At 58.9% G+C, this 115343-nt stretch carries 81 protein-coding genes and 41 pseudogenes (1 of these 122 only partly in view); 68 read left to right on the forward strand and 54 right to left on the reverse strand.

Translation table 11 applies throughout. The annotated features are described in order from the left end of the window. The first annotated feature begins 93 nt into the window (after nucleotides 1–93). A complete protein-coding gene (locus P6U30_RS10250) occupies nucleotides 94–1203 on the forward strand; it encodes a histidine decarboxylase (protein ID WP_407169088.1) in 1110 nt (369 codons plus the stop codon). A 278-nt stretch (nucleotides 1204–1481) separates the two neighbouring features. Then, nucleotides 1482–2141 (forward strand): helix-turn-helix domain-containing protein, encoded by a 660-nt coding sequence (locus P6U30_RS10255; protein WP_407169089.1) that lies wholly within the window; start codon nucleotides 1482–1484, stop codon nucleotides 2139–2141. 558 nt (nucleotides 2142–2699) lie between these two features. On the opposite strand, the gene P6U30_RS10260 is transcribed toward P6U30_RS10255, so the two are convergent. Together P6U30_RS10260 and P6U30_RS10265 are read right to left on the reverse strand one after the other, a co-directional pair. Continuing rightward, nucleotides 2700–3098 carry a Rid family hydrolase gene (locus P6U30_RS10260; protein WP_407169090.1) on the reverse strand — a complete coding sequence of 133 codons (399 nt, stop codon included), beginning with the start codon at nucleotides 3096–3098 and terminating at the stop codon, nucleotides 2700–2702. Nucleotides 3099–3109: 11 nt separating this feature from the next. Continuing rightward, nucleotides 3110–4441 (reverse strand): NAD(P)/FAD-dependent oxidoreductase, encoded by a 1332-nt coding sequence (locus tag P6U30_RS10265; protein ID WP_407169091.1) that lies wholly within the window; start codon nucleotides 4439–4441, stop codon nucleotides 3110–3112. Nucleotides 4442–4628: 187 nt separating this feature from the next. On the opposite strand from P6U30_RS10265, the gene glnT reads away from it, so the two are divergent. From glnT to P6U30_RS10285, 4 genes are all read left to right on the forward strand, one after another. Further along, nucleotides 4629–6026 carry a type III glutamate--ammonia ligase gene (glnT, locus tag P6U30_RS10270; RefSeq protein WP_407169092.1) on the forward strand — a complete coding sequence of 466 codons (1398 nt, stop codon included), beginning with the start codon at nucleotides 4629–4631 and terminating at the stop codon, nucleotides 6024–6026. 23 nt (nucleotides 6027–6049) lie between these two features. Beyond that, nucleotides 6050–6946, forward strand: coding sequence for a class II glutamine amidotransferase (locus P6U30_RS10275; RefSeq protein ID WP_407169093.1), 897 nt, complete (start codon nucleotides 6050–6052; stop codon nucleotides 6944–6946). Nucleotides 6947–7063: 117 nt separating this feature from the next. Beyond that, on the forward strand, nucleotides 7064–7711 hold the full coding sequence (locus P6U30_RS10280) for a protein glxC (RefSeq protein ID WP_407170414.1): 648 nt from the start codon (nucleotides 7064–7066) through the stop codon (nucleotides 7709–7711). Then, nucleotides 7711–9039, forward strand: coding sequence for an FMN-binding glutamate synthase family protein (locus P6U30_RS10285; RefSeq protein WP_407169094.1), 1329 nt, complete (start codon nucleotides 7711–7713; stop codon nucleotides 9037–9039). The genes P6U30_RS10280 and P6U30_RS10285 overlap by 1 nt, the downstream gene beginning before the upstream one ends. A 197-nt stretch (nucleotides 9040–9236) precedes the next feature. Here the strand turns inward: P6U30_RS10285 and P6U30_RS10290 are convergent, their stop codons facing one another. The 3 genes from P6U30_RS10290 to P6U30_RS10300 form a co-directional block, all read right to left on the reverse strand. Further along, the gene (locus P6U30_RS10290; RefSeq protein WP_280973307.1) at nucleotides 9237–11087 is read right to left on the reverse strand and encodes an NACHT domain-containing NTPase; all 1851 of its coding nucleotides are present in this window, start codon (nucleotides 11085–11087) and stop codon (nucleotides 9237–9239) included. A gap of 66 nt (nucleotides 11088–11153) precedes the next feature. After that, entirely contained in the window at nucleotides 11154–11537 is a 384-nt protein-coding gene (locus P6U30_RS10295; RefSeq protein ID WP_407169095.1) for a hypothetical protein, read from the reverse strand. A gap of 136 nt (nucleotides 11538–11673) precedes the next feature. After that, nucleotides 11674–11811 (reverse strand): hypothetical protein, encoded by a 138-nt coding sequence (locus tag P6U30_RS10300; protein ID WP_407169096.1) that lies wholly within the window; start codon nucleotides 11809–11811, stop codon nucleotides 11674–11676. Nucleotides 11812–12127: 316 nt separating this feature from the next. Between P6U30_RS10300 and P6U30_RS10305 the strand changes: the two genes are divergently transcribed. Both P6U30_RS10305 and P6U30_RS10310 read left to right on the forward strand, forming a co-directional pair. Further along, the gene (locus P6U30_RS10305; protein WP_280973302.1) at nucleotides 12128–12928 is read left to right on the forward strand and encodes a HipA family kinase; all 801 of its coding nucleotides are present in this window, start codon (nucleotides 12128–12130) and stop codon (nucleotides 12926–12928) included. After that, on the forward strand, nucleotides 12925–13779 hold the full coding sequence (locus tag P6U30_RS10310; RefSeq protein WP_280973301.1) for a DUF3037 domain-containing protein: 855 nt from the start codon (nucleotides 12925–12927) through the stop codon (nucleotides 13777–13779). Before P6U30_RS10305 ends, P6U30_RS10310 begins: the two co-directional genes overlap by 4 nt. A gap of 426 nt (nucleotides 13780–14205) precedes the next feature. Here P6U30_RS10310 and P6U30_RS10315 read toward each other — a convergent pair whose 3' ends face one another. After that, entirely contained in the window at nucleotides 14206–15216 is a 1011-nt protein-coding gene (locus P6U30_RS10315) for a response regulator transcription factor (protein WP_407169097.1), read from the reverse strand. 1038 nt (nucleotides 15217–16254) lie between these two features. Here P6U30_RS10315 and P6U30_RS10320 point away from each other — a divergent pair. The 14 genes and pseudogenes from P6U30_RS10320 to P6U30_RS10385 all read left to right on the forward strand — a co-directional run bounded on the left by P6U30_RS10320 (nucleotide 16255) and on the right by P6U30_RS10385 (nucleotide 32316). Continuing rightward, a complete protein-coding gene (locus P6U30_RS10320; RefSeq protein ID WP_280973299.1) occupies nucleotides 16255–17541 on the forward strand; it encodes an ABC transporter substrate-binding protein in 1287 nt (428 codons plus the stop codon). Then, on the forward strand, nucleotides 17541–18311 hold the full coding sequence (locus tag P6U30_RS10325; RefSeq protein ID WP_407169098.1) for an ABC transporter ATP-binding protein: 771 nt from the start codon (nucleotides 17541–17543) through the stop codon (nucleotides 18309–18311). The genes P6U30_RS10320 and P6U30_RS10325 overlap by 1 nt, the downstream gene beginning before the upstream one ends. A 1-nt stretch (nucleotide 18312) precedes the next feature. Further along, complete coding sequence (locus tag P6U30_RS10330; protein ID WP_280973297.1) at nucleotides 18313–19080, forward strand: ABC transporter ATP-binding protein; 768 nt, start codon at nucleotides 18313–18315, stop codon at nucleotides 19078–19080. 2 nt (nucleotides 19081–19082) lie between these two features. Continuing rightward, entirely contained in the window at nucleotides 19083–19964 is an 882-nt protein-coding gene (locus P6U30_RS10335; RefSeq protein ID WP_280973296.1) for a branched-chain amino acid ABC transporter permease, read from the forward strand. A 3-nt stretch (nucleotides 19965–19967) separates the two neighbouring features. Then, nucleotides 19968–21623, forward strand: a complete 1656-nt coding sequence (locus P6U30_RS10340; RefSeq protein ID WP_280973295.1) for an ABC transporter permease subunit — start codon at nucleotides 19968–19970, stop codon at nucleotides 21621–21623. A gap of 46 nt (nucleotides 21624–21669) precedes the next feature. Beyond that, nucleotides 21670–24006 (forward strand): N,N-dimethylformamidase beta subunit family domain-containing protein, encoded by a 2337-nt coding sequence (locus tag P6U30_RS10345; RefSeq protein ID WP_407169099.1) that lies wholly within the window; start codon nucleotides 21670–21672, stop codon nucleotides 24004–24006. A gap of 38 nt (nucleotides 24007–24044) precedes the next feature. After that, on the forward strand, nucleotides 24045–24404 hold the full coding sequence (locus P6U30_RS10350) for a hypothetical protein (protein WP_407169100.1): 360 nt from the start codon (nucleotides 24045–24047) through the stop codon (nucleotides 24402–24404). 116 nt (nucleotides 24405–24520) lie between these two features. Beyond that, nucleotides 24521–26842: a N,N-dimethylformamidase beta subunit family domain-containing protein gene (locus P6U30_RS10355; protein ID WP_407169101.1), complete on the forward strand. Its 2322-nt coding sequence runs from the start codon at nucleotides 24521–24523 to the stop codon at nucleotides 26840–26842. Between the two features lie 220 nt (nucleotides 26843–27062). Continuing rightward, entirely contained in the window at nucleotides 27063–27539 is a 477-nt protein-coding gene (locus P6U30_RS10360) for an Lrp/AsnC family transcriptional regulator (protein ID WP_407169102.1), read from the forward strand. A gap of 391 nt (nucleotides 27540–27930) precedes the next feature. Next, entirely contained in the window at nucleotides 27931–28599 is a 669-nt protein-coding gene (locus P6U30_RS10365) for a helix-turn-helix domain-containing protein (protein WP_407169103.1), read from the forward strand. Nucleotides 28600–29428: 829 nt separating this feature from the next. Beyond that, nucleotides 29429–30265 (forward strand): Crp/Fnr family transcriptional regulator, encoded by an 837-nt coding sequence (locus P6U30_RS10370; RefSeq protein WP_407169104.1) that lies wholly within the window; start codon nucleotides 29429–29431, stop codon nucleotides 30263–30265. 297 nt (nucleotides 30266–30562) lie between these two features. Beyond that, nucleotides 30563–31423: an alpha/beta hydrolase family protein gene (locus P6U30_RS10375; RefSeq protein WP_407169105.1), complete on the forward strand. Its 861-nt coding sequence runs from the start codon at nucleotides 30563–30565 to the stop codon at nucleotides 31421–31423. Nucleotides 31424–31481: 58 nt separating this feature from the next. Next, nucleotides 31482–32014 (forward strand): annotated as a pseudogene (gene istA, locus P6U30_RS10380) (IS21 family transposase); the annotation flags it as partial. A 62-nt stretch (nucleotides 32015–32076) separates the two neighbouring features. Beyond that, the gene (locus P6U30_RS10385) at nucleotides 32077–32316 is read left to right on the forward strand and encodes an ATP-binding protein (RefSeq protein ID WP_407169106.1); all 240 of its coding nucleotides are present in this window, start codon (nucleotides 32077–32079) and stop codon (nucleotides 32314–32316) included. 201 nt (nucleotides 32317–32517) lie between these two features. Here the strand turns inward: P6U30_RS10385 and P6U30_RS10390 are convergent, their stop codons facing one another. Together P6U30_RS10390 and P6U30_RS10395 are read right to left on the reverse strand one after the other, a co-directional pair. Next, entirely contained in the window at nucleotides 32518–32628 is a 111-nt protein-coding gene (locus P6U30_RS10390) for a helix-turn-helix domain-containing protein (protein ID WP_407169107.1), read from the reverse strand. A gap of 577 nt (nucleotides 32629–33205) precedes the next feature. After that, entirely contained in the window at nucleotides 33206–33457 is a 252-nt protein-coding gene (locus tag P6U30_RS10395; protein ID WP_407169108.1) for a helix-turn-helix domain-containing protein, read from the reverse strand. A gap of 216 nt (nucleotides 33458–33673) precedes the next feature. Between P6U30_RS10395 and P6U30_RS10400 the strand changes: the two genes are divergently transcribed. The 5 genes and pseudogenes from P6U30_RS10400 to P6U30_RS10420 form a co-directional block, all read left to right on the forward strand. Beyond that, nucleotides 33674–33952, forward strand: coding sequence for a DNA -binding domain-containing protein (locus tag P6U30_RS10400; protein ID WP_407169109.1), 279 nt, complete (start codon nucleotides 33674–33676; stop codon nucleotides 33950–33952). A gap of 154 nt (nucleotides 33953–34106) precedes the next feature. Beyond that, the gene (locus P6U30_RS10405; RefSeq protein WP_407169110.1) at nucleotides 34107–34298 is read left to right on the forward strand and encodes a transcriptional regulator domain-containing protein; all 192 of its coding nucleotides are present in this window, start codon (nucleotides 34107–34109) and stop codon (nucleotides 34296–34298) included. Between the two features lie 79 nt (nucleotides 34299–34377). Further along, nucleotides 34378–34878: a DUF2285 domain-containing protein gene (locus tag P6U30_RS10410; protein WP_407169111.1), complete on the forward strand. Its 501-nt coding sequence runs from the start codon at nucleotides 34378–34380 to the stop codon at nucleotides 34876–34878. Between the two features lie 119 nt (nucleotides 34879–34997). Continuing rightward, nucleotides 34998–35268: pseudogene (locus P6U30_RS10415) on the forward strand (helix-turn-helix transcriptional regulator). Nucleotides 35269–35455: 187 nt separating this feature from the next. Further along, nucleotides 35456–35774 (forward strand): annotated as a pseudogene (locus P6U30_RS10420) (TrbI/VirB10 family protein); the annotation flags it as partial. On the opposite strand, the pseudogene P6U30_RS10425 reads toward P6U30_RS10420, so the two are convergent. After that, nucleotides 35766–36832, reverse strand: a pseudogene (locus P6U30_RS10425) (IS630 family transposase). The pseudogenes P6U30_RS10420 and P6U30_RS10425 overlap by 9 nt on opposite strands. A gap of 86 nt (nucleotides 36833–36918) precedes the next feature. Here P6U30_RS10425 and P6U30_RS10430 point away from each other — a divergent pair. Beyond that, nucleotides 36919–37050, forward strand: a pseudogene (locus tag P6U30_RS10430) (conjugal transfer protein TraI); the annotation flags it as partial. 217 nt (nucleotides 37051–37267) lie between these two features. Here the strand turns inward: P6U30_RS10430 and P6U30_RS10435 are convergent. Beyond that, complete coding sequence (locus P6U30_RS10435; protein WP_407169112.1) at nucleotides 37268–38221, reverse strand: LysR family transcriptional regulator; 954 nt, start codon at nucleotides 38219–38221, stop codon at nucleotides 37268–37270. 67 nt (nucleotides 38222–38288) lie between these two features. Then, nucleotides 38289–38921, reverse strand: coding sequence for an acyl-homoserine-lactone synthase (locus P6U30_RS10440; protein ID WP_407169113.1), 633 nt, complete (start codon nucleotides 38919–38921; stop codon nucleotides 38289–38291). A gap of 330 nt (nucleotides 38922–39251) precedes the next feature. Between P6U30_RS10440 and istA (P6U30_RS10445) the strand changes: the two genes are divergently transcribed. From istA (P6U30_RS10445) to P6U30_RS10465, 5 genes and pseudogenes are all read left to right on the forward strand, one after another. After that, nucleotides 39252–40565 (forward strand): IS21 family transposase, encoded by a 1314-nt coding sequence (istA, locus tag P6U30_RS10445; protein WP_407169114.1) that lies wholly within the window; start codon nucleotides 39252–39254, stop codon nucleotides 40563–40565. Then, nucleotides 40565–41445: pseudogene (istB, locus tag P6U30_RS10450) on the forward strand (IS21-like element helper ATPase IstB). The gene istA (P6U30_RS10445) and the pseudogene istB (P6U30_RS10450) overlap by 1 nt, the downstream one beginning before the upstream one ends. Nucleotides 41446–41492: 47 nt before the next feature. Continuing rightward, nucleotides 41493–41621: pseudogene (locus tag P6U30_RS10455) on the forward strand (transposase); the annotation flags it as partial. Between the two features lie 584 nt (nucleotides 41622–42205). After that, entirely contained in the window at nucleotides 42206–42367 is a 162-nt protein-coding gene (locus tag P6U30_RS10460) for a hypothetical protein (protein ID WP_407170681.1), read from the forward strand. Nucleotides 42368–42400: 33 nt separating this feature from the next. Then, nucleotides 42401–42472 carry a hypothetical protein gene (locus P6U30_RS10465; protein ID WP_407170415.1) on the forward strand — a complete coding sequence of 24 codons (72 nt, stop codon included), beginning with the start codon at nucleotides 42401–42403 and terminating at the stop codon, nucleotides 42470–42472. Nucleotides 42473–43053: 581 nt separating this feature from the next. Here the strand turns inward: P6U30_RS10465 and P6U30_RS10470 are convergent. Both P6U30_RS10470 and P6U30_RS10475 read right to left on the reverse strand, forming a co-directional pair. Next, complete coding sequence (locus tag P6U30_RS10470; RefSeq protein ID WP_407169115.1) at nucleotides 43054–43800, reverse strand: LuxR family transcriptional regulator; 747 nt, start codon at nucleotides 43798–43800, stop codon at nucleotides 43054–43056. Nucleotides 43801–44219: 419 nt separating this feature from the next. After that, nucleotides 44220–44702 (reverse strand): glutamine amidotransferase-related protein, encoded by a 483-nt coding sequence (locus P6U30_RS10475; protein WP_407169116.1) that lies wholly within the window; start codon nucleotides 44700–44702, stop codon nucleotides 44220–44222. 351 nt (nucleotides 44703–45053) lie between these two features. Here P6U30_RS10475 and P6U30_RS10480 point away from each other — a divergent pair. Then, nucleotides 45054–45214 (forward strand): annotated as a pseudogene (locus P6U30_RS10480) (P-type conjugative transfer protein TrbL); the annotation flags it as partial. A 666-nt stretch (nucleotides 45215–45880) separates the two neighbouring features. Here P6U30_RS10480 and P6U30_RS10485 read toward each other — a convergent pair. Next, a pseudogene (locus tag P6U30_RS10485) lies at nucleotides 45881–46210 on the reverse strand (transposase); the annotation flags it as partial. A 2-nt stretch (nucleotides 46211–46212) separates the two neighbouring features. On the opposite strand from P6U30_RS10485, the pseudogene P6U30_RS10490 reads away from it, so the two are divergent. Further along, a pseudogene (locus P6U30_RS10490) lies at nucleotides 46213–47062 on the forward strand (IS110 family transposase); the annotation flags it as partial. Nucleotides 47063–47391: 329 nt separating this feature from the next. On the opposite strand, the pseudogene P6U30_RS10495 reads toward P6U30_RS10490, so the two are convergent. Next, a pseudogene (locus P6U30_RS10495) lies at nucleotides 47392–47786 on the reverse strand (transposase); the annotation flags it as partial. A gap of 979 nt (nucleotides 47787–48765) precedes the next feature. On the opposite strand from P6U30_RS10495, the gene P6U30_RS10500 reads away from it, so the two are divergent. Continuing rightward, nucleotides 48766–49557 carry an SDR family oxidoreductase gene (locus P6U30_RS10500; RefSeq protein WP_407169117.1) on the forward strand — a complete coding sequence of 264 codons (792 nt, stop codon included), beginning with the start codon at nucleotides 48766–48768 and terminating at the stop codon, nucleotides 49555–49557. Nucleotides 49558–50059: 502 nt separating this feature from the next. Here the strand turns inward: P6U30_RS10500 and P6U30_RS10505 are convergent. Continuing rightward, the gene (locus P6U30_RS10505) at nucleotides 50060–50308 is read right to left on the reverse strand and encodes a hypothetical protein (protein ID WP_407169118.1); all 249 of its coding nucleotides are present in this window, start codon (nucleotides 50306–50308) and stop codon (nucleotides 50060–50062) included. Nucleotides 50309–51445: 1137 nt separating this feature from the next. Here P6U30_RS10505 and P6U30_RS10510 point away from each other — a divergent pair. After that, a pseudogene (locus P6U30_RS10510) lies at nucleotides 51446–52351 on the forward strand (IS3 family transposase); the annotation flags it as partial. 289 nt (nucleotides 52352–52640) lie between these two features. Here the strand turns inward: P6U30_RS10510 and P6U30_RS10515 are convergent. Next, nucleotides 52641–53288: pseudogene (locus P6U30_RS10515) on the reverse strand (IS110 family transposase); the annotation flags it as partial. A 76-nt stretch (nucleotides 53289–53364) separates the two neighbouring features. Between P6U30_RS10515 and P6U30_RS10520 the strand changes: the two are divergent. Both P6U30_RS10520 and P6U30_RS10525 read left to right on the forward strand, forming a co-directional pair. Then, nucleotides 53365–53631 (forward strand): annotated as a pseudogene (locus tag P6U30_RS10520) (transposase); the annotation flags it as partial. 137 nt (nucleotides 53632–53768) lie between these two features. Then, a pseudogene (locus P6U30_RS10525) lies at nucleotides 53769–54006 on the forward strand (IS630 family transposase); the annotation flags it as partial. A 251-nt stretch (nucleotides 54007–54257) separates the two neighbouring features. Here P6U30_RS10525 and panC read toward each other — a convergent pair. The 3 genes from panC to P6U30_RS10540 form a co-directional block, all read right to left on the reverse strand. After that, the gene (gene panC, locus P6U30_RS10530) at nucleotides 54258–55103 is read right to left on the reverse strand and encodes a pantoate--beta-alanine ligase (RefSeq protein WP_407170416.1); all 846 of its coding nucleotides are present in this window, start codon (nucleotides 55101–55103) and stop codon (nucleotides 54258–54260) included. Nucleotides 55104–55148: 45 nt separating this feature from the next. Beyond that, nucleotides 55149–56018, reverse strand: a complete 870-nt coding sequence (gene panB, locus P6U30_RS10535) for a 3-methyl-2-oxobutanoate hydroxymethyltransferase (protein ID WP_407170417.1) — start codon at nucleotides 56016–56018, stop codon at nucleotides 55149–55151. Between the two features lie 214 nt (nucleotides 56019–56232). Then, the gene (locus P6U30_RS10540) at nucleotides 56233–56601 is read right to left on the reverse strand and encodes a hypothetical protein (protein ID WP_407169119.1); all 369 of its coding nucleotides are present in this window, start codon (nucleotides 56599–56601) and stop codon (nucleotides 56233–56235) included. A 221-nt stretch (nucleotides 56602–56822) separates the two neighbouring features. Between P6U30_RS10540 and P6U30_RS10545 the strand changes: the two are divergent. The 8 genes and pseudogenes from P6U30_RS10545 to P6U30_RS10580 all read left to right on the forward strand — a co-directional run. Further along, nucleotides 56823–57285, forward strand: a pseudogene (locus P6U30_RS10545) (IS630 family transposase); the annotation flags it as partial. A gap of 165 nt (nucleotides 57286–57450) precedes the next feature. Then, nucleotides 57451–57621, forward strand: a pseudogene (locus P6U30_RS10550) (IS701 family transposase); the annotation flags it as partial. Next, nucleotides 57542–58174: pseudogene (locus P6U30_RS10555) on the forward strand (transposase); the annotation flags it as partial. The pseudogenes P6U30_RS10550 and P6U30_RS10555, both read left to right, overlap by 80 nt. A 957-nt stretch (nucleotides 58175–59131) precedes the next feature. Continuing rightward, on the forward strand, nucleotides 59132–59389 hold the full coding sequence (locus P6U30_RS10560; RefSeq protein WP_407169120.1) for a reverse transcriptase domain-containing protein: 258 nt from the start codon (nucleotides 59132–59134) through the stop codon (nucleotides 59387–59389). Continuing rightward, nucleotides 59344–59745, forward strand: coding sequence for a group II intron maturase-specific domain-containing protein (locus P6U30_RS10565; protein ID WP_407169121.1), 402 nt, complete (start codon nucleotides 59344–59346; stop codon nucleotides 59743–59745). The genes P6U30_RS10560 and P6U30_RS10565 overlap by 46 nt, the downstream gene beginning before the upstream one ends. A 153-nt stretch (nucleotides 59746–59898) precedes the next feature. Next, on the forward strand, nucleotides 59899–60393 hold the full coding sequence (locus P6U30_RS10570; RefSeq protein ID WP_407169122.1) for a group II intron maturase-specific domain-containing protein: 495 nt from the start codon (nucleotides 59899–59901) through the stop codon (nucleotides 60391–60393). A 199-nt stretch (nucleotides 60394–60592) separates the two neighbouring features. Further along, nucleotides 60593–60753 (forward strand): annotated as a pseudogene (locus P6U30_RS10575) (IS66 family transposase zinc-finger binding domain-containing protein); the annotation flags it as partial. A gap of 375 nt (nucleotides 60754–61128) precedes the next feature. Then, complete coding sequence (locus P6U30_RS10580) at nucleotides 61129–62058, forward strand: TauD/TfdA dioxygenase family protein (protein ID WP_407169123.1); 930 nt, start codon at nucleotides 61129–61131, stop codon at nucleotides 62056–62058. On the opposite strand, the pseudogene P6U30_RS10585 reads toward P6U30_RS10580, so the two are convergent. From P6U30_RS10585 to istA (P6U30_RS10595), 3 pseudogenes are all read right to left on the reverse strand, one after another. Beyond that, nucleotides 62030–62476, reverse strand: a pseudogene (locus P6U30_RS10585) (transposase); the annotation flags it as partial. The gene P6U30_RS10580 and the pseudogene P6U30_RS10585 overlap by 29 nt on opposite strands. 36 nt (nucleotides 62477–62512) lie before the next feature. Continuing rightward, nucleotides 62513–63318: pseudogene (gene istB / locus P6U30_RS10590) on the reverse strand (IS21-like element helper ATPase IstB). Beyond that, nucleotides 63296–64902: pseudogene (istA, locus tag P6U30_RS10595) on the reverse strand (IS21 family transposase). Before istA (P6U30_RS10595) ends, istB (P6U30_RS10590) begins: the two co-directional pseudogenes overlap by 23 nt. A gap of 192 nt (nucleotides 64903–65094) precedes the next feature. Here istA (P6U30_RS10595) and P6U30_RS10600 point away from each other — a divergent pair. After that, entirely contained in the window at nucleotides 65095–65382 is a 288-nt protein-coding gene (locus P6U30_RS10600; RefSeq protein WP_407170418.1) for a transposase, read from the forward strand. 514 nt (nucleotides 65383–65896) lie between these two features. On the opposite strand, the pseudogene P6U30_RS10605 reads toward P6U30_RS10600, so the two are convergent. From P6U30_RS10605 to P6U30_RS10615, 3 genes and pseudogenes are all read right to left on the reverse strand, one after another. Continuing rightward, nucleotides 65897–67157: pseudogene (locus P6U30_RS10605) on the reverse strand (IS701 family transposase). Nucleotides 67158–67220: 63 nt separating this feature from the next. Continuing rightward, entirely contained in the window at nucleotides 67221–67517 is a 297-nt protein-coding gene (locus P6U30_RS10610) for a glutamine amidotransferase-related protein (protein WP_407169124.1), read from the reverse strand. Beyond that, nucleotides 67511–67747, reverse strand: coding sequence for a hypothetical protein (locus P6U30_RS10615; RefSeq protein ID WP_407169125.1), 237 nt, complete (start codon nucleotides 67745–67747; stop codon nucleotides 67511–67513). The genes P6U30_RS10610 and P6U30_RS10615 overlap by 7 nt, the downstream gene beginning before the upstream one ends. Nucleotides 67748–68160: 413 nt before the next feature. On the opposite strand from P6U30_RS10615, the gene P6U30_RS10620 reads away from it, so the two are divergent. Together P6U30_RS10620 and tnpB (P6U30_RS10625) are read left to right on the forward strand one after the other, a co-directional pair. Further along, the gene (locus P6U30_RS10620) at nucleotides 68161–68331 is read left to right on the forward strand and encodes a transposase (RefSeq protein WP_407169126.1); all 171 of its coding nucleotides are present in this window, start codon (nucleotides 68161–68163) and stop codon (nucleotides 68329–68331) included. A gap of 165 nt (nucleotides 68332–68496) precedes the next feature. Beyond that, the gene (tnpB, locus tag P6U30_RS10625; protein ID WP_407170682.1) at nucleotides 68497–68670 is read left to right on the forward strand and encodes an IS66 family insertion sequence element accessory protein TnpB; all 174 of its coding nucleotides are present in this window, start codon (nucleotides 68497–68499) and stop codon (nucleotides 68668–68670) included. Here tnpB (P6U30_RS10625) and P6U30_RS10630 read toward each other — a convergent pair. Together P6U30_RS10630 and P6U30_RS10635 are read right to left on the reverse strand one after the other, a co-directional pair. Then, complete coding sequence (locus P6U30_RS10630; RefSeq protein WP_407170419.1) at nucleotides 68632–68910, reverse strand: hypothetical protein; 279 nt, start codon at nucleotides 68908–68910, stop codon at nucleotides 68632–68634. The genes tnpB (P6U30_RS10625) and P6U30_RS10630 overlap by 39 nt on opposite strands. 229 nt (nucleotides 68911–69139) lie before the next feature. After that, nucleotides 69140–69978, reverse strand: a protein-coding gene (locus tag P6U30_RS10635; protein WP_407169127.1) for an IS5 family transposase whose coding sequence is annotated in 2 segments (ribosomal slippage) — nucleotides 69140–69657 and nucleotides 69657–69978 — 840 coding nt in all. Because the reading frame shifts where the segments join, the coding sequence is not laid out codon by codon here. A gap of 1480 nt (nucleotides 69979–71458) precedes the next feature. Here P6U30_RS10635 and P6U30_RS10640 point away from each other — a divergent pair. Beyond that, on the forward strand, nucleotides 71459–72157 hold the full coding sequence (locus tag P6U30_RS10640) for a hypothetical protein (RefSeq protein WP_407169128.1): 699 nt from the start codon (nucleotides 71459–71461) through the stop codon (nucleotides 72155–72157). Nucleotides 72158–72447: 290 nt separating this feature from the next. On the opposite strand, the pseudogene P6U30_RS10645 reads toward P6U30_RS10640, so the two are convergent. From P6U30_RS10645 to P6U30_RS10655, 3 genes and pseudogenes are all read right to left on the reverse strand, one after another. Then, nucleotides 72448–72780 (reverse strand): annotated as a pseudogene (locus P6U30_RS10645) (IS3 family transposase); the annotation flags it as partial. A 37-nt stretch (nucleotides 72781–72817) separates the two neighbouring features. Further along, nucleotides 72818–72913: pseudogene (locus P6U30_RS10650) on the reverse strand (hypothetical protein); the annotation flags it as partial. Nucleotides 72914–73128: 215 nt separating this feature from the next. Next, nucleotides 73129–73590, reverse strand: a complete 462-nt coding sequence (locus tag P6U30_RS10655) for a transposase (protein ID WP_407169129.1) — start codon at nucleotides 73588–73590, stop codon at nucleotides 73129–73131. A gap of 1130 nt (nucleotides 73591–74720) precedes the next feature. On the opposite strand from P6U30_RS10655, the pseudogene P6U30_RS10660 reads away from it, so the two are divergent. After that, nucleotides 74721–75565, forward strand: a pseudogene (locus tag P6U30_RS10660) (transposase). A gap of 145 nt (nucleotides 75566–75710) precedes the next feature. On the opposite strand, the pseudogene P6U30_RS10665 reads toward P6U30_RS10660, so the two are convergent. Then, nucleotides 75711–76766 (reverse strand): annotated as a pseudogene (locus P6U30_RS10665) (transposase). A gap of 203 nt (nucleotides 76767–76969) precedes the next feature. Between P6U30_RS10665 and P6U30_RS10670 the strand changes: the two are divergent. The 5 genes from P6U30_RS10670 (at nucleotide 76970) to P6U30_RS10690 (ending at nucleotide 80685) form a co-directional block, all read left to right on the forward strand. Then, nucleotides 76970–77389 (forward strand): SET domain-containing protein-lysine N-methyltransferase, encoded by a 420-nt coding sequence (locus P6U30_RS10670; RefSeq protein ID WP_407169130.1) that lies wholly within the window; start codon nucleotides 76970–76972, stop codon nucleotides 77387–77389. Between the two features lie 113 nt (nucleotides 77390–77502). After that, entirely contained in the window at nucleotides 77503–78390 is an 888-nt protein-coding gene (tnpA, locus tag P6U30_RS10675) for an IS66 family insertion sequence element accessory protein TnpA (protein WP_407169131.1), read from the forward strand. Beyond that, entirely contained in the window at nucleotides 78387–78740 is a 354-nt protein-coding gene (tnpB, locus tag P6U30_RS10680) for an IS66 family insertion sequence element accessory protein TnpB (protein ID WP_074124987.1), read from the forward strand. Before tnpA (P6U30_RS10675) ends, tnpB (P6U30_RS10680) begins: the two co-directional genes overlap by 4 nt. A 69-nt stretch (nucleotides 78741–78809) precedes the next feature. Further along, nucleotides 78810–80345: an IS66 family transposase gene (gene tnpC / locus P6U30_RS10685; RefSeq protein WP_407169132.1), complete on the forward strand. Its 1536-nt coding sequence runs from the start codon at nucleotides 78810–78812 to the stop codon at nucleotides 80343–80345. A gap of 46 nt (nucleotides 80346–80391) precedes the next feature. Next, on the forward strand, nucleotides 80392–80685 hold the full coding sequence (locus P6U30_RS10690) for a hypothetical protein (RefSeq protein WP_407169133.1): 294 nt from the start codon (nucleotides 80392–80394) through the stop codon (nucleotides 80683–80685). A gap of 225 nt (nucleotides 80686–80910) precedes the next feature. Here the strand turns inward: P6U30_RS10690 and P6U30_RS10695 are convergent. Beyond that, nucleotides 80911–81749 (reverse strand): IS5 family transposase gene (locus tag P6U30_RS10695; protein ID WP_407169127.1). Its coding sequence is split into 2 segments (ribosomal slippage): nucleotides 80911–81428 and nucleotides 81428–81749, totalling 840 coding nucleotides; the frame shifts between segments, so codons are not numbered across the junction. 218 nt (nucleotides 81750–81967) lie between these two features. Here P6U30_RS10695 and P6U30_RS10700 point away from each other — a divergent pair. Then, nucleotides 81968–82361: pseudogene (locus P6U30_RS10700) on the forward strand (transposase); the annotation flags it as partial. Nucleotides 82362–82378: 17 nt separating this feature from the next. Here P6U30_RS10700 and P6U30_RS10705 read toward each other — a convergent pair. Then, nucleotides 82379–82657 (reverse strand): annotated as a pseudogene (locus P6U30_RS10705) (transposase); the annotation flags it as partial. A gap of 254 nt (nucleotides 82658–82911) precedes the next feature. Between P6U30_RS10705 and P6U30_RS10710 the strand changes: the two are divergent. From P6U30_RS10710 to tnpC (P6U30_RS10730), 5 genes are all read left to right on the forward strand, one after another. Then, nucleotides 82912–83196, forward strand: coding sequence for a hypothetical protein (locus P6U30_RS10710; protein WP_407169134.1), 285 nt, complete (start codon nucleotides 82912–82914; stop codon nucleotides 83194–83196). Then, nucleotides 83196–83618, forward strand: coding sequence for a hypothetical protein (locus tag P6U30_RS10715; protein WP_407169135.1), 423 nt, complete (start codon nucleotides 83196–83198; stop codon nucleotides 83616–83618). Before P6U30_RS10710 ends, P6U30_RS10715 begins: the two co-directional genes overlap by 1 nt. A 384-nt stretch (nucleotides 83619–84002) precedes the next feature. Continuing rightward, the gene (gene tnpA / locus P6U30_RS10720) at nucleotides 84003–84431 is read left to right on the forward strand and encodes an IS66-like element accessory protein TnpA (RefSeq protein WP_407169136.1); all 429 of its coding nucleotides are present in this window, start codon (nucleotides 84003–84005) and stop codon (nucleotides 84429–84431) included. Then, nucleotides 84428–84784 carry an IS66 family insertion sequence element accessory protein TnpB gene (tnpB, locus tag P6U30_RS10725; protein WP_122404971.1) on the forward strand — a complete coding sequence of 119 codons (357 nt, stop codon included), beginning with the start codon at nucleotides 84428–84430 and terminating at the stop codon, nucleotides 84782–84784. The genes tnpA (P6U30_RS10720) and tnpB (P6U30_RS10725) overlap by 4 nt, the downstream gene beginning before the upstream one ends. A 122-nt stretch (nucleotides 84785–84906) precedes the next feature. Next, nucleotides 84907–86385 carry an IS66 family transposase gene (gene tnpC / locus P6U30_RS10730; RefSeq protein ID WP_407169137.1) on the forward strand — a complete coding sequence of 493 codons (1479 nt, stop codon included), beginning with the start codon at nucleotides 84907–84909 and terminating at the stop codon, nucleotides 86383–86385. A gap of 9 nt (nucleotides 86386–86394) precedes the next feature. Here tnpC (P6U30_RS10730) and P6U30_RS10735 read toward each other — a convergent pair whose 3' ends face one another. From P6U30_RS10735 to P6U30_RS10750, 4 genes and pseudogenes are all read right to left on the reverse strand, one after another. Further along, on the reverse strand, nucleotides 86395–86937 hold the full coding sequence (locus P6U30_RS10735) for a DDE-type integrase/transposase/recombinase (protein ID WP_407169138.1): 543 nt from the start codon (nucleotides 86935–86937) through the stop codon (nucleotides 86395–86397). Between the two features lie 111 nt (nucleotides 86938–87048). Continuing rightward, nucleotides 87049–87905: pseudogene (gene istB / locus P6U30_RS10740) on the reverse strand (IS21-like element helper ATPase IstB). Next, entirely contained in the window at nucleotides 87902–89164 is a 1263-nt protein-coding gene (istA, locus tag P6U30_RS10745; RefSeq protein ID WP_407169139.1) for an IS21 family transposase, read from the reverse strand. The pseudogene istB (P6U30_RS10740) and the gene istA (P6U30_RS10745) overlap by 4 nt, the downstream one beginning before the upstream one ends. A gap of 168 nt (nucleotides 89165–89332) precedes the next feature. Further along, nucleotides 89333–89663: pseudogene (locus P6U30_RS10750) on the reverse strand (transposase); the annotation flags it as partial. A 310-nt stretch (nucleotides 89664–89973) separates the two neighbouring features. Between P6U30_RS10750 and ectB the strand changes: the two are divergent. After that, nucleotides 89974–91281, forward strand: coding sequence for a diaminobutyrate--2-oxoglutarate transaminase (gene ectB / locus P6U30_RS10755; protein WP_407170420.1), 1308 nt, complete (start codon nucleotides 89974–89976; stop codon nucleotides 91279–91281). Between the two features lie 60 nt (nucleotides 91282–91341). Here the strand turns inward: ectB and P6U30_RS10760 are convergent, their stop codons facing one another. The 8 genes and pseudogenes from P6U30_RS10760 to P6U30_RS10795 form a co-directional block, all read right to left on the reverse strand. Further along, the gene (locus P6U30_RS10760; RefSeq protein WP_407169140.1) at nucleotides 91342–91608 is read right to left on the reverse strand and encodes a hypothetical protein; all 267 of its coding nucleotides are present in this window, start codon (nucleotides 91606–91608) and stop codon (nucleotides 91342–91344) included. A gap of 374 nt (nucleotides 91609–91982) precedes the next feature. After that, nucleotides 91983–92722: pseudogene (istB, locus tag P6U30_RS10765) on the reverse strand (IS21-like element helper ATPase IstB). 11 nt (nucleotides 92723–92733) lie between these two features. Further along, the gene (gene istA, locus P6U30_RS10770) at nucleotides 92734–94257 is read right to left on the reverse strand and encodes an IS21 family transposase (RefSeq protein ID WP_407169141.1); all 1524 of its coding nucleotides are present in this window, start codon (nucleotides 94255–94257) and stop codon (nucleotides 92734–92736) included. A 188-nt stretch (nucleotides 94258–94445) separates the two neighbouring features. After that, nucleotides 94446–95510 (reverse strand): annotated as a pseudogene (locus P6U30_RS10775) (IS5 family transposase). A gap of 62 nt (nucleotides 95511–95572) precedes the next feature. Continuing rightward, nucleotides 95573–95835 (reverse strand): annotated as a pseudogene (locus P6U30_RS10780) (transposase); the annotation flags it as partial. A 226-nt stretch (nucleotides 95836–96061) separates the two neighbouring features. Continuing rightward, a pseudogene (gene istB, locus P6U30_RS10785) lies at nucleotides 96062–96840 on the reverse strand (IS21-like element helper ATPase IstB). A 264-nt stretch (nucleotides 96841–97104) separates the two neighbouring features. Then, a complete protein-coding gene (locus tag P6U30_RS10790) occupies nucleotides 97105–99054 on the reverse strand; it encodes an aconitase family protein (RefSeq protein ID WP_407169142.1) in 1950 nt (649 codons plus the stop codon). Nucleotides 99055–99820: 766 nt separating this feature from the next. Continuing rightward, nucleotides 99821–100582: a CmcI family methyltransferase gene (locus tag P6U30_RS10795; RefSeq protein WP_407169143.1), complete on the reverse strand. Its 762-nt coding sequence runs from the start codon at nucleotides 100580–100582 to the stop codon at nucleotides 99821–99823. Nucleotides 100583–101966: 1384 nt separating this feature from the next. Between P6U30_RS10795 and P6U30_RS10800 the strand changes: the two genes are divergently transcribed. After that, nucleotides 101967–103145 (forward strand): M24 family metallopeptidase, encoded by a 1179-nt coding sequence (locus P6U30_RS10800; protein ID WP_407169144.1) that lies wholly within the window; start codon nucleotides 101967–101969, stop codon nucleotides 103143–103145. Nucleotides 103146–103527: 382 nt separating this feature from the next. Here the strand turns inward: P6U30_RS10800 and P6U30_RS10805 are convergent. After that, nucleotides 103528–104472: pseudogene (locus P6U30_RS10805) on the reverse strand (ISNCY family transposase); the annotation flags it as partial. A gap of 98 nt (nucleotides 104473–104570) precedes the next feature. Between P6U30_RS10805 and P6U30_RS10810 the strand changes: the two are divergent. Next, nucleotides 104571–104702: a hypothetical protein gene (locus P6U30_RS10810; protein ID WP_407169145.1), complete on the forward strand. Its 132-nt coding sequence runs from the start codon at nucleotides 104571–104573 to the stop codon at nucleotides 104700–104702. Between the two features lie 393 nt (nucleotides 104703–105095). Here the strand turns inward: P6U30_RS10810 and P6U30_RS10815 are convergent, their stop codons facing one another. The 3 genes and pseudogenes from P6U30_RS10815 to P6U30_RS10825 all read right to left on the reverse strand — a co-directional run. After that, the gene (locus P6U30_RS10815; protein WP_407169146.1) at nucleotides 105096–106043 is read right to left on the reverse strand and encodes a LysR family transcriptional regulator; all 948 of its coding nucleotides are present in this window, start codon (nucleotides 106041–106043) and stop codon (nucleotides 105096–105098) included. A 348-nt stretch (nucleotides 106044–106391) separates the two neighbouring features. After that, nucleotides 106392–108053, reverse strand: coding sequence for a class I adenylate-forming enzyme family protein (locus P6U30_RS10820; protein ID WP_407169147.1), 1662 nt, complete (start codon nucleotides 108051–108053; stop codon nucleotides 106392–106394). A gap of 964 nt (nucleotides 108054–109017) precedes the next feature. Beyond that, nucleotides 109018–109332 (reverse strand): annotated as a pseudogene (locus P6U30_RS10825) (IS3 family transposase); the annotation flags it as partial. 149 nt (nucleotides 109333–109481) lie between these two features. Here P6U30_RS10825 and P6U30_RS10830 point away from each other — a divergent pair. Next, a pseudogene (locus P6U30_RS10830) lies at nucleotides 109482–110508 on the forward strand (IS110 family transposase). 361 nt (nucleotides 110509–110869) lie between these two features. Here P6U30_RS10830 and P6U30_RS10835 read toward each other — a convergent pair. From P6U30_RS10835 to tnpA (P6U30_RS10850), 4 genes and pseudogenes are all read right to left on the reverse strand, one after another. Beyond that, nucleotides 110870–111006 (reverse strand): annotated as a pseudogene (locus tag P6U30_RS10835) (transposase); the annotation flags it as partial. Between the two features lie 79 nt (nucleotides 111007–111085). Further along, a pseudogene (gene tnpC, locus P6U30_RS10840) lies at nucleotides 111086–112739 on the reverse strand (IS66 family transposase). A gap of 46 nt (nucleotides 112740–112785) precedes the next feature. After that, a complete protein-coding gene (tnpB, locus tag P6U30_RS10845) occupies nucleotides 112786–113133 on the reverse strand; it encodes an IS66 family insertion sequence element accessory protein TnpB (RefSeq protein ID WP_407169148.1) in 348 nt (115 codons plus the stop codon). Further along, the gene (gene tnpA, locus P6U30_RS10850; RefSeq protein ID WP_407169149.1) at nucleotides 113130–113516 is read right to left on the reverse strand and encodes an IS66-like element accessory protein TnpA; all 387 of its coding nucleotides are present in this window, start codon (nucleotides 113514–113516) and stop codon (nucleotides 113130–113132) included. Before tnpA (P6U30_RS10850) ends, tnpB (P6U30_RS10845) begins: the two co-directional genes overlap by 4 nt. 776 nt (nucleotides 113517–114292) lie before the next feature. Here tnpA (P6U30_RS10850) and ltrA point away from each other — a divergent pair. Then, nucleotides 114293–115343: pseudogene (gene ltrA, locus P6U30_RS10855) on the forward strand (group II intron reverse transcriptase/maturase); it runs 210 nt beyond the window's last position.

Consider the following 115343-nt stretch of genomic DNA (forward strand, 5'->3'; position numbering starts at 1 on the left):
CCCGGTGCCCAAGGCGGGCCTTTGTCCACACGTGAACCAGAACCGGAACAGGCCGCAGGATCTAGTGATCCTGTCGCCTGCAAGACGCGCATCATGCTACAATCCCAGGATCTCAAAAGACTGGATAAATTGTTCTCCTCCATGCAGGAGGCGAACGGATGTTTTCTAGGCTACCCGTTTGCGAGGGGCTTCGATTATGAGCCGTTGTGGCGCTTCATGCGCCTCGCAGGCAACAACCTCGGAGATCCGTTCGAACCAGGGACCTATCGTGTCAATTCGTATGAGTTCGAATGCGAAGTTATCGAATTCTTTGCCCAGCTGTTTCGCGCACCTCCTCGCGAATTTTGGGGGTACATCTCCAGTGGAGGGACCGAGGGGAACACTTATGGGCTGTATCTCGCCCGTGAGCTCTATCCGGATGCTGTCGCGTATTTCTCGCAGGACACACACTATAGCGTGAGCAAAGGGGTTCGTCTGCTCGGGCTGGATCACTGTGTGGTGCGTTCGCAGTCAAATGGAGAAATGAGCTATGACGATCTAGCGCAGAAGGCGACCCGTACCCGAAATCGCCCGGCCGTTGTCGTCGCCAACATTGGCACTACAATGAAGGAAGGCAAAGACGATACGCTAAAAATTCGTGCGGTCCTTCGCGATGTCGGCATCGGCGCGATCTATATCCATTCCGACGCGGCTCTGTGCGGGCCGTACGCGCCCTTCTTAGATCCGAAGCCCGCATTCGATTTCGCGGATGGAGCGGACTCGATCACGCTCAGCGGACACAAGTTTCTTGGCGCGCCGATGCCTTGCGGCGTCGTTCTCTCACGCAAGCGGCACGTTCAGCGCGTCATGCGCGCCATCGATTACATCGGCAGCTCAGATACGACGTTGAGTGGATCGCGCAATGCGTATACGCCGATTATCCTTTGGTATGCGATCCGTACTCTGGGTATCGAAGGAATCAAACGGATGTTCCGCCAATGTGAGCAACTGGCTGCCTACACAGCCGATGAGCTTAATTCCCGTGGCGTCGGCGCGTGGCGGAATTCCAACGCGCTTACGGTTGTGCTCCCACCCGTCGAGGAAAGCATCAAGGCCAAATGGCAAATTGCGACTCAGGACGTTAGCCATTTGGTGATCACACCAGGCACGACCAAGCGCCAAACAGACGCGCTGATCGAGGCGATCACAAATAGAGGCAGATGATCTTGATGGAAGCAGCGGCTGTGCTCTCCGGGCAAGCATGCCGGTACTCACTAATACCGAACCGGAATATGCCTCGCGCAGATGCAATGCCACGGAAGATCACATCGTGACTGATGACCCTCACATTTGCCGTGGCGGCCACAGCTTCCAACTGGCACGTATTCTCACGGAGTTTAGCCGTAGTGCGGTCTTCCCGGCCGGATCCGTCGTCGACGCCATGCGCAAAAATGCTCTGGAGCTCATTTCTTACACGACCACTCGTTGTGGGAGATCTTGGTTTGCGTAAGGTTGGGCAATCGGATCAGAAGCGTCGAGGAGCTCTCAAGGGAAGACCCGCGCCGCAACAGCGTTTGCCTGCCGCGATGGGGATGGAGACGCCGCCACTCGACGAGAGAATCGGCGGTGTCATTCGACGTATTCGGCTCGAGCGGGGGCTTACGCTTGGTGATGTCGCATCGGCAGCAGGTATTTCGGTCCCGATGCTCAGTCGGTTCGAGACTGCGCACTCTAGCGCCAGCCTGTTGCTGCTTGCACGTATCTGCGCGACACTCGGTATGAACCTTTCGACCTTGTTCAGTGAGGTCGAGCAAACGAGGGGGGAGGCCGGACTCATCAAGACGTCCGATCAGATGGAGGTCGTTCGCTCAGGCACTAAGTATGGGTACACCTATCGATTGCTGTCCCATTGGCCACGGAGGGTGTTTGAACCCTTCCTCATCAACATAGACAAGAGAAGCAAGACCTATCCGCGCTTTCAGCATCAGGGAACGGAATTTGTCTACATGCTGAGAGGGAGGATGCAATATCGATTTGAAGATAAGACGTTACTGCTCGAGCCGGGTGATGCATTCACGTTCTCTGGGTATGTTCCTCATGGTCCGGAAAAGCTCTTGGACGATGACATTCAATTTATCACGATGATCATTTATCCAGAATAGTTGCGGGGGCCCCCAGGAGCTGCGACAGGTCATACGCAGGAGCATCGGGTCTGGTACTGGGCCTGAAGCTGAAGTTGGGTGTCGAGTGGGATATAATGGCAAGCGTCGCCTCGGCGTGTGAGTTGCCGATCGAACTGAACTGCGATCGCGCAACTCCGACGCTGGGCCGGCGGTCGCCAAAGCCCAGTGCTCCGCGACCGCTAGTGGTCCGGCGGAACACGCAAGACGGCCCATACACCTTCGCAATTGTCACCTGCACGTCCTTCGACCGGTGCCTTCATTCGGCCAAAGACGGGAGCGGCTATTTCGAGAACTTCATCCGGCGCGAACTTGGTGCACATTGCGACCAGCTCGCAAGTCACAAAGGATCATCGAAAAGAGCCCGGAGCTCGTTGGAGCTTCGGGCAGTGAAGGGAGGAGCGCCCAATAGGGCACCTGCCGCCATTCGCTAGATGTATTTAGCACGCTAGGGGCAAGTAAATTACAAGCCCAGTCAGGCTTGCGTCAAATGTCGACCCAGATATGCTCGTCTGATTCCCGCGGGATCAGATGAGTACCTCATCCAATTAATGCATACGCCTCGATCTCGACCAGTTGCCAAGCGCGCAACATCGATGTGACTTGCACCAGAGTTGAAGCTGGCCGAATGGAGCCGAACGTTTCCACGTGAGCTCTTGCGACTTCGTCCGCGTCAGCAATGTCGCGAACGTACACGACGGTGCGTACGACATCGCTGAGCTCCGCTCCCGCAGCCCTAAGCGCCATCGAAATTGTCCTTATAGCGGCTGTTGCCTGCTCATAAGCGCTGCTGTCTTCGAAGTCGGCCGGGGCGCACGTGCCGGACACGTGAACTTGACCATTCTTCGCCACAGCTCTCGAATAGCCAAAGACGTTTTCGTAAGCTCCGCCCGAAGATATGTTTTGTCGCTGCTGTTGTGCCTTCACGTGAGCGGTCATTTCACCTCCTTCTAAAGTCCTGTGAAATCGCGCGCGCGATACCATGTTTCAACGGCGGGTACGGCCGGTCTTGCGACAGCGTGGAACATATGAGTTGGGAAGGTCAGCTCGTCGAACGCCGATCGACCTTCCGTCTCGCCGAGCATTTGGAGCGCAATCTTTCGTCCAAAATGCGTGGAGCGCGAAACGCCCGTTCCGCAATATCCCATTGCGTAATGGATGCCAGCAGGTGTCCGGCCCAAGTGCGGAAACTCGTCGAATGTGTAACCGATGAGACCGCTCCAGGCGTAGGAAACTCTTACGTCTCTCAATTCCGGAAAGGTACGCAAAACGTCACGCGCCAGGTGCGAGTACGCCGCGAGCACGGTGTCGCCGGTAAAATGGTTTGCGCGCCCACCCCAAATCAGCCGGTTTTCGTCTGGCGCCGGACGAAAATAGAAGAACACGCGATTGCTGTTCCCGTAGACGCGCCGTCGTGGCATCAGTTGATCAATGAGTTGCGCGGGAATTGTCTCGGTCGCGAGCTGCGCCGACCGGATCGGGACGATCCGCTTTTTAAAATATGCGCCGACATTTTTGGTGTAGCCGTTCGTCGCAACGAGGACGTCTTTGGCCTGAATTTCGAAACCATCGAAGTGTAGCGTGTGCTGAGCGCCTTCACTCGTGATTCCACGTACCGGTGCACCGCCGTGAACCGCGGCCCCAGCTTGAACGACTCGGTCCAGGAGGCCCGCATGGTACTTGCCCGGATGAAGGCTCGCATCGTTCGGTAGCAGCGATCCCCCATAAAACAAATCCGAGCCAATCTCGCTGTGCTGCTCGGATCGAGTGATCATGCAGGACTCGACACCGACGTAGCGCCTCAGATCCTCCATGTCGCGAGCCATATTTTCGTAATGCTCTGGCCGCATCGCGCCGCGGAAGCGCCCGCAGCGCGTAAACGAGCAGTCGATCCTCTCTCGCTGCGTGAGAGCTTCGAGTCCGTCGAGCATTTCGATCCCTTCACGAAGCAGCTCGACAGCCTTCCGCTCCCCTTTCATTTGGATGAGGGTCTTCACGCGAACCTTCTGATTGCCGCTGCCAACCTGTCCGCCGTTGCGAGTGCTGGCACCAACGCCGGGCGCGCCAGCGTCAACGACCACAACCTGGCGCCCTGCGCGAGCGAGGACCAAGGCGGCAGAAAGGCCGGTAAAGCCGGCTCCAATGACGACAACATCGGCTCTCTCGGCCGGAGTTGGCCAGGGACCAGCCATCGGCGGGGCCGCGCGCCACCAGAACGGAGCGGCCGGCGTCGACCAGTACTTTGCCCAGCCTTCAGCAAGCTCACACAGGCGAATTCCCATGGGCTCATCATCTGAGTTGGCACTCTTGATGGAGTTCGACACGTGGCACCCACCTCTGCTCGACTTGCATATAATAAAAATAACTTGCATGAAATGCAATAAGCCAATACAAGCATCTTTGCCGGCATGGGCAACTCGCCAGACCTGGTGCAACATGGCGGGGCTGCCAACCAAAGGAGAAGTTCGAATGCATCTCCCGAACGCGTGGACGGGCGCAATGTCACCAGGAAGCCTCGCGACCCCTAAGGGGTTGGACCTTGGCGGGGCTCAGGCTTTCCTGAAGCAGGCGGGTATCCGCTACGTGCTTGCGCAGTTCGTCGATCTGCATGGCGTCGCGAAGAGCAAAGCCGTTCCGGTCCAGCACCTTGAAGACCTCTTGAAGGAAGGGGCCGGATTTGCTGGTGGGGGCGCTTGGGGGCTTGGCCTACTTCCCCATGAAGCCGAATACATGGTGGTCTGCGAACTCGATACCCTGTTGGTGACCCCATGGGCCCCGGGATATGCACGCATGATGGGTGTCGGCACGGTGAAAGGGGCGCCTTATCCGATCGACACGCGTAATGTCCTCAAGAGGCAGGCCGCGCGACTTGCGGAGCGGGGCTGGACATTCAATACAGGCCTGGAGCCTGAGTTCATTCTCCTGCGACGCGAGCCGGACGGGAAGCTGTCGCCGTTCGACGGCACGGACACGCTCGCCAAGCCTGCTTATGATTATCGCGGCCTCATGCGCGGGCGAAGTTTCCTTGAGCGGGTGACGGAATGCCTACAAGCGGTCGGGATCAACGTCTATCAAATCGATCACGAAGACGCGAACGGGCAGTATGAAATCAACTTCAAATACGCCGACGCACTGAAGACAGCAGACCAGATCGTCTACTTCAAGATGGCGGCCTCGGAAATCGCGCATGATCTCGGCGCGATCTGCTCGTTCATGCCTAAGCCGCGCAGCAATTCGACTGGCAGTGGTATGCATATCCACTGCTCGATTGCCGATCGAGACGGGCAGAATCTCTTTCACGATGACGCGGACCCGCATGGAATGGGCTTGAGCAGGCTCGCCTATCATTTCCTGGGCGGTGTGCTTGCCCATGCAAAGGCGCTGACGGCGCTTCTGGCGCCAACCGTGAACTCTTACAAGCGTCTTGTCGTCGGTCACACGGTGTCCGGCGCGACGTGGGCTCCCGCCTTTATTGCTTATGGCGACAACAACCGCACCGCGATGGCGCGGATTCCCTACGGCAGGCTCGAGATTCGCACTGGCGACAGCAGCATGAATCCGTACCTCGCAACCGCGGCCCTCATCGCCGCCGGTCTCGATGGCATTGAGCGCAAGCTCGAGCCAGGCGCGCCCAGAAATGTCAACTTCTACGGTCTCTCGCTCGAGGCCATCAAGGAGATGGGCGTAGACCTTCTTCCGCAGACGCTCACTGAAGCGCTCGATGCGCTTGAGTCCGATCAGCTGTTTGCAGGCGCTCTCGGGGAGCAAGTGATCAAAGAGTTCACCTCGCTGAAGAGGTCGGAGTGGCTGGAATACCACCGCCACGTGTCCGACTGGGAAGTTGAAAGATATCTCAGCTTCTTTTGATCTCACCTGTGCCGGAGAGAAACATGTGTGGAATTGCAGGCCTGTTTATCAAAGGAACGCGACTTCAGCCGCACCTCGGCGAGCTGCTTGCGTCAATGACGTCGACCTTGTGTAGCCGGGGGCCCGACTCAGCCGGTTTTGCGCTGTATACGGACGGAACCCCAGAAAGAGCGAAACTTACGCTGACCTCTGTGGAAGGAAGATCCGACTTCGAGGCGCTCGGAGTGATGCTCTCACGATCAATTGGTGCTCCGCTTTCGGTGACGAGCCGTTACACGCACGCGGTTGTGACCGTGCCAACCGATCTCGTGAGACTGTGCCGCGATTGGCTCTTCGAGAACGCTCACGACGTTCGGATTCTGAGCGAGGGGTTCAATCTCGAGATCTACAAGGAAGTCGGTTATCCCGACGATGTCGCGCGTTCGTTCGACATTGCCTCGCTTTCTGGCACGCATGGCATCGCGCACACCCGCATGGCCACCGAGTCCGCAGTGACCACGACGGGCGCTCACCCGTTCTCGACCGGCCCCGATCAATGTCTGGTTCACAACGGTTCGCTCTCCAATCATGCATCTCTTCGGCGTGAGCTTCAGCGCGACGGTATTGCCCCCGCGACCGAGAACGACACCGAGGTCGCCGCAGGCTATCTGACCCGTGAGTTGAAGCGGGGCAGAACGCTTGGAGAGGCGTTAAAGTCGAGCGTGGAGGATCTGGACGGATTCTTCACCTTTGTGGTCGGGACCAAGAACGGCTTCGGCGTGCTGCGCGATCCAATCGCGTGCAAACCTGCGGTGATGGCAGAAACCGACGACTATGTGGCGTTTGCCTCCGAGTATCGGAGCCTGACATCCCTGCCGGGAATCAAAAGCGCGCAGGTTTTCGAGCCGAAGCCCGCAACAGCTTACTTCTGGGAGCACTAGGGAATGAACCAGATCGACATCGGCAACTGGTCGCAACGCGATCTGAATCAGCTCCGGTCGTCTAGCTACACCCGGAAGATTGATCTTCTGACGACGCCGCTTCGTGATCTCAACGCGATGTTGCAGGCGCTCGGCAGCGATACGAAGACCGGCGAGACGTCCGTTCGGGTCTTGAACCCCAACGGAGCACACGCGATTGCGGTCGGGATCGACGCGCCGCTCGATGTCGAGATCGCCGGCCATGTCGGCTACTATTGCGGCGGCATGAACAAGTGGGCCAGCATTGTCATCGATGGAAATGCCGGCCAGGGAGTCGGCGAAAACATGATGTCCGGTTTGATCCACGTCAAGGGCGATGCCAGCCAGTGTGCCGGCGCGACGGCTCATGGTGGCCTCCTTTTGATCGAAGGCAATGCGAGCGCCCGCTGCGGCATCTCCATGAAGGGGGTGGATATTGTCGTAAAGGGCGGTATCGGCCACCTGTCAGGCTTTATGGGCCAGGCCGGCCGCCTGGTTGCGTTTGGCGATGCCGGCGAAGCCTTGGGCGATTCGATCTACGAGGCCCGCATCTATGTTCGCGGTAAAGTCGAGAGTCTCGGCGCCGATTGCATCGAAAAGGAGCTGACGGACGAACATCGCGCCGAGCTCTTTGCGCTCCTCAAGCAGGCTGACGAGGCTCACAAGGTCGATGTATCGGACTTCCGGCGCTATGGGTCTGCTCGCAAGCTCTACAACTTCCACATCGACAATGCTGGGGCCTATTGATGAACACGATTGAGAAGACGTGGGGCTACATTCCGCCGCGCCCGTCCGCTACCTTTGACGAGCATGCGATTGCGGAAATCCGCCGCGCGGCCGCGACCGGCATTTACGACATCCGCGGTGGCGGCACCAAGCGGAAGGTGCCGCATTTCGATGACCTTCTATTCCTCGGCGCATCAATGTCGCGCTATCCTCTGGAGGGCTATCGGGAACGCTGCGAGACCAGCGTGGTCCTTGGGACGCGTTTTGCCAAAAAACCGATTGAGCTCGCGATCCCCGTGACCATCGCAGGCATGAGCTTCGGCGCTCTTTCGGCCCAGGCCAAAGAGGCGCTCGGCAGAGGAGCAAGTCTGGCCGGCACGTCCACCACGACAGGGGACGGAGGCATGACGCCGGAAGAGCGGGGCCAATCCAAGACACTTGTCTACCAATATTTGCCCTCAAGATACGGCATGAGCCCGGACGACCTGCGCAAGGCGGATGCAATCGAGATTGTCGTCGGGCAGGGCGCCAAGCCGGGGGGCGGCGGCATGCTGCTCGGGCAGAAGATCTCCGATCGCGTTGCCAAGATGCGATCTTTGCCCAAGGGAATCGATCAAAGATCGGCCTGTCGGCATCCGGACTGGACGGGGGCGGACGACCTGGAAATCAAGATACTCGAGCTGCGCGAACTGACAGGCTGGGAAAAGCCGATCTACCTGAAAATGGGCGCAAGCCGACCCTATTACGATGTTGCTCTCGCCGTGAAAGCCGGGGCGGACGTCGTGGTTCTCGACGGGATGCAGGGCGGTACCGCTGCGACACAGGATGTCTTCATCGAGCATGTCGGGATTCCGATTCTTGCGGCGATCCGGAGCGCGGTTAAGTCCCTGCAGGATCTTGGCATGCATCGAAAGGTACAATTGATTGTCTCGGGCGGGATTCGTAGCGGTGCCGACGTCGCCAAGGCTCTTGCACTGGGAGCGGATGCGGTCGCAATTGGGACCGCCGCGTTGATCGCACTCGGTGACAACGACCCCCGTTATGAGGACGAATACCGTGCGCTGGGGACCACCGCCGGCTGCTACGATGACTGGCACGAGGGCACAGATCCGGCCGGAATCACCACTCAGGATCCCGCTCTCTCGAAGCGGCTCGATCCGGTGCTCGCGGGCCGTAGGCTAGCGAACTACCTCAGGGTCCTCACGCTTGAAGCGCAGACGATCGCGCGTGCGTGCGGCAAGAGCCGCCTGCACAATCTGGAGCCGGAGGAACTTGTCGCGCTGACCGTCGAGGCAGCCGCCATGACACGGCTTCCGCTGGCGGGGACAGATTGGATACCTGGATACTAATCTGGCTTTCCTTTTAAGCCTGAGCTCGTGGCCTACCAGAGATCGCGACCACGGGCACACTTGGCAGGTGTCTGAGCAAGCAACCGCCCCTCGGACATGGTTTCGCCAGCGAGCTGGGCCCGCGAGACACATCCCATCTTTGCAAGGATGTCCTCGATGTGAGTCGAGGCCGTGCGCGGCGAAGTGTAACACTCTGATCACTTTGATGATTGACGAGACATTTCAGTCAGCTTCGTCAGGATGTCACCTTGGTTGTCGACCGCCTGCCTGCATGAACTGAGAGCTTCCCTAATGGCGACAAGAAACTTCCCGAGGGTGCTTGGAATTGAAGTTTTCCTGATGAGGTCTAGGTCCTGTAATGAGAGGACTAAGTATCTCGATTTTCCAAGCCTTTTCAGTCGCTCATCGTGTTTTAGCACCATGCGATTATAGTAAGCATTAGCTTCCTCTTGGTCTTTTCGTGTCGCGACGAGACTCGACAGCGCGATGTTCAGTATCTCGTTCTCGTACAATCCTCCGATAGTCAGAAGTGCTACGCGTGGGCCCACCCAGCCGAGGTTGATTGTAGGTAATCCGTTCGGCTGAATTTGCATAAGGATAGTGCCGACATGCTCTTCAACGAAGGCGACAGGATCATTTTGGAGCGCTTGTGCTGTGGCTGAGTTGGACACTCGTTCCAATGTAGGGATGATCCATTCCCGCTCGATCAATCCGCGGTTGATTGCGAAGGCCATGCTGATGACGTCGTCGGTATTCCGGCGCGCTATGCTATCCAGTAGAGCTTTCGCGCCAACGGCTGGACTGCGCGAAATAAACAGCGCAGCAAAATACTCCTGAAATGAGCGGTGGGTGAAAGCGTAATCAGTTCCTTCGATTTGAATGAGACAGGTCGACTCGATCATATCGCTAGTAAGATCGTCGATATTGATTTCGAGTCGTTCAAGCTCAAGCGCTTTTTGCAGGGCGGCCCTGAACTGCGACTTGGTGAAGATAAAGAGCTCCTGCAGATAAGTTACCATGCAGAAGGCCGACATGCAGTTTCGGAATTCATCTACCGAGAGGTTTGAATAGGTCTTTCTTTTATAGACGCCTTCCTTTGCGGCGTCGTGTATTGAGAACAGGGCGTCAAACGCTTTCTCGTAGAAGACGTGACGCTTCGTTGGAATGTGACCCGTCTGTTCAAAGGTCACGAGCATCATGATGCACAGGAGAGGATTGGACAAGAAAGTCTTATGAGTAACAAAGAGCCGGCTCTTCGCTTCCTTTAAGAATTTTTCCTTGATCTTTGCGTCATACTCAAGCTTGTCGATCAGTTCGGTCGCTTGTGGCTCCTCCAGGGGCTCAACGTAGACTGTGTCGAACGCTTCCCAACTTTCCAGTCTGCGGTCGGCATCTGGCCTGCTAGATACAATGATCTGGAGGTCGGGGCACTGTTCTCTGAGCTTTATGATCTGCGTTTCGATTTCCTTGCGGTCTTTGTGATTGATTTCGTCGAAGCCGTCGAGGATCAGCGAGAAGACGCCAGCCTTGAGGCTGTCCAAGAATTGCGATTCCGTAATCGTCGCATTTGAGCCGATGAGATTGTAGTAGAGGAATTCCTTTATATCTTTCTTTTCAGATGCGTTAATTTCCCTCAGCTCGAAGAAGAGTGGAATCTTGGAGCGTTCTGCCTTGCAAAGCTCGAGAAATAGATGGCGCATGAACATCGATTTCCCGCTGCCAGCATTGCCAGCAATCACAAAGCTGGCCCTATTGGACAAGCCAGCGATGAACGTCCTGTCGGTGACCAGGTTGCGGCGCATCCGTAATCTGGTTTGGACATAAATGTTGTAGATGTGGGTGGAATGGTCGCGGTTGATGATCGGTGTTCGAACATAGGAACACTTCCTGATTTTTGCTTCGGTGTATTTCGTAAGGTCCTTGGTGATGGTCGCAAGGACTTTGGCGACTACGCTTCTGATGCCCTTGGAAGCGGCGGCCACGGCGTTGTTGATTTGACCTTGGATGACCGAGGCGGCGAGCTTCGCGAAATCGATTTCCGGCGTCATTGCTTCTCTTGAATAAATAGAACGGACTAAAATGCGCGACTGATTCGGCTTCGTAGTGTTACGAATTCAACCAACAGGAGCAACAAAAAGAGCGCGGTTTGGTTCGGCCCCCTTTACACGAGCTCGGGCTCTTCGATGATCGCTGTTTGACCAAAACTTCGCGGCGAGTCCCGCCAAGGTCACGTTTTCCAGCATCGCATCATGCGGGATAAGCACATAGCACCATGGCTTGCCGCCGTAGGTCTTGGCGTGATCGTTGGCGTGCCCCACCCATGTCCGGGCGGCCTTCGCCTTGGCCTTCACCGTCCCATCCTCGAGGTCGCGCCGGACCTTGATTTCCACGATGAGCTTTTCGGCTTTCGTCTCCACCACAAAATCGGGCTCGTAATGCTCGCCGCGCCGGAGTTCGATTTGGAATTGTTTGCCACCCGGCTTTACCCACCGCAGCACGCCGGCTCATGGTCGGAGTCGATCAAGCTTGAAGCCGCCATAGACATAGCGCCGCGTGTCGCTTGGTGGCACGACAGGCGCGGAAATCGCGCACCGCCTTGGCGTCACCGACTCGGAAATCGATGCTTTGCAGCACCTAAGAACCACTTGAAACCCGCGCGCGATATTTCTTCGGCGTCTCGATGTAATGGCCAACCTCGGCGGCAAGGATCGCGCCGCGCGGGATCGGCGGCTGCAAGGCGAACAGCGCGGCGTCGACCTGATGCGGGTTCATGTCCACGCGCGCCGTCGAAAGGGATTTCGCGAAGGCGTCTTCGTCGACGCCTTCGAGCGTGATCCGGTGCGCAAGGTACCGGCTGTGGTATGCGGTGTAGTCCGTTCATCTGCCCCTATCGGCGATCCGTACGGATTACCGATCTCAACCCAGTTTCTTGTTTGTTCTAGCCCGCTTCGCCACTCGCGCAAGAGGCCATAGCCTCTATACTCGTCCAAAACGAGTGATTCTTTCGGGCATTACACGCGCTTGGCAGGCGGCAGGGCCTAGCCGGTCAAAATCGCAAGCATCGGCGCAGGGGGATGGGCGTTAAGGCGTGCTGAAACGTATCTCACCGATCCAATTCGACCTCGCACCGAAACAGGGCCGCACCAAACCGTCGTTCATTACCTGTGAATTGGCGAGCGGGGAACCAATCGAAGTGGTCGCTAAGTTCGCTGGCGGTTGCGACCTTGGCAATGTCAGCCTCGCAAGAGAGATCATTGGCGCGTGTCTCGCGGGCGACCTCCGCTTACCAGTGCCAGAGCCATTCTTGATTGAAGCGACTACGGAATGGGTCGACACGATTCCCGACCCCGAACGACGCGGCAAAGCACGACGCGGATCGCTTATCGGATTTGGCTCTCGTCTCGTTATCGGGCAATTCGACATTTGGAAGCCCGGCAACGTGATTTCGGACGCGATGCTGCCGGCCGCAGCCGCCATCTTCACCTTTGACGGGATCATCCAAAACCCTGACCGAAGGTCGGATAACCCGAATTGCCTCGTTCGCGGCGACGACTTGCGTATTTTCGACCACGAGTTGGCTTTTTCTCATGATCTACCTATCTTTGGGCAGCAATGGAGCCCCCCTTGGGTCATAGGCGGTCTTAAGTCTATGGAAACGAATGGGAATCATATTTTCCGGGCGGGGCTCAAAGGGCGTTCCATCGACTTCGGGCCAATCCGTGCCGCATGGTCAGGCTTGTCGGACGCCCAGATCACGGATTATGAAAAGGCACTTCCAGCCGAATGGACCGACGTAGCGAGCGCTGCGGCAAGCGCGACCAAGCTGATTCGGGACGCACGAGACAACATTGATGCAGTTTTGGAAGAAGTGAAGCGGGTGCTCTCATGACAGACAAGGCAGCATACAGCTACACGCTACTCCGGTACTTTCACGACGTACTGACGGGCGAGTTCGTCAATGTTGGCGTGGTTCTCTTCGTGCCGTCCAAGGGTCTTGTTCGCTACAAAATGCGCGGCACGATTGGACGCCTGAAGGGCGTTTTCCCGGACATTGATCGCAAAGCCTTCCTGTCGTCGATGACCGCCGTGCGCAAGGGCTTGCAACTGGTCACCAAGCACGAAAGGGAAGCTGGCCTCCTGAAGAGTGAAGGCGACGCAGCCGCCATCGCGCGCCGTGCCGTGCCGCCCGACGATAGCTCTCTTCAATGGTCACCATCTGGCACCGGGTTGACCGCAAATCCAGATGAGGCATTGGATCGTCTCTTTGATAGACACGTGTCGCGGTACGATACGCATCATCGTTCCCGCCGCTCCGACGATGATGTTTGGCGTCCGGTTCGCCAGAAGCTCGAAGAGCGCAACCTCGCGCAACATCTTCAGGAAAAATCCATCAGCGGCACCGTGGACGACATTGTCTTTAAGCACGCGTGGAAGAATGGCCAGTGGCATGTCTATGAGCCACTGTCCTTCGACCTTGCCGACGCTGACGGCATCAAGACGAAGGCGCGCGAATGGCTCGGGCATCTGTCCGCTGTCGTTGCCGATGGCAAGGCCGAACAATTCAAGCCGCACTTTATCGTTGGCGCTCCCACTAATCCGACATTGCAGGATGCTTATCGCAGCGCCATAGCCATCCTCGAACGGGCTCCGAACCATCCGGAAGTTTTCGAAGAGGGGCAGCTTGATAAGCTCGTTGCCCAAATCGAGGATGAAGTGCGGGAACACAACGCCCGCGCTTGACGCGCGGTGTGCACAACTTCCGGCCAAGAATTCCAGCTTTTAACGAATTCGATCTTAGACTAGGCCCAGTACCAGCCCCAGATGGTGGACAATGCAATCGAGCCGTGCGGTCCGGTGCCACCGGGACGGGAGAGCATTTGTCCCCGAACCGTCCAGCGAAAATCCGCCGCCGACAATGAGGCACCTCGCAAACGAACCTCCGTGTGATCACGCGGAGGCGTATTCCCCTCAACACGGGCAGCGGTTGGGCAGGACCGTTGGTGCGGGAGCGCGGTCGCTCCTCGCCTCGGTTCAGCGCAAGTCGTGGGTACGCAGATTGGCTTGCGGTGCCATTAAGCGTCTGATTTATTTGCTATTTGTTGCGTGCTGGAAATCTGGCTGGGGAGCCTGGATACTAGCCCTTCTTTTCAAGCTTGAGGTCGCGGCCTACCAGACATCGCGACCACGGGCGCGCTTGGCAGGTGTCTGAGCAAGCAACAGTCCCTCGGACATGGCTTTCGCCGCGAGCTGGGTTCGCGAGACACATCCCATCTTTGCAAGGATGTGCTCGATGTGAGTCGAGACCGTGCGCGGCGAGACGAACAGCTGGTCCGCGATTTGCGGATTTGACGCGCCGGTTGCAACCAGATGCAAGACCTGGATCTCTCTGAACGAGAGATCGTATGGCCACGAAATCTGTTCCTCCGTGACCAGGACCATGTTGCGCTGACAAGGTATGATTGAAACCCGGTGGCAATGGCCGGCATCATCGCTCCACAGGAAGCGCCGCGGCATCCACGGCCTGAGCATTTCCAGGAGCTGTTGACGCAATGCGCCGCCTTCGCCGAGGTGGGGTCCCGGTGCGCGTGCCAGCAAATTAAAAGTTGCGCCACTCGAAGATATGACCAGCGCGAACGAATTAGGAGCTACGCCTTCGGCGAGCAGACGCGGCGTTCTCAGCCGGTCGCACAGCTCAGCCAGAATGGGGCGAAATCGCTGAGTGATCTCTCTGCGCTCATCCGTTGCGGCGCTCGAAGCCGTCCAGTTCATATGGAAGGCGCCGACGTAGCGTCCATCCGGTAACCGCAGGCACATGGTCGAGCCTTCGTGGAAGCCTGACGGAATGAGATATTCGCGGGCCGTCAGAGTGTCGGGAAACCAAAGATCCCAGTCCTGCTCACAGTCCCGCCACCTGAGAGAGCGCGGATCGTCGCGATGCGCAATGGCAAAAGCAGGATTGCCTGTCACGAAATCATCGTTGATGTGCTCGAGCAGTTTCTCGCAGTAACCGTCGCTTGCAAGCGTCTGATGGAGATGGGTCTGAGACAGAGGATCCCAGGCCGTCAGAGTGAAAGCAGAGCACCGCACCAGGTCGCGGATAAGTCGCGTTACCTCCGAAGTTCTGTCAATCAGCTGCGCGCGTGGATCGACGGATGCCGCATCCCACGGAACAATCACCGAACTCTCTAAGTGTGCTCTCACTGCTTCCCCCTGAGATATTATTCCGGAAGGAGCCAGCCGGTAGCGTTCGGTTTGATGCTAATTTTCTTTTGAGCGGCTGTCGTGCCGCCTTATTGCTCTCGGCGGCTCGAATTGGCTCGTTTTGCTGACGAGCTTACGACAGATAAGACCTGTTGGCACCGGCTATTTTGCCTGTCCGACGACCGTAAAGGGCTGGCCGATTCGCTTGGGCCCGGCACTTCGGGGCCAACAATCATAAGTTGTTCTATGATGTCGGAGCTACATGAACTCGATGGCGCCTCGAGGGCTGCCGCATCGAACGGGCCAGTTCTTTCCGATCCAATGAGCCGTGCGCCACCCGCGCTGCCCCGCGCAAAATCGGTCAACTGACGTATTGAAGCAAGGTGTTGCGCGTCCGAAGCTTGGCAATGGCAGCACTTGATTTCGCAATGTCTGGCGACGGCGTTGGCAGGGAGAAGGTCTGCGGTGGGAGGCATCACACGCTCATCGATACGACGGCGAGAGGATGATCGGAAAATAGCTGCGATAAAGCCAAGAGGAGACGACAATGCCCAACTGCTCGGAAAGTCTCAGAAATGGCAGAGCCACGCGATGCGCAGTCTGTAATGGCAGGTTTGGCCTTATCCGGCACTACTCATGGCGGACCCCTCTTTGTTCAAAGAAGTGCGTCGATCGCTTCAGAGCTCGCCGGGAAGCCGACGGCAATTGGGTGGGCAAGCTACTCGCCGGCAAATCGATAACACACTCGGACGTTCAAACAGGGCCCGCGTGATTGTCTGCCGGCGGTGGCGCGGATGACCCTCCATCGGACGATCTGACCACGCTGGCGGCGATCGAGGAGCCTGGCAGGCGGATGGTCCGGCTGCGCAAAAACCTTAAGTGCCGATATCAATTGACTTGCATATAATAAAAATAACTTGCATGAAATGCAAAGCAGCGATACCGTTTTACGTATCGGTAAGCGCAGCCGGATCCATCAAGCCGATCTCGATAAGCGCAGGAGGAGGACTTGAAATGACTTCAAAGCTGACCAGACGGACAGTGACGGCAGCCCTTGGCGCGGGCTTGGCCATGCCCTGGATTTTGCGCTCACATGCCTTGGGCGGACAGCCCATCGTGATTGGAATTCCCGCAGCGCAGACGTCAGCCGCGGGGGTGGCTGATCATCTGGACTTCGTCCAGGGGACAACGCTCGCGGTCGAAGAGATAAATGCCACCGGTGGCGTGCTCGGCCGCGAGCTCAAGATCTTCACAGTCGATATTGATGTGCTCTCGCCGGAAAGCAGCAAGCAAGCGATTGCTGCATGTATCGATGCGAAAGTCGATGCCATCTCCTTTGCGTTTACGCTGGTGCCAGTGCCGGCGATGGATGCCTCCGTCAAATACAAGTGTCCTTGGATCCACGGCAGCGCACAACGTGCCGGGAGCGAGGCCGTCAAAAACAATCCCGAAAAGTATAGCCACGTCTTTCAGACGCCTCCCTCGGAAGTCGATTACGGCTGGACCTATCCAATCTGGCTCGAGCACGAAGAAAAACGAGGAGTCTGGAAACCCAAAAACCGCAAGGTTCACATCGTCCAGGAGCAGGTCGCTTACTGCCAAACTATTTCCAAAGCGGCGCAAGAGGCGTTCAAGAAGCGCGGCAACTTTGAAGTGGCGCGGATCACCGATATTCAATTTCCGGTCCAGGACTGGGCGCCGGTCATCCGCGAGATGAAGGAGGTCGGAGCTGCGGCGATCATGGTCGATCATTGGGTCGCGGCCGAATATGCGGCGTTCTGCAAGCAGTTCGTTGCCGATCCCGTGCCGGACTCTCTGGTCTACCTCCAGTACGGTCCTTCTCAGCCCGAGTTTCTACAGCTGGCCGGCAGCTCTGCAAACGGCTTCGCCTGGTCGACGACCATGGGTCTTTATGCAGACGAGAGGGGGCGCGCGTTCGCGCGCAAATACAAGACGCGCTTCCCGGGAATCATGGGATTTGCCTATCCGAGCATCTCGTACGACCAGACCTACTACCTGAAAAGGGCTTGGGAGGCGGTCGGCGATCCCCGCAAATTCAAGGAGGTCTGTGACTGGATCCGGGCCAACCCTCAGCGCGGGGTCAGTGGCTTCATGAACATGAACAATGCGTATCAGGAGAGTTTTCACTTCCCGAACAATGGCGGTGACACGCTTCAAGTGTCTGACATCGATAAGGGCGTGTCTCAGCTCTACTTCCAGGTTCAGGGCGTGGAGCACAAGCTGATCTTCCCGAACGAAGTTGCCGAATCCAAGCTTCAAAAGGCTCCCTGGTGGTCCTGATGTTGAAGAACACGTACGAGAGCCGATCTTTGGGCAACAAACCCTTTCAGCCGCTGTTCTCGTGCAGCGGCATCCATCTCGACCTCGGCGGACGGGAAATCCTTCGCAACATCAATGTTCACGTCGGGGTCGGGGAGGTACTCGGCGTCATTGGTCCCAATGGCGCCGGTAAGACGAGCCTGTTCGAAGTGTTATCCGGGCGAATGGCACCTAAGGCGGGTCAAGTGACCTTCAAGGGTCAGGATGTCACCTCGCTGCCATTGCATCGAAGAGCCAGGCTCGGGATCGGCCGGACCTACCAGACGCCGGTTATTCCGGAAGAGTTGACGGTCGGCGAAACCTTCAAGGCCGCGCGACAAGCCTTTCAGCCCTATCTGACGAAGTTCGATGCGGAATATGGCGCTGAGCTCGTCAATTTGAAAGTGGACGAGGATGTCCCGACAGCTCAGCTCGAAACACTCAACCGCAGAAAGCTTCTGCTCGCCTGCCTTCTGATGCGCCGGCCCTCGTTGTTGCTGATGGACGAGCCCGCAGCCGGTCTGATCAATTCTGAGGTGGAGGAAATCGATTTCCTCCTCCGGCTGCTGTCAAAGGAAATGAACATCGCGATCATCATCGTTGAGCACCGAATTGAGCTTTTGGGAACGATTGCGGATCGCGTCATGGTGATGGATGCAGGAGAGGTAATCTCCGAAGGCTCGATGGCGAAGGTGCTCACCGATCCCAAGGTCCACGCAGCCTACTTTGAAAACGTAGACGAGGCAGCCTGACATGAACGTCATGCAGCAGGACTTGGGCCGAACGGCACATACGCAGGTGCAGCGACGCGAGGTGCTCAACGTCTGCGGCCTATCGGCCGGATACGGCCCCATGAGGGTCATTCACGACCTTGATCTGATTGTCAGTTCCGGAGAACGCATCGGCATCGTGGGCCTGAACGGCCACGGAAAATCGACCCTGTTCTACGCCATTGCCGGACTGACGGGATGGCAACGGGGTTCCATCAAGCTCAATGGCATCGAAGTCGGCCGTACGCGCAGCCAAGGCCCTGGACGATACACGCACCAGATTGTGCGCGCAGGTCTCGCTCTCATCCCGCAAGGCGATGAGATCTTTCATGGTCTGACTGTCGAAGAGCATCTTGATTCCGGGGCCTTCACCTTGCGCTCCTGGCGCGAGCGGAAGGAACGCAAGGAGCGCATCCTGCAGATTTTTCCACCTCTGAAGAAGCTGATGGCTGTTCCCGTTGGTCGACTGTCGGGTGGTGAGCGACGAATGGTGTCGATCGGCCGCGGCTTGATGGGGGAGGCGTCGCTCTTTCTGGTCGACGAACCATCCCTCGGGCTCGCGCCAAAAATCGGCAAGAACGTCATCGACGCGCTCATGGCGCTCGATCTCGGCGGGTCCGCGATGGTGATCGCGGAGCAGAATGTCTCCCTGCTTGAGGGGCGTGTTGATCGGATCATCGGGATGCATGTGGGCAAACTCAAGGGCGAGGCATCTGCCGCGCTGATGCTGCACGACCACGGAAGGGCGTGACGATGGATGTCTGGTTTGTTGTCAGCAATACGATTCTATTAGCGTGCATTTACGGCACGCTTGCCATCGGCGTATCCATCACATGGTCAAGCCTGGGGCTGCTCAATCTTGCCTATGGGTTCATCTTCGCATTTGCAGGCTATGGTGCCTGGCTATTTGCCCAGCATGTCTCGACCTGGGGACCGGCCGTTCTTGCAAGCGGTGTTCTGGCCGGGGCTTTAGGCGGACTGCTTGTCTGCGCGCTCGCCTTCATTCCCATCCATGACAAGCCGAACTTTACCATCCGCGGGTTGATTGCGACGCTTGCGATCAACCTGATCGGAACACAGTCGCTGCTGTGGTGGTTCGGACCGCGCTCCAAGAGCTTGCCCGAGATCTTTGGAACCTGGAAGCTCTCTCTTTCCGGAATGACCTTGACGGCCGATAAAGTGGGCAACGTCATCACGTCGGTCGTGATGCTTCTGCTCGTGCTCAGGTGGATGCGGTCAAGCCGCCGCGGACTCGAGATCCGCGCAATGATGATGAATCCTCATGCCGCCTCCATCGTCGGCATCGGCGTGCGGCGAACATCATTCTACGTGATGGCGATCACGGGAGCCCTGGCAGGGTTGGCAGCAGTCCTTCTGTCGCAGACCTATTACATTTCTCCCTTTGGCGGTCTTACGCCGATGATCAAGGCCGTGAGCATTGCGCTGTGCGGCGGGCTTGGAAGCGTCCAAGGCGCAGTCATTGCCGCGGTCGTGCTCGGACTGAATGAAGCGCTCACAACAGTTTCGATCGGCGGCCGCTACGTCCTGATCACGCAGTTCTTGATGATCATCCTGATCCTGCTGGTACGCCCGAGAGGGATCGCGGGAATTCTCGACCGGGCCAGGGAGGCTTAAAGCATGACTGAGGGCAGCCAAGCTCAAAGAACGTGGCGAAACCCGTTGTTCGCCTGGGATAGCGGGCAGGAAGTAGAACAGCTTCCGACCGCGTCCTACGTCAGTCACCAGGAGATCTGGGAGACAACGCGCTCCTCAAGGACCAAGCTCTTTCAGGTCGGACGGCTGCGGTACTACCACAAATGGGCAGGCCACGGCCAACGCACCTGGCGCCGCCGCCGCTACTGGCCGACGCGCCGCCGCATGCTGCGTATTCGGGGAGAGTACAACGACAAAAGCCTTCGACGCGAAAAGACCATTGTCGACAAACGTCCGATCTGGTGGGTGATGGGACTGATCGCGTTGGCCTTGGTCCCCTTGGTCGCCCCCGAGAGCCTGGAAAACACGCTGCTCACGGCTGGCGTGACCTTCGGAATCTATGCCGCTATCAATCTGTGTTGGATGCTGGTTATCGGCACCGCGAGCATCTTCTCGCTGGCCACCTATGCCATCGTCGGTACGGCCGCATTCATTACGGCATATGCGTCGACCACCCTTGGCCTGCCCTGGTGGCTGTTGCCGCCGCTTGGAGCGATCGTCGGGTTCATCTTCGGGGGCATCATTGCGCTGCCGGCAACGAGGCTCGATGGCTTCTACTACGCCTTGTTGACGCTCGGGCTCAATGAACTCTGCCGCGTGTATTTCGTGACGTCCAGAGAGTTCGGCTCGGCCACCGGCGGGCTCTATGGTGCCGCAACATACATCCCCCAGGACTGGTCTTCGACCGGACAGCTGCAGCTCGCCTACTATGCTTGTTTTGCGCTGATGTTGCTTGCGCTGCTGCTCTATCGTTTCATCAATGGGCGACGGCTCGGGCGCATATTGCGAATAGCGCCGGAAAAACGTGAGGCGTTTGCCGAAGCTACCGGCGTCAATTTCCGTCAGGCGCGCGTGCGCGTGTTCCTGATCTCCTCCGTCGGGCTGGGATTTATCGGCGGCTTCTATTCGGCAAATTACGGCGGCGTGGCGTTCTCCATCTTCAGTTTTGACACGGTGTTGCTGGGCCTCGCCATGCTCGTGATCGGGGGAATCGGACGGTCCGAAGGCGCTGTGGTCGGGACATTGATTGTCGTGTTCTTCGACAAAGTCCTGATTACGCTCGGACCGATACGCCTGATCATCATCGGGCTGATCATGCTGTTCGTTGTGCTCTATCTTCGCAACGGCCTGTTCGGCATCAAGCAGCAGTTCCGGACCTGGAGAAACAAGAAGAAGAGCGAGCGTCGCTCCGCCCGCGCCGAGAAGGGTGGCGAAATGCTGCCCGAGGAAGCGACCGAAGCCGATAATCCGGATGACGTCTATCGCCGCCGCTACGACAAAATGCAGCGCGAGTTCTTAAAAGAGCTGGTGACCCCTGAGGTGATTGAGGAGCATCGGCGCGCGCCGCAGGGCCAGCACAGCGAGTCATTGGAGCGGCTTCTGATCTACTTCAGGAATCAGCCGCAACCGGACAAATACGCGATCACCGCGCTTCAGTCGATCAACGGCTACCGAATTGTCGCGCTCTCAGGTCACCGGGGCGTCGCCCCTCGCGTGGTCGAGGACAAGATCTACAGGTCGCCTGTGGAAGCCTATCACGGGGTGTTTCTGCGCCGGGTGCAGGATCTTCTCGAGTCCTAAAGCCGCAAATTGAGACGCGGCACTGCTGAAAGTGGGGAGTCACGAGATGGCACAAGTTAAGCTCTTTGGCTATTCGGACAAGATTTCGGTCAAGCCGGGAGATGTCATCCAGTTCCATGTCAATGCCGACGGGACAGAGGTCGCCGAGGCGCAACTGGTGCGCCTGATCCATGGTGATGAGCATCCGGCAGGGCCAGGATTCGTCGAACAGGAGATCGACTGTTCCGTTAACGGAGCTTGGCGCGTCGAAAAACAATACACGCAAGTCGGCTCCTTCCTCGAGGTCGGGGACATCGAGCGCCGGCTGGCGCTCGAGGGTAGCTTCACTGTGTTTGCATTTGTCCACCCGTTGTGGCCGCAGGTGGGCACCCGGCAGTGCCTGGTGGGGCGCTGGGACAACGACAAGAATTGCGGGTTTGGCCTTGGCATCAAGCAAAATGGGCTCTTGGAGTTCTGGGTCGGGCAGGGCGACGAGGTCGATTACCTGGAAGCCGAAGTGCCGCTTAAGGCCAACATGTGGTACTTTGTGGCCGCGAGCCTGGATGCGAAAACCGGTCGCGCGACGCTGTACCAGGAAGGCGTGGTCAACCGGTACAACAGCGTGCTCGGCAAGGTCGCGCCGCTCGACCTCAATTCGCACGTCTCTGAAGTCTTTCGGTTTCGCCCGAAGCATTTGGCCGACACGCCGTTCTTGATGGCAGGATCGCGGGACTGGCACGAAAAGCGTGGGCACTTCGTCTCGCAGCTTTATTGCGGCAAGATCGATCGACCTGGATTGTTCGATCGCGTGCTGGGGCGCGATGAGCTCGACCTGATCAGGAGCGGGGACAGGCCGCCGGCCAAAGGCATGGTGGCGTATTGGGACACGACCCACGGATACACCGATCAAGGAATCGGCGATACGGTAACTGACGTCGGTCCGTTCAAGCTGCATGCGAAAGGCTACAATCGGCCGGTTCGTGCGCAGACCGGGTGGAATTGGAGCGGGCGCAATGATTGTTTCCGCTTGGCGCCGAATGAATACGGAGGGGTCGAATTCCACTCCGATGCCCTCATCGACTGCAATTGGAAGGTAACAAAAGCTCTGAAGCTGCCCGATGATCTGCGCAGCGGCGCCTATGCCATGCGCTTGCGCGCAGGGCCCGGCACGGGCCTCGGTGAGGAATATATCCCATTCTTCGTTCGCCCGAAGGTGCCGACCGGCCGCATCGCCTTCCTCGTGCCAACGGCAAGCTACCTGGCCTACGCCAACGAGCATCTGAGCTTCGATGCACCCATCGTTCAGGGCATGACGGGGATGACGCCCATTCTGACGGACATCGACATCGAAATGTACAAGAACGCTGAATTCGGGCACGGCTGTTACGATTCCTGGGCCGATGGTCAGGGTGTCTGTTACAGCTCCTATCGTCGTCCGGTCGTCAATATGCGGCCGAAATACCGCATCTCGAGCATGGATATCACCTGGCAATACCCTGCCGACCTGTCGGTGATCGCTTGGCTCGAACACCACAATTACGACTACGACGTCTTGACCGATGAGGATCTCGATCTCGAGGGAGTTGCCGCGCTCAAGCCATATCGCTGCGTGATCAGCGGCACGCATCCGGAATACTATTCCGAGCGGATGATGGACGCGACGGAAGACTACATCGAGGGAGGTGGTCGCTACATCTACCTCGGCGCCAACGGATACTATTGCAATGTGGCCATTCGACAGGATGAGCCTTGGGTGCTCGAATGCCGCAAGTTCGGCGATACCTGGAAGGCGTGGGAGGCGCGGCCTGGCGAGCACTACATGGCCACCACGGGGCAAAAGGGTGGCCCCTGGAAATGTCTGGGCAGGCCGCCGCAGAAGATCATGGGCGTTGGCTTTGTCTCCGAGGGGTTTGGCAGGAGCGAGCCTTTTTACCGCATGCCGGACAGCTATGATCCATCGCTGTCCTGGATTACCGAGGGAATCGAGGGGGAGATCATCGGCGACTTCGGCCTCGCCTATGATGGGGCTGCCGGCGTCGAGCTCGACCGTTACGATCTGACGCTCGGAACGCCGCCGAACGCGAAGGTGATTGCATCATCTGGCGGTCACACCGACAACTATATTACGCACGTGCAGGTTCAACTGCATCAGCATCCGGGCATCACGGGGAGTTACGACTACCGCGTGCGTGCGGACATGACCTATTTTGCCACGCCGAATGACGGCGCCGTATTCTCTTGCAGCTCCATTGCTTTCGGCCAGGCGCTGCCGGCAAACGGTTTCGATAACAATGTGTCTCGGCTGCTGGCAAACGTCGTGAATGCGTTCGCCAAACCTGGGCCGCTACCGGATGCCACGCGCCCGGAAACGACGCCGCCGGAAGCAGAGCCTGTTGCTTCCTAGGTTCTTTCCGGAAACATCCGAAAAAAGGAGTCACAAACGTGCCGAACGCAGCACAAGTCCAGGACAGGAACGAACTCTTCAAGGAGATGTTCGAGGCAAAGCAGCGCGAGTTCCTGCGAACGCTCGTCACCGGCGAGGTGATGGAGGAGCACCGGCTCGCTCCTTGCGGCCAACACAGCGAGCCGCTGGATCGATTGCTGCTCTATTTCAATCGCCGCCCCTTGGCTGAGCGGTATGCCATCCTGACCGTCGAGCCGTTCAGGGCCTATCGGGTGGTGGCTCTTTCTGGACAACGTGGCGTGCCTCCGAAGGCGGTGGATGAGAAGACGTACGCCTCTCACACGGACGCACAGCACGCGATCTTTCTGCGTAACGTGCAAGCCTTGCTCGAGTCCTGATCCAACTGTGTCGCTTCGACTTTGCGTCACTTAGACTTTCCGTCACTTGGACCTTGTGTCGCTTTGACGATCCTGTTCCCCCAAACTGGAAGCCGGAAAAATTCTGGAGTGCATAAATGACAAAACCTAAGCTCTTCGGCTATTCGGACAAGCTTTCAGCCAAGCCTGGCGATCTCCTTCAGTTTTATGTGAATGCGGAAGGCACCGATCGCGCCGACGCGAAATTAGTGCGGCTGATCCATGGTGATCAGCATCCTTCTGGACCAGGGTTCATGGAGGAAGAGATCAACTGTGAAGCAAACGGCACTTGGCGAGTCGAAAAGCAGTACACCCAGCTCGGCTCGTTCCTGGAAGTAGCCGACCCCGCGCGCCACTTAGCGCTGGAAGGCAGTCTGACCGCCTTTGCCTTTATCTGCCCGACGCGGCCGCAAGGGGGATGCCGACAATCCCTGATCGGTCGCTGGGATGACAAGGAGCGATGTGGATTTTCCCTCGGCATCTCGGAGAACGGTCGGCTCGAGTTCACGGTGGGACAAGGGGCAAGGATCGATCGGCTCGAAGCCAGTGTCCCTCTGCAGGCGAACACGTGGTATTTCGTGGCGGCCACCTTCGATGGAGCAACAGGTCAGGCACGCCTCCTCCAGGAAGGCGTGCTCAATCGCTACAACAGCCTGCTCAGCAGAGTGGCGCTTGTCGAACACCACGCTCATGCAGCTCGCAGCCTTCAGGCGCGGCAGAAGAATCTTCCCGGCACGCCGTTTCTGATCGGCGGCGCGTGGGATTGGCAGGACGTCCGCGGTCAGTTCATATCGCAGCTCTATTGCGGCAAGATCGATCGACCCGGACTTTTTGATCGACCGCTTTCGCCCGTGGAACTGGAGCAGATCAGATCCGGCGAGATGCCGTCCTCGCAAGGCATGGTGGCCTACTGGGATACGGCTGCTGGTTATAGCGAGGCAGGTATCGGCGACACCGTCACTGACACAGGTCCTTTTCGGCTGCACGCCGAGGGACGCAATCGGCCGGTGCGGGGCCAGACCGGCTGGAATTGGAGTGGCCGTAATGATTGCTTCCGCCTTGCGCCACAGGAATATGGCGGCATCGAATTCCACGCCGACGCCCTGATTGACTGCAATTGGAATGTGACCAAGGCGGTCAGGCTGCCTGAGACTTTGCGAAGCGGCGCTTATGCCATCCGCCTGCGCGCAGGTGAAGGAACCGGCTTAGGCGAAGAATACATCCCGTTCTTCGTCCGTCCGAAGGCGCCGAAAAGCCGGATCGCGTTCCTGTTTCCGACCGCAAGCTATATCGCCTACGCCAATGAGCGTCAGAGCTTCGAGGCACCAATCACCCAACCCGTCACCGGCATGCCGGCCGTGTTGTCCGAGATCGACGTCGAACTCGCGGAGCGCTCCGACCTAAGCCTGTCCGCCTGCGATCACCATGCCGACGGGCAGGGCGTTTGCTATAGCTCCTACCATCGCCCGATCATCAACCTGCGCCCGAAATACCGCTCATCCAGCACAAATCTTGCCTGGCAATTCCCGGCCGACCTGTCGGTCATCGCCTGGCTCGAGCACCAGAACTACGAGTACGACGTTCTGACCGACGAAGACCTGGAACGTGAGGGGGTCGCTGCGCTCGAACCATACACCTGCGTCATCAGCGGCACGCATCCGGAGTACTATTCCGAACGGATGTTGGACGCGACTGAGGATTACATCGCAAATGGTGGCCGCTACATTTATCTCGGCGGCAATGGCTTTCACTGGAGCGTGGCGTTCCGCGACAATGAGCCATGGGTGATGGAATGCCGCAAATTCGGTCCGGCCTGGAAAACCTGGGATGCGCGCCCCGGCGAATACTATATGGCCACCAATGGTCAAAAAGGGGGGGCGTGGCGGGCACAAGGCAGGCCGGCACAAAAGGTCGTCGGCGTCGGCTTCATCTCGGAAGGGTACGGAAAGAGCCAGTTTTATCGCAGAATGCCGGACAGCTATCACCGGACAGTCTCCTGGCTCACCAAGGGAATCGATGGAGAGATCATCGGAGATTTTGGTCTGGCCTATGGCGGCGCTGCCGGCGTGGGGCTAGACCGCTGCGATCCGGCGCTCGGAACGCCACCGCATACAAAGGTGATCGCCTCGTCAGGTGGCCACACCGATAACTACCTGGTCAACCCCGAGGTCATTCACTATGCCTTCGAGGGCCTGTCAGGATCATACGATTATCGCGTCCGCGCCGACATGGCCTATTTCACGGCGCCGCACCATGGTGCGGTCTTCTCCGCCGGATCCGTCGCCTTTGGACAAGCGCTGCCGGTCAACAATTTCGACAATAACGTGTCTCGGCTTCTGGCAAATGTCGTGGACGCATTCGTGAGGCCGGGAGCGCTGCCCGGATCGTGGTGGATCAGCGAGGAGAAGCAATGGCGATGAAGCAATCTCGCCAAGTGTTGCTAGGGGCTCGCTGCTCATCGTCGGCAGCCGCAGAAATAGCTCCTGGAATACATGCTCGTAAGGCCGAAGGACCTACTGTGGAGCCGTAACATTCGTGCACGGTCGCAGAGAGGAGGTCTTTAAGATTACAGGCCCACTTGGCAGACCCACTCCGTGCGCCTGGAGCAGGCGATCGCACTCCGTTGACGGCAGCGCAGCCATGGAACTCGACATACTCGATGCTCGTCTTCTTGATCTCGTGCAACACAACAATCGTCTGAGCAGTGAAGCGCTCGGCGAAAGGGTCGGCTTGTCTGCATCCGGAGTTCAGCGTCGACTGAAGCGCCTGCGATCGAAACGCGTGATAGAAGCGGACGTTTCAATCATTTCTCCGAAAGCCATCGGACGAAACGTCACCGTACTGGTCCTCATTTCGTTCGAGCGCTCTCGGGCCGACATCCTTGATCGCTTCAAGCGCTCAATCTGCAAGATGACTGAGGTGATGAGCGGATTCTACGTGACCGGTCAGGCCGAAATCGTCCTGCTGGTGACGGCTCATAGTATGGAAGAGTACGAGCAATTCACCCGGCGCCTCGTAAATGAAACGCCAGACATCAAGCGTATTGACACGATGGTCGTTTTGGATCGATTCAAGGCCGGCTTCACTTTACCAATGGCGTCTATCGCGTGCAGGTGATCAAACTTGACGTCACACTGGATTAGATGGCGCCTCCTTCAGTGCACCCGACTTGGTGTCTCTCTGTGAACCTCGGGGTTGTTGAGCCGGCGACTATCGTCCGCATCGACTAACCCGAATTTGTATCGTACGCTGTCATGCTCACGTTCTTGCTCTCGCCATGGGGTCGGCCGTGGATCGCGAACGGGCCCCAAAGGAGTGCGAGCTTAATCCTGATGATCTTGAGGCGGCGATGGCTGGCGGGCACGCGTGCGCCAGGACAGATTCTGCGCGAGAATACGTAGGGACACTGGGCAGCATTGGCAAAAAGGCGATGGAGTGCTGTCGGTAGGTGCAAAAATGCTCAAGACGTCATATCCTGCACAAGTGAATTCCTGCAGGAGACGTCGAATTGAGCAAGGTCAAGCGGGCCGACCACAAGCGCCGGGGCAATGTCAAGAAGGGACGGGCTGTGGAGCAGGCTCCTCCTCCCGCTGAAACAGCGGTCGCGAAGCCGCCGATCGACGAGAGAACGGGCGCTGCCATTCGTCGTGCCAGGGTCGAGCGGGGGCTTACGCTCAGCGATGTTGCTTCGGCCGTAAGCATTTCGGTCCCAATGCTCAGCCGCTTTGAAACTGGGCAGTCGACCGCCAGCCTTATGCTGCTCGAGCGTATCTGTGCGGTCCTAGGAACAGACCTTCCGACCTTGTTTAGTGAGGTCGAGCAAGCAAGCGGCGAGGCTCAACTGATCAAGGCCTCTGACCAAATGGAGGTCGTTCGCTCAGGGACCAAGCACGGGCACACCTATCGCTTGCTCTCATATCACAAGGGGCCGCGGAAGCTCTTCGAACCCTTCCTCATCAACATGGATAAGAAGAGCGAGAGTTATCCGCGGTTTCAGCATCCTGGCACTGAATTCATCTACATGCTGAGCGGCCGCATGGAGTATCGCTTTGGCGACAGAACGTTTCTCGTTGAGCCGGGCGATGCCTTCACATTCTCGGGCGGCGTTCTTCACGGTCCGGAAAAGCTGCTGGATGACCGCATTCAGTTCATCACGATCATCATATATGCAGAATAACGTTGCCGGCTGCTCAAATTCGGCGAGAGGGGAACAACGTTGAGAGGTCGACGAGATTGCGATCGAGGTCGCACTTGCCATCTATCGTCGATCGCGATTGTCGACACCTTGCTTGAGCTCAGCGCCAAGATCATCGGCCGCCGCGCACTGCAGGACCACATCGACGCTTGGTGTCCGGCATGCCAGCATCATCGTGCGCAGCGGCGGGATTGTCGGGCTGGGGGAGCGCATCTAGGATCGGCTCGGCATGCTCGTGCTGCTTGCCAATCTCGAAAGTGCCCGGAAGCATCCCGATCAACCTGTGGAACGAGGTCGAGGGTGTGCCGGTCATTGATTCCGCGGAACGTCCCGAGCCGATCGCGTCTGCACGGCTGGCCGCAACGGCCCTGGAATTTGGCGGCCAACTGTGCCGCCGGGGCGCAGTCCTTTTGCGAATTTCGCTGACACTCAACATAGGGGAGGATGCGGTGCATGCGATGATAGATGTCACTCATTGAGGAGACGAGGGGCTGGTCTCGCTGAGCGGGCGGATCGTGGTGACTAGGCACAGATATCTCGGCCGCACCAGCGACCTGGCGCCCGGCAACGCGGTCATGCGGGCGCGGGCTGTGCCGCATCACGCTGGGTGCCATGGTTTAGTTCGAAGAGAATTTCCGGGCAATTGAAAGCGTCGCCGGACGAATAGGTCGCAATCCGTCGAAAAGGGGTTCCTGAAAGCGGGATTCGAGCGTCGACACGAGGCTCATTGCATTTAATCAAAATCAAATCGTCGTTACAGTCACGGGGTCGGGCCCGCAGAAATTTCAGATGCTAGGGGACGGACCGCACTATGACTGACCTCGTGCCTGCTGTCTTGGAAGCGCTTGACAGTTCCGGAAATGCACCTCTCAAGCCGGTGCCCGGCACACATCAAATGCTTCGCCGGCCTGCTACTGTGTGTCCTGATAGGCAATCCTTCGTCAAAAACGCGATTCTTGCAAAAATTCCTCTGCAAGATCTCTCGGCTATTGGGCAGTTCCTTGAGCCGATCGTCCTGAGAGAACGTATGATTCTGCAAGAGCCGAAAAGGCCTGTCGAGCACGTCTATTTCATGGAATCGGGCCTCGTCTCGCTAAGGATTGTCGCGGCGGGAAGCATGCTTGAAACGGCCGTCATAGGATATCGCGGTGTGATCGGCATGTCGTTCCTCTGGGGCGGACATTCTTCCAACCATCAAACTGTAGTGCTCTTCCGCGGAAGCGCGCACAGGATCCGGGTTGAGGATTTGCGTCGGGTGATGAAGGAGCGACCGGGGATCCGGGAGCGTCTCTTTGAGTACCTTCAGGCGCTGACGTTTCAATGCATCCAGGCAGGATTGTGCGGAGTTCGGCACGATCGCGAGCAGCGGCTCGCCAGCTGGCTGTGCCTAGCGAGTGATGCTGTGGATGCTCGCGTGCTGCCGGTTACCCATGATTACCTTTCCTCTGTCCTGGGATTGCGCCGCGCCGGCGTTACGGAAACGCTGATCCGACTCGAAGAACAAGGCGTGATTCGCAAGACGCGCGGCGTCCTGCAGATCGACGAGCGCGAATCCCTCGAGCAAAAGGCATGCTGTTGTTACAAGCTAGTCTCAAGCGCTTATGCCTCGTCTCAATCCGCATGCTTGTCGCCGGAGCCGGCGAGCTAGCAGATTTGGCAAGGTACTGTGCTTCATGGTTTCGGCGCGGCGGCTCGGTTTCTTCCGTAACGGTTGCGCGCTCAATCTGAGCTGTAAGCAGTTTGGAGGATTCTTGTGAAAATGGAGAGCCCTAAGTGGCCCCATGTGAGGGCGAATCTTGCGTCCATGCGGCGAGACGTCGCGATATTCTTGGACAATTTAGCTGCTGAAATCTCCTGTGGCTCGACAGACCGGCAGAACTGGGGCGCAAGATGGACTGAAATTGGAGACGCTCAGTGCCTCCGTGCTGAGCGGAGCCTTAAGGAGATGGCCTTCGATGTGGCGACCGAAGCTTGGCTTTGTGGTTTAACTGCCTTTGAAATGGCCCGGCGCCTAGTTGATGATGACGATCCGAAAAGTGGAGACATTTCGGCAAGAGTCGCGACCGATATTCAGAGGTTCGGATTGTCTCTGCGGCAGAAGCTCGAGAGGGTGCAAATTGCGTGCGACGATCAAATTGAGTTTCCAGCCTACTATTTGTCCGCCGGTAATCCAGAGATATGCGCGCCAGCGGTCATTTGCATCAGTGGCGAACAAGAAACTGGAGTTAGGCTGCTCGGGAGACTGCTGCCAGCCGTGACTGGTCGCGGCATGTCTATTCTGGTTATTTCTCATGACGACGTCTCAACTCGCTTGGGCGTCCAACCGGACATGTTGCTGTCTTGCTGTTTGGACTATGTGTCGGCTCAGCCCGACACGGATGCCACTCGAGTTGGTGTCTACGGGGAAGGCTTGTCGGCTGCTCTAGCAACTGATTTCGCGGCATCTGACAGCCGCGTTGCTGCGGCCGTTTGCGACGGTGGCCTTTGGAATTGGGCGCGAATGCTGGCATCTGTAGGCTGGATGACAAAGGCTGCAGATGTCATCGATGAAGACGTAGTGTCGAGGCTTCGCTCGCGATTGGTACGCCAGTTGAGATGCCCAGTTCTCGTGGTTGCCGGTGGCCGCGGCATTGTCAGCGTGTCGGAGGCGATCAAACTTCAAGCTGACTGCGTGGCCGCTCGCATCGACATCGAGTTGGCCATACCGCGAATGATCCGGAGCCCCGCGGGGGAGATCGAAAACTTCGTTTCTTACGACGACTGCATCTTCGAATGGCTAGAGCACAAGCTCGCACATCGCGGATGAGTGGCGAGCGCGGTCAAGCGGCCCCCGATCGGTTCAGTGATCATTCCAAAGCCGACTTCTGTTCTCGATGGTGCTCGGCCACTCCCGGCTGATCTGGTGCGCTTTGTCCTGCACCAGGATTTGCGGATGGTCCTGCGCTGCCACATCGCCGCGCTGGAGACGATCGGCGGCGTGCCGTGCGAGATCCTATACGACCGCATGAAGACCGCCGTCCTTGGTGAGGATGTGGACGGGCTCGTGATTTACAATCGTGCTCTCCCCGATCTCGTCCGCCATTACGGCTTCCAGCCGCGTGCCTGTCGGCCCTATAGGGCGAAGACCAAAGGCAGGGTTGAGCGGCCGTTCCGCTATATCCGGGAGGACTTCTTCCTCGCCGGCACCTTCCGCAATCTTAAAGATCTGAACAGTCAGCTGCGGCATTGGCTCGACACCGTCGCCAATCCGCGTGTGCATGCGACGACCCGGCGCGTCGTCAACGAAGCCTTCGCCGCGGAAAGGGACGCCCTCAAGCCCTTGCCGCTTGTGCCCTATCAGGCGGTTTTCCGGCTCGAACGCCGCGTGTCGCACGAAGGCACGATCTGCGTGGGCGGCAAACCGACCGGTGCCGCGCCGGCCGTCGTCGATCGGTCAAACGCAATCTTGTCGGCCTGAAGATGCCGCGCGCGCTCGAAATCTTCGACGTCACGCTGCGCGGAATCGAACGCGGCGAGACAACCACGGTCGAAGCGCCCGACATGCTGCTCGCCGAGGAGCTCTCCCTGCGCGAGAACCGGCGCGTCAAAATGGCCTTGCAGATGGCGCGCCTGTCGGCAGTCAAGATCCTTGACGGCTTCGACTTCTCGTTCCAACCCTCGCTCGACAGGAACCGCATCATGGCGCTCGCTGAGCTGTAGGTTCATCGATCGCGCCGAGGCGGTGCATCTGCTCGGACCGCTCGAGTCCGATTCATACTGCCCACCTCGCTATGCCATTATAGTTCAAGCTCTCTTTGGCGGAGATCGCCAGACGACGGGCGCCGGAAGCGCCGCTCTTTTGCGGCCTTATTGACCTCAGGGTGCTCCAGATCAAGCGCTTTGATCATCCAGGGTGCGCCTTTACAGCTGGTGTGCGGGCAAGCTTCGCTCCGCGATCAGGCGGCGAACCGTCGATGGGCTGACCTTCAACGCAGCGGCGGCTTCATCCAGAGTGATTTCTCCTCTCTCCATGCGTTCGCCTTTGCTACCAGCTACACCACTGTCTGGGAGTCATGCCAAGCTGATGGCTTCTTGTGGGTGGAAGTCCCATCCGGCCAAAGCCGAACCAGGCAAGCCGCAACCGAGTCTTGCGGGCGTCGCGGCAACGCGGGGTCTGAAGTGTAGACAGGAGCCATGTGGGGTGCGAGTTGAAGCTAATGTGCCGGCCCAACTGGATATCCATCTCGTCGTTGGCAACTACGCCACCCACAACGTTCTTGATCAAGTTTGCGCAGACCATGGGAGCGACGCCGCAGCAACTCTTCTGCAAGGGGGGGCCTCCGGCTGCGCTTCTGCTCACTCTTGTCGGTATTCGCCTTCAGCGCGTCCGCCATGCTGGTGCTCGTTGCCTCCGAGATGGTCGGCGCGAAAGCCGCTCTCGGCTATCTTATGGTCAACAGCCACTACAGCTTCCTGATCCGCAGATGGTCCTCGGCATCCTCGGCATTACGGTCAAGCCCTACCCCGATCTGCTCGGGGACGGGCTCTTTTTGAGCTGGCGCCAAAGGCAGCGCGCTGCAAACCCGGTGATCCGAATTTAACGCGGGGTCTATGATTTTGGCTTTGGGGCTCTGGGGCGCCTGAAAAATTCTTCATCAGGCAGGATAAGGTCGACGTGGCTGACGCCTAACGTGCTTGCGAGTTCGAACAACGTCACCACGGTCGGATTGCGCCGGCCATTCTCCAGGCCGCTGATATACTGTTGAGTAAAGCCAGAGGCCTCGGCGAATATCTCCTGCGTGAAGCCCTTCTGCTTCCGCAGCCTGGAGAAATTCCGGCCTACCAACTTGCGCATGTCCATCTGCGCAAGTTGCGTCTTTACACACTATGATGTTTATCTCCTATAGTATGTATTTGCCAAGCGAGACCAATTGGGATCTGGGACGCTTCTCGAGGCAATACGTCCGCGACAAGTCATTCTGCGAGGTTTATGCCTAGGCTTGCAATATTACGGCAGTCGTGTGGCAGTCCTTGCGGAGAATGAGCAAGTTGAGCAACCAAGTTGATGGTAAGAACCATGCAGACGCTGCCACTCGATCCTGACGTCGCCGATTCGGCTCCGGGTGCTCCAGTGCTTACGATCTACGATGAACAACATCTAGCGACCTATTGGCGCCTTCTTGATGCCGCGGCCGAGGGCGCCGACTGGAAGGAAGTCGCTCGCATCGTGTTGCGTATCGATCCAGATCATGAACCGGCGCGCGCCCGCAATGCATTTGATACTCACCTGGCACGAGCCAATTGGATGGCGGACCATGGTTACCGTCATTTGTTACGCGGCGCAGCCTCCAAATAGCAAACGTTTGTCATCTGAGATCGCAGATCGAGAATGGGTTTCTTCTATTCCGAAGTGATCGTTCCTGCGCATCACGCGATGCGACATTAGCGACTTGCCTCACAACCCACGGCTTCATAGACCTTGCGTCGCAATTTATTTGGGGATCAGTTGCATGTCGGAGTTCGACTGGCGCTCACCGGAGCCATATCAGCGCGCGATCAAAGCAGGGGACAGGGCAAACTTTGCTTGGGAATCGCTCAGGCGAAGTTTAAACTACCGGATTGCTTATCGGGAGGTTCGCACGAAAGGCGGGGACGTGGGCGCCGAATTCCGAAGGAGGTGGGGGATCTGCTTTCGCTCATGACCCCCAGGGGTCCTTCTTCGAGCAAACCATCTTCTGGGCACCCGAGGCTTTGCCGAGCGTGGTGCCAGTCGTGCGGAGGGTGTCTGCCTCGCAGGTCATCGGCACAGCGCTACCTCTTGCTGATCTTGCATCGGGCAGTATCAAGCGGGCGTCCGACGGTTGGCATGCCGTATTGTGCATTCAGGGAGTGCAACATCACCTTTGGCTGAAACAGGCGCCCCAATTCGGGGCTCTCTACTCCGCCGAACTGCCGTACGATGCGGATTACGAAATTCGCGCTTATGCTTCACATCGGCTGTGGCGCGCCATTAACGGTCGCCCGGCGGGATCTACGCATCATCGGCTTTCGGCACAGCAGCGGGAAAGGCTCGCGTTGGCGCTGCGAGCGCTGGATGGGCACACGGATGGCGCATCTTATCGCGTCATCGCCGAAGTGTTGTTTGGCAGACAACGCATCCCTGAACGTGGTTGGAAGACCCATGACATTCGTAGCCGAACGATCCGCCTGGTGCAGGCTGGCCGTGCGCTGGTGCGCGGTGGCTATCGCGCATTGCTTCGCCCAACATCTCGCAAGGAATAGGGCCAGGGTACCGAAAATTATATCTGCATGTATGCTCTGAGCGAGACTACTCCGCCATCGTGACCGGCGACGCGAGCCCCAACGCGGCCGCGCTCCAGACGGTGACGCGGGGCCCGAATATGTCCGATCCGAACGCCGGCGTGCCACCGCGATACCTACCACGCCCGAAGCTGCGCGCTTTCTCGGCCTGTCCTAGGCACACACTCGAAAAACACCGCACCTATGGCACGCGCCCGACATACCAGCGAGCTGAGCGACCGCGTCGTCTGTGCGCTTGAAGATCTCACAGCGCGGGTTGACCGCGGAGCCAAGACGTCGACGAGCGATACCGGCGCAGGATTGGTGTTGCCAGCCAAACGCCAAACACCTATTCGGTATACAGTCGGATGACAACCCATCGCATAGAAGGCGCTACTCAGAGCGCAGCCAGCTCGATCTGTTCAGTGCCCTTCCGGCGATCTGACAGCCGTGACCCCTAAGATTGATGGCCTACCCGCTCTTTTAACCGGCAAAGTCAAAACGCCTTGTACCAGTCGACTTCCGCGGGAACCATCACATCCGGGTCAAAGCCGTGCCTCCGCAAGGAAGCCGGCTGATTGGCACGTACGACAGCCAGATCGCAATTGGCCAGTCGTGCGTACTCCTGGTCTGGACGCCTCCATCATGCCGAATGGCGGTTCGATCGAGCGGCAGCCTGGAGCGGACGCCGCGGGTTACTCTAGTCTTGAGGGGCAGGTCGACAAACCATTGGAAAGAATTGTTGAGGGCGGCGGCCCCTTCGACGCTGCTCGCCGTCGGCATCGAGGTGAATTCGGGGGGCGGACGTTGGCAACGCCACCAGCGACGTCATCGCTGCGCTACGTGGGGCAGGGGATTCATACCAATCCTCAAATTGATCGACCGATATAGGCCCAATCGCGGAGCGCGATTGACATGGTCTTCCACGGCTGATCGATGAGAGTGTTCCAGGCGTAACAGCAGTGATCGACGATGTTCTCATAGGATTTGAAGACGCGGTTTGACAGCCAATTTTGGCGCATGAACTGCCAGATATTCTCCTGGCTGTGCAGCTCGGGCGAACGCGGCGGCAACGGCATCAGCGAGATGTTGTGCGGGATCTTCAGCTCCTTCGCTCCGTGCCAGCCGGCCTGATCGAGAATGACGATGGCGTGGGCGCTATGGCTGACCTTGCTTGCGATCTCGTTGAGATGAAGCTGCATGGCCTCGCTGTTGCAGAGGGGCAGAACCAGTGCCGCGCCGGTTCCGAGCTCCGGGCACACGGCGCCGAACAGGTAGGTCGATTGCGTGCGCTGGTCGGGAGCCGCCCGCGGCCGCGATCCCTTTCTAGCCCAGCGATAGGTGAGCTTGTTCTTCTGCCCCACCCGCATCTCATCCTGAAACCACACCTCTACCGGCGTGTCCGGCGCAAGGCTGCTGCGGATTTCCTCCACGCGAGCGTGGAAGTTTTTTTAATGCCTCGATCGCCGCGGGATCCTGCTTGTACGCTCTCGGCCGGGCGCTGACGTGTGAGAAGCCGAGGTCCTTGAGGGCTCGATAGACCGTATCGTCTGACACCGAGATGCCGAACTCCTCATGCAGCCGCATGATCAGGTCACAGGCCCGCCAGCGCACCACGCCGTGGATGGGCGGGGTCGGCCCTTCGTCCACGATCCGCGCCAGAAACGCCCGGTGCTCCGTGTTGAGCTTCGCCGGCGCGCCTGGCGCGGGAACATTGATCAGACCATCGGGCCCTTGCTTGTTGAATCGGATCACCCAGTCACGAAGCGTCTGCCGGTCCATCCCGCCAACCTTGGCGGCCTCCGCCCGCGATGCGCCATCGAGCACCGCAGCGATCGCCAGAAGGCCGGACCTGATCGCTGTCCTTCGACCGCCAAGCGAGCCGGCGAAGCTCAACCGCTGAAAAATCCGTTCGAACCGCAATCGGCTGGCCCATGGCAACTCCCTCCAGTTGCCATGTTGAATCATCGATCCTCTGATTTGGGAATGCCCGTCGTGAGTCAGCACCTCAGCGGATTGGTATCAGTCGATAAAACGGGCCAGCAGGCGGTCTGCCGCAATCTCAACATTCAGCCGACATTGACGATGCGTCCGGGATTTCCGATGCGACGTGACGTGAATCGCGACTTGGTGCTTGAGCCGTACAGAGGATGAGACCGCCAAGCTTAAACTCGATGCGATCGAGGACGATAAGCAGACCAAAACGACACACGAAATTGCCGGCGAGCGTCCACCGGAATCTTGTAGACTACGCTAAAATCCTGGCTGGAAACGGGGCAGCCGATCCAGGATCCAGCCAAACTGATGCTGCACCGATGTGGTGCTGTTCACCGCAGCGGACAGAAGTCTTCCAGAAGGCTCGATGGACACGTCAATGTCCGAGCGGAGGCGAGGAATAGCGCTCAGAGAGCAACTGGAGGAAGGCGGCCAACGCCGGGTTTTGGTTGTCGGCTCGCCAATAGGCCGAAAAGTCGAACCGGCTGGGGCCCGTGCCGTCGCGCAGCTCTCGGTAGGTCAGGCCGGCGAAGTTAGCCCCCATGTCAGATTCGAGCACGAGGCTTATGCCGGCCCGCATGCTGATCAGGCTCTTGATGATGCCGCGGCTGACGTCGTGGCGCTCGATTTTGGGACGATCTTCAGGCGAGACGAGCTTGGAAACCAGGAGATCTTCAAACTCCTTTCCGGGATCGTAATGGCTCAGCAGCACCGTCTGCCCTCGCAGGTCAGTCCAGTAGACAGGCTCTCGCGAACTGAGGGGATGGTCTTGGGGGAAGGCAACCAGGACGCGTTCGCTCCACAGCAGTAAGGACTCGGCGTCCGACAATGGCAGGCTCCCTGTCACGATCAGGACGTCGAGCACGCCGTTGCGAAGCGCCGCCGCCAGACGCGCTCGCGATCGTTCCGCCGTCGCAAGTTCGATCTGCGGGAATCGCCGCTTGAACTCGAGCAGCGAGCCTTGCAGATTGCCTGCCGAAAGCGAGGTGCAGAAGCCGACACTCAGACGGCCGGTTTCGCTGTTCTGAACAGACCTCGCGGTTGCGATAAGTGAGTCGAATTCTTCCACAATGGTCCTTGCTAGCCGGAGAACGCTGCGGCCGGCCCGCGTCGGGCGCACACCGCCACTACCGCGCTCAAAAATAGCAATGCCCAAGTGGTGTTCAATCTCGCTAATTCTACGGCTGAGGCTCGATTGTTGCGACCTCAGCATCTCCGCAGCTTGACGAAAACTGCCGCAATCGGCCGCGGCAACCGCCGATCTCAGGTGTTTCAGATCGAGAGCTTTGCTGGCCTGAAGGGAAGGCCGTCGACGATGGAAATTGTGCATCTTAAGGCTTTATCGAGCGGGGCTGCCGCCCAAGTAGCGATTGAGACTTGTACCTGCTTCCGAAGGCCTAAGCGGCAGCTTGGATGACTGGGGCCCAGAGCACCGGACCTGAGATGCGCCCAGCCTTGCGGATGCGCTCCAAAGCATCGGTGGATACCTCGAGATAGCCCGCTAGCGCGATCGTATTTCCGAGCGGTCGAGGTTTTCCGATCGAACGAAGCGGCCATCCTGCACGCCGAAGAATGCGGTCCATGCGAGCATCGGTGACGGTCACGATTTCTGTCAATCCAGTGGAGAGACCAAATTCGATCATACCCGCAAAGAGCTCGTAGGTGGCGGCAGCAAGTCCACCGGCCGCTTTCGGTGCATCAGAACGAACATCGAGAGCGAAGCGGCTGCTTTCCCACACCTGAGCGCTTCGTGGCGCACGTTGTCCGTCCAGAAGAATTGGGAAAATCTCTCTAAGCATGGTTGGGCCAGTCGACGGCAGAAGGCGGACGCACCCCTGAATCCTCCCATCCGTCGAGCGAAGCAGCAGATGAACTGGCCTCAAGACGTCAAATTCGTCGACCTCCATATCGCCGCTGACCTCGACATTCCAATCCAGGCGCTGTTTGAAAACGCGATAGCGCAGCCGGTGCATCTCGGCAAGATCGTCGATAAACTCGCCGTAGTACGGTGGCGTAATGAGCTGGATCATTCCTGCTTCCCTGCTTTGATTCGGCAAATCAAGCAGGAAGCCAAGGCAACCGCATCCTGTGCAATCGCACAGGTGTTTATTGGTAACCGGTATGAGCCCCACCTGGGCATCGCGCGAATGAGCTGCAATACAGCGGGGTATGAACTGTCTTTTGGAGGTGGAATGTAGCAGATGCCATGCATGAAGCCATGCTTGATACCACGCAGGAAGGCGGCTCCTATCGTCGGATCGAGGTGATCACAGGGCGGCGTCGGTGTCGCGCGCCATGGAAAACTGCCCCCTCGGCGTCACGAGGAATTGCCCCTCCTTGGATAGCCGAGGAGAGAGCGAATGAACGAGGAACGAATCACGGAAGGCTCGTCGTGGAGTGATCCACGGGGGCAGGTGATGAAGACGCCGGATGACGTGGCGGAGATGTTGCGCCTGAGGGCGTGCGGGTGGGGTCTGAAGCGGATTGCGCGGCAGCTGGGCTGCAGCCATCACACGGTGAAGGACTACGTGGCGGCGGGCGGGGTGAAGCCGTTCAAGTCGCCTGACCGGGCGAAGCGGCTCGATGGCCTTGAAGGCTGGCTGCGCGAGAGGTTCATTCGGCATCGCGGCAATGCGGATGTGGTGCGCCAGGACCTGTTGGCCGAGAAAGGGGTGGCAATCAGCCGGCGAACGCTGCAACGCGCCGTGCAGCCCTATCGCCAGGCGCTGAAGGCGGAGGCGCTGGCGACGACGCGGTTCGAGACGTCCCCAGGCCGACAGCTGCAGATCGACTTCGGGGAGCGTCTGGTCGAGATCGGCGGGGTAAAGATCAAGGCATTCGTGTTCGTGGCGACGCTCGGGCATTCGCGGCGGCTGCATGTCCGTGCGTTCCGGGGCGAGAAGCAAGAGCACTGGTTCGCCGGGCTCGAGAGCGCATTCACGACGACCTTCGGCGGCGTGCCGGAGGAAGTGCTGATGGACAATCCACGCGCGCTCGTGGTGCGCCACGACGCGGTGAGCCGATCGGTTCAGTTCAACGACAAGCTCATCGCGTTTGCAAAGCATTGGGGCTTCCGTCCTCGCGCCTGCGCGCCGTATCGGGCGCGCACGAAGGGCAAGACGGAGAATGGCGTTGGCTACGTGAAGAAGAACGCGATCGCGGGGCATTCCTTCGCGAGCTGGGAGGCATTTGAGGTGCATCTCGCCGAGTGGGAGCGTGAGGTGGCGAACGTGCGTATCCATGGCACCACCGGCGAGGCGCCGATCGCTCGCTTTGTGCGTGACGAGGCACACCGGTTGAAGCCGCTCGGCGGGCTGCCCTCGTTCGGATCGTTGCGCGAACTGACCCGCGTCGTCGGCAACGATTGTGCCGTCGAGATCGACACGAACAGCTACTCGGTGCCGTGGCGGCTGATCGGCGAGCGCGTGGCGGAGACCGTTGTGGCCGGCGAGGTGCGCATCCGCCACGGCATGCGCGAGGTTGCGGTCCACAGGCAATCGGAAGGTCGCCGGCTGCGGATCGTCGATTCCGCCCACCTAGACGGGGTTGCCGGCCGCAATGGCGCGGTCTGCCGACCGGTAATCGCGACACCGACAGTGCCAGCGCCTTCTCCACTGCCCTCGTTATTGCGTCCTCTTGCCGAATACGAAGCAGCGATCGGAGGGAGCTTCTGATGGCGCGCACAAAGAAGGCTACCGAAGCACCAATCGATCGGCTCGACGCCATGCTGGCGCGATTGCAGCTATTCGGCATCCGCGACCAGCTCGACAACCTGCTCGATGAGGCGGCGCGCGCGAACCTATCGGGGCGTGGGACGCTGATCCTGCTGTGCGAGCGCGAGATCGCGCGCAAGGATCATCGCCGCATCGAGATGGCGCTGGAACTCGCACACTTCGCGGCCGTGAAGGAGCTTGCGGGCTTCGACTTCGAGGCGCAGCCGTCGATCGATCCGAAGCAGATCCGCGACCTGGCCGCGTCACGTTGGATCGCCAACGGCGAGAACGTGCTGCTGCTCGGCCCGCCAGGCGTCGGTAAGACGCACTTGTCGATCGCGCTCGGGCGAGAGGCGATCCTGGCCGGTTACCCGGTGCAGTTCACCACGGCGACGACGCTGGTCGCTGGCCTCGCCAAGGCGCATGGTGAGCGGCGCCTGGACGAGAAACTGCTCGCGCTGGCGAAGCCAAAGCTGCTGATCGTCGACGAACTCGGCTACCTGCCGCTGGAGCCCGATGCGGCGCATCTGTTCTTCCAGCTGGTCAGCCGCCGCTACGAAACCGGCGCCATGTCGATCACGTCGAACCGCAGCGTTGCCGAATGGGGCACCGTGTTCGCCGATCCGGTGGTCGCCACCGCGATCCTCGACCGGCTCTTGCACCACAGCCACGTGCTGACCATCCGCGGCAACAGCTACCGGCTCCGCGCCAAGCGAAAGAGCGCCTCATCAAGCCGCCCGCCGCTGACGGCTCGGCGCTCGCCCGCCCGATACGCCCTCCGGTCGGCTCCGCCTCCCTCCGTCCCGTCAGCGGCGGAGCCAATCTTCAACCGACATCATGAACCCGATGGTGGGGGCAGTTCTTCACGACGCAAAGGGGCAGTTCCGGATGGCTTTGACAGCGTCGGTGACGGCACTGGACAGCGGAAGAGAAGGCCGGATCGTGGCGGAGAGCTTCGAGGAAGGGGCCAATATTTCCGAGGTCGCTCGGCGCCACGGCGTTGTCGGTGGGCTGCTGACGGTGTGGCGGCGCAGGTTCGAGACGGCAGCGAGCCTTCAGGCGCCAGGCTTCGTGCCGGTTCGGATCGCTTCCGAGAGCGGTCCGGCGACGGCAGACGAGCCGGACCGGTTAGCGTCCGCGCATAAGGTGCTGCCGCAGATCGCATCGCCCCCAGGCAAGCTTGGCGGGATGATCGAGATCGAGGTGGGCGGGGCACACGTCCGGGTCGAGCCCGGAGTGGAACTGGCGACGCTTTTCGACAGTGCTATCGGCGCTTCGGCGTATCCGTTGATTGCATTACGGTCTGACCTCAAGGTCGTGCTGGCGGCACAGCCGGTCGACTTTCGCGAGTCGGTGCACACGCTATCGGCGCTGGTGAGCGACACTACGCCATCTCGACCAATGTCTCGCGCAATGGGCGATGTCGAAATACAAACGTCTGCGGCGACATCGAAGACGGGCAGAGCACTGGGTACCGGACATTGCTTGCCGCCCCCCAAGCTGTTGGCCCACAGGGCTGGTTGCTACCGGAGGTTGAGAGGCGCCTCCGGGAGGAACTGGCCGCTCTACAAGTTGAGATCAACGAAGAGAAGAGTCGAACCGTGGACCTCGGCTACGGCGAAAACTTCGGCTTCCTCGGCTTTGACTTCCGACGTGCGCGCAGTCGTCGCGGGCTTTGGCGTCCAAGCTACACGCCAAATCTCAAGAAGCGCACGGCGCTGCTGCGGAAACTCAAGGATATGTTCCGCCGCCGACAATCGTAACCAGTCGGTCAGCTGATCACGCTGATCAACCCGGTGCTACGCGGTTGGGTGAATTACTTCGCGGTTGGAAACTCCGGTGAGTGCTTTAGCTTCAAGGCTGGGTAGAGAAGAAGGTTCGGCGCCATATGATGCGAGCTCGGAGACGAAAGGGCTTCGGCTGGATGCGGTGGAGTAGGCAATGGCGGTACGAAACTTGAAGCTGTTCAACGGCTATCGGGTTCGGCATGTGTGCTGAAAGTCGTGCCAGCAGGATAGGTCCCATAACCCTTGAGGTGAAACAGACAGGAGAGCGCAGAGCGGGAAATCCGCACACTGCGTTCGAGGTGGCGGGGACTGGAAACGTGGCATGGTCGAGATGCTGTGACACTCGCGAACGAAAGGTGCCAGGGATTCTATGCCGCCATGCGGCTGAGACTAGCGGCCTGGGCCCCGCTGCTCGACATCCGCAACATAAATCACGCTCCTGCCCATCCTGCTGCATTGCGTCGACAATCAAGGACATCCACTGCTTGGAGCGCCAAGGCCAGGCCGCGACACCGAGGGATTCCTGCGCAATGCCCATACCGACATTACTGACGTCGTCGAGGTCATGCGCCAATAGTGGGTGCCGACCCGCTACGCGCGTGCGCGCTGATCACTGCAGACGTGGAAGCTCATACCGGTTACATTTATTGTGAGGCATGGGTCTAACTTCGAGATTTGGCTAAAAGCGCGACGGCTTGCCGAAGCGAGCGAACACCGAGCTTCGCTCGGGCGTTATCCAGATGAAAGCCAGCGGTCCGCTGAGAGATGCCAAGAATAATCCCGATCTCTCCGGCAGATTTGCCGCGAGAAGACCATTCGAGGCATTCGAACTCGCGAGGAGATAACACCACCCCACCGACGACGCGATCCGTCGCCAAGAGGCGCCTTGCATGTGCGTGGAAAAACATTGCGATTAGTCGCAGATTCTGGGCGTGTTCGATTATCGAGCGCTCAAAATTGGCCCGGCGCTCGTCGGTAGCAAAGCTCAGTGCGGCGATCGCACCTCCATTATCGTGGATTGGAAATGTGAGTCCGCAACGAATGCCAAATCCCGCAGCTTCTTCGAATAGCTCACGCTCGGACTCCGACCGATCTCGCTGTTCGTATCCGAGTCCCCATCGAAAGGGTTCAGTCTGGCGGATTGCCCGACGTACAACAGGATCGATCGATTCGTACTTGCGCCGCAAATAGAGAGCTGTCCAGGAGGATGGATACGTCGAAATTAAAGTGGGGGAAGTGCGCGGCCTGTTTGGTAGCGCAAGATATGCGAAACACGACAAGTTCAGCGCCGCGGTGATATAAGCCATGCTTTGTTGAGCAGCGTGTCGGTCTACGCTTTCGGCCAGCCGATCGACGAAAGTCTGAATGATCGCATATGTCTGTGATGAACGCGCTGCGTGCCTGCTCATCGGCGCTTGCCAACATCTCGATCGACCGTGCGAGGTAATTAATTTGTTGGTCGGGCTCATACAGAAGCCGGGACCTCGGGCCGCATAGTTACCGTTCGATCAGCGAAGCCATGCAAGCTTGGAGTTCCGCGGATGAAAACCTTCGGATTCAAATGCGGCGAAAGCAGGAAGACGGCATCTTCCGCCTAGAGTTTCGCCATGGTCCCCTCAATCAGCGAGTGGCTTGCTTCGCACTTTGCATCGATCAAAACTGTCAGCGGCTCACAGTCTGGTTCCACAGTTTTGCGCCATGTCTTCGATCCTCGTGCTCCCAAAGGCTTTTGCGAGTTGCAAGAAGCTGCGGAAGTAGCGCGTGGCCTCGTTGGGTAATATCGAGTCCGGATGGAACTGCACGTCATAAGTTGGTTGATAACGATGTTCTATGGGCCATGTTCTTCGGAACGCGCTGTGACCGAGAGATGCGGTGCGGATGGCTCATCGAGTTCGACGACCAGACAATGGTAGCACTCGACGCGAAATGGAGGCGGGAGTTCCTTGAACAGCCCTTGGCAATCGTGCGTTACGCACGAAGGCCGGCCGTGCATCGGAGGACGCGCGCGCCACGCTGTCGCCGAAAGCGCTCCCATACATCGGTACCCGAGGCGGATCCCGAGGAAATGGGACGCGACCTGAAAGTTCGTGGACAGCGGCGGTGGTATCCGGCCTCCATGGCGTGCAGGTACCGTCACGACCACGCGCGGCTTGAGGTCAACAAGATCGGTGACGCTGACCGCGCCGTTCCGGACCACTTCCCTTGCCTCACCAAGCTTGAGGAAATAGTGAAAAATGTTGAAGGCGAAGGAGCCGTAGTTGTCGATGATGACAATCAAGATGCACCAGATGTTTAGGTGCGAAAGGACCAAAGGTTCGCCGCGCCTTGGCGAGCGTCTCGTGGTATTCGGCCTCAGGATTCGACATCGCCGTTATCCCGCTACCCTGCATGAAACACAGCGAGGTCGTCGTCGATCGGCACGGTGCGAATCGCAATGTTCGTATCCGCCAATTGAAGCCGATGAGCCCGATCGGGCCCGCAACAGACCTCTCGCGCCACTCGATGTCCGCAATGACTTGCATCGATCACACCTTTGTCGCTACGGTCACGGAGCCACCAGGAGCTCACCGCCGACCGCAAAGCCGATTGCCAGTTGGCTCTCGCCGAGGCGAGTTGTGCGTCTTGCTTTTGGCCGCACCGTCGGTAGCCGCTTGGTAAATAAACGACCCTTGCAGGCTTTGTGCTGATCCCGTTCGGCTTGTTCGGAAAGACGGCCTTTGCCGTCGAACGTGAGCAACGTGATCTCCTCAACCGTCAAGGCTCGCCGTCATTGTCGATACCGGTTCGACGCTGCTCTCCCAATTCACGGCCGGCTTCGGTGGCAAGCCGCTCCGAGCGCTTCCCGAAGATTGTCCTTGAGCGTCTGCATCGCACGCGCAGCTTCTCGTTCTCGGCGTCAAACGTGAGCACCATCTCGGTCAGAGCCTCTGGATCGGTCGGGAGAGCGTCGGGGCAAATCGCCATGACCAGACAATACAAGCGCAAGAACCTCTAGCGAAATCTTTACCTCTCAGCCAACAATGGTCGACTTCTTCACAGGCTTGGGTGAGACCCGCGGCCACTCAAGACCGTCGAGCAGAATCGCGAGCTGAGTCGCACTTAGATGCACCACGCCGTCGTGGATCGGCGGTCAGGCGAAGTGCCCCTGGCGCAACCGCTTTGTCGCCCGCAGCATACCGCTGCGTCCCGCGCCAGAAGCTTCACTCTATCCATGCGCTTACCTGCGGAACACCAAGACGTGGCCGCAATTCGGGTTTGTGCCGCGCGGCAATCAGGGTGACCGCGGCCACAAGCCTCTTTGCTCCGCGTTCCTAGCAATCGCTGTGCCGCTCGCGGAATATGGTGCGCGTCGTGTTTGACGAGGGTGCGTGCTAGCACTACAGTGCGTTTTTTGATTTGAGATGCGCCTTTCGAGCTGCGGCTTGATGGGCGCGTCGAATGTGGACCATGCGAGGACGCGAACGATTGGGATCCGGCGCTGCGCAAGCTTTAAGATGAGGCGTCGGATTTCCTGGACCGACCAGCGGAGGCGCGTCGATTTCGTTTTTTTGGCATCATCGCGTTCACCTGGGATCGGACGGTGGTCATGACGGCGTAAGCCAGCATGACCAGGCAGACATGCCGGTGCCAGCCGTGCCAAGAGCGACTTTCATTGTGGTCGAGACCGAGCTCGCCCTTTGTCGTCTCAAAATCTTCTTCGACACGCCATCGCGTTCCTTCAACACGAACGAGGCTCTCGATCGAGGTGCCCTCGGGACATTATGTGGTGAAGTAGGAGAGTTCACCGTCGGCAAGGCCGCGTCGGATCAGCAGCCCGCGGGCCGAAGCGGCCTGGAGAACGGGTCAAGACCAGCCGCCGTGATGCGCTGACCCGGGCCAAGCTGCATCGTGCAGGAGAGCTGACCGCGGTCTGGGTACCTGATCCGGAGCACGAGGCGGTGCGAGGACTGGTACGTGCCCGGGAAGCCGCGATGGAAGACCTGCGGCGGGTCCGTCAACACTTGCAGTCCTTCCTACTGCGTCACGGCCGGGTCTTCACCGGCCGTGAAGCGTGGACCAAGGCGCATACACGATGGCTGTGCGAGCAACGCTTCGAGCATCCGGCGCAGTATCTCGTGCTGGCCGAGTATCGCCAAGCGATCGAGGCCGCCGAAATCCGGCTCAAGCATCTGGACGAACAGGTTGCCGAGACGGTGAGTTCATGGTCCATGGCTCCAGTGATCGCCGCCTACCAAGCGCTACGCGGCGTCGCCTTCCTGACCGCGGTCACCTTCGTCGCCGAAATCGGCGACGTGCGCCGCTTCGACAGTCCGCGCCAACCGATGGCGTATCTCGGCCTGGTGCCCTGCGAAAACTCCACGGCAGAACGCATCCGGCGCGGCAGCATCACCAAAGCTGGTAATGGCCGGGCGCGCCGCGTGCTCATTGAGGGCGCCTGGACCTACCGCTTCCCCGCCCCGGATGAGCCGCCTACTGCGGGAGCGGCAGGCCGGCCTGACGAAAGCGGTGTGCGACATCGCCTGGAAAGCCCAAGTCAGACTCTGCGCTCGCTATCGCAAGCCGATGGCACGTGGCAAACGCCAGGCAGTCGTCACCGTGGCCATCGCCCGGGAAATGGCCGCCTTTCTTTGGGCAATCGGCCAAAAGGCGGAGCCGCACGGCGCAACCTGATCGCTTGCCGAATTAGTCACGCTTTCCTTCCACCTCAACACAGGAAAACTCTCAGGAGCGACGTCATTGTTGCGCATCGCTGGGGGCAGGGCCTCGGTCGGGGAACTCTCGCACCAATTGTGTGGCCGACATTGTCGATGCCCGCTGGCAGATCGAGGCAGCCCCCGGACGAACAAACGGAAATGCGGTATCCAACCCGCGTATCAGAGTCTGCAAACCGTCGTCTCAGCGGCTTTGCCTCCTGCGTTGCGTAACAATCATCCAACTGGCAACTCCGGCACAAACGGAGATCACACTCTCATGCCGATAACCCTGGACAACGAACATCAGATCTTGCCGGCAGACCCCGTGTATTGCCGCCTCACGCCGCGCGAGGCCTTGCCCTGCTTGAGAAAGCCGGTCTCGTCGATCACCAGGACTGCGTTGTCGCTCAGATGTTCGATGACATGATCACGAACGATATCGCGCAAGCCTTCGGCATCCCACGACCCAATAGCGCATGCTGTCGCCACGGTCCGCTGTCGCCAGCTGCCTCGGCCCGCATCCAGCCTGTCTTGCGCGGCTCGTTGTCGAGCAACGCGTCGAGAAACTGGCCCGCCGAAGCGGCTACACGCTCCTGCGTGAACAAAGGTCGAATGCGCTGCTTGGCCTCCCGCAATGACGACGCCCACAGCGACAGCACATCCTCAACCGAAGCACCACCATTCATCTGATCCAGAATCATGGTTGCCCATAGATACCGAACCGTCAGACAAGTGCAACTGTAGTGCTAGTCTGTGCGTTGGAATGGCCGGGACGCTTTGTCGATTTTTCGACATCAGCGTCTTCAACTGGACATGCATGGCAGACAAAGACGGAGGCTCGAAATGAACGCGCGTGCCTCTTGCGTCAACCTCACGACCGAGGCGCTTGGCATCGGTGCAGCAGCGACATCACGCGGTTTGTCCCGCGCGGTCGCATGGTGCTTACCGACGACTGTCACTCCGTTTTGGGCGGCGCGAAGCACGGGATGCGTGTCAGCAATCGAGCGCAGGCTCAAATCTCGTCAGGTATAAAACACCGGACGCACCGTGGGGTTGTTATTTTAAAGCGTAATCAGGCGCGTGATACGCGCTGATGGTGCTGGCACAACCCTTGCTATTCTGGATGTAGCAACACGAAGTGAGGGTACGCGAAGGAGAGCAAGCAAGGCGATGCTCTCTTTCCTTCAACACGTGTTCTGTTTCTGAGAGAGACAGGCTCGCGCATAAAGTCGGGCAATAGCTTAGGAGGACAACATGGTGCTGCGCATGGAATCGTCGGCTCTCGCTAGAAGGCTAGCCTATAGCGCGCGAACGAGCGTTTAAAGAGCCGATCTGCGCCAAACTGTGGTCGGTCATGAAGGCGGGGGATTGGGCGACTGCGCTCTCAGCAGTCGAGCGGGGCGCCGCCTTTTGGTTCAAACGAACTCTCGAGTCTGGCGCAAGATGCGCGGAGAGATGGCCGATTGTTGCGCGTATTCGCGTGAGCAACAGCTGTCGGCTACGCATAGATGTGGGCGGAGCCTCGCCGTATCGTAGTTGTTTGTGTTGACTTGCAGCGCGAGATGGCTCCGTCAATCGGGCTTGGTAAGCAGGTTCCAGCTCCGAAGAGGAGCAGAGCGTCGATCGAGGATGTCATCATCAGATGATTAAGCGCTCCTTGAGAACGTCGCCGCGCGTCGAATGTGTAAGGCCGATAAGTTGCAAACTCTGACGTCGAACAGGTGGTTTGATCTTTCTGGCAAGGTCGCCCTGGTAACTGGATCCGGTCGAGGATTAGGGTATGAGATCGCCCGCGCTCTTGCCTCCGCGGGCGCCATTGTGGCCCTGAATGGCCGAGACCCTGTTAATGTTGATCGCGCAACGGATCGGCTTTCGAGAGAGGGACTCAAGGTAGCTGGCTTCGCGGGTGACGCCGAGATCGATGCCGACAAGCTGATAGCTGACGTGGTGTCACGGCTCGGTAGAATGGATATTCTGGTGAGCGGCGTGGGACAGAGGGATCGGCGAGGAACAGAGAATATTTCGAATGATGATTTCGGCCGACTTCTCAAGGTGAATCTGGTTAGCGCATACGGGTTAGCCAGGTCCGCTCTTGCTCCGCTAAAGGCGAGCGGCGCCGGCCGTTTGATCTTTATCACTTCAATCGCGGGCCCGATCGCCAGATCAGGCGATCCAGCCTACACCGCGGCCAAAGGAGGGCTCGCCGCATTGATGCGTTCTCTCGCGGTTGAGTTTGGAAAATATGGAATGACCGTGAATGCTATTGCGCCGGGCTGGTTCGCGACGGAGTCTAATAGACAGTACATTGGAAGGAGGGATATTGAAACTTTCATTGGCGCTCGCGTTCCGCTAGGTCGATGGGGAAGCCCGAAAGAGATCGGTGGCGCCGCTGTATTCTTGGCGTCGTGCGGATCAAGCTACGTGAATGGCCTAACACTGACCGTTGATGGAGGCCTTTCGGTCAGCTTCTAAGGCAAATAGGCCGGCCGATGCGTATCCTGGGACACTGCAAGCTTCGATAGGTCAGCGCTACGCTGCACGGTGAGGTGGTATGACAAGGCAATGCTCTCTCAGTATGCAGCCTCAACTAAGAAGTTGCACCGAGAAGTGTATCTACAAACGTTCACAAAAACCTCACGTTATGGTCCTCTGCTGTCGGCGCCCCCTATTCAGAGATCTGACGCGGCGAGTCGCCGGCCGCCCTATTGAGCACCACTGAATGCTCTCATGGAGTTCTTAGGAACCGAGGCGACCCCTGAGCCAGATATGGGTCCTAGGAGGACATTCTTTCGACCGTTTGTCCTTCGTATAGTTGTCGCCATAAAGCATTAGCGTGAGAGCATCCAGCGCGCGATCGCTCGTCAGCTCATCGTCGAGCGCCTTGCGGCACGGCTCATCCTAGATGCCAGTGTCCAGCAGTTGTAGAGAGGGGAGAGATCCCGCAAGAATATCTGACGTTTGAGCTAGAGTACGGTCAGTTCGTCGTCGCCTTGATTGCGAAGATTCGTGAGTACCCGGTGACGGTGGTCTGGAACGACGGGTCGCGCAGGACACACCACTCAAGAATTTCGGCACGATTTTGCACGACTTCGTGCACCGGGCTATTGAATGTAGTCCATTCGCAGTCCGGTTTCTTGGCAAAAATTGCTGTGCCTTTCCAGACGTTGATGTGATCGATCTCGAGCAGCAGTTCCGAGTAAATTTCGTCGAGCAGGTCGACCAATTGCGCAAGAGGATCGCTCTCGTATGCGCGTCACTCAGGATTACCGCAATCTCGGAAGGCGGCCTCGTGAACAGTGCCTCGATTTCTTCGTGAATGACCACCCAAAAAAGTCCGAGGTGCAAGACCACTCAGTCAGGAGAAGCCTGTGACAAATCAAAGCGTAACGTATCGCGACTTGACCTACCTGGGGAGCTGGAAAATGTCGGAAAATAGAATTGTCATGAGGCGTTTCATGCTGCCTCGATTTTCCGACTCCGGGATCAGCCCGTTGAGCCGCTCTTCCGCTGACTGCCTTTCGCTTGACATTTGTCGGATCATTCCAGCTTCGGAGAAGATATCATCGGTAATTCGTCAGGGCGTCCCTTTGCATCAGCCGTTTGCAGGAACCTTAGTGAGAAGGACAGAACAGCCCAGCAGGTCGATGCAATCTGCTTCTTCGCCATTATGCCATCGATCGCGTGAAATGTTCCGACTAGGCGTGATATTTCGCACAAGGGTTCGTGGACTTGCTCGGTGTGTCAATTGGCGTCCAAAATAGCACGCCGAAGAACAATTGAAAAACCCTCGACCACGACACGCTGAAGGCGATAACCTGATCTGCGATGTAACTCGTCACTGGATCGCTAATCTGCTTACCGCGATCGAACAAAGAGCTGCTCAGCCTCCCTTGACTCACTGCATCCCCATGCGAGTAAGCTGCGTCTTACTCGCCTTCACAACGAGTAGCTCGCTGGCCTCGGCGGGAGCGCCGCTTAGCTTTCGCGTGAAGATTCGCATAAAGCTCGCGGATGAAGCCGGCGCGCATCATCGATGCTTCCGGACACTGTCCAGGAGCTGCCTCGGCGATAATGTATCGGGCAAGTTCGACCGCGGCCCGGTGTGGCGCTAGTGATTGAGCCGCCGAGCGATTGCCAAATTCCGCGGAGCGGTTCAAGCTTTCGGCGTGAGAGCAGGAATTATTGTCAACGTCAGCGGAGCCAATCGCCATCGACAGTCATCTGCGACCATAGCGTGCCGCAGAAGCACATGTAGCGCGCCGAGATCATTCTCGCCGCAGCCGACGGCTGTGGCACCTGACCTGCCACTGCGTATTTCCTCCAGATGGAGTTACAGTTCGACCTGAAGAAGGACGGAGAAATGAAGCGAGCAAGGTTCATGGAAGTGCAGATTATCGCGGTGCTGAAGGAGCATGAGGCTGGGGCATAGACAGCCGAGTTGACTCGCAAGCATGGAATCACCGAGGCGAGAATCTACAAATGGAAGGCCAAGTTCGGCGGCATGGATGTCTCGGAGGTCAAGCGGTTAAAGGCGCTGGAAGAGGAAAACGCGGAGCTGAAGAAGCTCCTGGCCGAGCAGATGCTCGACACGGCCGCCCTTCGCAAGCTTCTTTCAAAAAATGGTAGAGCCAGCCAAGCGCGCTGCGGTCGCGCATCTGCAGGCCGCCACGAGCCCGTCGGAACGGCGGGCATGTTCGATCGTCGGCGCGGATCGGAAGATGATCCGCTACGGCTGCAGCCGCTCTCCAGGCACGGCTCTGCGCGGCCGATTGCGCGATCTCGCCAACGAGCGGCGGCGTTTCGGCCACCGCCGGTTGTTCGTCTTGCTGTGGCAGGAGGGCGAGCCATCGGGAATCAACTGGATCTACCGGTTTTATCGGGACGAAGGGCTCACTGTCCGCAAGCGGCGAGCTCGCCGCAAGGCCGTGGAGACGCGGGCCCCGATCCTGGTGGAAGCTAAGCCCAATGCGTGTTGGTCGCTGGACTTTATCCACGAACAGTTCGCCAACGGTCGCCGCTTCCGCATTCTCAACATCGTCGATGACGTGACTAAAGGAGTGTCTGGGAGCCATTGCGGATACGTCGATTTCAGCACGACGCGTCGCCCGCGAACTAACGGCGATCGTCGAACGACGCGCAAGCCAGCAATGATCGTGCCCGACCATGGCACCGAGTTCACCTGCAACGCCATCCTGACATGGGCGGATCAGAGGCGCGTCGCATGGCACTTGCCCCGGGCACGCCCATGCAGAATGCCTTTCGAGAGCTTCATGTATAGACGGCCTGCGGATGCAAGGGATTTCAGCAGCACTTTGGATACCGGTCGGGTGCGTTCATGTATACGGCCTGTGAGTGCGACCGATGCCATGGCCGCTGGCCCTGATGGAGATCGCGGATCGAGGCCTCATCAACGGGTCGCGCTTGTTGCGCTTAAAGCTCTTCGGGCTTGCTCGATCCCCAGCTCCGCCGGTGTCCATCATGCTGTCATTCGCCCTCACACCATAAGGTGGCCAACGTACGCCGGAAAAATCAGGCCGCGAGCTTAGGCCGATAGAATTCCCGGTCGTCATCATTGCCCAGACGATCCGGGCCAACTTGTTGGCAACGGCGATGGCGACGACCATGGACAGACGCCGGTCAAGCAAGGCTTCGATCCAGCCGGCTCCAACCCGGGAGCTTGCCTTTGGCTACCGAACGACGTTACATGCTCCGACAAGCAAGTGCCTGAGATAGGAATCGCCCTGTTTCGTAATCCGGCCGAGCCGATCCTTGCCGCCGGTGGAATTCTGTTTAGGGGGCAGGCCAAGCCAGGCAGCGAACTCTCGCCCGGAGCGGAACACGGTCGCGTCCGGCACGGTCGCGGCGAGAGCCGTGGCCGTTATGGGACCGATGCCCGGAATCGAGCACAGCCACTTCGCCATCGGATTTACTCGCCGCGTCAGCGGCGTCATTCTTGGCCCTCTACGTACGTAGGGTTTAACATAGGCCGGCGGAATCAATCTCACATCGTGTCCAAACTGCCGAATCTCCCGCGCCCAGTGATGAGCGGTCGCACAGGCCTCGATACCGACCAGGCAAGGTACGAGTGAGATGATCTCGCCTCGCCGGAGGCGTTGGCGACCGGCCACCCGGCCTTGGCTATCAACTGCATGGATGTGAAATACGTGCTTCGAGATGTCCAATCCAATTGTTGCGACTTCCATTGGTGCATTGCTCCTGTTAGCGGCTCGTCCATCGCCAGTATATCGCCGGCCGAGGGAGCGGGGTCGTCTTCCCGTCAACGGCCGGCTGCGGGATGAATTGCTGAACGAGACGCTGTTCTTCGATCTCGACGACGCCCGCGCCAAGCTCGCCACGTGGGTCGTCGGCTACAATATCCAGCGGCCGCACTCGTCGTTGAACTACCTCACCCCTGCGGCTTACGCCGCCCACCTCACCGCAACGGACGATCGGTTGCGTAACCCTGACCAGTTCCGCCGATCGTCCGTTGCTCCACCCGCGTCACCTGGCGTACAAAACCCCGAGACTCTAACTGCCTCTGGATGAACGTTCGGCGGCAGGTCAGACCGCCGAGATGCGTCGGTCGGGTAAGGCCAAGTCGGTAGTATGGCGCTGGCAGGAGCGATCTATGAGAGACGGGGGCGAGGGCCTCGCGCAGGTCGCCAAGAGAAAGGCGATCCATGATTGTCGACAATTACGCTACCCGCAAGGATCCCACGGTCCAAAAATGGCTCACCCGCCCGCGCTCGACCTTCCACTTCTCGCCAACCTCGGCCTCCTGGTTCAACGCTGTCGACGGCTTCTTTACAAAACTTACCAAGCACCCTCAAACGGGGCGTGTACCGGTCCGTCGCAGAGCTCGGGCTTGCGATCGAGCGTTTCATCGCCGAGACAAACGCCGATTCCAAGCCTTTCGTGTGGACAGCGAATACATTTGCGAAGCGCCGACTCGTTTCCTCGACAAGACGAGACCCCCAGACGGCGACTTTGCATTCCCGAAGGTCGCGATCAAGTCGGTTTTCAGCTGTCGTCGCTATAGAAGTGCCAACGTATTCCGCCGTCACACAGCGACGGCCCAGTTTATCCACCGCTTGTCCGAAGGCCCGAGAAAGGCCAACTCATCGAATGGGTGGGCCGTCGAACGACGACTTTGCCGCCGCCGAACATCCAAGTCATTTCGGCTTGAGAATTACATTGTCCACCAGCTGGGTCGAGCCGACGTAGGCTATCGTGCAAAGAACCGCGTGACGATTCAGGGGGCTCTCAGCCGGCTTGAGCGTATCGGCATCGAGGAGCTCGAGGTATTGCAGCCGATCGACTTGCCGCAAATGCCGCTTGGCGATCTCAAGGAGCTTCTCGGCGTCCCGCTCGCCTGCGTGAAATTTGGCTTCTGCGGCGAACAGACCGCGACTGATCGCAAGAGCCCGCCGGTGCTCTTCGCCGTTAAGATAGCGATTGCGAGTACTCATTGCGAGCCCGTCGACTTCGCGAACGGTAGGAACCGTGACGATCTCAATAGGAAAATTAAGGTCGGTCACCATGCGTCGTATGACCGCGCATTGCACGAAATCCTTCTGACCGAAAAACGCGACGTCCGGCTGCACCATGTTGAATAGCTTTCCGACGATCGTGGCAACGCCGCGGAAATGCCCAGGCCAGAAGGCGCCGTGCGGCGGCTTAGCGAGATCGCCTGGCTCAACGACGGTCTGGAATTGAGCAGGATAGACCTCCTGCACACTAGGAGCAAAGAGGATCGCAACCCCAGCGTCGCCGCACAGCTTCTCGTCGCGCGGCAAGTCGCTTGGATACCAGCTCATATCCTCGTTCGGCCTGTACTGAATCGGATTGACGAAGATGCTAACAACCGTGACGTCGCATGCCGCCCGGCTCGCCTTAACAAGCGATAAATGGCCGTCATGCAGACCGCCCATGGTGGGCAGGAATCCAATACGTTTGCCGCCCAGGCGGACCCGCGCCAACGCACGGCGAAGCTCAGCGACAGCGGTTATCGTTTCCATAGCGACCGCCATACTCATGTTGAATCTCCATAGCAACCTTCATGTTTATGTTGGATTGGGTGGTGCCCAGGTCGTGATTGCATCGAATAGATCATCCGGCAAACGGAACGACTCTTGCGATGTGGGAAACGCGCCGTTGCGAACATCCTGTACCCAGCGCGAAAGCGCATCCTGCAACGTTCGAAACCCTTCCGCATACGCACGAGCGAACTTGGGACGGGATTGGGTCAGGCCCACTACATCATGGAACACAAGCACCTGGCCCGAGCACCCGACGCCTGCTCCGATCCCAATGGTCGGTATCGTCAGAGACTCAGTCGCGCGAGCGGCAAGCTCGGCCGGAATCCCTTCCAGAACCAAGGCAAAGCATCCGGCTTCCTGAAGACAGTGCGCGTCGTCGAGTAAATGCAGCGCTGCATCTGCTTTCCGACCCTGCACCTTGAACCCCCCCATGACGTTGACGCTCTGAGGAGTTAGACCGAGATGGCCCATCACTGGAATTTCGGAATCGACCAGGGCACGCACCATTTCGATGCGCTTAGCTCCCCCTTCGAGCTTAACGGCTTCTGCACCGCGCTGAAGAAAGCCTCCGGCGTTCCGTATGGTCTCCGCGGGATTGAGGTGAAAGCTAAGAAAGGGCATATCGGCCACGAGCAACGCATTACGCCTTGTACGTACAACGGCCTCTAGATGATCGTTTATCATCGTCACGCTGACCGGCAGCGTGTTGTCGAATCCGAGGCAAACATTACCAACACTGTCGCCTACAAGGATGATGTCCACGACGGGATCGGCAATGCGCGCCGTAATTGCGTCGTAAGCGGTGGTCATTACGATACGGCGCCCTTCCTCCTTCCATCGCTGCAGAACTGGAATCGTGACGCGTTCAACAGGCGGCTCTGAAATGTGGTTCATCTTGGACCCAATCAGTTGATTGACCCGCATTCGTGGAGTCGGCTCCATCCTAGGGAAGGTGAGAGAAAGCTGTCAACGGTGGCCGGCCTCCTTAAGCTTGTAGTCGACGCGCCGATGATGGGATGTGATGATCCTCCTCTTTGCTCCGTAAGGGATCGAGTTAGTGAGGTCGCTTTTGGGTCGATCCTGTTGAGAGAGTGCGGCCGTAATTCGTTTAATGCCGCAAGCGCCGATGCGGCCGAGCGGCTGTGCCGGTTTCTGACAAGACGTCTGTCGAGATGGCGTAGAAGGAGTCATCGCGCGAGAAGGTGCCGTCTACGCGGATTGACTTGTCGAACATTGTAGTGTGCGGCTCGATCTCGTGCTCGCAGACCGACGGCCGAGCATCTCGGCCGAACCATAGCCGCTGTGCCGAGGAGCCGATTCGAATAGAGGTCGGCCGTTCCGGCGAGCGCTCGATCATGCGCTTGGTGGCCAACAGCTCCGACTGCCCGATTGCGGTGGTCGCTTCGATATCGGTGATGATGGCGTTCTCGACGACGGCCAGATGGTTCGTCGAATAGGCGAAGGGCTTGGCTGCCACTCCTCGCGTCCAGCCGCAACGGCGAGGACGCGTCTGCCGATTGAAAATCATTAGCTGCAGGCGTTCGTCTCTGAGGGCTCAAGCTCTGATCGACAGCGTGGTGACCTTTGCGGACGATCTGTACATCGGCTAGTACCTCGACACACAGGTTTTGACTGATTAGTTTGGGATTTCCAAGGCGGGTAGCTGCTCAGGAGGGGTCGGCACTTCGATGCTGCGCGGTCCTTAGCAACCTGGAGGCGGCTCTCAGCGAAGAGCGCGGCCTGGGGCAACACACAAGCTCGCCGGCAAGGAAGAGACCCTGTTGGTGGCAACCGCGTGCTTAGGCCCTCCGGCCGCCCGCGCCCGTTGGACCTTGGAACTGTTGGGCGATCGTCAGCTTGAGCCACACGAGAGCCTGTCGCGCGAGACGGTGCGCCGACGCTTGGCCGAGAACGATCTCAATGGCGCAAGGACACGTGGCGCATTCCCCAGATCGACGCGGACTACGTCGCCCGCATGGAGGACGTGCTCGATCTCTATGCCGAGGCGCCTAATCCGAAGCAGTCGGTAGTCTGCTTCGACGAGAGCCCGACCCAGCTCATCGGGGAAGTGCGCCAGCCGATCCCGGCCGCGCCGGGGCAGATCGAGCGCTACGATTGCGCGTCTCGGCGCAATGGCGCCGCAAACCTATTAGCACTACTTTGGCAGATTATTGGATTTCCGTGAGTTTTTAGGATACCGGAATCGATTTTTCAATGATTCATGGGTGGTCGGCTCTTGGAGGGCTGACCATGACGAAATGGAAGTCGAGCTTCAACGCTGGCTGAAGCCATTCTTGAGCGGTTGGGTCATAAGACCCGGCAGCGGATGTGTCCACTGTACGTTGCGGGATTAAGGCCCTGGCGACCGCAAGAGCGTTCAGCCGATGGCACAACGCCTTGCAACGGGCAACTACGATCAGTTGCACCATTTCATCGCGATGGCGTCTGGGACGCATCACCGTCGGAATCTGAGCTGCTCAACCAGGCGAAACGGCTTGTCGGCGGCAAGGATGCGGTGCTGGTTATTGATGACACTGCAATGCCGAAGAAGGGGAGACCGCTCGGTTGGTGTTGCGGCTCAATATGCGTCGGCTCTTGGCAAAACGGCGAACTGCCAAACGCTGGTGTCGCTGACACTCGCCCGCGGCGAGGTGCCGGTGAACCGGGACGCAGCAAGTGGCGTCGACGGGCAAAGCACCAAACAGTTTGCGAGCGAGGTGGAGAAGCGAGTTGCGGAGATTTGTGCACAGCTAAAAGAAGGCACGTACCGCGCGCCGCCCGTTCGGCGGGTCGAGATACCCAAAGGGCCGGGCAAGGTCGGAACGCGACCATTGGGGATTCCCACGTCGCCGACCGGCTGCTGCAGCAGGCGCTCGCGCGCATTCTCGAGGCTGTGTTCGAAGCCGATTTCCTCGATTGCAGTTACGGTTTTCGAACCAGGGCGAAACCTTCATCATGCCTTGCAGGCTCTGCGCCGGCATATCGTGACAAAGAAGGTTAGCCATGTGTTCAAGGCCGATATCTGCAGCTACATCACCCGCATTGAGTAGTTACGCCGGATGATGGCTCACCGAATTGCCGACCCGATCATCCTTCAGTTGATATCAAAATGGCTGAAGGCCGGGGCACTGCAAGACGGGATCTTCCTTCCAGCCAGGGAAGGGACTCCGCAAGGGGGACCGATATCGCCTGTGCTCAGTAATTTGTACTTGCACTTTACGCTCGATCTTTGGTTTGCGAAGAAATTCAAACCACTGTGTCGCGAGGCGAGGCATATCTGGTGCGTTTTGCTGATGACTTCGTGGGGTGTTTCCAGGACGATGCGCAGAACTTCCAGCGCCAGTTGCAGGAACGGTTCGCGCAGTTCAGTGTGGAGCTGGCCGAGGACAAGACTCGGGTGCTACTCTTTGGACGCTTTGCTGCCACCATGCGGCCAAGCACGGACAGAGGCCGGATACATTTGAATTTCTCGGCTTCAAGCATTCTGTGGGGTGGATCGGAGCGGGCGGTTCGCCCTGATCCGTATCCCCAGCACCAAGAGCTGCAGAAAGTTCCTCGCTCGTACCCGCGAGTGGCTGCTCGAGCATCGGCACTGGAAGAGACGCGAACAGCAACAACACCTAACGGTGATGCTGCGCGGCTTCTACCAGTACTTCGCTCTGCACCACTGCGACCGTAGGCTGAGCTGGATCCGCCTTGAAACCCAGCGACAGTGGAAGCAAGCCCTACAACGCCGTCGGCTGAGTTGGGCACAATTGGGCGACCGCCCGTGGTTCGAGCTTCCGTTCGCTCGAAACTTGCATCCGACGGTGTGATGAGGCGCTCTTCGCGATTGTCATCTGGGGAGCCCGGTGCGGGAATCTGCACGCCGGGTTCTGCTTGGGGAGGCGAGTTCAAGAAGCCATGCCGGCTCGGTGAGAGCACTGACGTGAAAACGTCAGCAACAGTGACGCTCCGCAAAGGCTACCGCTTCAAGGCTCGTCTCTACCATCCCGTTCGACATGTGGATGCGAAGAAATCATCCGAGCATCCCGTTCGAGCGTTATGCCGATGATATTCTCTGCCATTGCGACAGTGAGCGGCAGGCACAAGAACTGAAGGAGGCGCTTGCGAAGCACTTTGCCGAATGCGGACTGGAGCTTCATCCGGACAAGACGAAGATAGTCTATTGTAAGGATGACGACCGGCGAGGTAATTATCCTGAACAGAAATTCGACTTTTGGGCTACACGTTCCGTGCCCGTCGGTCGAAGAACCGTTGGGTAAAGCACTTCGTCAACTTCAGCCCCGGTGTCAGCAATGCCGCGACGAAGGCAATCAGACAGGAAATCCGTGTCTGGCAACTACGCTGCCGGGTGGATAAGGGGATCGACGACCTGGCGAGGATGTTCAACCCGATCATTCGAGGCTGGATGAACTACTATGGTCGGTACTACAAATCGGCGCTTTGCCCGACACTACGCCATCTCGACCGATGTCTCGCGCGATGGGCGATGTCGAAATACAAACGTCTGCGGCGACATCGAAGACGGGCAGAGCACTGGGTACGGGACATTGCTTGCCGCACCCCCACGCTGTTGGCCCATTGGCCGATGCTGCACAAGACGGCGGCTGGACGGTAAGAGCCGGATGAGCGGAGACGTTCACGTCCGGATCTGTGAGCGCCTGGGGATGAAACTCCCCCGGGCGACTCGACGCAACATGTATGTTTGTAGTCACCACGCCGGCGAAGGGGTGAGGCCTCGATAAACCGGTTGCTAACCGACAAGCTCCGCTTGAAAGTCAACGAGGCCAAAAGCGCGATGGCGCGGCCCGAGGAACGCAAATTTCTTGGATTCAGCGTTGCGAATGACGGGAGCGAGCGACGCATTGCGCCGAAAGCTCTCGGCAAGTTCAAAGATCGAATCCGAGAAATCACATGCCGGACGCGAGAGATCAGTTTGCAGCAGATGATCGCACACCTCACGTCATACCTCATCGGATGGTGCGGGTACTTCGGCTTCTGCCAGACCCTGCGCGTGCTAACGAACTTGGAAGCCTGGATCCGCCGGAGAATGCGTTTGTATCTCTGGCGGCAATGGCGGAACGGGCATAACCGATTCACGGAGCTTCGCCGCCTCGGCATCGCGAAGTTCGCCGCATCGGTCGCTGCCGGTTCACCGACGCGACTCTGGCGCATGTCCGGACACCCGGCGGTTCAACACGCCCTACGAAATCATGTGTTCGACACTCTTGGTCTCGCCCGAATCTTCATGCCTGTGCCGGCTTAACTCGATCGGACCGCCGCGGTACGGACCCGTATGCCCGGTGGTGTGGGAGGGGTGGCGTCGCGAGACATCCCCCTATCCCGATCAATCCGCAACCGGTTCAACTGTTCAGTTTTCCGCAGCTGCCTGAACCCTGGTCAAACCCGTTGAATTTTGCGCCGGGAAGTAGACTAGCACTCCGGCCGTTGCCAGAGCATTTGTCGAGCGAGCCGACCGTCCAATCCCTACAACCTGCTCATGCTGAGGCGACAACCACTTGCGCAAGGTCGGCGAGGATGTGACCGAGACGTTGGAGCTCATTCCGCGGCAGTGAAAGTTATCCAGCACGTGCGTGAGAAGTTCGTCTGCCGAGACTGCGAGCGATCACCACCCAATGCCCTTGAACTAGCCTATTGAAACCGGGACCTGATGTCTACGCGTAAATCACGGACGTTGCGTTCCTACGGAGAGGGCCGGCGCTACGGTTGCGCCTCGGCCTGCGCTTGTCGTGTACGCGACAATACAGCGCGACGTCTTAGGGCGCGAGGCTGCGCTGTTGTTCATAGGATGAGCCATTCCGTGGGCAAATGTACGGCTCCAGGCCCGGCTGGCATGACCCTTGCTGGGGATCACCCGTTAACGCGGGACGTGCTCATGAAAGCCAGCAACGTCACCCATCGTCCACCCGCACCTAGACGCTTCGCATCGCGGCTGAATGGCTTGGTCTGGAGAAGAAACCATAACGTTGGAGAACATACCATGAATAAAACGGCTTTGGTCGACAATGTCATCCCGTGTACCGATGTCGTTAAATGCGCGGCACGCATCGGCGCTGAAATCAGGAATATCAAGCTGTCGAGCGATTTGCCGGACCGGACCATCGCTGCGATCAACGGCCTGCTGCTTAAGCACAAAGTCATCTTCTTCCGCGACCAGAATCATCTCGACGACGCCGAGCAAGAGCGCTTTGCTCTTCGTTTTGGGAAGATCGTGCCGGTTCCGACGCTTGGTGCGAAAAAGGGAACAATGTCAATCTTCGAGATTGATTCAGCACGCGGAGGTATCCGAACTGACTTCTGGCACGTTGATGTGGCTTACGTGGATGCCTATCCCAAGATTTTGGTGCTGCGAGCCGTTGTGATCCCACCAGTCGGCGGCGACACGGTGTGGTCAAACACCGCGGCCGCACTTCTCGATCTGCCCCTGCCGCTGCAACGGCTTGCCGCCGACCTCTGGGCTGTTCACAACAACGCGTACGACTTCGCTCAAATTGACCGCCCTAGCGCAGCCGATAAGAAGCTTTATGACGAGATCGCTGCCAGAACGATGTTCGAAACCGAGCATCCCGTCGTTCGAGTCCACCCCGAGACCGGCGAGCGAACACTCGTTCTCGGCGTATATGTCAAACGTTTTCTTAACATCCCGAAATATGACGGCCACAGGCTGTTCGATTTATTCCAGTCTCATATCACCGCGCCAGAAAACACCGTGCGCTGGAGCTGGAAGCAGGGCGATGTCGCTATCTGGGACAACCGCGCCACGATGCATTATGCGCTCAAGGATTATGGCGACCAGCCACGCGTCGTTCGTCGCGTGGCCATCGAAGGCGAGGTGCCCGTCGGCGTCGACGGCCGGTGCAGTGTAACGCGTATCAAGGTAATCAAGCAGCCACCCGAGAATGCCGACTAGTACTCGACACGGAGGTTTTGACTCGTTGCACTTGGCCTGATTTGGCTGCGGGTTTTGTATAAGCCCGAGTCATTTTGGCGTGGGCCTTTTCGGTTGTAAACATCCATTTGACGCGGGCGCGTTTCGGCATTGGGCCGTTTTTCCCAAGCGGCGGTCTCGGCGACGAGGCGAGCGAAGCTGTCGATGCGCCTATCGAGACATTTGCGGGCGAGGACGCCGATCTTGATCTCGACCATATTGAGCCAGCTCGCGTGTGCTTTGGGACGTAGTGGAACTCAAATCGGCGCAGTATCCGTCGTGCTCCGTCGGCCGGAAAGGCGTGGTAGATGGCGTCGGTCGAATGGGTTGAGAGATTATCGAGCACCAGGCTAATGCGCTCGGCTCGGGGATAATAGATGTCGACGAGGTCGCGCACACAGACCCCGCGGGTCACTTCAAATTCCTCCGGGTGTGGTCAGTCAAATTCCTCCACCCGCGAGGCAGGACAGAGGGGATTGTTATTTTGACTTTGTTCACGGGCAAGAGCTTCAGCGGCCTCTTTGAGGCGATAGCTGCGTCCATCGAACTCAAGCAGATGGCGGTGGTGCATCAGGCGATCGAGGATCGTCGTGCTCATGGTGTTGTCCCCCAGATATGTCCCCCAATCCTGCACGACGCGATTGGAGGTGACGATGACGCTGCGGTGCAGTTTGTAGCGCTGATGGATCAGGATCTGCAGCACTGCGCCGGCGTCGTCGGCGATGGCGCGGGCGAGGAACAGATCGTCCAGCACGAGGAGATCGCAGTCGATGATGGTTCGCAGCCGGACCTCGCGTTGCGCCGGGGAGTTCAGGGCGTAGCGGTGGAAGAAGTCGTCGGTCTCAAGATACTGCACCTTATGGCGTTGCAGGATCGCCTGATAGGCAATCGCCTTGGCGATGTGGGACTTCCCGGTGCCAGGTTTGCCGACAAGCAAGGCGTTCTCGCCAGTGGCAATGAACGCCAGGCTGTGGAGCTGGAAGCAGGTTTGACGCGGCAATTTGGGATTAAAGGACCAGTCGAACTGCGTCAGCTTTTTCGTCGAGCCCCGGATTGCCGGTATCGTCGCTCGATAAGGCGGGACTGACGACGGTCCAATTCGTCCTGCAGGATCAGAGAGAAGGTCTCGAGGAAGGGCTGGTTGGCGCCCTGCGCCTGCAGCACGCGCGTCTGCAGCGCGTCGCGGACGCCCGACAGGCGCAACTGTCGCAGGCAACGCTCAATTTCCGGCATGGTCATCATGTGGCTGGGTCTCCAGTTTGAGGTGAGAAAGCGCAGCGGGAGCGCTCGTGGCGCCGGAGCTGGCCAGGGTTGCGCAGGCGCCACGAGCACGGATTGCAGGGGCGCGGTCGTCGTGAGCCTCGGCCTGCCGGCCATTGTCGTCGGCGTCGCGCCGCACAGCGCGGCTGAAGAGGTCGCCGTATTCGTCGGATGTGCGGATCAACGGATGATCCTGGATGAGCTGCGATGTCGGTGGTGGCGTCGTTTCAATCTGCGCGAATGCCTGTTCAAACAGCCGCTCGACGGTCGCACGCACGTGCTTGTAACGGCAGATGCGGTTGCTAATGGCGTGCGCACAAGCCTGTTCGACCAGCCGTGCCGGATACTTCCGGCTCAGCCCGACAATGCCCCACATCGCGCGTTGTCCAACGCGCCCTTCGGTGTCAAACATCTGCTGGCGCATGGGTGTGGCGATCGCGGATCTCGATCGTCGAGGCGTATATCCGCACCACGACCTGGCTGCCGATGGGCGCAGGCCGCGCGGCGTAATAGCTGCTATCAACACGGACGGTGGTATCGTCGCAGACGGTCCGAACGACCTCGGTAAAGATGCGGAAGGCAACTACTGGCAACGGCCGCAGATGTGGCTTCTCCTCCTGGAACATCGCCTCGACCTGACGACGCGTGCTGCCATGGATGCGCTTGGAGGCCCAATCTCCTCCCAGTGCCTCAAGAACTGGTTCTGGGCTTCCAGTGTCTCGAAGCGCCGTCCGGCCAGCGCGGTGCCCTGGGTATGTTGAATCGCACTCTCGACGCATCCTTTCCGATTGGGATCGGCCACGCGCGCGGGATCGGCGACCACGGCGTAATGAGCCAGCATCGCGCTGTAAATCGGGTTGAGCTGGGGCTCGTACAAATCCGGCTTGAGAACGCCTTCCTTCAGGTTGTCGAGCACGACATAGCTGGGGACCCCGCCAAAATACCGGAACGCCTCTTCGTGAAGCTGCGCCCAGACTTGCTGGCTGGATTGCCAAACCACCCGCGGGAAGCTGCGCCGCGAGTAGCGCAGCGTCATCACGAACAGGCGGGGACGACGGTAGCGGCCGCTCTTCGGATCAATCGTCGGCGCACCCTCACCATAGTCGACCTGGGCCTCCTCGCGGGGGAGGAATTCAAGGCGATCAAACTGCTCGGGGTCGGTGTGCCGCAACCGGCGCACAAACCGCTTGACGCTCTGGTAGCTGGACGGAAAGCCAAATTGATCGACCAGGTCCTGGTAAACCGCCTGCGCATTCCGCTTCAGGCGGACCTGTTCTTCGATCCACGTCCGATGCGCTTCGCAAGCCGAACGGGCGAGGCTGCTGGTGACCGTCGCTTCCGATGCCCCAAAAGCCGGTGGTCGGGGGGGAGGAATTTGGCCGTCCACGCTCACCGGCCCGGTGGTCACTTCCCGGGGGAATTTGCCTCCGCACCAGCCCGCAGCGTCCGGTAACGCCGGATCGTCTTGCGATCGACCCCCGTCAGTCTGTGGATCTCGCGCCGGCTGGCGTTGCGATCGAGTAGCGTAAATACCGTGCTTTGCAGGTGTGGCTTCAAGACGTTCAACTCCCCGGTCCCTTGCTGGCTAAAGGGACCGAAATAAACGTCCTGCCTGACCGGCTACCGCTGTCAGACATCTCGCCGAGTTGGGGATCGTCGCTGCAAAGGGATTAGCGAAGGAGATAGGCTAGTCGCAATTGTCCTCGACGACGTCAATGAAAGGGGCCGACGTTCGCGCGGAAGGCGCTTTTTGTGCTCGTGGAGCACCTCCGGTCATTGACCGACAGGATCCAGCAGCTTGAGCATAACATCGTCGGAGACGTTCGCGCGAGCCCGGCAGGGCGCCGGCCGGCGGCAAATCCAGGCGTCGGGCCGATTACTGCCGCCACGCTCCGGACGCTTGCGCCCGACCCAGCTGTCTTCTCGTCGGGAAGGCTCTTCGGCACCCGCAGCAACTCGAGCGGCGGCAAGGAGCGGATTGGCAGGATTTCCAAGATGGGCAATCCCGCGTTGCGCTCACTTCTGGTCGCGGGCGCGACGCGGTGATCATGCATGGACGATGGGGTTCGCAAAGGGCGGCATCTATAATCACAGCCAGCCTGCCATGGCGGTTGCGGCATGAGCTGACAACCCATCTGACGAACTGGCCAACCGCTTCGGCGGCTGGTCATGGGCAAGATGCAGTTAACTGTGATGACCAACGGGACGGCATCCGATAGGACGGCAAGGTCGCGAATCCCCAAGGGCATCAAGCTCGTTGTTTTGACTGGCTCGTGCCCATCGCGAACGTCATCAAGGCCGGCGGTTTATTTCCGCGCGCAACCAGAGGCCGGACATATGGGCGAACCGAACCCCAATGGTCACTCAACCAACTGCGTCCTTGACCGTGGGTCGTTCCACATATCGGAATCTCTTTCGATTCAATCTGCTCGCGAGTCGCTCTAACATTACAGTTGTAATTTTTGCTTGAGATGCGCTTTGCGCGCGTGAGCTTGATGAGCCCTGCGCCAGGATGACCATGCGAGGATGTGGGCATGCGGGATGCGCCGCTGAGCGAGCTTCATGGCGATGCGGCGGATTTCCTGGATCGACCAGCGGATCAAGAACGATGCTTTGGTCGGGGCCGCGGTCGCGTTTTTTAAGCAATGCTCCGGTGTTGGCCCGATGACGGATGACGGCCATCGTGGCGAAGGCAAGCATGACCAGTGAGACATGGCGATGCCAGCCATGCCAGGAGCGGGTTTCGTTGTGATCAAGACCGAGCTCGGTCTTGGCGGTTTCGAAGCTGTCTTCGATGGCCCAGCGATGGCCTTCTACGGATACCAGCTTCTGCATGGACGTGCTCTTGGGGCACCATGTGGAGAAGAAGGCTAAGCTGTTGTCGGCAATATTGCGGCGGATCAGAAGACCTCGGGTCCATTCCTCGGCAAGGTCGTCGTTGTATTCGCCGGCGTCGAGATCGGCCAGCTCAAGATAGGCCCAGTCGTGCCAGCGCGGACCTTTGGTTCCTTCGCCAGACGGCAGGCGGCGCCAGGCCTTCTTGGGAAGGCTCTGCGCGATCGTAGAGGCAGTGCCGGCGACAGGCTGCTGCTTGCCCCAGGAATAGAACACGTGATTGGAAGCACCCCCCAGAACATAGCCTTTGCCCGCCTTGCGCAGCAGGGTTTCGATCGCTCCCGTGCCATACACGCTGTCCGCTGCTACGAACGAGAACGGCACCTTTGCGGCGATCGCGCGAGCGATCATTTGATGCGCGATCCGGGGCTTCGTCGCAAAGCTCACATCGCTCGGGACATGTGCGGCCTTCAGGCGAGCGGGTTCGTCCGTCCATTCCTTTGGCAGGTAGAGCGCCCGATCGATGAAGGCATGGCCATGCCGCGACACATAGGAGGCAAACACTCCGATCTGGCAATTGGTGATCTTGCCCGCCGAGCCAGTGTACTGGCGCGCGACCCCACACGAGGCCTTGCCCTGTTTCAAAAAGCCGGTCTCATCGATGACCAGAACCGCGTCCTCGTCACCCAGCGTTTCCAGCGCGTACTCACGTACAATATCGCGCAGCGCGTCGGCATCCCACTGCCCCCGACCCAGAATCGCCTGCTGGCGCCACGGCCCTGGATCGCCAGCCGCTTCCGCCGCATCCAACCCGTCTTGCGCGGCTCGTTGCCCAACAGTCCGTCGAGAAATTGCCTCGCCGAGGCCGCGACCCGCTCTTGCGTAAACAGCGGACGGATGCGTTGCTTGGCATCTCGCAACGACGAAGCCCACAGCGTCAGCGTATCCTCAACCGACGCGCCACCAATCATCAGATCCCGAATCATGGTCGCCCATAGATTCAGAACCTTCAGGACGATGCAACTGTAATGTTAGCGCGTTCGCAAATTTCACGACATCCTGCCGATGCACACTCTGCTCTTATATGTGCATGAGCTGCTTGTAGTATCTGCAGATGGTACGCGCGGCGAGGCAACGGAGCTTCGCCGTTGCGGCCAGTCTGGTCCACCAAGCCATAGCCTAGCCGCCCTCAGAACAGCCGCTGCGAGTAGCAAGAAGCTCATAAGTAGTGTCTGACCTTCCTGGGCAAGTATCGATACAGGATGAAATTGCACGCCGTAGGTCGGCTCATAGCGATGGGCGAGGGCCATGCAACGACGTATCAGACATGTGCCTGCTGCTAGCATTTCCGCCAATTGGCCGAAATATCAAGTTCGATTTCGCGCGACACCTCGACGATTTTTTCTGGATGATGGCCATTCTCGAACAGTGCGTATTTGAACGCTTGGGCGCGGTTCACGAATAGGCCGCCAAATATGCCGTTCTGTTCGCGGGCAACCCAGTTGCCGTGGCGATTCTTGCCGATAAAGACAGTTGACGTTGCGGGGCTGCACGAAGGAGGTTCGACGAGCTTCATCTTCGTAATCCTTCTACGACTTTCGAACGGTAGGCCCCTCAGCTCCTTTCCTGGTCATCTCAGCAATCGGCGTGCCAACAGCGGAATCTGATGTGCGTCCTGCTTGACGAAAGAAATACACTTGGTCGCCACGGATCCTGTATCACTTTTGTCGGCTTTCCGACATCACATTGTTCGATCTGAGATGGATAGTACGACGAAGATGCGGGAAGACGATGCCAGTCGCCCCGAGGTCTTGCAGCTTTGCTAGAGCGTTGAGCAAGATGAAGCCGAGGCCTGATAGACGGCGAGAAAATGTCTGGTGAGCCTGTCGTAGCGCATTGCGATAGCGGTAAGCGGCAAGGAGACCGTCTGGCGGTGGGGGTGAGCGATCGGCTATGGGCTGCTGAGTTTGTGAGCCGATGTGAGCTTCTATGTCTGTGCCCTTCCATATAATCGAAGCGGTCGCCGACCGCCTTGAGAGGGCGTCGCGGCAGCTTCGCCGACGTTGGTCGGACGAGTTCAAGGCGCAAGTCGTGACAGAGGCGCTGGAGCCTGGCGCGAGCGTATCGGCGATCGCCCGCCGGATCGGCATTCAACCGTAGCAGTTGTTCGCCTGGCGCCGTGATGCTCGGGCCGAGCGGCATTGTCGCTTGGGGGTACTCGAGTTGCGAGGGTGTGGTGGCATCTGTGGCAGGCGCGGTGATCGAGATTGCCATTGGCGAGGTCATCGTGCGCGCCGGCATGGATGTCGACGAGGCGCACTTGCAATGGGTGATCCGGGCGATCCGTTCGGCATGGTCCCCTCCGGCGTGAAGGTGTTCCTGGCCAGCCATCTGGTCGACTTCCGCAAGGGTATCGATGGCCTTGTTGCGCTTGTGCGCGATGCGGGCTCAGATCTGTTCTTATTTGTCGGACGAGATTATGTGGCGGAGGCGCCCTAACGCCAGCCAGGGTCGGCCCACGGCTGGATTCCTCCGCCACATAATAATCGAATGCTGGCCAGCAGCTGCAGGATGGTTCGGCCGGAAGCGCGCGCTGCGGTCGCCTGAGACGCCCGCCTTCTCGAGTCCGCGACGCATCATCTCGACATCCGCAGCGGCGTATCGGTGGGTGGCGACCTGAGCATGGCCAAGCCAGGCCTGGATCGTCAGGAGGTCCATGCCTGACCGGAGGAGCTTCATGGCGAGGGAGTGCCTGAAGATGTGCGGCGATATCGGCTTGACCTCCAAGCTTGGCCTCGTGGACCCGGCCTGGGAGGCGCACGCCGTACGATGTGTGTCGCGCCGAAACGCGTCAGGCGCTCGTTGTGGACCCCGACGAAGATCGGCCGCGGTTCATGATGGGCGAGGCCGCGTTCGCGCAACAGGTACGTCAGCGATCCCACCAGATCCTTAGAGTCTGACTCAAAATTCATGACTTGACGTTGGCCAATCTGGCGATGCGGCGCACCAGTTGTCGAGTTGACGCGATAAGGAGCCATGCTTCAGCCGAGGTGACGGAGGCCTCCCAATCTTTGGCGAGACGTCGGCAGCGGTTGAGCCATGCCAATGTGCGTTCGACGACCCAGCGTCGGGCAACAATAACGAAGCCTTTTGCGTCATCTGGGCGTTTGACAATTTCAATCGTGGGCCCGTCGATTTTCCGGAGCGCGTTTTCAAGCTTTTCGCCGGCGTAGCCGCCGTCAGCAAACAAGTGTGTAATAGTCGGATAGTTCGCACACGCCAAAGTGACGACGGCCGGCGCGCCGTCCCGATCCTGAACATTGGCCGGGTGCACGATGGCGCTCAGCAAATTTCCTTGTGTATCGGTGACGATGTGGCGCTTGCGACCTTTGATCTTCTTGCCCGCATCAAAGCCGCGTGGCCCTCCGCTCTCGGCCGTCTTGACCGATTGACTGTCGATGATCGCCGCCGTTGGTTGCGGCTCCGTCCAGCAAGCCTACGCGCGATTTCAACCAGGGCTTCATTGATCAAATCCAACACCCCACTGTCGCGCAGGCCGTAAAAATAGTACTGGACCGTCGTGAAGGGAGGAAAATCCTTCGGCAAAAGCGCCCATTGGCATCCCGTCGTCGCAATGTACTGGATCGCATCCCATACCGATCGCATGCAGGTCTTGCGCGGTCGCCCGACCTTGCTCGGCCCTGGTATCAACAGCTCGATCAAGGCCCATTCAGCATCCGTACAATCGCTTGCATAACGGAACGATCGTCTGTCATGCTGACAGCGGGTGATTTCGGTCCAGGTCATCTGCCTTTCCGATGGCTTCGAACACCTTCGAAGAATCACAACCTGCTGAAATCACCCAACTTTAATTTCCGGTCGGCCTCTTAGGAATGGGAACGACGCGATCTCGGCGTCCCTTGTCGTGAAGCAGCACCTGCGGGCGCCCCCGCTCCAACTGAAGGTCGTTCGCGTCGACGATCGGAGTTGAACGCGCCTTTCTCGACGGAGGCACCGCATGGGCGAACACCCTTCTTCTGCCGCCGCTCCTAGAGTCGTACAGTTGCACTTCCGTCGTCGGTTGACAAAGCAGCGCAACGCCAAGGGAATGGTGGTGGCGGTAGGATGTCGATGGACGCGAGACTGAGCCATCGCTCGATCTCCGCAAGCGGCATCGCGGCTGACGCCATCGACGATGCAACCTTTATGGCGACGTGGGCTTATGCCGCTGCCTGCGGTGCGCCTGCGGGCTGCCTTCCGGTTCCAGGCGAGCAGCTCGTGCAGCTGATGGCTCGTAGTTCGCCCGGACACGATGCGCTCCAGCGCGTCGTTCAGGTAGTCCTGCGGACCGTGTTCATGGAGTTTTGCCGTCTATGCCGACTGCCGAACTATGCCGAACGGTTTTGGGAGGAGACCGTCGTTTGCGCGTACTTGCGGCTGGTCGAGCGGTCGTCGTTCCGGTTCCATTCGGCATGGTCTGGCGTCTTACAGCGCTTCAAGGAAGGCGAGCAGGCGGTACTTGGTTGGAAGCGGGTTCGCTCGCGACGCTCGTACGGCTTGACACACGCATCCCCGTGCCGCGGGCTCTCACTAAGTCGCGCGTGGCCATCTCCCTAAGCTTCTTAAGCCTTACGCAGCACTGATATTATCGATTCGTGGTCTCGTTAAGCTTCGATATGCAACACAGCTTGAATGCGCTGGTTCGCGGATGCTGCCGATAGCCCGCCTGCAACGCCAACCCTTTTTAACTTGCTCGTCATCCAATGCTGTCACAGTCGTCGATGGGGCGCCAAGCGCGAACTCCGTCTCAGTTTCAAATCGTTCACTCATCGAGCATCACAATCATGACGCGTACGAGCCTACCACGCCACTTGTCGGGCACAGTGTGACTTCCGAAGCTATTTATGCGCGCTCCAGACCATCGTGATCGCCCAAGGCAGGTGCACGTTGGCGCAGGTGACCACCGTGTTCGAGATTAAGTCGTCTATGTTGTCGAAGAGTATGAATGATCGGCGGAGGCGCAACGACAGCAAATGCCAGTCAGGGGAGGATACCCGAGGACGGTTCCAGCTCGTTGGATTAGCCAAAGGACATTATTCGCCGCAAGCTGCCGCAGTCGCGTCGACTACACCACTACCCAATATAAACTATATCATTTGGCAGGATGTCGAACTCAATATTTCTCACCAAAGTAGGTAGTTCCGAGATCCATTATTGATGCCTATCATTGGTTGGCAGCTCGCCCTAGGTTATGATGCAGCTCATTACGAAAGGAGAATGTCCAGCAATGAAAAGCGTAGTCAATCCGTTGAACGTCTCTCGTTTCCTTCAAGTATATGATGATGCCGCCCTTCAAAAGGGAATCCATCTTTCGATAGGGTTCGATTTTCACGAGTATGTCTCAATCGCACGGGCCACTCCAACAAAGGGGCACACATATCCAACTTTCCGGCCAGATCGCTCGCCGATCAAATCAGGCGAGGGATTTTGGATCCTGGGCGTCGATAAGGACAACGAAGTCGCGCTCTTAGAGGCTGCTCGCCTGTATGATCTTTCAAACAGCAATTTTGCAGAACATCTTCAATCTTTGAAGGTGTTTTACGGTGATCCCACAGAACATGCACACCCTCATGATCGCTGTAGTTGCACAGCACCAAGCGCGAAAAGGATGACCGGGAAAATAGCCTTCTTTGGGGATCGTTGGGTGCGCAAAGACTTTAGAGGACAGGGCATGCCCAAGATCATGGCAGGAATAGATCGCGGCGTGTGTTTTGCCATGTGGGCTCCGGACTTCGTGTGTGGATTTGCAACGCGTCAGCTACTGGATAAGGGTGCCGTTTACGGATACGCTCATCGTGAGCCCGGCGGGTCGATATTGCAGCTGGTAGAAGACGATATTGTGGACGACGAGTGGCTCGTTTGGCAAACCGGCCAGGAGTTGAGGAGCCTTATTGATGGCAGAAGTGAGCTGAATTCAGCCTGGTGAATATCGCCGGCATGACCGCCAGTACTCAAGCTTCGTGCACCGTCGCTTAAGACGCGGATGAACGGTTCGTGTTCGTCAATCTTCCGATGCTCCGCCTCGGGAACCATCTCGGCGTAACGGTTTCGCCTCAATTTCCTTTACCTGCGGGCGACGTCACCCTGCCAGTTGACAGCAGGTCACCGCCGCTTGGGCTCATGCCTCCCCACAGCGGGAAGGAGGCTCGTCACATTCGTCCTTTCTCAATGCATTCCAGACATATGCCCCTCCGATTTCTCGGAGTGAGGCGCACTATAGGTGATGTTGGCCAGCCAGATCTGGTTCGGAGCCGCGGCGATGAAGTTGCGGTCGAGCAGATTCGGGGCGATCGGCAGGTCGTGGCAGCTGTCGGTGGTCCGCACCCGGCGGGGCCGCGCCATGACGGCCCTGATGCCGTGACACCGCGTCAACCGCTCGACGCGACCACGGCTCGCCCCGCGGCCCTGAGCGTTCAACTCGACATGGATACGCGGGCTGCCATAACGCCCGCACGTGTCGCGGTGGACCTGCCTGATGTCCTCGACGAGGTCGCGATCGGCAGCAGATCGTCGGCTCTCTGGGCGCGAGCGCCAGGCATAATAGCCGGTGGGCTGCCCGACAGGACGATCTCCGTGTGCGCGAGGACAATACCTTGCCGCCAGAGATGTTGTTGCCTGGTGCAAGACACAGCCAGGAGGTGAAGTGCTTGGCGACCTGTTTGGTCTTGATGCGTGGCTTGATAGCTTTCCGGTCGGCTTCGCGCCTTTATTGGTCAGTGCCGCGATCAGAACCTCGAGCTTGCGGTCGCAGTCCAGCATCTTCGCCTGGCAGACTTCGTAGAGTTCCAGCGATTGGGTTAGCGCGAAGACATGTTCGTGCCGGTCGTTGCCCACCAGTGCCGCACGGATCGTATCGAGGGATGAATGGCATCGCACGTCCCGATAGGTGCCAAGACGTCAGGATTCCGCTCGCCTGTAACAATGACTTGGATAATCCGAATACCGGCTGCGCCGGTGATATCCGAGACCACATGATGGAGCTGCGGGATTCATTTGCATCAGGGCCTTCTGCATATGCTGGATATGGGCGGCGGCATATTCCACCAGCCGCTCCCGTTGGCGCAGATACGCGCGCAGGGTTGCGATCTCGGCATCAGGTCGGAAGCTGCCGCGTAACAGGCCATAGGAATGAAGCTGGCGCAACCACGCGGCATCGCTGACATCGGTCTTGCGCCCGGGCACGTTCTTGGCGGACCGCGCATTGACCAGAATCACCTCAAATCCACGCTGCTCCAGGATTTCGTAGACCGGGATCCAATAGACCCCCGTGGATTCCATCGCTACACTCGTCACGCCGCACGCTTTGAACCGGTCCGCCAGCTCGTGCAGGTCTCGCGTGAATGTGCCGAACGAGCGCACAGGCACGTCGATGCAAGCGGGGTCACCGCAGCCATTTGCATCGTTGATCCGATGTCGATGGCGCCGGCCCCGGCATTGACCGGCCTAAGTTCTGGGCGGTCGCCGGCCGTCCTCTTCTTGGGCATTGCAATACTCCGTTCAATGATGAGCAGGAGGGGTCGGGCTATGCCAATCGTTCTTAATCGGGATCGTCATTAGGGCGACGCACTCTCAAGTTCGCATGCACCCATGGACCACGTTTTTTAACGGGGATTGTGCCTCCAATAATCGAACGGCCGCTACCCTCCCAGCGGCCAAGGATAGCACAAGGCTGTTTCTACGCCGCACAGGCGCGCCACTGTACTGGACAGTTTTTTAAAATGTCGCGCTCCATGCGCAGCCGCTCGTTCTTTCGCTGCAAACGCGCGATCTCTGTGGTCCGCCGACGGCAGGGTCGCCTGCGTTGTGGGGCGCCGCGTCGCCGCCGTCGGCTCAAGCCGGGCCCCTCGCTGCTCCACATACCGCTGCAGCACGGAATCGCGCAGGCCAAGCTCCTTGGCGGCAGATCCGATCGAGCGTCCTCCGCAGGTAAAGTCACTCACCCGTATTGGCAACTATCTTCCCTCACTACCTTCCGAGGTAGGTGCCGGGAGCTTGGGGACGAGCTACGTTCGCTCACGAAAGTGAACTGTTGGCCAGCAAGTATGTTTAATGAAGGACTCGAGCTTTGTCCCGAAGAAGAAGCGCCCGATCGCCGGTTCAGCGAATGTGCTGGCCTCAGCGGATGAGGTGCCGATGTCCGGTGGGGCGTGATGGGTAGGCATAGCGGCAACGGAGCTACCTGAATTTGGCCCTAGTCTCGGTGGCAATGCCCCTGGATCTGGAGGCTTGCAGCGAGCGCCGTACGCGACCCGTGGTCGTCCCCGCCTTTGAGACTTCTTGGATATCAGCTCGTCTTACCGAGTCAGAAAGTCGCGGGCCTATTTGAGGTGAATCAGCTACCCGGAAGACTCAGGTGAGAGGATTTTGAAACGAGTAGCCGAATCGAGGATGAAAGTGAAGGGCGATTTACGGCTTATGTGGACGGGTTGGTGAGCGTCATCGGGCATGCAGATCAGGCGAAGCCGCTACGTGATTACTGTGTCGGCGTGATGTTGCCTGGTGAGCGCAAGAGCGTAGAGCCGATGGCGGCGATCACCTCGCCGGAGCGCACAGCAACCCAGCATCAATCGCTGCTCCATTTCGTGGGCACGGGCGGATGGTCAGGCGAGAGGTCTTGGGCAAGGTTCGGCAGATGGTGCAGCCGAAGATTGAGCGGCACGGCCCGATTGAAGCTTGGATCATCGATGACACTGGCCTTGCTAAGAAAGGCCGACGTTTGATCGACGTGGCACGTCAATATTGCGGTCAACTTGGCGAGCAAGACATTTGCCAAGTGGCGGTTTCGCTGTCGATCGCCAATCACCATGCGAGCTTTTCGATCGCCCATCGTTTGTATTTATCCCAGAGCTGGGCCGAGGAGGAGGAACGTCGAAAGGCCGGTGCGCCCAAGGATGTTAGCTTCACGACCAAGCCCGAGATCGCGCTGGAGCAAATCCGATTGGTCTATGGAACGAACATTGAGCGTGGCATGGTACTGAATGCCGGATATGGCGCGGAATTGCGCTATGTTGCGGGCATCTTGCCGAAGACGTCCGTGTGGCCGCCCGGCATGGGATCGCTCGCGCATTATGAAGGCCGCGGTTGGCGCGGCTTCAACTACCACGCCACGTTATGCATTGCCGCCTACGGTTTCCTGATCTCCCGAAAGGGAGACGATTCTCTCCTCACGACCTTATCGGCCTGCGCGCGTCAAAGAATTTGCATTTTCAAAAATCAAAAGCCCCGCGGCGCTCCCACTCAGAACCGAGCGTCACTTGCCGCATTCGATCGCCACCATCCGGCGGCGCCTCGCGAGCATTGGTTAGGAGGCTACGTAGATGCCCATGCTGCGTAATCCAAGTCGAGGCCCATGCGCCGTCATGAGCACGGTGCTAAGCGAGTTCATTTCGAGGCCGAATTTGTCTACGTTGGCGAGTGAGACGAGAGGATCGATATGCGGTGACCGGCGTTGCAAGCGCGATATTCGCTGTGGGTTTGCCTCATCTTATATTCACCGGACGAACTTCTCCCGTTACAGCCCCGAGCATCGGGATGCGGATGAGATTGTAGGCGGCGGCCGACAGCACGAAGCGGCATTCGACCAGCGCCCGTCCACAACAGCGTGTCTTACGCGACCCGCCGACGGTCTTCATTCGGCCGAAGGGTTCTTCGGTCCGCTTACGGTTGATCGTGCTGATAGGATAATCGGGGTGGCGGGTGGTGTCTCCGTCGATCGCCGAGCAGCGGTTCGTATTGTTCTCCGAGACATGCGGCGAGCGGCCATGTTCGCGGCGGCCGGCCACGAATTTGGCGGTATCGCAGTTCTTGTTGGCACGCACCGTGCTATTGGGCCTGACGTTTTCCTCGATCAGATCGAGTGCGGCCTCGCGCTCTGCCGTGTCGTTAACCTCGATCACGCGCACATCGGCGATAAGCCGCTTGCGGTTCTCCGTCATCAGATCTCGCTCGTAGGGGAGCTTTGGCTCCTTGCCCGCTCCGTTGCGGAACAGCCGGGCACCGGGGTACGTAGTCGACAAACGCGTGTCGTTCTTGCGCTTTTTGCCATGGAAGTCGCGTTCGGTGCTGCCGCCGCCCTAGCGATCACGCGAGGGCGGACCACCGCCGCTCTTCGGCACAAGAATCAAAGTGTCATCGAACGAGAAGTGTTCGCTGGAGAGCAAGCCCTTGACCTGCGGCAGGCTCAGGGCGTTCACAAAGAACTTGGCCGCGATATCATCATTAAGCGGCCGATCTCTGTTCTTGCGCAACAACATAGCGTTCCACACCGGCTCATGCGACGACCGCCCGACAAACCAACGGAACGGCAGGTTGTAGTCGAGTTGCTCCTGCTCCCGCTCCGAGCGCAGCCTATAGAAGGCCCGCAACGATCGCTCCCGCGGAACCGACATCCGATCATCACGGGCGTGCCGCTGATTAAAGGCCCGCGACAACCCGGCGAGCGCCTGATCGCTCAGCGTACGGATCGTGCCCAGCGCACGATTCGTTCGAACGCGCCATTCAAGCCGCACATAGCTGAAAACTCCTTCCGTTCGCATAATCCTTCCGCGCCCCGCATCGCGCGCCTCAGTCTAAGGGATTCAAACCGATGCACAGAATCACACTCGGACCGTTACGCAAAACGGCTCTTTCGGCAGCTTAGTTGTGCCCTTTAGGAACGGGCCAGACGATCAATGCTCCCTTGTCAGTAGTAAACACGACGAAGGAAACGGCAATGCTTAGTACGAAGAAGGCGCACACGATGGTCGACAAGATCTTTGATCGCAGCAACGCCATGTACGTCAAAACTGTGCCACGAAAAGGTCGCGGCGTATTCGCAAATATTGCGTTCAAGGTTGGAGATGTAATTGAACGCGCTCCAACGTGGGGATTTGATGATACTCAAGCTGAGCTGCTAGATCGTACGGAAATCTTCGAGTACTACTTCGCGCGGCACGATAGGCATCTCAAGGGGCCTCCTCTGACAGGATACGTTGTTTTCGGTTTTCTCTCGATAGTGAACCACTCTTTTAACCCAAATGCACGAATAGTGTGGACGGATGAAGACTCCGGCGCGTGGGCGAGCATTGTGGCGATAAAGGACATAGAGGTGGATGAGGAAATAACACACTGCTATGCGAATATCTCCGCTTATCCTCATAGTATCAACTTCATTGACTAAGTGTAGAGATCGTTGACTGTGTCGACCTAGCGTAAGCGTCCGAATCCTGCACGACTTTCCGAGAGTGCGTTGTCGTTCCATATCGGGTTCCTTGCTGCATTGTAGGATCTCCGGTGGGTACGGAATATTTCAAGAACGAAGCACGTCGCTCCTTTTGGTCGGTACACGTTGAAGCGTGGCGGCGAAGCGGTCTCAGCAAGCGCAAATATTGTCGTCGGCACCGTCTCAGTGGCGGCACATTCGATCGCTGGCTGCGGCACCTGGTTGACGCCGAGACGTTGAAAATGCGTGCGGAATTGCGTCGCGAGGAACGTCGGGAGCGGCTCCGCAAGAAGCGGGCTCCAGTGTCGAAGGACCTCCGCTGCAGAGCCGTGCAAGCGTTCTGGGCGATGCACGTTGAAGCGATGAGGTGGTGCGGTCTGAGCATGCAAACATACGCCCGGGCACATGGCATATCGCAGCACAGCCTGAGGCGATGGCGCGATTTGATCGACGCCAATGAGGTTGAAATCGACTGGCGGACGCACCTTCATCCGAGTGCCCGCCCACTGTTAAGCACTAGTGCTAAGACTAGTGCTAAGGATGGCGCGGCTGAATCCCGCTTGACAGCGACGCCGAATGACGATCCTCCGACACCTGGGAAGCAGAACCGCCGCAGCTTCACCGACGAGGAAAAGCTCGCCATCGTGTTGGAGACCGAACGACCTGGGGAGACCGTATCGTCGGCTGCACGACGGCACGGTGTTGTCACTAGCATGTTGTTCCGCTGGGGAGCCGAGCTTGGATTCGGCAGGGGCAAGCGCGCCAAGCTGGTGCCGGTTGCGGTAGCCGGTGCAAGCTTCGCCGTGCCATCGACGCCGGTTGTTCTGCACGATCTGTTGCAGCCGCCCGACGGCATGACGGTCATCGAATTGGACGATGGGCGTCGCGTCTTCGCACCGGTCGGCAGCGATCCGGATACAGTCCGTCGCCACGTCATTGAGCGAGAGACCACCCGATGATGATCGTGCCAGCCGGCGTGAAAGTGCATCTGGCTTTGGGGTATACCGACATGCGCAAGGGCCTGGATGGCCTCGCCGCGCTCGTTCAGGAACACCTCAAGAAGGATCCGTTCTCGGGCCATCTGTTTGCCTTCCGAGGCAAGAAGGCAAGCACGCTGAAGATCCTGTTCTGGGACGGCAACGGGCTTTGCCTGTTCAGCAAGAGGCTCGATCAGGGCGGCTTCATCTGGCCGAGAATGAGCGATCCCGGCGGCACCGTGACACTGTCCCCGGCGCAGCTTGCCATGCTGATCGAAGGCATCGATTGGCGCACACCCGAGCGTCGATGGCGTCCGGCCATCGCGGGTTGAATCGCAAAAACCCGCATAGAATATAGCGAAGTTGCTTCGTCGAATCAGCGTGTCCGAGTAGAATCGGTCATGCAGCTCGACCTCGAAAATCTGCCATCGGATACTGCGCTTCTGCATCGCCTGGTGCGCGACATTGCCTCGGTCATCGCGCATCGGAACAGCGAGATCCAGCGTCTCCAGGCGATCATCAAACAGCTTCAGCGCGCACAATTTGGGCGCCGTTCCGAGCGTCTCGACGCCGATCGGCTCGCGCTCGGCCTTGAAGATCTCGACATCGATTTGGCAACCGTGGAGGCGGATCAGGGCCTGGCGGCGACGTCCGCGCCGTGCCTGGATACACAGCCGAAGCGTAAATCGCTGCCCGAACATTTGCCCCGCGAAGAGGTCGTTTTGAGCGTCGATCGCGACCTCTGCGCGTGCTGCGGCGGCGCGTTGCATGCGATCGGCGAAAGCGTCAGCGAGATGCTGGATTGGGTACCGGCGCAGCTGCGCATCGTGCGGATCACACGCCCGAAATATGCCTGCCGTACCTGCAACAAGGTCGTGCAAGCGACGGCGCCGGAGCGGCCGATCGCCGGCGGGCTTGCCACGCCAGCCCTGCTCGCTCAGGTGCTGGTCAGCAAATATTGCGATCACACCCCGCTCTGCCGACAGTCTCAAGTCTTCGCGCGCCATGGCGTTGACTTGCCGCGCTCGACGCTGGCCGGCTGGGTCGGCGGCGCGTGCTGGTGGTTCGAGGCCCTGCACGATCGATTGTGCAAAAACGTGTTCGAATCCGACCATCTGTTCGCCGATGATACGCCGATTCCGGTGCTGGATCCGGGCCGGGGCCGCACCAAAACCGGACGACTGTGGGTGTACGCCCGCGATCAACGGAGCTGGGCTGGGCCTGAGCCGCCGGCTGCGGTCTATGTGTTCGCGCCCGACCGGAAAGCGGAGCGCCCGACAGCGCATCTGACGCACTTCAAGGGCGTTCTGCACGTCGACGGTTACGCCGGATTCGAGCGACTGACCGGCGCCGGAACCATCACTCTCGCCGCATGTTGGGCGCACACCAGGCGCAAGTTCTACGAGGTTGCGCAAGCCGAGGACACGCCCATCGCGCACGAGGCTTTGCGCCGTATCGCCAGCCTCTATGCTGTCGAAGCGCAGGTGCGCGGTCAATCGCCGGCGCATCGGCTGGCGACGCGGCGCGCACTCGCCAAGCCGATCATTGACAACCTTCGCCTTTGGCTCGAGGTGCAGCTCCCTCAATTGCCCGGCCGCGGCAATCTCGCCGAAGCGATCCGGTATGCGCTGTCGCGCTGGGATGGATTGACCCGCTTCCTCCATGATGGCCGCATCGAACTCGACACGAACCCCGTCGAGCGGGCGATCCGCCCTGTGGCGCTCGGCCGCAAGAACCATCTCTTTGCCGGTAGCGACGGTGGCGGAGAACGATGGGCAATCCTCTGTTCGCTGATCGAAACGTGCAAGCTCAACGACGTCGAGCCTTACGCATACCTGCGCGACGTGCTGCAGCGCTTGGTCGACGGACATCCCGTCAACCGCCTCGACGAACTTCTGCCGTGGAACTGGAGCTCCGCTGGCTCTGCCAACGCCTGAGCAAAGCCAGACTCTCGCTAAACGACGAACATGAGACCGCGGGTGATTGCAATTGTCGTCCTTTGTAACGATATTACATGACGTTCCGACATTGCAATGTGATTGGGTTATTGAGGTGACGCAGTCTTCCAGAAACGAGGCGGATGCAAAGCTGCTCTCCGAAGCTATTGCGGCGCTTCGTGAGTTGGTCTCACACGCGCGAGACGCCACCGATCGGTCGTTCGACGACGGCCATTCGGTTGATGCCTGGAAGAGCGACGAGCTCAGTGGCGCGATAGAGCGCGCCGAAGCAGTGATCGCGAAGGCGAAAGCCGCCACCGCTGAGTCCGGCGCAGAGTAGGAGCTCGCCGCGTCGGCGCATTGCCAACCGAGACCACGAGACTCGTCAAGACACGACGTCATGTGCAGCCCCCGGACGCATACGACCTAGCAGACTGCTGAAGAACTCAGTCGCGTTCGCAAACGAAGCCTGAATCGTCGCCGTTGTGTATGTAAAAGTGGCCGACCAACTTGCCGGCAGTGCCAAATCGCCAGTGAACAAGCCTCTAAGAGTCTGACTCAAAATTCATGACTTGACGTTGGCCAATCTGGCGATGCGGCGCACCAGTTGTCGAGTTGACGCGATAAGGAGCCATGCTTCAGCCGAGGTGACGGAGGCCTCCCAATCTTTGGCGAGACGTCGGCAGCGGTTGAGCCATGCCAATGTGCGTTCGACGACCCAGCGTCGGGCAACAATAACGAAGCCTTTTGCGTCATCTGGGCGTTTGACAATTTCAATCGTGGGCCCGTCGATTTTCCGGAGCGCGTTTTCAAGCTTTTCGCCGGCGTAGCCGCCGTCAGCAAACAAGTGTGTAATAGTCGGATAGTTCGCACACGCCAAAGTGACGACGGCCGGCGCGCCGTCCCGATCCTGAACATTGGCCGGGTGCACGATGGCGCTCAGCAAATTTCCTTGTGTATCGGTGACGATGTGGCGCTTGCGACCTTTGATCTTCTTGCCCGCATCAAAGCCGCGTGGCCCTCCGCTCTCGGCCGTCTTGACCGATTGACTGTCGATGATCGCCGCCGTTGGTTGCGGCTCCGTCCAGCAAGCCTACGCGCGATTTCAACCAGGGCTTCATTGATCAAATCCAACACCCCACTGTCGCGCAGGCCGTAAAAATAGTACTGGACCGTCGTGAAGGGAGGAAAATCCTTCGGCAAAAGCGCCCATTGGCATCCCGTCGTCGCAATGTACTGGATCGCATCCCATACCGATCGCATGCAGGTCTTGCGCGGTCGCCCGACCTTGCTCGGCCCTGGTATCAACAGCTCGATCAAGGCCCATTCAGCATCCGTACAATCGCTTGCATAACGGAACGATCGTCTGTCATGCTGACAGCGGGTGATTTCGGTCCAGGTCATCTGCCTCTCCGATGGCTTCGAACACCTTCGAAGAATCACAACCTGCTGAAATCACCCAACTTTAATTTCCGGTCGGCCTCTAAGCGATCGAGCGGGAGTTCTGTTTTTGGGATTTGAGGCCGTTTTGAGATTGCAGGATTTGAAGCTTAAGCGCCGCAAACCTTGCAGATTCGTCCCCTTCGCCGTTAACCGTTCTTGTGTGGCCGCTTGGGGGGACGATGCGGCCCAAGAAGCGCAAGACGACGGGATCGAACGATCTGTTGCGGGCACGGCTGGACCAGATCATCAACGTGAAGCACGAACTGGATCTGCTTGCCGGCAAGATCGACCGGGACTGGATCGACGAAGGGATCGCCCCACTCTACAGCGAGAACGGCAGGCCGGGAATCGAGACCCGCTCCATGATCGGGCTGTTGCTTGCTCAAGCACATTCATGAGTTGTCCGATGAGGGGGTGGCGAGCGCTGGGTCCACGATCCGTAGTTCCAGTGTTTCACTGGCGAAGAGTTTTTCCAGCACATTTTTCCCGCACGAGCGCTCAGGCCTGAGCCATTGGCGCAAGCGGATCGGCGACAAGCTGGAGAACTTGTTGGCCGAGAGCCTTCGGGTGGCTGACCCGCCACCGAGTTTTCATCCAGCAGCCGTTAGAGTCTCGGAGTTTTGTACGCCAAGTGGCGCGGGTGGAGCAACGGACGATCGGTGGAGCTGGTCGGGATTGCGCAGCTGATAGTCCGTTGCGGTGAGGTGGGCGGCATAAGCCGCGGGGGCCAGGTATTTCTGCGACGAATGGGGGCGCTGGAGATTGTAGTCGGCGACCCAGGCGGCGATCTTGGCGCGGGCCTCGTCGAGATCGAAGAACAGGATCTCGTTGAGCAGCTCATCGCGCATCAGGTCGTTGAAACGTACGCATACGACGAAGCTTACGATTACCCACAATTTTTGAGGTGCACCTGAGCCGAAAAACTTGATTCGCCAGAATCGCTTGTGAGTCTTTGATGGGCAGCTGATTCGAGAACAGGTGCTCTATGGGACTGACTTCTCGGCGCATCCCCAAAAGCAACTCTCGAAGATTAGACGGAAAACCCAAACGTACACGACATGCGGAATATTGATGCATTCGAGCCTTGCGGTGACCCTCGAGGGGTTTCCACTGGCTCAGTGCCGTGAAGTTCTGGACCAGAAAGAAATTCAGAGGGGGCGCTGCGCTCAGGCGCGAGGTCAACCTGACACGGATCCCCGTCGAAACCAAGGAGAGCATTCGGTGGCTGGAGAACCTCAAGCAATCCACGGAGCTTTTCGAGAAGCCATCGCAGTGCATCCATATCGGTGATCGTGAGGCCGATATTTATGAATTGTTTTGCGCCGCCCAAGAGGTTGGAACGCATTTCTTGGTAAGGACCTGCGTCAATCGCCTGGCAGGCGATGGCGATCATACCGTGCAACGATGATGGACGAGGTCGTGGTCAAAGGTCTCCACCGGATCGAAGTCCAGGATAGCAAGGGCAATCCAGACCAGGCTGTTCTTGAAATCCGGTATCGTAAAATCCGTATTCTGCCACCGATAGGCAAGCAGTCGCGGTATCCAGCTTTGACTTTGACAGTGATCCACGCTGATGAAAGAAGAGCGCCAAAGAACAGAAAGAAGATTGAATGGAAACTCCTGACCGATCTTCCTGTGCAATCGCGCGGGGATGCGATCGAGAAACTCGAATGGTATTCCCTGCGATGGAAGATCGAGGTCTTCCACAAGATACTCAAATTCGGCTGTAGGGCAGAGGACTCGCAACTGCGGACTGCTCAGCGATTTGACGAATCTGATCTCGGTTTTCTGCATTGTGATCTGGCGCATTTTTTGGATGACGATGCTTAATCGTTCAGCGCCAAATGCCTCACCGGAATTTGTGCTGACCAAAGCTGAAATCCAATTGCTTGATCGGCTCGTCAAAGACAAGAATCCAGTCAGCACACAAGATCGCATTATCTCATCAAGACCGCCAGGCTCGGCGGCTATCTCCGCGCCAACGATCCGCCACCAGGGAATCTGATCATGTGGCGCGGATTATCGCGATTCATCGATATCGCAACGGGAGCGAAACTCTGACTCAAAAATGTGGGTAATCGTAAGCGCCGTCGGACTGATACGTTGAAACTCTCGACGAAGCCGTTCTGCATCGTAAGCGCTGTTCAGCGGCCACCTACCGGATGACGAGGCGATCTGCGAGTCTGCGGTTCGGTTTCGACCGTTAGGCTTAGAATGGACACAGTGCATACTGCTATCACGGAGCCGGTGCGGCGGCTTGAGGTCTTCACCGGAGCCGGTCGTCGGCGGAAGTGGAGTGACGAAGACAAGGCGCGGATCGTCGCGGAGATCGTGGCGACTGGCGACTCGGTGTGTTCTGTGGCCCGACGGCATGGATTGTCGCCGCAGCAGCTGTTTGGCTGGCGACGCCAATTGCGAGAAGCAGCAGGCGGTCATTCCCAAGAGGACGAGGTTCAGTTTGTGCCGGCGGTGGTGGACGCCGTGGTGCCGGCGCCGACTGCTCACCGGGAGCGTAAAGCGGTGCGCGAGGCAGAGAGCGGGATCATCGAGATTGAAGTCGACGGCATCACGATCCGAGCCGGTCGTGGAGCGGACACCGGGATGATTGCGTCGATCGTCCAGGCGCTGAAGGCGAGCCGGTGATCGGTCCGTCAGGCGCGGTCCGGGTGATGGTGGCGACCAAACCGGTAGACTTCCGCAAGGGCATGGAGGGTCTTGCGACCCTGGTGCGCGAGAGCATGGGTGCAGATCCATTCTCGGGAGCTGTCTATGTGTTCCGGGCCAAGCGGGCGGACCGGATCAAGCTGGTGTTCTGGGATGGAACGGGCCTGTGCCTGTTCGCCAAGAGGCTTGAGGATGGGATCTTCCGCTGGCCGAAGATCGAGGACGGTGTGATGCGCCTGTCAGCGGCGCAATTGTCGGCGCTGCTGGAAGGACTCGACTGGCGGCTTGTGCATGAGGCACGGGAGACGCCGGCGCCAGCGCAGCCCGGATAGCTGGTGGCAGTGCTGCGGCGAAGTGAATCAGGAGCGCCGAACGCGTCGCCAGATGGCGGCGAATATGCTCTGATTTGGGTGTGAGCGACGCCCTGCCTGACGATCTCGATACGCTGAAAGCGATGCTGCTTGCCGAGCGGTGCGAGAGCGAACGGCTGCGTCAGATCATCAAGGAAATGCAGCGACACCGGTTTGGCCGGCGGGCGGAGACGTTGCCCGAAGATCAGATGCTGCTGGGCCTGGAAGACCTCGAGCAAGTCGCCGCGTACGGCGAGACGGCACAGGACGTCAGTGCACCTGAAGGCCGTGATGCGCGAGCTCGCAAGCGCCGCGGCAACCGTGGCGCGTTGCCGGCGCACCTGCCGCGGATCGAGGTCGTCGTCGATATCGAGGACAAGACCTGTCCCTGCTGCCAAGGCGAGTTGCACCGGATCGGTGAGGACAGAAGCGAGCGGCTGGATCTGGTCCCCGCGCAGTTCCGGATTCTCGTGACCCGGCGGCCCAAATACGCCTGGCGGGCCTGCGAGGATGGGGTCATCCAGGCGCCAGCCCCGGCTCGGCTGATCGAGGGCGGATTGCCGACCGAGGCTACCGTCGCCCAGGTGCTGGTCTCCAAATATGCCGATCACCTGCCGCTCTACCGGCAGGCGCAGATTTACGCCCGCCAGGGCATTGAGCTCGATCGTTCAACGTTGGCGGACTGGGTGGGACAGGCAGCCTTCCACCTGCGTCCGTTGCATGAGCGCCTCCTCGGCAAGCTCAGGCAACGGCCAAAGCTGTTCGCCGACGAGACGACAATGCCGGTGCTTGATCCCGGCCGCGGGCGCACCAAGACCGGTCAGCTCTGGGCCTATGCGGCGGACGACCGACCATGGGGCGGCGTCGATCCGCCGGGCGTCGCCTATGTCTATGCCCCCGATCGCAAAGCCGATCGACCGATCGTTCATCTCGTAGGCTTCAAGGGGATCCTGCAGGTCGACGGCTATGCCGGCTACGCCAAACTCGCTGAGCGGGGCGACGTTGAGCTTGCGTTCTGTTGGGCGCACATGCGCCGCAACTTCTATGAGCTCGCAACACCTGGCCCGGCACCCATCGCGAGCGAGGCGCTCAAGCACATCGCCGAGTTCTACGCGATTGAGAAGGACATCCGCGGCCGCAGCGCCGAGGAGCGTCGCCTCATCCGACAGCAGAAAAGCCGACCGCTTGCCGATACCTTCCAGAAGTGGCTACACGCAAAACTCGCCCTGATCAGTCAGAAGGGCAAGCTCGCCGACGCCATCCGCTATGCGCTCTCACGCTGGGAGGGTCTGACGCGCTTCATCGATGATGGCCGTATTGAGCTCGACAACAACGCCGTCGAACGTTCGATCCGTCCGATCACGCTCAACCGGAAAAATGCGCTGTTCGCAGGCTCCGACGGCGGTGCCGAGCACTGGGCCATCATCGCCTCCCTGGTCGAAACCTGTAAGCTGAATGACGTCGATCCGCTTGCTTACCTGACCGACGCGCTCACCAGCATCGTCAACGGCCATCCAAACCGCGACATCAACCAGCTACTGCCCTGGGCTTACCGCGCTCAAGCCCTCAAAGCCGTGGCCTGAGAACGACGCTTACTCTGCATCGGCTTTCCCGGTGCAATGAAGTGCCAAACGATAGCTGAGTCCTTGCACCAGCCGAGCATGGCGTTGCCAGGTGAACTCGATGCCATGGTCGGACACGATCATTCCTGGCTTGCGGCGTCGCTCGACGATTGCCGTCAGTTCGCGGGCCACGCGTCGCCCCGAGATCGACGTCTTCGGAATGGCGCCCAGGCATTTCATGGTAACGTCGTCGACGATGTTGAGGATGCCGAAGCGTCGGCCATTGGCGAACTGGTCGTGAACAAGGTCCAGCGAACAGCGTGCGTTGGGCTGGGCCTCCACTAGGATCGGGGCACGGGTCCCCAGGGCCTTGCGGCGAGCCCGCCGCTTGTGGACGGTGAGCCCTTCCTCGCGATAGAGCCGGTAGATCCGATTTATCCCCGACGGCTCGCCCTCCCGCCGCAGCAGGACGAACAGTCGGCGGTAGCCAAAACATCGCCGCTCGTTCGCGAGGTCACGCAGCCGGCCACGGAGAGCCGCGTCCGGAGGACGGTTGGAGCGAGAGCGGATCACCTTCCGATCCGCGCCCACGATCGAGCAGGCCCGCCGTGTCAACGGGCAGCGAACTTTCCGTAAGAATGGGCTTCCAAATTTCCCTAGGTGACGGTGATTGTGGTTCGGGGATCAGCCGCTATCGGGATCGTTATTGGTCCTTCCGGGTGGGCGGCCGCGGCGCTTGGGCTGCGGCGGGTTTGTGAGCGGGCGCGAGCGGACGTTTTCCGGTACGAGGGCAGCGTGCTGGCGAAGCCGATAGCTCGATCCCTCGATTTGGATAACAACTGCGTGGTGAAGCAGGCGATCAAGCAATGCTGTGGCGACGACGGCATCACCAAAGACCTCGCCCCATTCGGCGAAGCCGCGGTTCGAAGTGAGGATCATCGCGCCTTTTTCATAGCGGGCGTTGACCAACTGGAAGAACAGATTGCCGCCGCCGGGCACGACCGGGAGGTAACCGATCTCGTCGACGACAAGGAGGGAGGCGCGGGCGAGGAACCGCAGGCGCTCGCGCAAGTGCCTTCGCGTTCGGCTTTTGCGAGGGTGGTGACGATGTCGGCGAGCGTGGCGAACGCGACGCTCTTTCCCGCCTTGACGGCCTCGACCGCGAGCGCCGTCGCGAGATGGCTCTTGCCGGTGCCGGGTGGCCCAAGCAGATGGACCACCTCGGCGCGGTCGATGAACTTCAATTCGGCAAGCGCCAGGATGCGATTGCGATCGAGCGAGGGCTGGAATGCGAAGTCGAAGCCGGCGAGCGTTTTGACGGTGGTCAGGCGAGACATTCTCAGCGCGGTGCTGACACGGCGATTGTCGCGCAACGTCAGCTCCTCGACAAGCAGCTGATCGAGCGCCTCAATCCAGGTGACCTCACCCTGTTCGACTCGCCGCAGCGTAGTGTCCAATATTTCCAGCGCACGTGGCATCCTGAGTGCGACCAGGCTTTTCTTGACGCTGTCGATCGCTGCCGGTTGCGTGTGGATGGTCATGGCCGGCCTCCCGAGTGGGCGAGCCGTTTGCCGACAGCTTGGTAAAACTCCAACGACCGTCGTGGGATGTGATCGCCGGCCCGACCGACGAGGGCTTCGGACACGCCAGGTCGCGACCTGGATCGGTTGACGGCCTGGCGATGCTCGGGGGCGACGCGAGTTCGCCGGCGGCCTTCCAGAACGGGATGGACGGCGACGATTTCGCCTTGGTCGAGAATGCGGATTACATCAGGCAATTGCTGCACTTCGACAATGCGCCGCGTACGGTCTGGTACGCTGTAATAGTTGCCGCCGATCGACACGAGCCCGTCGTGGCTGACACGGCGCTCGAGTTTGAGCAGCGCGTCGAACGGCCCTGCCGGCAACGCCTGCAGCTCGGGTCTTTCGGCGGCAAACGCCTCAGCGACGACTTTCTGCGTGGTGCCATGCACGCGTACGTTCGCAACCGTCGCGAGCCAGTCATCGAGCTGGGTGTTGAGATCGTCGAGATTGCGGAAGCTGCGCGCGAGGAAGAAGTCCTGCCGGATGTAGCTGAACGGACGCTCGACCTTGCCCTTGGTCTTGGCGCGGTACGGCCGGCAGGCCCTCGGATGGAAGCCGTAATGTTGTGCGAGCGCCAGGAGCGACCGGTTATAGACGATGTGACCATCGCCGTCCTCGCCCGTCACGGCCGTCTTCATGCGGTCGTAAAGGATCTCGATCGGGACACCGCCGATGACCGCAAAAGCCTGTATGTGGCAGCGCAGCAGCGTCTGCAGGTCCTGATGCATGACGAAGCGGGCGAAGATGAACCGCGAATGGCCGAGCACCATCGAGAACAGCCAAATGATCCGTGTCACACCGGGCTCGTCGGTGAAGATGGTCACGAAGCGAGCAAAGTCCACTTGCGCCTGCTTCCCGGCAGGCGTCTCAAATCGCACCTCAAAGGGTTTAGGTGCGTTGTCGGGACGGATCGCAGCCGCGAAGCGTTTCACGGCCGTGTAGGCGCCGGTGTAGCCACGCTCGCGAAGCTCGCGCGTTAACCGGATGGCACTCAAGTCGGGGAATGCGGCGATGCGCTCGCGCAAATAGTCCAGATAGGGTGCGAGTTTGTTCGGCCGGCCAGCCTGGCGAGGGCCATAGGCGGGTGGCTCGAGACCACGCGCGATGTATTTGCGGATCGTTTTCGGGTCGCGCCCCGTGCGCCGGGCAATCGCGCTAATCGACAAGCCCTGACGGTGAAGGTCCAAAATCACGATGAGATCTCCAAGCTGGATCATCCGTTCCGCCCCCGAGATCACTTCGGGACAGGATCGGATGCGGAAAGCCTGAAGGGGCCGCAGCGCTCCGGTATGTGGGGCCTACGCGCCGCGGCCCCTTCAGGCTGGGATGCCAGCTAGGGAATTTTCGATGCCCATATTTGGGGAGTATTCACCGCCCAGTGACACCCGCCGTTCCGACAGGCTCATGACGGCCTGCAGATGCGTGACCGCGGCGCGCGTGGCGGCGGGGCCATACCATTTTTGAAAGGAGCTCGCGAGGGGCGGCCGCATCGATCATCTGCTCGGCCAGAAGCTTCTTCAGCTTCACGTTCTCATCCTCCAGTGCCTTCAGCCGCTCGGCCTCCGACACCTCCATCCCGCCGAACTTGGCCTTCCATTTGTAGATGCTGGCGTCGCTGACGCCGTGCCTCCGGCACAGGTCGGCGACCGAAACGCTGGCCTCGTGCTCCTTCAAAATCCCGATGATCTGCTCTTCCGAAAAGCGGCTGTGGTTCATGCTCTGGTCCTTGTCGTGGGCCAGAACGAACTTCAAACTGGATTAAGCTCGTGGAGCAAGGTCAGCAGCTATCTATTATAAGCTGAAAAGTGGCCCAGCTGTAATCGCGAAGCGGACTACCAGCATCGATAGGTTCGTCCCTCCCGGTTCTAAGGTAAGTGCGTGGAGCCGCCCTGGAGGACGAGCCGTCAGAGAGTCGCGCGTTCCGCTCACCATGCCGGTAGCTAGGCAATCCGCGAAGCGTTGTTCATTTATCCACTTCTTTCCGCAGGAGACAGCCATGGGTAGAGCAATTGGCAAGTCACGTAACATGCAGGCCCTCGAAGCGCTAGAATCAAACGTCCGTACATATTCACGTTCGTTTCCGGCTATTTTCAGTCGGGCACGCGGCTCCATAATGTTGACGGAGGATGGTCGGAAGGTCATTGACTTTCTCTCCGGTGCCGGAGCGCTGAATTACGGTCACAATAATCACGAGATCAAAGCTGCTATTGTTGACTATTTGGCGTCAGATGCCGTCATCCACGGGCTTGATATGGCCACCCCTGCAAAGCTCGAATTTATGGAGACTTTCAGCTCTGTCATACTTCGGGAGCGGGGTCTACAATACCGTTTCCAATTCACGGGACCAACAGGTGCCAGCGCTGTCGAGGCAGCTCTAAATTTGTCACGCAAAGTGACCGGACGCCAAAATGTCATTTCATTCACGCGCGGATATCATGGCATGAGCTTAGGAGCTATAGCGGCGAGCGGGAATCGTTTTTATCGCACGGGCAGCGGTACTTCTTTGTCGGGCGCGACTTTCATGCCGTATGATGGTTATTTTGGACCAGCTGTTGATACGGCTGACTACGTGCGAAATATATTGATGGACGAAAACAGTGGCGTCGATTGGCCGGCTGCTATTCTCGTCGAAACCGTCCAGGGAGAAGGGGGGATAAACGTAGCTGACAGGCAATGGTTGCGATCGATTCATAGCATAGCAAAGAGTGTTGGCGCTCTTTTTGTAGTGGACGATATACAGATGGGCTGTGGCCGTACGGGCGACTTCTTCAGCTTCGAGTTCGCGGCGTTATCGCCAGATATAGTCGTACTGTCGAAGTCGCTAAGTGGGTTCGGTCTGCCATTGTCAATATTGCTTATCAAAGAGGAGGTCGACGTATGGCGGCCAGGAGAACACACAGGGACATTTCGAGGAAACAATCTTGCACTTGTATCTGCAAACGCGGCAATCGATATTTATTGGCGCGACCGGGTCTTCGCGGAGGGCGTTCAGCGCATGGGAGGACTCGTGCGACGCCGACTTGAGGCGATTGCATCCGAACATGGAAACAGTTTTGCTGTTCGAGGGCGAGGCCTAGCTTTGGGGTTTGATTGCCAAGTGACGGAAATCGCGGAGTCGACGACACGGAAGGCATTCGAGAAGGGATTAATTATCGAACGGTGTGGCCCAAATGATCAGGTCGTAAAATTCCTGCCTGCACTTACGATTGACCTTGAGACGCTAAATCATGGTCTTGAGATATTCGAGGAATCTCTGGCCGAGACAGTAAAGAGCTCGGGTGCGCCAGTGGCTTGTCCGCAGCGGAAGGATACTGACGAGCCTATGACTGCGTGAGAGCGAGCATTGGCTGACTACGGAGCTGTTCCTCGGCTATCATGCGATCCGAGTTTTTGCTTAGCAGGCTGTTGAAGAAGTCTCCAATCGGCGGGCGCTAAAAGGAATGTCGTCGCCGCCTTCGAGGCATATCTCACCTTCAAGCGAGCCATCGGCGAGCTCTTCTGCCCAACCGCTGCCTCTTGCGGGCTCCATCTCGTCGCTTCCGTCCCATGTGAACTCGACGGCATCGCCTTCGCAACGGCCATGTATTGCCCCCGTGAGACAATCCAGGGCGAACTCGCCGCCTTCGTTTGTAAACAGAATGTAAGAGCCCGATCCAGCCATGTCGTGATCGGGCGTTTCCACGACACGCCATTTGCCCCGTACGCTCATAACTGCACCGCTAGCAGCTTGGGCAGGCGGATCAGATTGTAGGCCGCGAGCGCCAACATGCGGATTCCGATGATCGCGCGCAGGTATTCCAATCTGATGCCGCGCAGCGTTCCGATCTGATCGCGCGCAGGTGAAGTACCCGATCGTTAAAGGCAATTGGCACTATCGTTAGCCCGTGGTCAAGCGGCTGCCGAAGAGATCGCGTCGCATGTTTGATGGTGTCGCTCGATGGAGCGAAGCTGACCGGACGCGCGCCCCCAACAGTGCCGTAGCGGCCGGTCAGCTTCGCGGGCTGCAGTCTCGGCCTTCATTGGCAGACCGCGTAATCAAGGCCGAGGAAGAACGGGCGGGCGACGCATGGAGTCACCGTTCAGTTCGAGCCTGTGAGCGTTGTGAAGCAGGCGATCGAGTATGGCATCAGCATAAGTTGGGTCGTTTATGAGCTCATGCCATTTGGCAATTGGAAGCTGGCTGGTGACGAGCGTCGACCGACGGCCGTAGCGATCTTCGAGGATTTCGAGCAGATGATGCCGCGCGTTGGCGTCGATGGCCTGGAGGCCCCAATCGTCCAAAATCAGGAGCTCGACGGCGGCTATGCTCTTCATCCGCGAGCTGAGTCGGCCGTCGCCCCGGGCAAGGTCCAGTTCTTCGAACAACCGCGGCAGCCGGGTGTAAAGTACCGAGTGGTTGTCCCGGCAGGCCTTGTGACCAAGTGCACAGCCAAGCCAACTTTTCCCGATGCCTGTCGGCCCGACAATGGCGCAATTCTCGTGGTTCTGATCCAGTCTCCCTTGAGCAGCATGTCGAACAAGCAGCGGTCGAGCCTACGGGGGGCGCGGTAGTCGATATCCTCGGGCACGGCATGATGACGCAGCTTTGCCTTACGAAGGCGAAGCGCCAGGCGCCGGTTGTTACGCCAGGTCGCTTCATGGTCCAGCAGCAGCGCCAACCATTCGGCGTGAGCGAGGCCATGGACCTCCTCGTTGTCGGCAAGGCTCTTAAAGGCCTCGGCCATGCCGGTAAGGCCGAGCTGGGTAAGCAAGTGGAGCGTGGGGTGTGTCAGCATTTTCTTCCCTATTAGTGGTAATAGTCCGAGCCTCTGATGTTGGTGTGTAGGATCGGCTCGCGCTCGGGGGACGTGGGCGTTGCAACGCGATCGAGCCCCTTCTCGAGGATCGATTTGACGCTCGGGTAGTTGCGAGCCTGGATCTCAATTGCGCGCAGCGCGGCCGCCTCGAGGCGCTCGGCGCCAAAGCGCTTCTCAAGCCGGATGATCCCCAGGCACGAACGATAGCCCTGTTCGGGATGCGGCCGATCCTCGATGATCCGGTCGATCAGCAGGCGCAGCATCGGGCCGATCCGGCTTGCCTCGCTGCGGATCTTTGCCGGCGTCCACTCGCCATAGCGCCGGTGGCTGGAGGGCATGTGGGCGCTGATCGTCGTGTGCCGCCCGTTGCCGCTGCCGCGCATATGCGCGGCAATACGCTCGCCCCCCAGGAAGATTTCAACCGTTCGCGCACAGATCCGCGCTTCTACCTCGCGACGGGCGAAGCGATAGGGCACCGAGTAGTAGTGTCGTTCGATCTCGACGTGATAGTCGAGCCCGACCCGGCATCGGCGCCATTCGGCATGGACCCACGGCTCGCCGGGAAGCGGTTTAAGATTCGGCGCGTCAATTTCCTCGAACAGCTGGCGCCGTGTGCGGCCATACTGGCGCAGCACCCGTCCGTCATTGAGCTTGGCCAGCCACTCGGCGATCGCACCGTTGAGTTCGGCCAGGCTGTAAAAAGTTCGGTTGCGCAGCCGCCCCAGCAGCCAGCGCTCGATGATTCCGACGCAGGCCTCAACCTTCGCCTTATCTCTCGGGCGACGCGGCCGTGCCGGCAAAATCGCCGTGCCGTAATGCTGCGCCATATCGCTGTAGCTGCGATTGACCATAGGGTCATAGAGGCAGGCCTTGATCACCGCGACCTTGGCGTTGTCGGGCACCAGCAGTTGCGTCGCGCCGCCAAAAAAGCTGTAGGCCGCGTTATGTCCCGCGATCCAGTCGCCGAGCTGCTCGGTCCACGTCGCCAGCGCGAACGACAAGCTGGATGCGCCCATGACCGCCACGAAGATGTGCGCGTCACGCACCTCGCCAGTCTTACGGTCAACCACCGGCACCGTGTCGCCGGCATAGTCGACAAACAATTTCTCGCCGCCGCCGTGGTGCTGGCGCATCACCAGCGGCAGCCGGCCTTCCCAATTGCGGAACAAGTCACAGAAGCGGCTGTACCGGTACCCGTCCGGATGCTCTGCAATGTACTCGTCCCACAGCACCTGCAGAGTCACATGCTTGCGCTTGAGCTCGCGGGCAACAACGGACCAGTCAGGCTCGGCCACCTTGCGACGACCGGGCTTCACGCCAGGCACCCCGTACAGCAGTTGCTCCAGCTCGGCGTCGCTTGTCGCTTCCGGGACCGGCCATGCCAGACCCGCGCACGCAAACCGCTTCAGCGTGTCACGTACCGTCGTCGGTCCGATGCCGACGCGCTCGCCAACCACGCGCGTCGAGAGCCCAGCCTCAAGGCTCAACCTCACAATCTCGCGCACCTGGCGCATGATAACCCTCCTCGTCGGCATCCAATCCTCCCAGCTGCTTCCAGCCGGAGAATTGGCCCAGCGATCGGGCCTCACACCATCCGAAACTGCGCGCGATCAAATCGGAATGCTGCGCGGAGAATGCTCGGAATGCTGCGCGCGATCATCTCGGAACCCTGCGCGCCATCAAGTCGGTACGGTGCGCACCATCATCTCGGAATCCGCACCAACGTAAAGACAGCGTCCACGCGCTCTCGTCCCCGCAGCCTTACCTCGGCCAGACCGGCGGAACTCTTGATCCACCCGAACACTTCCTCAATCCGCTTGCGGCAGCGTTGGCTGACCTCGTAGCCGGCATGGCGGGTGGTGCGGGCGTCAACCGCCATCTTGCGCTGAATTCCGGTCTTACTGAGGTGTCCGTCGATCGCGATATGCGGCGTCACCGATCGTTCTCTCAGGTCATGCACGAACTGCGTAACGTCATAGGCCTTGTTCGCGCCGAGCGTGATCCGCCGACCTCTGCGATGGCGACCATCAATCAACGCCAGCGCCGTCTCTCGTTCGGCAGTGCCGGTGGCCTGGCTCACGATGCCGCCGACCGCCAGGCCATGGCGGTTCTCCATCAGCGCATGCCCCATGTAGCAGAGTTTGGCCGGCTGCCCGTCGCCCTTCTTGTACAGCCGAGCCTCCGGGTCAGTCGTGCTTTGATGCGTCTCGTTTCAACGCTTCTCTTTGTGGAAGCTGCGCTCAGCGTTGCGTCCCGGACCTTCACTGTCGTTGTCGCCTCCATCCTTGCTGCGGAAGCTCTTGATCGAAGCCCACGCCTCGATCAGCGTGCCGTCCACCGAGAAGTGATCGCTCGACAACCGTCGCTTCACCTTCGGCTGAGCCAGTACCGCCGAAAGGAACTTAGCGGCGATCTCACCTTCTAGCAGCCGGTCGCGATTCTTCGAAAAGGTCGAGTGATCCCACACCGGATCGTCTACGCCCAGACCGACAAACCAGCGGAATAACAGGTCGAACTCCAGCCGCTCCATCAATCGTTCCGCGCGGATGCCGTAGAAGGCCTGCAACAACATCGCCCGAAGCAGCCTCTCCGGTGCAATCGAGGGTCGACCAAAGTCCGTGTAAAGCCCTGCAAATGCCTTCGATAGATCGCCCGGCGCAGTGTTCACAATCTCCCGGATCATCCGCAGAGGATGGTCCCGGCAAACCCGCGCTTCAAGATCCACGTAACTGAACAGCGATCCAGACCGCTCGTCCGAGCCCCGCATCCCGCACTCCCGATTCAATCATCGAGAGAATCACGTCCAATTCCATCTCGCCAGAGACTTTTTCAACGGCCTGTTCTAGAGCATTCGCCGATCATGTTGTAGGGTATTCCCGCGACCATGAAGTAGGCGCGGCATTCGGTTGGTGTGAACCTGTCGATGCTGCGGCCGATCGCATTCCAGAGCCGTCGACCGTTCGCGCTACGGCCTGGCGCAAGAGTGGCTTGAGCTTGGTGAATGCGTTCTCGATCGGATTGAAGTCAGGACCGTAAGGCGGCAGGTAAAGCAAACTTGCCCCTGCAGCTTCGATCATCTGGAGGACTCCTGGGGTGGACGCCTCCTGACGGCATCGCTGTGCCGTAAGCGGTTCTCTGTCCCCGACCTTGTCGGAAGCGAGCTGACCCGCAAGATAGGAACCGTCCGATACAGTACGGTTCGCATATGCGTATTTCGCAAAAACGGGACAGTGGTTTCGTTAACTAAGGGACAGTAGTTTTGCTAAATCGCGGACAGTGCTGCTGCGGCGGGCTTTTCGGTTGCCTGATTGAAGTCACTTAAGATTGGTTTCGCTGTTTTCGGTGCTGGTCAAGGGGGCGCGGCTTTTTCTTCCGCATGCTGTCGCCTTCGAGGGCGATGCGGTGCGCATTGTGGATGATCCGGTCGAGGATAGCGTCGGCGATGGTGGGTTCTCCGATCATGTCATGCCATTGCGCAACGGGCAGCTGGGCCGTGATCAGGGTGGATTTGCGCCTGTAGCGCTCTTCGAAGATTTCCAGGAGATCGAGGCGCTGCTGGTCATTGAGGGTGTGGGTGCCCCAATCGTCCACGATGAGCAACTGGACGCGCGCGAGCTTGTCGATCAGACGTGGGAAGCGACCGTCGAGGCGGGCCATGGCGAGGTCTTCGAACAGCCGTGGCATCCGCAAGTAGAGGACGGAATGATCGAGCCTGGCGGCCTGACGTCCGAAGGCACAGGCCAGCCAGGTTTTGCCGGTACCGGTCTGGCCGGTGACGATGAGGTTCTCATGGGCTTTGAGCCAGGCGCCTTGCGCCAGCTGCAGGGTGTTACGCCGATCAAGCCCGCGGCGGGACGCGAAGTCGATATCTTCGATACAGGCGTCGACGAAGCGCAGCTTTGCTGCGGCCAGGCGATTGGTCAGGCGTTTGTCGGCACGCGTGGCGGCTTCGCGATCGAGCATCAGGCCAAGCCACTCCTCCGGCTGAGATCGGCGGCATTGTCCTGTTCGGCCAATTGCCGGTAGGCGGCCGCCATTCCGGCCAGGCCGAGTGCCTGCATCTGGTCGAGGGTCGGGGGGGGCCAGTACGTGCTCATCTGGGACGAGTTGTTTGAGCGATCCAGTAATGAAGAGCTCCGGCTGATCCCGCTCCCCGCGCCCCAGCATCTTATTTGCTCAGCCGATCGCGAATCGCCGACGAGAACGGAATCCGTCAATTCCAACTTTTTCAGCACCGGTTGCTACACCACCAAAACGACCCGGCATGGCCCACGCAAACGGATTTTCATCTGTGGCTTGAACGTCTCTCGCCGAATCCGGGTCGAGCGTTTATCGAGGTTGCGCCTATGTCGTTCTCGCTATTAAAAATCAGCGAACGTTGAGATCGTTCCTTGAAGGGCGCTTGCTGCAACGGTATATGGGCTCGCCAGCCAGACTTGTCCCGGGCCCGATCGACCAGCAAAATTGCGGTTAGTGGCACTAATGGTCACCTGGCCTGCGTTTTCCGATTGGCCCGGCCCGCAATTGGCGCACGCACCGCAGCCAGGCATGAGCAAGACAGCGCCGACCTGCCGAAACGTATCGAGAAAACCGCGGTCCGCGCAATATTGATAGACGTCAAGTGTGCCAAACTGGAGAAACAATTTGGTTTCGGCAGCGACGCGTAAGCTGTGGTCGATACCCCATCGAAGAACTTCATAATATGCGTCAAAGTCGCTCCGCTTTCCTGCCGTGCAAGATCCCCCATACGCAATGTCGATCTTCACTGGCGCGGTCAGTTGCGTAATCGCGATCCCGTTACCGGGGTCGCCCGGACTGGCGACCATTGGGGACAGCGCCTCTGCCTCAACCCTAATCGTTGCGCGATATCGTGCATTGGGGTCGCTGGTCATCCATGGCTCGATGCGGAACTCGATGTCGCGGCGCTCGTGGAGGAAGGCGACTGTCTGTTCATCCGGTGCGACTATGCCCGTGAAGCCTCCAAGCTCAGCGACCATGTTCGTGAGCGTCGCGCGCTCGTCCACCGGCATTGATTGCACCGTGGAACCGCAGTATTCGAAGACGCAGCCAATACCCATTCCAGCGCGAATGTCAGGTCGCCGCAGCAGATGGAGTACGATATCCTTGGCTGTAACCCCACGAGGAAGCAAGCCATTAATCTCTATGCGCAGTGTCTCAGGAACTTTGCATCTCACGTAGCCGGTAACCCAGCTATTGGCCATGTCGGTAGCGCCCACGCCAAAGGCTAGGCATCCCAGCGCGCCGCAATGGGGGGTATGGGAATCTGTCCCGACGATGACTTGTCCCGGCAGCGCGTAGCGCTCTGCCATGATGGCGTGGCAGATTCCTTCTGAGCCGGTGCCATCCTGCAAAGCTCCATGAGACCGAACAGGATATTGCCTCGTAAACCGATGGTGGCCCTCCTCCAGCTCGGCCACATCGTCTAACAGGCCATCCCGCTGGTGCGGGATACTTTGCTGCGCTAGTACCAAATGGTCGTGAAAGGCAACGACGCGATCAGGCTCAAAGAGCGCCGCTGGCTCTCCAAACTCCTTGTGCATGAAGTGTGCGGCCATTCCGGTAAAGTAATCGTGGCTGAAACGCCAGTCGGCACTCACGAAAATGCCGGTGCCGGGTTCAAAATGCCGTGTTTCTGGGTGCAAGCGTCGCGCAAGAATCTTTTCAATTAGTGTTCTGGGTAATACTACGCTTGTGTCCCCGCATTGAACGACTGGTGTTGTCCAGACCTGCGACCGAGCGTAGGGCAATAATCCACCCGCCCGAACTACGCGGCAGGTTAGATCGTCACGCCGTTCAAGAAATTCCTGGATTGGAATCGGCTGGCCAGCCTCTATGCGGTCGATGAGCGAGAAGTTTGTGCTCGTTAGAATACCGACGTTGTCGCAGTTTTGCTGGTAAATCCGTTCGAAGCTCTCCGCGATAATCAGACGTATGCCCGCGTGAAGCTCAGCTAAGGGACTCGATTCCCGCGACGAACCCTTGCCGTACCGCTTGCCCGCGACCGTGACTGCAAAGCCCCCACGGCGCACGTCATCAACGCCGATCGGGTACTCGCCCCGCGTTTCGAAACCAACATAGGGATATCGTCCGAGCCTCTCGTCAAAAGAAAACATCACCGTTACTGGCGTAATCTCATCTGTTGAGACGTTGTCACGTAATTTGCCGGCAGTTGTTATGCTCAGCGATTGTCCCCGCAGTTGCGCCAGAACAAGCGCGGGATCTTCCGCTAGAAAGAGTACGCGGCCGGTGATGCAGATGAGGTTATCCGCTGGTGTGTGCGAGTGGCTCATGAATGAAGCTTAGCCCAGAGGCTATGAAGCCGGGCTCACGAAAATAACGAAGACCCCCTTCTTGAAGGGCGATTTCGAGGTCTGATGAGACAGTGCTAATGCCGTCTCTTCATGGCAAAGACACTCTACAACAAGCTTTGGGAATCGTACGTCGTGACTACCGAACAGGACGACACAGGGGGCTCTGGTAATCCACCTACGGCAGGTGCTGATCATAAATGGATTCCCGCCATCGCGCGAAGAAATTGATGCAGTTCGCGAGATGCGTGATGCGAGCCATGGATACTGGGAGCGTTTCCAGATCGCTGCTGAACGGTATGCAGGTGATCGTGCGCCGCGAAGACGCGAAGAGGGGGTGATCATGTGATACCAAGTCGAGCAGCCATGCTGCTCAAGTGATGGGAGTGGATCCCTCGAACTCGAATGGCAAGATCTGGGTTCAAACCACCGGAAGCTGCTTGGTGCAATGCCCGAGGTGATGAGCGTTTCGGAAAAGGCAGAACTCGACTCTGTCAGGTGAAAACCAAGGAGACGAGCGAAAGAAAGTGCGCCGGGAGACCGGTGGTGCGAGCCCACTGCGATGAAGGAATCGCAGCCCACATCGGCCCGAGCCCAGCGCAGACATCCGCGAGGATGCCGGCGAAGCGTCGGTAGGGGAGCGTATAGCCAGACAATGAGCCGCGAAGCCGTTCTGATCCCGGGCGCCGACGCCGTTTGCTTGTCGGAAGGCAAAACGGGAGGGCGCGTACGTCGGGCCCACTCTGAGTTACGACTTTCGAAGCCATGCATTTGGAGCGCAAGTAAGATTGTCGCCAAACGCATCAGTGTAATAAGTATCGACTAAGAATCCTAATTGCTCAACCAACTGCAAGCCATCGATAATCTCTTTATCTGCCCTTATAGGATCGTCTTCAATTACATAATAGTCTCCTGACGCTAGAAAGCGGTTCAGGTACGAAAATATCGAAAATACTTGCACGTGCGCGTCGTCGGTCACAAGCCAAGGATGAGGTAGCCCCGTCAACAGTTTTTCGTCGAACGTGGCAACGTCCGAAAGGTCAATCTGATGAAAGGTAAGAAGTGGATGCTTTGCGTCTTCATGGATACATTTGGTGTGCAAATCGAACGAGTGAACTTCACCAGGATTCTCACAAAGCATCGACATATGATCGGCAAACCACAATCCGCTGCCACCCTGATAGGAACCGAGCTCCAGAATTGTTTTCGGCTGGAGTTCCCAAATAAGCCTTGTATACAGAGCCAGATCAAAAGGGGTTTTGATAGTTATTAAGCCTTTGTAGGTCAGCGCCAAGGCTCCAACCTTTGTGGTGCGCTTGTGAAAATTCCTTGGGTGCATGGATGACATCCATCCTCGTGCCGATGGCTTTGCAAAGCGGTCAGAATGGTCAGCATTCACGACGTTGCTTATTCCGAGTCCCATATCAAGAAGTCCCATTGGAGCTATTTGATCGGGGTAGTTCTCATGGACGGCCTCCCAAAAAGCTTTGTATCCGGAAGCGAGTTTCATAGGTCTATCTCCGTATTGCGCCCGTCATGTGTCCCGAAAGTGGGTAACCGTAGCCTTGATCAGGTTCACCGCGATGGCCGCGGCTTGGGTGATCTAGCCGCGAAACTGCCCGCTCGCGCTAAAGCTCAACAGGGCCTCGTGCCCCGTTCGTCCAGCAATCGGCGTGCCACTTGGGGAATACGGTGCTCGCCTGCCTCACGAGGGTGAAATACGCATGGGTCCCAGCAAGCCCCGCTGGAACGGCCGCGCCCCTTGTCTGGTTCGCGACATCGGCGTCATTAACTAGGCATCGATGGTAGACGCCATTGTAGTGATATAGCCCAAATACTCAATTCAGTCCTTCTAAACATTACAGTCGGTGCGCCGGGAGACCGGCAAGGAGTAGGTGGTGGAAGTCCACTACGATGAAGGGGGTACCGACCCACATCGGCCCCGAGCCGTGCGCAGGCATCCGTGAGGATGTCGGCGAAGCGTTGGCGGGGGAGCGCACAGGCCAGCCATCGAGCTGCGAAAGAGCACGCGCCGGACGCAGACCCGGCTCGCGTGACCCAGGCGCTGGACCGCGTACGGCAAGCTGCAAAGCTTGGGAAGAAAGAGCGGTTCACGGCGCTTCTCCACCATATCAACAATGACACGCTCCGTTTGGCGTTCTACGCGCTCAAGCGCAAAACAGCCCCCGGCCCGGCGTGGACGGTGTGACATGGCAGGACTTCGAGACAGACCTTGAGCCTCGGCTTGAGGATCTGAACGCTCGGGTCCACCGAGGAGCGTAAGGCATTCGCACACAGACTGTCGAAGGTCCTCTCTCTGGTTATCATGATCTTGCCAAGGTCGATATGGTGGACCGCCTGAACTGACAACTGCGGGGCTGGGGCGGCCTTCTATAAGTACACGGACTTCACTGCGACCACGTTCCGGCACATCGATCATGTCGTGATCTGGAAAATGGCGCACTGGCGGCGAGAAAGTATCGGAGTCGCATCAACCCACTGATGCGGAGCTGGTATCGAGCACCAGTCGCTGGGCAAGCCAAGACCTGGTTTGTCCACGGGGTCAGTGAACGAGGCCAACGTGTCGGGAAAGCATTGCACCGATTGGTATCCAGTCCAAAGGGGCAGTTCCGATCGAGAAATCCGGTAGCAAATCCCTACACCTTCAGGGAGGAGCCCAGGAAGACCATCACCTCGCGATATCAGGATGTCGCAATGGCCATGGGCCAGACTTGCACGGAGAGCCGTACGCGCTGAAAGGTGCCCGTACGGTTCGGGGAGGAGAAAGCGCTTACCCGTGCTGCGCAATCGAAATCGAGGACCGTGCGATTTGTGACCCAGTAAGACTGGGTGCTAGAGTGAGGGAGCATCGGTTTGGAAAAGGAAAGTGACGCATGAGGAAAGACCTTATCTTCGACAGACAGGAATATGCAACTCGCTTGGCGGCGGTAAAGAACGAAATGACAAGGCGGAGGATCGATGTTCTGCTTGTGTCCGAGCCTCCTAGCCAAAACTATCTAACGGGATATGACGCCTATTCCTTCTACACTCCGCAGATCGCGATTGTGGCGCTCGGTCACCCCGAACCGATTTTCATCACCCGCTTTCAGGACCGCGTGTCGGCTGTGAGGACTACCTACCTCGCTGACGACAACATTCGCGGATTTCCAGACAAGTATGTTAATTCCCCGGAATTTTCGGCGTACGATTACATGGCCGATGTAGTGAAAGAAATTGGTGGGGACAAATCGAGAATTGGCGTCGAAATGGGAGGGTATTACTATTCGGCTCGTGCGCACGCTGATTTAACGAGGGCACTACCCCACGCAGAATTTGTCGATGCCGATCTGCTTGTAAACTGGATAAGGTTAGTGAAAAGTCCGGCGGAAGTGGCGCTAATGCGTCAAGCGGGACAAGTCGCTGATGCCCAGATCAAGTGCGCAGTCGATATGATCGAGCCGGGTGTACGTGAGTGTGAGATCGCGGCCGCCATCTGTCATCAGCAGATACTGGGTACGCGCGAATTTTCCGGAAGTTATGATAGCGCGGCTCTGATGTTTGGTGTCGGCGACCGCGCGCTTGAGCCGCACCCGGCGTGGACAGACAACCCGCTGCCGACGTCGACAACCGTCTATATGGAGGTGCACGGGGTGCGGCACCGCTACCAAGTCAATCTGGCGCGGACTGTCTCAGTTGGTACGCCGTCGAGCACGCAACAAAAGCTCGCCGACTTCGCCATCGAGGCTCTTAACGCGGCCTTGGAAAGTGTTCGACCAGGCCACACTTGCTCGGAAGTCCACGCCGTATTCCAGGAGACTCTCGCCCGTCATGGATATGAAAAGGAGGGACGACTCGGTTATCCACAAGGAATTGGCTATCCGCCCGCTTCTGCCGAGCGGACTGCGAGCCTGCGTAAAGCAGATCATACAGTACTTCGGCCGGGAATGTGCTTCCACATGATGCCCGGCCTGTGGTTGGACAACATCAGCGTTGCCATCAGCCAACCGTTCGTCGTGACCGAGAACGGCCACGAGCCGCTAACCTCAACCCCTCGAAAGCTGTTCATTAAATGAGGCAGTAGCAATCGTACTTCGGTTTTTGGGGTGGTCGCATGAGTGGGTTCCAGGATCTTTGACCATGCGCGAGCGTATGAGGTGGTCTTTCGTAGACCAAACCTGACGATGTGGCTCGGATCAACGAGGACCTCAATGCTGCGAAGCGTCCTTGGCTGCCTTCAGATGAGGCCGGCGCGCCCGCGCGTAAGCACCATCTGGTGAACCAAAGGCGGGCTGACCCGAAAGTATTCTTGCATGTCGGTTTTGGCCGGAGGTCTGCGATGCAGACGCGCATAGACCTAGCTCCTGTTCGCTCCCTGAGGTGACGGGCGGCCCGCCGGCGGCAAGCTCCTATCAAGGGTTGCGCCGGATGGTCCGGCGCCGAGCCTCAAGCATGGGGACCGTCGCGCTGTTTGGCTATCAACTTGAACGAAGGCTGGAAGAAGTTCGCGAACAGCCGCGCCGATCGGTAGAGTTGAGCAAGCAGTGTAGCCGCCTCCAGGCCCTCGAACCGGCGATAGCCGACCATCCTGCGCACGACCGCGCCGTTCTTCTGCTCGACGAACGCCTGGTCGTTCTTGCGGTAGGGCCGGCAACGCGTGAGGACGATGTTGCCCGCATCGCAGTAGGCCTTCAGCGTCTCGTTCATAAACACGGTGTCGTTGTCCGTATCGAGGCCGAGCAGCGCGAAGGGCAATTGTTTGCGCAATTCCGTCAGCACAGTGCTCAGCAGCGTCTGTTCGCGCACAATCAATGGAGCGCACTCTGTCCAACCGGTCGCGACGTCGGTGAGCACGAGGATCTGGATGAAGCTGCCGCGCGCCGATGGACCGCTGTGCGCTACGAGGTCCGCTTCGACAAAACCCGGCGCCGGATCGTTCCAATCTGCCGACGTCCGTATTGAAATCCTGCGACGCAAGGCGTGCGTCGCGGGCCGCCGGCGCTTGCGACCTAACCCGTATCGCACCCCGCGCCAATGCGCGGTCGATCGTCGCAGCGCTCATGGCCAGAAGTTTGTCGCGGATCTCGGGAGCGAGGTCGAGGTGGCCGTGCCGTTCCATCGCCTCGATCAGCGCAGGCATCAACGCCTTCAGCCGCTTCCCGCAGATCCGGTCTGACGCCTCCCAAAGAAGCGCGAGCGCGTTGTGTTCCGCCTCGGAATAGACTCGACGTCGCGCCCGCCGACCTGGGCGTACGTCTTCCTGACCTCGAAGCAGTCGCATCGCGTGCTTGCGATGGAATCCGGTGATGTCGACGAACTCGTCCAATATCCGCGCCTTCTTCGCGCGATCCGACGTCCGATAGCGCGCGCTACCGCCGCCGTCAGTTCCTTCCGCGTCGCCATGCTCAGCTACCCCATCTTTGCCCCCGCTCGTTCCCAGTCCAAGGGAGCAATTTACGTGAGGCAACGGCTCAGCATCCGGTAACATTTAGGGCGAGGCAATGCGCGCTCCCATCTTGATTGCCGCGCGGCACGCGCAGGCCAACAAGACGGCGCGGATCATTTGGGCGCTTCTGAACAAGGGCGGGACGTACCGGCGTCCCGACCCACTGACTGCCGCGGCCGCCGCCTGATGGACGCACTGACCGCCAAAGCGATCTGACCGGCGCAGGCCGGCAGAGGGTAAGGTGCAACAACAGCCGATGAACCCATGGGACCACATCCCCAAGCGAGTGAAGCTACCGCCCCCAATGCGCTCAAACGCGTAAACTTGATTTAGCTCCTCGTTCCGCGGATCTCATCGAGGCCAGCGGCCATGTGCCGCGCGCAAAGGCGGACGTATGACCTCACCGTTCCAATCTGTGAAATCGACTGAAAAAGCTCTTGCCACGCGGACTGTTCCACATATGGGGGCAAGGTCAGGCGTCATGGGTGTTTCGGTGACAACCGCAAAGGAGTTATTGGACGCGTTGGCGGACGCGCCCGAAGCGAAATAGCCCGTCTGATTGAAGCTCTATGGGTTACGGTTAGTGCGAGGCAGATCGGCACCTACTTTCTGCCAATCGAAGATGATCGACGAGCTGCCGAGTGATGATCGGCAGCGCAGCGAAGTCTCGGGACACAAGATTCAAAGAGCGCATGGCCCAAAGATCTCGAAGCTTTACGCATACAAGGTTGCCCACACCGCGCGTTAGTTTGAATGCTCGACGAGGCATGATCCCGATGCCCAAGCCATTTTGTATCATTCGACACATTGCATCGAGACTCGTTACTTGAACTCGAAGCTGGACGTGCCGGTTTGCGGCGGACGCTGCATCACACATAGCAAGCGCTATCGAGCTGTTGTTATGCAAGCCAACGTGATCGAAGTCGAGCGTCGTATCGAACGACACTGCTGTTTGCCGAGCCAACGCGTGTTTGCGCGGCACTACCAAGACGAGTTCATCCTTTCGATAGGGAAGCGTTTGTAACGCCGGGCGTGTCGAAATTGCGCTCGCGCTACAAATGCCGAGGTCCGTGGACCCCTGTTGGACGGCTCTAACGATGTCCAGGCTGAGATGTTCCTCCATATCGATTTTCACATTCGGGCGCGACTTGACGAACGTGCCAAGATCTTCCGGAAGATACTGAACAATTGCCGAGATGTTGGCCTGCATCCTGACATGTCCTCGAACGCCTTCTCCATATTCAGTGAGATCGACCCGCAACTTTTGCAATCCCAAAAGAAGGGATCGAGCGTGAGGGAGGAGCATCTCGCCAGCAGGCGTAAGGTCGACGCCCTTAGTATGGCGATAGAGCAACTGTGCGCCGACGACCGCCTCGAGATCAGTGAGCCTTTTGCTGATCGCGGAGACCGCAACCGACTCTCGCTCGGCCGCCTTGCCGATGGAGCCCAACTCGCAAACGGCTACGAACAGCTGAAGCGAAAGTATATCGATACGCCGGGCGAATGATCGGTCGGACAAGCGTACCATACGGGCAATCGAGGTTTGATGTGGGCTGTTAGTTTATGGCGCTACAAACCGATCGAGCAAGAAGCAGCTGAGAACAGGATGAATAGCCACGCTCGTTCGATTCGGGTTCCGGATCGAAGTGCGTTTGGTTAACATGGCTGTGCAGCCGCCGAAATACCCGAAATCCGGGTCTGGGTTTGGTGTCACGCCCGGAAGAACGTAGCCACCGCAGCAACGAACACATCGCAGACGACGGCCGGAACCGACGTTCAAATCGGCTCTTGACAGTGGTAACGGTGCTCTTTTTCATTGCTTGAAGTATGGAATTGGCTGCTGCGCCCGTGCGCGAACAGGGCAGAAACTGCGACTTCAACGCCAGCGCTTCTGCTCGCTGTCGTAGGTGCCGGCAAGCGGATCGCTGACGTTCATCAGTGCACGTTTGAGTACTTTGTTGCTGGAGGTGGTTCTGGGAAGCGCCGGAGTGAAGGCGATGTATCGGGGCACTTTGAACACGGCAAGGCGCGAACAAGCATGCTCGAGAATGCGCTCCACAGGCAGATCAGTCGGGGTTACGCCTTCCTTCAGCTCCACGTAGATCTTGACCTCCTCGCCGCGCTCGTCATGGGGTACAGGCACCGCAGCCACATCCGCGATCTCGGGGATCTCGCAAAGGACGGCCTCGACTTCGCACGCAGAGATGTTCTCGTCGGCGTCCAAGCGCCGGATCATGTCCTTTTTCCGTCCTACGAACCAGTGAAAGCCGAGTTCGTCGCGGCGCAATAGATCACCCGTCTTGAACCATTCGCCCTCGAATGCGGCGGCATTTGCTTCCGGGCTGTTCCAGTAGCCCTGGAAGATCGCACGCCCCTTCACCCACAGCTCGCCGACCTCGCCGACCGGCGTGGGGCTGCCATCCTCGTTCACGCACCGGAGCGCTCGAAACGGCGAGCGAATCCCGACCGTAGAGGGGTCATTCATCTCGTCGATGTCGATCGTTTGTGTGCCATATCCGATTTCAGTCATCCCGTACCAATACGAGCTGCGCACTCCAAACCGCTCGCGGAATCGACGTACCGTCTCAGGGCTCCAGTGTCTGCCGGTTCGCCCGACCTCCTTCAGGCACGTCAACGCTTCTGCGGTGGCTTCGGGCTGGTGTGTGATCGATTCGGGAAACAGACACCACTCGATGCCGTACCGCTTGATCCAAGCGATGAACCGCGTCGAGCGCAGCTGCGTGGCCAGGTACAGCGTGCCGCCCTGTCGATATGACTTCAGAAGATACATTTGAGTACTGACATAGAAGAAGGGCGTCGTAGAGAGCTGTCGCCTGTGCGGCTGATAGTCATGGTAGACTGACGCGTACGAGACCACGCCCCAATAGTCGTGCGTCAACATGCAACCCTTCGGAAATCCCGTCGTGCCTGAGGTGTACTGGATGTTGAGCAGATCGTCGGGGCGAACATCCTCGTCCACCGGTGTCTCGTCGACGCCCTTGCACAATTCATCGAGAGTCGTAGCGGCCCCAGCGGAAGGCTGTCCGACAAGAACCACTTGCTCCTTGGCGAGGTCTTGCGGCCACGGCTTCATCGCGGTGAACATTGGCCATGCCGATTCATCGACAATCGCGACTTTCGCCTGCGTGTCGCTCAGAACGTATTCGATCTCCCTGGACGTGTAGGCCATGCTGAGTGGGACCATCACCGCACCGCACTTTGCAAACGCAAACCACAGGATTGGGAATTCGATGCGGTTGGGCAACATCACACCGATACGATCGCCCTTGCGCACTCCGAATGCTCGCAGCGCATGTGCATATTTGTTGGACCAGCGATCGATCTCGGAGTAGGTCGCGCGCTCGCCGCGCTCGAAGACGTCGATAGCCTTCGTTGAACCGTCCGTTCGCGCCCGCATTGAGACCAGCTGTCCGACTGTGATGGTTTCGTATGCGGATTCCCGCGCCTCGATCCTACGGAAGGCACTTGCTACGCGATCGTGCAGCAGTTGGCAGCGTGTAGGGTATGCAAGGGTCATCGTAAGATACCTTGGAGCTCAGGAGGACGGATCGCGGAGCACTCAAATGTGGCAATGCGCACACTACTCGCTCGCATTGATGTCGAATGGCAGTGTACAAGAGGATGCGGTGGACACCTTGCTATCAGAGTGGACCGTGTAATCGAGACCTCCTGTAGAGAACACTGATGCCTTTTTGGTCAAAGGAAGCGTGAGACTTGGAACGGATTAGCTACTCTTGCCATCGCTGCACCTTGTCCTCTCGTGATGAGCTGCATCACAGCCTATACGGCGTATTCGCGATTGATGGTACATTATTAATAAGGATCGAGACACTACCTACTCTGGTGAGCAATATTGTATTAGCTATTTGAAGAAGCGTGGCTGCCACGTATCAGCATTCAACGTTATGTGAGGCGCAGTTTTGGGTTCAGTAACGGTGTCCGCTCTTTGATTTGGTGGAAGGCGCCCCAAGTGAGGCGACGCGCCGCCCAGCTGCGGCTGCACAACATCTTGCGCCAGTAACGCTCGACGGTCCGATAGATTTTTACGAGGCTCCGGAGATTTCCGGCAACACCGTAGTAAGCATAGTGGCCGCGAAGGACGGCGTTGATTTCGCTGACCTGTTCACCAATCGTTTGATGTCGTATTCGCCGCATGAGCTCTTGCAGAGACGTAAGTCTGCGCCGCAAGCGAGACTTCTCGGCGCGCATCCCAACCTTGAAGTTTCCTTTCAGGTTTCGCGTGCATTACAGCGTCAGACCTAGGAAGTAGATCTTTTCCGGGCGGTTCCTGCCGCGTTTACCAGTGTGTCTTTGCGCGAACCGAACAAACTCGACCAACTTGGTCTTGGTCGGCTCCAGAGTCAGGCCGAACTTCCTCAACCGTAGCCGCAAGGCCTCCTGTACGCGGATGGCGTCCGATCGATATTGGAAACAGATCACAAAGTCATCAAGTCATCGATATAGCGCACCAGTCGGGCTTCGCCCCGCAACCGAGCCTTCACCATGCGTTCGAACCAGAGGTCGAGCGCACGATGCCCGCCGTTGTGGTTGAGCAGGTAGCTTTCCCGGTTGAGCAGCACATGCTGGCGCCGGTAACCCGAGCGACGGCGCACCTCGATGATCGCCCTCATGCGTTGGCGCAGGGCGGCGTCATCAGCCTGGCTCCTCTGGTATCTGATGGTCATGCGGCAACAGCCGATGGCTTTACACGCCCGTCGTTCGCTCATCTCGTAGGGATCCATGAGATGCGCGACAGCTTTCCGCATGGCCGCGGGCCTCACCACTTCTTTCCCAACAGATCTGCCATTCGGCCTGCAATATTGCCCCCTAAGCCGGGGATCGGCGTCCAAACTTTGGACACGATGACGTAATTGCGGTCGGCGCTCGCGGGAAGAATCTCACGCTATCGTCGAGCTCTCGCAACAACCGATTCGGAGCAGCTATGATGAAGCAATACGTTGGGCTGGACGTCTCGCAAAGGGAAACCGCGGTGTGCGTCGTCGGCGAGATCGCGCAAGTCATCTTCGAGGGAAAGGTGAAGTCTGATCTGGGCGTTTTGACTAACCTGCTTCGCAAGCATGCACCTCATGCCGAGCGCATCGGCTTTGAGACCGGGGCGATGACGCGTTGGCTGTGGCATGAGCTCCGTCGGCTTGATCCGCCCGTGATCTGCGTCGACGCTCGGCACGCGCACGCCGCCTTGTCGGTTCGCATGAACAAGAGTGATGAGAACGATGCGCGAGGTCTTGCCGAGCTGGTGCGGGTCGGCTGGTACCGAGAAGTGAAGGTCAAGAGGGCAGAAAGCTAGAAGATCCGCGCAACCCTCGTTGCGAGATCCCGCCTCGTAACCATTCGCCGGGATATCGAGAAGCAGACCGCAGTCTGATCAAGGAATATGGGTTGCTGTTTCCACGCGCCATCGGCTGCAGTTCCGCAACAAGGTTCGTGAGCGCTTGGGCGATGACCATCAACTCCTCAGCGTGGTATCGCCGCTCCTGTCGGTTCACGAGCAGGTGTGTCAACAACAGAGCAAGTTCGATGACGAGGTTCGCCGGTTGGCAAAGTTGGACGAGACGACGCGTCGCCTGATGACGGTTCTGGGTGTCGGCGTCGTGACGGTCCTCACGTTCCGTCATACGGTCGATGACCCTTCGCGCTTTCGATCGGCCTCGACAGTCGGTGCCTATCTGGGCCTCACACCGCGGCGGAATCAATCCGGCGAAACTGATGCCAATGGTAAGATATCTGGATGGGGCGACAGGCTTCTCCGAACCTGCCTGTTCGAGGCCGCGACAGTCCTGCTTTATCGAACAAAGAAATGGTCTTCCCTCAAGGCTTGGGGCATGAAGCTCGCAAAGCGGATCGGCATGAGGAAGGCAAAGGTCGCCATTGCGCGGAAGATCGCCGTGATTTTGCACTGCATCTGGGTCGACAGCACATCGTTCGAATGCGGGCAGGCGAAACCGGCCTGAACTTCTCTTGCACGTTCCTGGTCCGGTCCGCCGCGCCGGCGATGTCCCGCTGGGACGGTGGTTGTGGTGACCTCGGTCAATCGGCTGGTGGCGGCTCGTCCGCACGTCGCTGCATACGTTGAGGCGCCCGATCCGGAACATCATCATGAGGCGCTCGCGACCACTATGACCCAAGCTGCGACGTCAACCCAATTACGCTGAAGCCAGCAACGACGTCGGAGTTGTCTAATGCCGGCTGAGCGATCGTCTCGTCATTCGCGATCCCGACCAGCTCCGACGGAGCGATCGCTACCGGCGCGCCAACGGAGAGAAAGAATGGTAACTTGACAACAACCCGCAATTAAAGGGCCGATTGACAACGGTCCTTCAGCGCCGCGTTGTCGAGCATGGCGTTGGCCAGCAGCCGCTTTAGCCGCGCGTTCTCATCCTCCAGCGTCTTCAGCCACTTGGCTCCGAGACCTCCATCCCGCCGAACTAGGCTTTCCATTTGTAGATGCTGGGTACGCATACGACGAAGACCGCGTGATTGACGCATGCGCGCGGGCACGGCGAGCTCTATGATGGCGTTGCGTGAAGATCAGGCGGCCTGCTGATCGGCGAGCTTGTCGCCTTGGCGCAGGAGCTTCCATTCCCAGGGCAGCAGTTCGTGCAGATGCGACGCGGGAAGATCGGCGATACGGGCGAGGATGTCGGCGAGCCAAGCCTTGGGATCGACGTCGTTGAGGCGACAGGTCGTGATCATCGTCAGCATGATGGCGGCACGGTCAGCGCCACGCTGGCTGCCGGCGAAGGTCCAGTTGCGCCTTCCCAAGGCGATGCCTCTCAATGCGCGCTCAGCGCAATTGTTGGTCAAGCAGATCCTGCCATCGTCGAGGAAGCGGGGCGAAGTCGTCCCAGCGCCTGAGCATGTAATTCATAGGCTTCAGGACCTCGGAGGAGCGCGAGAGGGTTTCGCGCTCACGCAGCAACCAGGCGTGCATGTCCTCGAGAAACGGCTTGCTCTTTTCCTGGCGCACGGCGCGCCGCTCGTCGGCGCCGCGGCCGTTGATGGCGCACTCGATCTCGAACAACGCATCGAGGCGTCTGACCGCCTCCAGCGTGATCGGCGAGGCCGGCTTGCCCTTGTTACCTTCCCGGGCATTTTTCTCGATGTCAGCCAGCTCGAAGAAGCCCCGCCGCGCATCGGCAAAGCAAAATGCCGGCGTAATCGGCCGCACCTTCTTCTGCGGGTCGAACAGCGGCTCGAAGCCGCTGTAGCAATCGGCTTGCAGGATACCGGCGAAGGCGGCCAGATGCTTCTGGGGATGCTCGCCTCATCGGTCGCGCGAGGCGTAATAGACCGCCGCCCGCGGCGCAGGCCCGGCGAGGGGCCGATCATCCCGCACATAAGTCCAGATCCGCCCGGTCGTGCACTTGCCCTTCGCCAGGATACGGATGGTGGTGTCATCGCCATGAAGGCGCTCGGCCGCGAGCACATGGCGTTCGATCAAGTGGAAGAGCGGCATGACGGCGAAGGTGCCGTGGCCGACCTGGTCGGCCAGCGTCGACAACGACAGGTCGATCCCCTCGCACTTGAAGCGCGCACTCTGGCGGTTGAGCGGGATATGCATGCTGAACTTGTCGAACAGGATCGTTGCCAGCAATTGTGGGCCGATGAAGCCGCGCGGCGTGGCGTGGAACGGTGCGGGCGGCTGGCTGATCTTCTCGCAATCGCGGCAGGTGAACTTCTCACGTACCGTCTCGATCAGCTTGAAGCGGCGTGGGATCTCCTCCAGCGTCTTGGTCACATCCTCGCCGATCTTCGCCAGCCGCGATCCACCGCAGCAGGCGCAGGTCGTTGGAGCCTCAATGACGACGCGCTCGCGTTCGATGTCATCCGGCCATGGTTTGCGCACCGGCCGCTTGCGCATGAAGGGGCGGACGTTCTGCGTCTTCGCCGCGGCGGCCTGCGCGGCAAGCTCGTCCTCGCTCGCCGTGGTGACGAGTTCTTCGAGCTCCAGCTCCAGCTGCTCGAGCAGCCGTGCCGTTCGCTCGGAGCGCGGCCCGTACAGTTCGCGTTTGAGCTTCTCGATCCGCAGCTCGAGATGCGCGATCAGCGCCTCGTTGTCCGACAGCTCCGCCCGCGCACTGGCCGCCACCGCCTCGGCGTGTAGCCGCGCTTCACGCTCGGCCTGCAGCGCCGCCAGGGCACTCGCAAGGTCCGATGGAAGATCGTCCGGCTTCGATATCATGAAGCCATTGAATCAGATCAAGCCGCAGATTCAAACCGTAAAACGACTATCCGACCCGCGTTGGACGTTGAGTTTCTTGAGGATGCCTCCAGTCGATGCCGGACAGCGAGTAAGACAACTGCGCCGGAGAGATCGTTACCGATTCACCGGCAACCGATGGCCAGATGAACCTCCCTCTCTCGAGTCTTTTGGTAAACAGGCATGCTCTCTGGCCATCGTGCCAGATCATCTTCACAAGATCGCTGCGGCGACCGCGGAAGACGAACAGATGACCGCTGAGCGGGTCTTTGCGCAGCACCTCCTGCACTTGGAGTGCCAACGACGGAAAGCCTCTGCGCATATCCGTGTAGCCTGTCGCGAGCCACACTCGCACGCCGGTCGGAACCGGGATCATCGGCGCACCAGGGCATCGAGAACTCGACGCAGCGCGTCTCCATCAACCCGGATGCGGTGTTCGCTACCAAGATCAATCTCGATGATGCCCTGGCTCCTTCGTCGACGCGCCGGCGCCGTCGTCAATGGCGCTTCGGCCACATCCCGCGGCGGCACAGACGGCCCAATCTCGACCGGCACTAACGCTATACTCGTCTCACTGTGCTTGCAAAGCTCTTTGCGCCACCTGAACAGCTGGCTCACATGAAGGCCGGCCTTGCGAGCCACCTCGGAAACAGTGGCTCCGGGCTCGAGCGATGCTGCAACTAGCCGTTCCTTTTCATCCTGCGACCACCGACGCCGCCGCTCGACCGATGTGATCACCTCTGCCCGCGAAATCGTCATAGCGCTCCTCCTGGGATTACCCCTAGGACCTGCAGCGCTCGCGTCCGTCAAACAAGGCGGCCTTCACCGGACGGATAGTGCGCCAGTGAAACTGGCGAAGGATAGTCGATGAAAGTTCGATACAGGAAAGGAGTAGCGACCCACCTTGGCCCCGAGTCATGCGGAGGCGTTCGTGAGGATGACTTCGAAGCGTTGACAGGGAAAACCGCAGGCCAGCCATTGAGCGTGTGCTGCAGCAGCATAGAAGAGGAGAGTTCGAGATGAACGCCTAGCCATGTGCGTAAGCTGCGCGAAAAGATGGGGGTGGGCCCTCCGGGATCGGCGTTCAGGCGCGGGCCCCAAACCAGTCCAAGCGGCTGCGCTCAAAAGGTGTGGTCGTGAGCGTTGGATCAAAAGTCCGAAGAGAAATTCGGGCAGGTGAGCGTTCGCGAGACGAATGAAAATGAACCCTCGATGACGCGTCGAAAGCTGGTGGACGTTGCTAAAACCAGAAGCGGCTCAATCTTCTGGGATAAGCCTATCGGCAACCTGACTACTGGGTAGGCAGCAACCGGCGTAGAGGGGGCGTGAAGCGGATGCAGGCTTTCGCGTGGAACTGCAGGAACCAGACTTTGGATGCCAAGGGAGAAGCTGAAGCGACCAAAATCGCGAGGCGAGAGTACCGATGCCAAGGTCTGGGGCGGACCGACTCGTAAGAGCTTCGAAGGCTCTGTAATGGGGCCGGAGCAAAGGGGTCGGATCAGGACGGTTGTGATCATGGACCAACTGGAGACAGGATGAATACGACGATCACGACAGACAAGCCGTTTAGCATCGATAAGAGATGTGTGGTTCGGGCTTATAAAGCGGTTAAATCCAAACGTGGTGCGGCTGGCGTGGACGGGCAGACGCTCGGGGAGTTTGATAAAGATCTGAAGGGCAACCTTTATAAGATCTGGAATCGGATGAGCTCGGGCAGCTACTTTCCTCCGTCAGTGCGTGCAGTCTCTATTCCGAAAAAGGGGGGAGATGGCGAAAGGATTCTGGGTATTCCGACCGTCAGCGATCGCATCGCGCAGATGGTTGTTGCGCAGTACCTTGAACCGATTCTTGATCCAATTTTTCTTCCAGACTCCTATGGTTACAGACCGAAGAAATCGGCCCTGGAAGCCGTGGGCGTTACGCGCGAGCGGTGCTGGAAATATGACTGGGTTCTTGAATTCGATATCAAAGGACTATTCGACAACATCCCGCACGATCTTTTGCTCAAAGCGGTTCGAACGCATGTAACGTGCAAATGGGTTCTGCTCTACATCGAAAGATGGCTCAAGGTACCCATGGAAAAGGACGGAGTGTTGATCGAGCGAACTCGCGGTACCCCTCAAGGGGGCGTTGTTAGTCCGATTCTTCCAATCTTTTCCTGCACTATTGTTTCGACCTCTGGATGACACGGAAACACCCTGACCTCCCATGGTGCCGCTATGCAGATGACGGCCTAGTCCACTGCCGGACTGAGCAGGAAGCGATGGCCCTAAGGGCCGATCTTCAGGCTCGGCTCATGGAGTGCGGGCTGGAGATGCATCCCACCAAGAGCAAGATCGTCTACTGCAAAGACAGCAACCGACGAAGCGAATATCCGAACGTCAGCTTCGACTTTCTCGGGTATCGCTTTCAGCCCCGCCGGGCAGAAAATACACGGAGCAAGCAAGTGTTCTGTAATTTTCTCCCAGCGGTCAGCCCGTCAGCGTTGAAGTCTATGCGTTCGGCGATCGGGACTTGGACATCCGCCAAAGAACCCAGGTGTCGCTGGCAGACATCGCCCGTGAGATCAATCCGCTCCTTCGAGGG

Source organism: Bradyrhizobium sp. ORS 111 (assembly GCF_045571485.1).
In the GTDB taxonomy this organism is placed as follows: domain Bacteria; phylum Pseudomonadota; class Alphaproteobacteria; order Rhizobiales; family Xanthobacteraceae; genus Bradyrhizobium.

Excerpts from the sequence above, each read along its gene's own strand:
- P6U30_RS10580 (WP_407169123.1), top strand. The coding sequence starts at position 61,129 with ATGAATAAAACGGCTTTGGTCGACAATGTCATCCCGTGTACCGATGTC.
- P6U30_RS10330 (WP_280973297.1), top strand. The coding sequence starts at position 18,313 with ATGAACGTCATGCAGCAGGACTTGGGCCGAACGGCACATACGCAGGTG.
- P6U30_RS10435 (WP_407169112.1), bottom strand. The coding sequence starts at position 38,221 with ATGCACAATTTCCATCGTCGACGGCCTTCCCTTCAGGCCAGCAAAGCT.
- P6U30_RS10370 (WP_407169104.1), top strand. The coding sequence starts at position 29,429 with ATGACTGACCTCGTGCCTGCTGTCTTGGAAGCGCTTGACAGTTCCGGA.
- tnpB (WP_407169148.1), bottom strand. The coding sequence starts at position 113,133 with ATGATCCCGGTTCCGACCGGCGTGCGAGTGTGGCTCGCGACAGGCTAC.
- P6U30_RS10810 (WP_407169145.1), top strand. The coding sequence starts at position 104,571 with ATGCGCGCTCCCATCTTGATTGCCGCGCGGCACGCGCAGGCCAACAAG.
- P6U30_RS10320 (WP_280973299.1), top strand. The coding sequence starts at position 16,255 with ATGACTTCAAAGCTGACCAGACGGACAGTGACGGCAGCCCTTGGCGCG.
- P6U30_RS10335 (WP_280973296.1), top strand. The coding sequence starts at position 19,083 with ATGGATGTCTGGTTTGTTGTCAGCAATACGATTCTATTAGCGTGCATT.
- P6U30_RS10640 (WP_407169128.1), top strand. The coding sequence starts at position 71,459 with ATGAAAAGCGTAGTCAATCCGTTGAACGTCTCTCGTTTCCTTCAAGTA.
- istA (WP_407169114.1), top strand. The coding sequence starts at position 39,252 with ATGAACGAGGAACGAATCACGGAAGGCTCGTCGTGGAGTGATCCACGG.
- tnpA (WP_407169149.1), bottom strand. The coding sequence starts at position 113,516 with ATGACGATTTCGCGGGCAGAGGTGATCACATCGGTCGAGCGGCGGCGT.
- P6U30_RS10285 (WP_407169094.1), top strand. The coding sequence starts at position 7,711 with ATGAACACGATTGAGAAGACGTGGGGCTACATTCCGCCGCGCCCGTCC.
- P6U30_RS10385 (WP_407169106.1), top strand. The coding sequence starts at position 32,077 with ATGCCGCGCGCGCTCGAAATCTTCGACGTCACGCTGCGCGGAATCGAA.
- istA (WP_407169141.1), bottom strand. The coding sequence starts at position 94,257 with ATGCGCCAGGTGCGCGAGATTGTGAGGTTGAGCCTTGAGGCTGGGCTC.
- P6U30_RS10400 (WP_407169109.1), top strand. The coding sequence starts at position 33,674 with ATGCAGACGCTGCCACTCGATCCTGACGTCGCCGATTCGGCTCCGGGT.
- P6U30_RS10500 (WP_407169117.1), top strand. The coding sequence starts at position 48,766 with ATGTGTAAGGCCGATAAGTTGCAAACTCTGACGTCGAACAGGTGGTTT.
- P6U30_RS10260 (WP_407169090.1), bottom strand. The coding sequence starts at position 3,098 with ATGACCGCTCACGTGAAGGCACAACAGCAGCGACAAAACATATCTTCG.
- P6U30_RS10615 (WP_407169125.1), bottom strand. The coding sequence starts at position 67,747 with ATGAAGCTCGTCGAACCTCCTTCGTGCAGCCCCGCAACGTCAACTGTC.
- P6U30_RS10670 (WP_407169130.1), top strand. The coding sequence starts at position 76,970 with ATGGTCGACAAGATCTTTGATCGCAGCAACGCCATGTACGTCAAAACT.
- tnpA (WP_407169136.1), top strand. The coding sequence starts at position 84,003 with ATGGACACAGTGCATACTGCTATCACGGAGCCGGTGCGGCGGCTTGAG.
- P6U30_RS10630 (WP_407170419.1), bottom strand. The coding sequence starts at position 68,910 with ATGAAGCTCCTCCGGTCAGGCATGGACCTCCTGACGATCCAGGCCTGG.
- ectB (WP_407170420.1), top strand. The coding sequence starts at position 89,974 with ATGCAGGCCCTCGAAGCGCTAGAATCAAACGTCCGTACATATTCACGT.
- P6U30_RS10250 (WP_407169088.1), top strand. The coding sequence starts at position 94 with ATGCTACAATCCCAGGATCTCAAAAGACTGGATAAATTGTTCTCCTCC.
- P6U30_RS10290 (WP_280973307.1), bottom strand. The coding sequence starts at position 11,087 with ATGACGCCGGAAATCGATTTCGCGAAGCTCGCCGCCTCGGTCATCCAA.
- panC (WP_407170416.1), bottom strand. The coding sequence starts at position 55,103 with ATGGAAACGATAACCGCTGTCGCTGAGCTTCGCCGTGCGTTGGCGCGG.
- P6U30_RS10390 (WP_407169107.1), bottom strand. The coding sequence starts at position 32,628 with ATGGAGAGAGGAGAAATCACTCTGGATGAAGCCGCCGCTGCGTTGAAG.
- tnpC (WP_407169132.1), top strand. The coding sequence starts at position 78,810 with ATGCAGCTCGACCTCGAAAATCTGCCATCGGATACTGCGCTTCTGCAT.
- P6U30_RS10715 (WP_407169135.1), top strand. The coding sequence starts at position 83,196 with ATGGACGAGGTCGTGGTCAAAGGTCTCCACCGGATCGAAGTCCAGGAT.
- istA (WP_407169139.1), bottom strand. The coding sequence starts at position 89,164 with ATGATCCAGCTTGGAGATCTCATCGTGATTTTGGACCTTCACCGTCAG.
- P6U30_RS10395 (WP_407169108.1), bottom strand. The coding sequence starts at position 33,457 with ATGGACATGCGCAAGTTGGTAGGCCGGAATTTCTCCAGGCTGCGGAAG.
- P6U30_RS10310 (WP_280973301.1), top strand. The coding sequence starts at position 12,925 with ATGACAGACAAGGCAGCATACAGCTACACGCTACTCCGGTACTTTCAC.
- tnpC (WP_407169137.1), top strand. The coding sequence starts at position 84,907 with ATGCTGCTTGCCGAGCGGTGCGAGAGCGAACGGCTGCGTCAGATCATC.
- P6U30_RS10275 (WP_407169093.1), top strand. The coding sequence starts at position 6,050 with ATGTGTGGAATTGCAGGCCTGTTTATCAAAGGAACGCGACTTCAGCCG.
- P6U30_RS10300 (WP_407169096.1), bottom strand. The coding sequence starts at position 11,811 with ATGAACCCGCATCAGGTCGACGCCGCGCTGTTCGCCTTGCAGCCGCCG.
- P6U30_RS10610 (WP_407169124.1), bottom strand. The coding sequence starts at position 67,517 with ATGCTAGCAGCAGGCACATGTCTGATACGTCGTTGCATGGCCCTCGCC.
- P6U30_RS10405 (WP_407169110.1), top strand. The coding sequence starts at position 34,107 with ATGTCGGAGTTCGACTGGCGCTCACCGGAGCCATATCAGCGCGCGATC.
- glnT (WP_407169092.1), top strand. The coding sequence starts at position 4,629 with ATGCATCTCCCGAACGCGTGGACGGGCGCAATGTCACCAGGAAGCCTC.
- P6U30_RS10470 (WP_407169115.1), bottom strand. The coding sequence starts at position 43,800 with ATGAGCAGGCACGCAGCGCGTTCATCACAGACATATGCGATCATTCAG.
- P6U30_RS10795 (WP_407169143.1), bottom strand. The coding sequence starts at position 100,582 with ATGAAACTCGCTTCCGGATACAAAGCTTTTTGGGAGGCCGTCCATGAG.
- P6U30_RS10800 (WP_407169144.1), top strand. The coding sequence starts at position 101,967 with ATGAGGAAAGACCTTATCTTCGACAGACAGGAATATGCAACTCGCTTG.
- P6U30_RS10280 (WP_407170414.1), top strand. The coding sequence starts at position 7,064 with ATGTTGCAGGCGCTCGGCAGCGATACGAAGACCGGCGAGACGTCCGTT.
- tnpB (WP_074124987.1), top strand. The coding sequence starts at position 78,387 with ATGATGATCGTGCCAGCCGGCGTGAAAGTGCATCTGGCTTTGGGGTAT.
- P6U30_RS10620 (WP_407169126.1), top strand. The coding sequence starts at position 68,161 with ATGTCTGTGCCCTTCCATATAATCGAAGCGGTCGCCGACCGCCTTGAG.
- P6U30_RS10355 (WP_407169101.1), top strand. The coding sequence starts at position 24,521 with ATGACAAAACCTAAGCTCTTCGGCTATTCGGACAAGCTTTCAGCCAAG.
- P6U30_RS10815 (WP_407169146.1), bottom strand. The coding sequence starts at position 106,043 with ATGGTACGCTTGTCCGACCGATCATTCGCCCGGCGTATCGATATACTT.
- P6U30_RS10760 (WP_407169140.1), bottom strand. The coding sequence starts at position 91,608 with ATGGCTGGATCGGGCTCTTACATTCTGTTTACAAACGAAGGCGGCGAG.
- P6U30_RS10820 (WP_407169147.1), bottom strand. The coding sequence starts at position 108,053 with ATGACCCTTGCATACCCTACACGCTGCCAACTGCTGCACGATCGCGTA.
- panB (WP_407170417.1), bottom strand. The coding sequence starts at position 56,018 with ATGAACCACATTTCAGAGCCGCCTGTTGAACGCGTCACGATTCCAGTT.
- P6U30_RS10265 (WP_407169091.1), bottom strand. The coding sequence starts at position 4,441 with ATGGGAATTCGCCTGTGTGAGCTTGCTGAAGGCTGGGCAAAGTACTGG.
- P6U30_RS10360 (WP_407169102.1), top strand. The coding sequence starts at position 27,063 with ATGGAACTCGACATACTCGATGCTCGTCTTCTTGATCTCGTGCAACAC.
- P6U30_RS10325 (WP_407169098.1), top strand. The coding sequence starts at position 17,541 with ATGTTGAAGAACACGTACGAGAGCCGATCTTTGGGCAACAAACCCTTT.
- P6U30_RS10790 (WP_407169142.1), bottom strand. The coding sequence starts at position 99,054 with ATGAGCCACTCGCACACACCAGCGGATAACCTCATCTGCATCACCGGC.
- P6U30_RS10375 (WP_407169105.1), top strand. The coding sequence starts at position 30,563 with ATGGCCTTCGATGTGGCGACCGAAGCTTGGCTTTGTGGTTTAACTGCC.
- P6U30_RS10440 (WP_407169113.1), bottom strand. The coding sequence starts at position 38,921 with ATGATCCAGCTCATTACGCCACCGTACTACGGCGAGTTTATCGACGAT.
- P6U30_RS10340 (WP_280973295.1), top strand. The coding sequence starts at position 19,968 with ATGACTGAGGGCAGCCAAGCTCAAAGAACGTGGCGAAACCCGTTGTTC.
- P6U30_RS10560 (WP_407169120.1), top strand. The coding sequence starts at position 59,132 with ATGCGAAGAAATCATCCGAGCATCCCGTTCGAGCGTTATGCCGATGAT.
- tnpB (WP_407170682.1), top strand. The coding sequence starts at position 68,497 with ATGGGTGATCCGGGCGATCCGTTCGGCATGGTCCCCTCCGGCGTGAAG.
- P6U30_RS10345 (WP_407169099.1), top strand. The coding sequence starts at position 21,670 with ATGGCACAAGTTAAGCTCTTTGGCTATTCGGACAAGATTTCGGTCAAG.